General features: G+C 54.3%; 73 protein-coding genes, 3 tRNA genes, 1 rRNA gene, 1 other RNA gene and 1 pseudogene (1 of these 79 running past the window's edge). 12 read left to right on the forward strand and 67 right to left on the reverse strand.

The genetic code is table 11. The annotated features are described in order from the left end of the window. The 3 genes from ACTQ52_RS01095 to ACTQ52_RS01105 form a co-directional block, all read left to right on the forward strand. A protein-coding gene (locus tag ACTQ52_RS01095) for an ATP-binding protein (protein WP_074754404.1) crosses the window boundary here: on the forward strand, window positions 1–131 show its 3' end. The gene continues 712 nt to the left of window position 1, outside the view; 131 of the gene's 843 nt are visible here — the last part of the coding sequence; its start codon lies off the left edge, out of view; its stop codon occupies window positions 129–131. 14 nt (window positions 132–145) lie between these two features. Then, on the forward strand, window positions 146–334 hold the full coding sequence (locus tag ACTQ52_RS01100) for a transposon-encoded TnpW family protein (RefSeq protein ID WP_020995296.1): 189 nt from the start codon (window positions 146–148) through the stop codon (window positions 332–334). 111 nt (window positions 335–445) lie between these two features. Then, complete coding sequence (locus ACTQ52_RS01105) at window positions 446–2,065, forward strand: recombinase family protein (protein ID WP_441981527.1); 1,620 nt, start codon at window positions 446–448, stop codon at window positions 2,063–2,065. A 72-nt stretch (window positions 2,066–2,137) separates the two neighbouring features. Here ACTQ52_RS01105 and ACTQ52_RS01110 read toward each other — a convergent pair whose 3' ends face one another. From ACTQ52_RS01110 to rho, 4 genes are all read right to left on the reverse strand, one after another. Continuing rightward, window positions 2,138–2,659 (reverse strand): hypothetical protein, encoded by a 522-nt coding sequence (locus ACTQ52_RS01110; RefSeq protein WP_441981528.1) that lies wholly within the window; start codon window positions 2,657–2,659, stop codon window positions 2,138–2,140. A 38-nt stretch (window positions 2,660–2,697) separates the two neighbouring features. Then, window positions 2,698–3,729, reverse strand: a complete 1,032-nt coding sequence (locus tag ACTQ52_RS01115; RefSeq protein WP_441226728.1) for an ATP-binding protein — start codon at window positions 3,727–3,729, stop codon at window positions 2,698–2,700. Window positions 3,730–4,162: 433 nt separating this feature from the next. Further along, window positions 4,163–4,333: a hypothetical protein gene (locus tag ACTQ52_RS01120; RefSeq protein ID WP_441981529.1), complete on the reverse strand. Its 171-nt coding sequence runs from the start codon at window positions 4,331–4,333 to the stop codon at window positions 4,163–4,165. 652 nt (window positions 4,334–4,985) lie between these two features. Further along, entirely contained in the window at window positions 4,986–7,202 is a 2,217-nt protein-coding gene (rho, locus tag ACTQ52_RS01125) for a transcription termination factor Rho (protein ID WP_441981530.1), read from the reverse strand. Between the two features lie 394 nt (window positions 7,203–7,596). Here rho and ACTQ52_RS01130 point away from each other — a divergent pair, with 394 nt between their 5' ends. Next, on the forward strand, window positions 7,597–8,259 hold the full coding sequence (locus ACTQ52_RS01130; RefSeq protein WP_410043129.1) for a hypothetical protein: 663 nt from the start codon (window positions 7,597–7,599) through the stop codon (window positions 8,257–8,259). A gap of 141 nt (window positions 8,260–8,400) precedes the next feature. Here the strand turns inward: ACTQ52_RS01130 and malQ are convergent, their stop codons facing one another. The 17 genes from malQ to ACTQ52_RS01215 form a co-directional block, all read right to left on the reverse strand. Beyond that, window positions 8,401–10,149, reverse strand: coding sequence for a 4-alpha-glucanotransferase (gene malQ, locus ACTQ52_RS01135; protein ID WP_410043130.1), 1,749 nt, complete (start codon window positions 10,147–10,149; stop codon window positions 8,401–8,403). A gap of 79 nt (window positions 10,150–10,228) precedes the next feature. After that, complete coding sequence (gene glgB, locus ACTQ52_RS01140; RefSeq protein ID WP_441981531.1) at window positions 10,229–12,799, reverse strand: 1,4-alpha-glucan branching protein GlgB; 2,571 nt, start codon at window positions 12,797–12,799, stop codon at window positions 10,229–10,231. Between the two features lie 17 nt (window positions 12,800–12,816). Next, entirely contained in the window at window positions 12,817–14,919 is a 2,103-nt protein-coding gene (locus ACTQ52_RS01145; RefSeq protein ID WP_441981532.1) for an alpha-amylase, read from the reverse strand. A 138-nt stretch (window positions 14,920–15,057) separates the two neighbouring features. Then, window positions 15,058–15,816, reverse strand: coding sequence for an exodeoxyribonuclease III (locus tag ACTQ52_RS01150; RefSeq protein ID WP_410043133.1), 759 nt, complete (start codon window positions 15,814–15,816; stop codon window positions 15,058–15,060). A gap of 182 nt (window positions 15,817–15,998) precedes the next feature. Then, on the reverse strand, window positions 15,999–16,886 hold the full coding sequence (locus tag ACTQ52_RS01155; RefSeq protein ID WP_441226733.1) for a DUF3881 family protein: 888 nt from the start codon (window positions 16,884–16,886) through the stop codon (window positions 15,999–16,001). Between the two features lie 17 nt (window positions 16,887–16,903). Next, window positions 16,904–19,900, reverse strand: a complete 2,997-nt coding sequence (locus tag ACTQ52_RS01160; protein WP_441981533.1) for a response regulator — start codon at window positions 19,898–19,900, stop codon at window positions 16,904–16,906. 285 nt (window positions 19,901–20,185) lie between these two features. Then, on the reverse strand, window positions 20,186–21,520 hold the full coding sequence (gene gdhA, locus ACTQ52_RS01165; RefSeq protein ID WP_441981534.1) for an NADP-specific glutamate dehydrogenase: 1,335 nt from the start codon (window positions 21,518–21,520) through the stop codon (window positions 20,186–20,188). Window positions 21,521–21,864: 344 nt separating this feature from the next. Next, complete coding sequence (locus tag ACTQ52_RS01170) at window positions 21,865–23,187, reverse strand: hypothetical protein (protein WP_441981535.1); 1,323 nt, start codon at window positions 23,185–23,187, stop codon at window positions 21,865–21,867. 62 nt (window positions 23,188–23,249) lie between these two features. Then, complete coding sequence (locus tag ACTQ52_RS01175) at window positions 23,250–24,389, reverse strand: substrate-binding domain-containing protein (RefSeq protein WP_441981536.1); 1,140 nt, start codon at window positions 24,387–24,389, stop codon at window positions 23,250–23,252. A 1-nt stretch (window position 24,390) separates the two neighbouring features. Then, window positions 24,391–25,815 carry a glucuronate isomerase gene (uxaC, locus tag ACTQ52_RS01180; protein WP_441981537.1) on the reverse strand — a complete coding sequence of 475 codons (1,425 nt, stop codon included), beginning with the start codon at window positions 25,813–25,815 and terminating at the stop codon, window positions 24,391–24,393. Between the two features lie 13 nt (window positions 25,816–25,828). After that, window positions 25,829–26,629 (reverse strand): SDR family NAD(P)-dependent oxidoreductase, encoded by an 801-nt coding sequence (locus ACTQ52_RS01185; RefSeq protein WP_441981538.1) that lies wholly within the window; start codon window positions 26,627–26,629, stop codon window positions 25,829–25,831. 37 nt (window positions 26,630–26,666) lie between these two features. After that, window positions 26,667–27,884: a UxaA family hydrolase gene (locus ACTQ52_RS01190; RefSeq protein WP_441981539.1), complete on the reverse strand. Its 1,218-nt coding sequence runs from the start codon at window positions 27,882–27,884 to the stop codon at window positions 26,667–26,669. A gap of 10 nt (window positions 27,885–27,894) precedes the next feature. Continuing rightward, window positions 27,895–28,227 carry a UxaA family hydrolase gene (locus ACTQ52_RS01195; protein ID WP_441981540.1) on the reverse strand — a complete coding sequence of 111 codons (333 nt, stop codon included), beginning with the start codon at window positions 28,225–28,227 and terminating at the stop codon, window positions 27,895–27,897. Window positions 28,228–28,350: 123 nt separating this feature from the next. Further along, window positions 28,351–29,061, reverse strand: a complete 711-nt coding sequence (locus ACTQ52_RS01200; protein ID WP_441981541.1) for an RraA family protein — start codon at window positions 29,059–29,061, stop codon at window positions 28,351–28,353. 113 nt (window positions 29,062–29,174) lie between these two features. Then, window positions 29,175–30,479, reverse strand: coding sequence for a TRAP transporter large permease (locus ACTQ52_RS01205; RefSeq protein WP_441981542.1), 1,305 nt, complete (start codon window positions 30,477–30,479; stop codon window positions 29,175–29,177). Further along, window positions 30,472–31,083: a TRAP transporter small permease gene (locus tag ACTQ52_RS01210; protein ID WP_441981543.1), complete on the reverse strand. Its 612-nt coding sequence runs from the start codon at window positions 31,081–31,083 to the stop codon at window positions 30,472–30,474. Before ACTQ52_RS01210 ends, ACTQ52_RS01205 begins: the two co-directional genes overlap by 8 nt. A gap of 26 nt (window positions 31,084–31,109) precedes the next feature. Beyond that, on the reverse strand, window positions 31,110–32,285 hold the full coding sequence (locus ACTQ52_RS01215) for a TRAP transporter substrate-binding protein (RefSeq protein ID WP_441981544.1): 1,176 nt from the start codon (window positions 32,283–32,285) through the stop codon (window positions 31,110–31,112). Window positions 32,286–32,564: 279 nt separating this feature from the next. On the opposite strand from ACTQ52_RS01215, the gene ACTQ52_RS01220 reads away from it, so the two are divergent. The 4 genes from ACTQ52_RS01220 (at window position 32,565) to ACTQ52_RS01235 (ending at window position 35,910) form a co-directional block, all read left to right on the forward strand. After that, window positions 32,565–33,101, forward strand: coding sequence for a hypothetical protein (locus ACTQ52_RS01220; protein ID WP_441981545.1), 537 nt, complete (start codon window positions 32,565–32,567; stop codon window positions 33,099–33,101). A 17-nt stretch (window positions 33,102–33,118) separates the two neighbouring features. After that, window positions 33,119–34,246, forward strand: a complete 1,128-nt coding sequence (locus ACTQ52_RS01225; protein WP_441981546.1) for an enolase C-terminal domain-like protein — start codon at window positions 33,119–33,121, stop codon at window positions 34,244–34,246. A 90-nt stretch (window positions 34,247–34,336) separates the two neighbouring features. Next, entirely contained in the window at window positions 34,337–35,086 is a 750-nt protein-coding gene (locus tag ACTQ52_RS01230; protein ID WP_441981547.1) for an SDR family NAD(P)-dependent oxidoreductase, read from the forward strand. 230 nt (window positions 35,087–35,316) lie between these two features. Next, entirely contained in the window at window positions 35,317–35,910 is a 594-nt protein-coding gene (locus ACTQ52_RS01235; RefSeq protein ID WP_441226737.1) for a biotin transporter BioY, read from the forward strand. 232 nt (window positions 35,911–36,142) lie between these two features. On the opposite strand, the gene ACTQ52_RS01240 is transcribed toward ACTQ52_RS01235, so the two are convergent. The 6 genes and pseudogenes from ACTQ52_RS01240 to ACTQ52_RS01265 form a co-directional block, all read right to left on the reverse strand. After that, entirely contained in the window at window positions 36,143–37,573 is a 1,431-nt protein-coding gene (locus tag ACTQ52_RS01240; RefSeq protein WP_441981548.1) for a GGDEF domain-containing protein, read from the reverse strand. A 373-nt stretch (window positions 37,574–37,946) separates the two neighbouring features. Beyond that, window positions 37,947–40,550 (reverse strand): annotated as a pseudogene (gene adhE / locus ACTQ52_RS01245) (bifunctional acetaldehyde-CoA/alcohol dehydrogenase); the annotation flags it as partial. A gap of 290 nt (window positions 40,551–40,840) precedes the next feature. Then, the gene (locus ACTQ52_RS01250) at window positions 40,841–42,121 is read right to left on the reverse strand and encodes an SLC13 family permease (RefSeq protein ID WP_410043139.1); all 1,281 of its coding nucleotides are present in this window, start codon (window positions 42,119–42,121) and stop codon (window positions 40,841–40,843) included. Window positions 42,122–42,284: 163 nt separating this feature from the next. Beyond that, window positions 42,285–43,580: a UDP-N-acetylglucosamine 1-carboxyvinyltransferase gene (locus tag ACTQ52_RS01255; protein ID WP_441981549.1), complete on the reverse strand. Its 1,296-nt coding sequence runs from the start codon at window positions 43,578–43,580 to the stop codon at window positions 42,285–42,287. Window positions 43,581–43,797: 217 nt separating this feature from the next. Further along, window positions 43,798–45,204 carry a DHHW family protein gene (locus ACTQ52_RS01260; RefSeq protein ID WP_441981550.1) on the reverse strand — a complete coding sequence of 469 codons (1,407 nt, stop codon included), beginning with the start codon at window positions 45,202–45,204 and terminating at the stop codon, window positions 43,798–43,800. A gap of 143 nt (window positions 45,205–45,347) precedes the next feature. Beyond that, window positions 45,348–47,207 (reverse strand): MBOAT family O-acyltransferase, encoded by a 1,860-nt coding sequence (locus tag ACTQ52_RS01265; RefSeq protein ID WP_410043142.1) that lies wholly within the window; start codon window positions 47,205–47,207, stop codon window positions 45,348–45,350. A gap of 159 nt (window positions 47,208–47,366) precedes the next feature. Between ACTQ52_RS01265 and ffs the strand changes: the two genes are divergently transcribed. Beyond that, an RNA gene (gene ffs / locus ACTQ52_RS01270) (signal recognition particle sRNA small type) lies at window positions 47,367–47,465 on the forward strand. A 162-nt stretch (window positions 47,466–47,627) separates the two neighbouring features. Here ffs and ACTQ52_RS01275 read toward each other — a convergent pair. Beyond that, window positions 47,628–49,019 (reverse strand): sodium-dependent transporter, encoded by a 1,392-nt coding sequence (locus ACTQ52_RS01275; RefSeq protein ID WP_410043143.1) that lies wholly within the window; start codon window positions 49,017–49,019, stop codon window positions 47,628–47,630. Window positions 49,020–49,204: 185 nt separating this feature from the next. Between ACTQ52_RS01275 and ACTQ52_RS01280 the strand changes: the two genes are divergently transcribed. Next, the gene (locus tag ACTQ52_RS01280) at window positions 49,205–50,083 is read left to right on the forward strand and encodes a LysR family transcriptional regulator (RefSeq protein WP_441226741.1); all 879 of its coding nucleotides are present in this window, start codon (window positions 49,205–49,207) and stop codon (window positions 50,081–50,083) included. A 151-nt stretch (window positions 50,084–50,234) separates the two neighbouring features. Here the strand turns inward: ACTQ52_RS01280 and ACTQ52_RS01285 are convergent, their stop codons facing one another. From ACTQ52_RS01285 to ACTQ52_RS01310, 6 genes are all read right to left on the reverse strand, one after another. Next, complete coding sequence (locus ACTQ52_RS01285; RefSeq protein ID WP_441981551.1) at window positions 50,235–51,092, reverse strand: TatD family hydrolase; 858 nt, start codon at window positions 51,090–51,092, stop codon at window positions 50,235–50,237. 86 nt (window positions 51,093–51,178) lie between these two features. After that, a complete protein-coding gene (locus ACTQ52_RS01290; RefSeq protein WP_410043146.1) occupies window positions 51,179–51,952 on the reverse strand; it encodes a TraX family protein in 774 nt (257 codons plus the stop codon). Window positions 51,953–52,006: 54 nt separating this feature from the next. Beyond that, entirely contained in the window at window positions 52,007–54,097 is a 2,091-nt protein-coding gene (metG, locus tag ACTQ52_RS01295) for a methionine--tRNA ligase (RefSeq protein WP_410043147.1), read from the reverse strand. A gap of 202 nt (window positions 54,098–54,299) precedes the next feature. Next, on the reverse strand, window positions 54,300–56,369 hold the full coding sequence (locus ACTQ52_RS01300; protein ID WP_441981571.1) for an ATP-dependent helicase: 2,070 nt from the start codon (window positions 56,367–56,369) through the stop codon (window positions 54,300–54,302). Then, window positions 56,369–57,667, reverse strand: coding sequence for a glycoside hydrolase family 10 protein (locus ACTQ52_RS01305; RefSeq protein WP_441981552.1), 1,299 nt, complete (start codon window positions 57,665–57,667; stop codon window positions 56,369–56,371). Before ACTQ52_RS01305 ends, ACTQ52_RS01300 begins: the two co-directional genes overlap by 1 nt. A 73-nt stretch (window positions 57,668–57,740) precedes the next feature. After that, window positions 57,741–58,304, reverse strand: a complete 564-nt coding sequence (locus tag ACTQ52_RS01310; RefSeq protein WP_441981553.1) for a hypothetical protein — start codon at window positions 58,302–58,304, stop codon at window positions 57,741–57,743. A gap of 358 nt (window positions 58,305–58,662) precedes the next feature. On the opposite strand from ACTQ52_RS01310, the gene rsmI reads away from it, so the two are divergent. Continuing rightward, a complete protein-coding gene (gene rsmI, locus ACTQ52_RS01315; RefSeq protein ID WP_441981554.1) occupies window positions 58,663–59,514 on the forward strand; it encodes a 16S rRNA (cytidine(1402)-2'-O)-methyltransferase in 852 nt (283 codons plus the stop codon). Between the two features lie 234 nt (window positions 59,515–59,748). Here the strand turns inward: rsmI and ACTQ52_RS01320 are convergent, their stop codons facing one another. The 5 genes from ACTQ52_RS01320 to ACTQ52_RS01340 form a co-directional block, all read right to left on the reverse strand. Then, window positions 59,749–60,051 (reverse strand): AzlD domain-containing protein, encoded by a 303-nt coding sequence (locus ACTQ52_RS01320; RefSeq protein WP_441981555.1) that lies wholly within the window; start codon window positions 60,049–60,051, stop codon window positions 59,749–59,751. Next, window positions 60,051–60,878 (reverse strand): AzlC family ABC transporter permease, encoded by an 828-nt coding sequence (locus ACTQ52_RS01325; protein ID WP_441981556.1) that lies wholly within the window; start codon window positions 60,876–60,878, stop codon window positions 60,051–60,053. The genes ACTQ52_RS01320 and ACTQ52_RS01325 overlap by 1 nt, the downstream gene beginning before the upstream one ends. Window positions 60,879–61,079: 201 nt before the next feature. Continuing rightward, window positions 61,080–62,399 carry a hypothetical protein gene (locus ACTQ52_RS01330; protein WP_441981557.1) on the reverse strand — a complete coding sequence of 440 codons (1,320 nt, stop codon included), beginning with the start codon at window positions 62,397–62,399 and terminating at the stop codon, window positions 61,080–61,082. A gap of 147 nt (window positions 62,400–62,546) precedes the next feature. Then, entirely contained in the window at window positions 62,547–65,219 is a 2,673-nt protein-coding gene (locus ACTQ52_RS01335) for a hypothetical protein (protein WP_441981558.1), read from the reverse strand. Window positions 65,220–65,232: 13 nt separating this feature from the next. Continuing rightward, complete coding sequence (locus tag ACTQ52_RS01340) at window positions 65,233–67,731, reverse strand: efflux RND transporter permease subunit (protein ID WP_441226752.1); 2,499 nt, start codon at window positions 67,729–67,731, stop codon at window positions 65,233–65,235. Window positions 67,732–68,030: 299 nt separating this feature from the next. Between ACTQ52_RS01340 and ACTQ52_RS01345 the strand changes: the two genes are divergently transcribed. Beyond that, a complete protein-coding gene (locus ACTQ52_RS01345; protein ID WP_410043157.1) occupies window positions 68,031–68,624 on the forward strand; it encodes a TetR/AcrR family transcriptional regulator in 594 nt (197 codons plus the stop codon). 131 nt (window positions 68,625–68,755) lie between these two features. On the opposite strand, the gene ACTQ52_RS01350 is transcribed toward ACTQ52_RS01345, so the two are convergent. From ACTQ52_RS01350 to ACTQ52_RS01485, 28 genes are all read right to left on the reverse strand, one after another. Then, the gene (locus ACTQ52_RS01350; RefSeq protein WP_410043158.1) at window positions 68,756–68,998 is read right to left on the reverse strand and encodes a DUF1858 domain-containing protein; all 243 of its coding nucleotides are present in this window, start codon (window positions 68,996–68,998) and stop codon (window positions 68,756–68,758) included. 55 nt (window positions 68,999–69,053) lie between these two features. Then, complete coding sequence (locus tag ACTQ52_RS01355) at window positions 69,054–69,824, reverse strand: adaptor protein MecA (RefSeq protein WP_441981559.1); 771 nt, start codon at window positions 69,822–69,824, stop codon at window positions 69,054–69,056. Between the two features lie 188 nt (window positions 69,825–70,012). Continuing rightward, window positions 70,013–71,371 (reverse strand): replicative DNA helicase, encoded by a 1,359-nt coding sequence (gene dnaB / locus ACTQ52_RS01360; protein ID WP_410043160.1) that lies wholly within the window; start codon window positions 71,369–71,371, stop codon window positions 70,013–70,015. A gap of 89 nt (window positions 71,372–71,460) precedes the next feature. Next, the gene (gene rplI, locus ACTQ52_RS01365; protein ID WP_410043161.1) at window positions 71,461–71,907 is read right to left on the reverse strand and encodes a 50S ribosomal protein L9; all 447 of its coding nucleotides are present in this window, start codon (window positions 71,905–71,907) and stop codon (window positions 71,461–71,463) included. Then, window positions 71,907–73,940: a DHH family phosphoesterase gene (locus ACTQ52_RS01370; protein ID WP_441981572.1), complete on the reverse strand. Its 2,034-nt coding sequence runs from the start codon at window positions 73,938–73,940 to the stop codon at window positions 71,907–71,909. The genes rplI and ACTQ52_RS01370 overlap by 1 nt, the downstream gene beginning before the upstream one ends. Window positions 73,941–74,064: 124 nt before the next feature. Beyond that, window positions 74,065–74,328, reverse strand: coding sequence for a 30S ribosomal protein S18 (gene rpsR, locus ACTQ52_RS01375; protein ID WP_410043162.1), 264 nt, complete (start codon window positions 74,326–74,328; stop codon window positions 74,065–74,067). 43 nt (window positions 74,329–74,371) lie between these two features. Continuing rightward, on the reverse strand, window positions 74,372–74,857 hold the full coding sequence (locus ACTQ52_RS01380) for a single-stranded DNA-binding protein (protein ID WP_410043163.1): 486 nt from the start codon (window positions 74,855–74,857) through the stop codon (window positions 74,372–74,374). A gap of 23 nt (window positions 74,858–74,880) precedes the next feature. Further along, on the reverse strand, window positions 74,881–75,225 hold the full coding sequence (rpsF, locus tag ACTQ52_RS01385) for a 30S ribosomal protein S6 (protein WP_410043164.1): 345 nt from the start codon (window positions 75,223–75,225) through the stop codon (window positions 74,881–74,883). A 223-nt stretch (window positions 75,226–75,448) separates the two neighbouring features. Beyond that, a complete protein-coding gene (locus tag ACTQ52_RS01390; RefSeq protein WP_410043165.1) occupies window positions 75,449–75,634 on the reverse strand; it encodes a DUF951 domain-containing protein in 186 nt (61 codons plus the stop codon). A gap of 117 nt (window positions 75,635–75,751) precedes the next feature. Then, on the reverse strand, window positions 75,752–76,432 hold the full coding sequence (locus ACTQ52_RS01395; RefSeq protein WP_441981560.1) for a GNAT family N-acetyltransferase: 681 nt from the start codon (window positions 76,430–76,432) through the stop codon (window positions 75,752–75,754). A 106-nt stretch (window positions 76,433–76,538) separates the two neighbouring features. Then, window positions 76,539–77,537, reverse strand: a complete 999-nt coding sequence (locus ACTQ52_RS01400; RefSeq protein ID WP_410043167.1) for a DUF2156 domain-containing protein — start codon at window positions 77,535–77,537, stop codon at window positions 76,539–76,541. A gap of 73 nt (window positions 77,538–77,610) precedes the next feature. Next, a complete protein-coding gene (locus ACTQ52_RS01405; RefSeq protein ID WP_410043168.1) occupies window positions 77,611–78,861 on the reverse strand; it encodes a hypothetical protein in 1,251 nt (416 codons plus the stop codon). Further along, window positions 78,851–79,567: a hypothetical protein gene (locus ACTQ52_RS01410; protein ID WP_410043169.1), complete on the reverse strand. Its 717-nt coding sequence runs from the start codon at window positions 79,565–79,567 to the stop codon at window positions 78,851–78,853. Before ACTQ52_RS01410 ends, ACTQ52_RS01405 begins: the two co-directional genes overlap by 11 nt. Further along, the gene (locus ACTQ52_RS01415) at window positions 79,564–80,466 is read right to left on the reverse strand and encodes a hypothetical protein (RefSeq protein ID WP_410043170.1); all 903 of its coding nucleotides are present in this window, start codon (window positions 80,464–80,466) and stop codon (window positions 79,564–79,566) included. The genes ACTQ52_RS01410 and ACTQ52_RS01415 overlap by 4 nt, the downstream gene beginning before the upstream one ends. Continuing rightward, a complete protein-coding gene (locus tag ACTQ52_RS01420) occupies window positions 80,463–81,158 on the reverse strand; it encodes a TasA family protein (protein ID WP_410043171.1) in 696 nt (231 codons plus the stop codon). Before ACTQ52_RS01420 ends, ACTQ52_RS01415 begins: the two co-directional genes overlap by 4 nt. Window positions 81,159–81,211: 53 nt before the next feature. Beyond that, window positions 81,212–81,661 carry a signal peptidase I gene (locus ACTQ52_RS01425; RefSeq protein WP_410043172.1) on the reverse strand — a complete coding sequence of 150 codons (450 nt, stop codon included), beginning with the start codon at window positions 81,659–81,661 and terminating at the stop codon, window positions 81,212–81,214. Continuing rightward, window positions 81,636–82,745, reverse strand: coding sequence for a hypothetical protein (locus ACTQ52_RS01430; RefSeq protein WP_410043173.1), 1,110 nt, complete (start codon window positions 82,743–82,745; stop codon window positions 81,636–81,638). The genes ACTQ52_RS01425 and ACTQ52_RS01430 overlap by 26 nt, the downstream gene beginning before the upstream one ends. 278 nt (window positions 82,746–83,023) lie before the next feature. Then, a complete protein-coding gene (locus tag ACTQ52_RS01435) occupies window positions 83,024–83,749 on the reverse strand; it encodes a tRNA1(Val) (adenine(37)-N6)-methyltransferase (RefSeq protein ID WP_441226758.1) in 726 nt (241 codons plus the stop codon). A 5-nt stretch (window positions 83,750–83,754) separates the two neighbouring features. Next, the gene (locus ACTQ52_RS01440) at window positions 83,755–84,828 is read right to left on the reverse strand and encodes a PSP1 domain-containing protein (protein WP_441981561.1); all 1,074 of its coding nucleotides are present in this window, start codon (window positions 84,826–84,828) and stop codon (window positions 83,755–83,757) included. Between the two features lie 22 nt (window positions 84,829–84,850). Further along, complete coding sequence (locus ACTQ52_RS01445; protein ID WP_441226760.1) at window positions 84,851–85,768, reverse strand: DNA polymerase III subunit; 918 nt, start codon at window positions 85,766–85,768, stop codon at window positions 84,851–84,853. Window positions 85,769–85,857: 89 nt separating this feature from the next. After that, window positions 85,858–86,433: a guanylate kinase gene (locus ACTQ52_RS01450; RefSeq protein WP_441981562.1), complete on the reverse strand. Its 576-nt coding sequence runs from the start codon at window positions 86,431–86,433 to the stop codon at window positions 85,858–85,860. A 1-nt stretch (window position 86,434) separates the two neighbouring features. Continuing rightward, window positions 86,435–87,067: a hypothetical protein gene (locus ACTQ52_RS01455; RefSeq protein ID WP_441981563.1), complete on the reverse strand. Its 633-nt coding sequence runs from the start codon at window positions 87,065–87,067 to the stop codon at window positions 86,435–86,437. An 18-nt stretch (window positions 87,068–87,085) separates the two neighbouring features. After that, complete coding sequence (locus ACTQ52_RS01460; RefSeq protein WP_441981564.1) at window positions 87,086–88,078, reverse strand: biotin--[acetyl-CoA-carboxylase] ligase; 993 nt, start codon at window positions 88,076–88,078, stop codon at window positions 87,086–87,088. 142 nt (window positions 88,079–88,220) lie between these two features. Beyond that, window positions 88,221–88,424: a hypothetical protein gene (locus ACTQ52_RS01465; RefSeq protein WP_410043180.1), complete on the reverse strand. Its 204-nt coding sequence runs from the start codon at window positions 88,422–88,424 to the stop codon at window positions 88,221–88,223. Between the two features lie 558 nt (window positions 88,425–88,982). Next, window positions 88,983–89,054 (reverse strand) — tRNA-Glu (locus ACTQ52_RS01470). A 6-nt stretch (window positions 89,055–89,060) separates the two neighbouring features. After that, window positions 89,061–89,131, reverse strand: a tRNA-Cys gene (locus ACTQ52_RS01475). Between the two features lie 70 nt (window positions 89,132–89,201). Further along, a tRNA-Asn gene (locus ACTQ52_RS01480) sits at window positions 89,202–89,274 on the reverse strand. Window positions 89,275–89,416: 142 nt separating this feature from the next. Beyond that, a 23S ribosomal RNA gene (locus ACTQ52_RS01485) occupies window positions 89,417–89,513 on the reverse strand; the annotation flags it as partial.

Below are 89,513 nucleotides of genomic sequence, written 5' to 3' on the forward strand. Positions count from 1 at the left end.
ACACCGCCCATTCCCGGATTTATGACCGGCTGCTTTCCATGTGCGTCCCGGTACGCTTTACCGGCGACAACTTCCGGCAGGAAACCGCCAAGCGGAAAATGGAGAGCATGAAGAAACTGATTACCGACTGAAAGGAGTATTGCCTATGGCAGATAACAAGCAGCACGACACCCGCACCGCCCGCCGCCCCGACTGCGTGACGGAAATCCGCATGGGCAATTCCGTCCTTGTCGTGTCCGGCTATTTCAAGAAAGATACCACGACCACCGCCGCCGACAAAATGGCGCGGGTACTGGAAGCGGAAGCCGCTGCTACGCAAAAACCGGCAATTTGACCGACTGTAAAGAAGCAAATTTAACGCTTTTGCCGCTGTACAGCCCCCGCTGTTCCGTGGTACAATGAAACCACGGAATAGTGGGGCTGGCTGTCGGAAACGGAGGATTTTATGTTAAGACAAGCCACCCAAAACCTCATTACCGCCCTTTATCCGAGATTGTCCCATGAGGACGAATTGCAAGGCGAGAGCAATTCCATTTCCAACCAGAAACGGATTTTGGAAGCCTACGCCAAGCAGAACGGCTTTACCAATCTGCGCTGGTACACCGACGACGGCTACTCAGGTGCGAACTTCCAGCGGCCCGGATTTCAAGCCATGCTTGCAGACATTGAAGCCGGGAAAGTCGGCACCGTCATAGTCAAGGACATGAGCAGGCTGGGGCGTAATTACTTGCAGGTGGGATTTTACACGGAAATGCTGTTCCCTCAAAAGGGCGTGCGTTTTATCGCTGTCAATGACAACGTGGACAGCGCAAACGGCGGCATGGACAATGATTTTACCCCTCTGCGGAACTTATTTAACGAATGGCTGGTGAGAGATACGAGCAAGAAAATCAAGGCAGTAAAGAAAGCAAAAGGCATGAGCGGCAAGCCTGTAACCAGCAAGCCAGTCTATGGCTATCTCATGGACAAGGACGAGAACTATATCGTTGACGAGGAAGCCGCCCCGGTTGTCCGGCAGATTTACCAGCTTTGCCTTGCGGGAAATGGCCCGACCAAGATTGCCCGTATGCTGACGGAGCAGCAAATCCCCACGCCGGGGACGCTGGAATACCGCAGGACGGGCAGCACCCGACGCTACCACCCCGGCTATGAGTGCAAGTGGGCGACAAACACCGTCGTCCATCTGCTGGAAAACCGGGAGTACACTGGCTGTCTGGTAAACTTCAAGACGGAGAAGCCCTCTTACAAGGTCAAGCACAGCGTTGAGAACCCCATCGAGAAGCAGGCTATCTTCCCAAATCACCATGAGCCGATTATCGACACGGAAACATGGGAGCGTGTGCAGGAGTTACGCAAGCAGCGAAAACGCCCGAACCGCTATGATGAAGTGGGGCTGTTCTCTGGTATGCTGTTCTGCGCCGACTGCGGCCATGTGCTGTATCAGCAGCGGTATCAGAACAAGAACCGCAAGCAGGACTGTTATATCTGCGGCAGCTACAAGAAGCGTGCCCGTGACTGTACGGCACACTTTATCCGCACCGACCTTTTGACGGCGGGCGTGCTTTCCAATCTCCGGCAAGTGACGGAATACGCCGCCAGGCATGAGAGCCGCTTTGTAAAGCTGCTCATCCAGCAGAACGAAATCGGCGGCAAGAGAAAGACCGCCGCAGCCACGAAGCAGCTTGAACAGGCCCAGACACGCATTGCCGAAGTGAACCGCATTATCAAGCGGCTGTATGAGGACAATGTAAGCGGCAAAATCAGCGACGAGCGTTTCATGGAGCTGTCGGCGGACTATGAGCAGGAGCAGCGGGAACTGAAAGACCGGGCTGCCGCTTTGCAGGAGGAACTTTCCAAGTCGCAGGCCGCCACCGTCAACGCCGAGAAATTCATGGGGATTGTGAGAAAGCACCTTGCTTTTGAAGAATTGACCCCCACCCTCTTGCGGGAAATGATTGAGAAAATCGTCGTGCATGAGTGCAGCTATGACGAGAACGGCACCCGCAGGCAGGACATTGAGATTTATTACAGCTTTGTCGGCAAGATAGACTTGCCGGAAGCCTAACGCCTGACCTATCCGACACAGCCCTAAGTGCCGGATAGGAACGGCAAAATTTTTTACACTTCTATTACTTCTTTATCGCACATTAGCAAACTCTTCCGGATTCAAATATACCGCTGCCGCCGTATCGCCACCAAGAAAATCTATCTTTTCATACTGTTTTAACAGAAATACGCTATTATCATCTGGCCAGTCGCTGGTGCCGATGTATCCTGCAACTTCTCTCAGATAGTCAAATACCTGTTTTGCTCTGTCATGATCCAGAACAGATTTTCTGACTTCCAGTTCATCAACGATATAATCTTGCTCATACCCATTCAAAAAGCATATATGCCAATATTCCACCCTTCCGTCACGAAAAGAATTGATGGCTGTGATGTTCGAAAGAAATTTTCCCTTGTACCTCACTTGGTAGCTCTTCGGGTTTAAACTCTTCGACTCCTTCAAAACTGTAACTTTCCATTTGGAGTAATGGTAAGTTTTTCCATTTTTGAATGTAATGTCCCATTTTTTAGCACATCCATCGAAATGGCAGCAGACAACATCCGAAGAGATCGGCTTTCCATTTGCAATAATCATTTTTGTTCTTGCATCCATAAAACTCCCTAAGTCAGTCATGGTGGTGACTCCGATGCTTAATCCATATCTCGCAGAAATTCTTCAAATTGCGGCAGCGCAAACGCTAAATAGCCATACACATCTCCGTTCAGAATACCTTTTTTGATCAGTCGGTTACGGTAAATACTGAATGCACTGGAAGACATCTGAAGCGTTTCCCGAATGGTACTCACCTTATGATTTTCGGAATGAAGCACACCAAACAGGACCTCCCGGTCCTTTGCGGAAATCTCAGACCAGATCTTATTATAGACAAATTCTTCAAGATACTGACGATATTCCGGAAGGACGGTCCGCCATGATGCTTTTGCATTCCAGGTAAGATACCCAAGTACCTGAAATGCAAAGGCGTATCCCCTGGTTTCTTTCGCCATATTCCGAGCATCTTCGTCGGTAAGGTTAAAAATAGCCTGGTAACGTGTCGCAATCATGCTGATATTCAGTGGCTGCAGTTCGATTTTGGGTGCTCTGTATAAAAATGTCAGTGTGTCTTCATTCTGAAGCTCATAGATTTTTTCATATAACCCACTCATCAGTAAAAATACTGGAAGATCCTGACGCATATAAATCTGAAATACAGATACAAACTCTTTCATCGTTTTATTGCAGATCGCTTCATCAATCGTAACAAGAACCTTTTTACCATGGTCCTTTGTATGTTGAAGCATCCGCTTTATGGCGATGTTCATGTCCTTGATCGGGTCTGTACCATCGATTTCCACGCCAATACCAAGGAAGGGCAGATTTAATTTTGCACGTTTGAAGATTTCTGTCATACCAGTATAGTTATATAATTCTGCAGCGAAGGACTGCAGAAGATCCCTTTCTGGTGTGAGGTCAATCGTGATCCAGTCCTCTTTCGATGCAAAATACTTCCCGATTTCTGTCAAAAACACTGTTTTTCCAGAACCGCGGACACCCGTAACCATACAAACCTGATTGGATGGCGGATTACTTTCGAAGCTGTTCACTACGTAATCCTTTTGCTCGAGGCGATCAATTCTGTTTATAGGTTCTCTTCCGAATGTCAATGTAAAAGGATTATTCATTCCGTCCTCCTATTATATAACTTTATATAACTCTTTATAAGCTTTTTAATATTATATAACTCTTTATAACTTTTTTCCAATACTACAAACGAAAATACGTAACAGTTCAGCCTGGGTGATTTTGTAACCTGGATCATTTTCAAAAGATGTCCATACCGGGTGCCTCTTCTCGTTTGCCTGCCCACCCCAGTATACAGCCTTTATCTACTTACATATTGGCTCCGCCCGTGCAGGCAAACAAAAAATCGGCGCCTGTTTTCGTCCGAGCGAGTGATGCTGTATCAAAGCAGCGAAAAATGAGAAGGATGTCAACGGTAAGAGGAGACCGAGGATCATAATGCTGTATCAAAACATCCCAATATGAAAATGATGCCAACGGTAAAAGTGTATCCGAAGGTCTTGATGCTGCCACCCGGTATTTAGCAAATTCGCTTTATTCGGATCGTATGCCATTAGGCTTTGTCACATTTTTATCTCCTGACGAACCTGTGACATTAAGTCCAGTCACGCTCGCCCTGAGCCGTCTGCGTAAAAACCCGGTTTTTGACGCAAAACCGCCCTTTTCGGAAGCAGTGACTTTATCTCCACCCAGATTTTTCTTCATAAATCGCCTCTTTGTCCCTCTATGAAGCCAAATACTTAATGTCACAGCTTCGAATATTTCCCTGTCTGTGAAATAATCTAATGGCACAGATCCCCGAAATCCATGATTTGTAAAAGTCACTTAATGGCACGACTCTTGAAAACGCCCCGTTTGTAACAAATCCCAGAAAATATAATGGCATCGCTCTATGAAATCCTATCTTTGCGAAAAACATCTAATGCCGCTCAGACTGAAAACCGCTTGTTCGTAACAAAGATTATAAAACCTAATGGCGCAAGAGTGCTATCAACAGTTTTTGTGAAAACTTCGGAAATCGTCATGATTAGTGATACACGTAGCTGTCTAAAAATTGGGGCAACTAAAATCTCTTGTGTTCTTGACAAGGGGTACAATTCACATGCTACCTTCCTAAAACTCCGATCCCCAGATTTTCATCAGATTTCCCCACAGTCAGGATGCATGGGCGTCGATTTTTGTTTGTTTGCATGGGGCGGGTCCGATAAGTAAATAGATACAGAACGTCGAATGGGGTGGGCAAACAAACAAGAAGAGACGCCCGGTCTGGACGTCCCTTAAAAACACAACTGGATTAAGAAATAAACCCGGCTGAACTGTTATAAAAATACTTCTGAAATCGGCGCCTGCCTGCGTATCAGCGGTTAATTTTAATCGCGAGGCGGCTGTTCGGGTTGCTGCCTGGTTTTACGCCGGTCTTCTGTGTGCTGCTGTTTGAATTTCCATTTGTTTTCATTCCAGGATTTGAGTTCATCCCCGGCTTCGGCCCTGTACTCAGATCCGTATTTCCACGGAAGCCACTGCCTGTCCGCGAGTTCATGCTCGAAATCGGTTTTCCGTTTACGACGAACTGGCAGACCTCTTCGTTACTGGAGGTGCGCTCGAAGAGCTGGATCACCTCCTCCGCGGAGCTGGCCTTTTCATCCGACACGCGCTTATGAATGATGTCGACCGCTCTCTGCTCGAGCTCTGAGAGGAGCAGGTCGTCACGACGGGTTCCGGATTTCACGATGTCGATGGCCGGGAAGATCCGGCGCTCCTGAAGCTCACGGTTCAGGACGAGCTCCATGTTGCCGGTGCCCTTGAACTCCTCGTAGATAACATCATCCATGCGGGAGCCGGTTTCGACGAGTGCGGTGGACAGGATCGTCAGGGATCCGCCTTCACGCATATTACGGGCCGCACCAAAAAAGCGCTTCGGCATGTGGAGCGCTGCCGGATCGAGACCGCCCGAAAGCGTACGTCCGGACGCCGGTACCACGAGATTATAGGCACGCGCGAGACGGGTGATGGAATCGAGCAGGATGGTGACATCCTCGCCCTGCTCCACGAGACGCTTTGCACGCTCGATGGTCATCTCGGCCACCCGCTTGTGGTGCTCCGGGACCTCGTCGAAGGTCGAGTAGATGACGGTGACGAGGCCGCCCTCGACCTCTTCCTTCATATCGGTGACCTCCTCCGGCCGCTCATCGATGAGGAGGATCAGCAGATGCATCTTCGGCTCGTTCTTCACGATGGCCTTCGCCACCTGCTTCAGCAGCGTCGTCTTACCAGCCTTCGGCGGCGATACGATCATACCACGCTGTCCCTTTCCGATCGGCGCCAGCAGGTCGAGGATACGAAGCGAGGTCGAGGTTCTCTCCCCCGGCACCTCGAGGCGGATACGCTGATTCGGGAAGATCGGGGTCAGCGACTCGAAGCTCCGCCGACGGAACATCTCGGAAAGTGGCTTGCCATTGACCGTCTCGATGTAGGAAAGCGCCGCATAGCGCTCGTTCGGATTCTTCGCCCTCGACAGACCATGGATGACATCGCCGGTCTTCAGGCGGTAACGCTTGATGATCGCCGGATTCACATAGACATCACTGTCACCCGGCATGAAGTTATCCGAGCGCGTAAAGCCGAAGCCGTCCGGCATGACCTCGAGGATGCCGCCGCACGGATTACCGCTCGGTGCCTTCTGGGTCTCGTTGTCGAGCTCGTCCGTCTTCTCAACGACTTCCGTCCGCGCGGTCTCACCATCATGGGCTGTCGACATGGCATCCGACGCTGCAGCATCGCTGTCACGCTCCATCCGCTCGCCCTGCCCCGCGGCCGCTCCACTGCTGCGGCCGGCGTATGCTTTCGCGCGCCGTGCCCGGATACGTTCCGCCTGCTCGGCCAGACTTCCCGGCTCTGCTGCTCTGCCCTTCGTGTCGTCGGCCAATGTCTCCGCCGAAGCTCGGGTGGCTTCCTTCGCCGGTGCTTCGGATACTACCGCACGATCCTGTGCAGGCTCCGCCACAGCGACTGCGCCCGTTTCTTCTGCAACCACCACCGCCCCGGAGTTCTCCGGTACGGCAGCCGCTTCCGTCGTCTGCACCTCTGTGCTCTTCGACAGCGTCATCTCCACTGCTTCTGGCGTCGCAGCCTCACCGGTGTCCCCGCTCTGAGACTGTCGACCTCGTGTCGTGCGCTTCTGCTCATGCGCTTCTACTCCCGCTGTCTTCGGCTTTCGTCCGCGGGTCGTGCGCTTCGGTGTGCTTTCTTCACCGCTTTCCAGCATCTCCCTGCCTTCCTCCGTCTTTCTGGCGCGGGTCGTGCGCTTCGGTTTACGTTCTTCGGCCACCGGAGCTGTCTCTGCAACTTCCTCTGTCTTCGGCTTCCGCGCACGAGTCGTGCGCTTCGGCTTACTTTCTTCGGTCACCGGAACCACCTCTGCACTTTTCTCTTCCTTCACCTTGCGTGCTCGGGTAGTACGCTTCGGCTTACTCTCTTCTACCACTGCCGCCGCATCCACTGTCTCTGCAGTTTTCGGCTTCCGTCCTCTCGGCTTGCGCTCGACCGCTGTCTTCTTCTCTTCTTCTGCTGCCATACTGCCTCCATATGGTTTCTCTGAAACCATGCTATGTTTACGGAAACGCTCCGCTGTTTACTTTTTCTGCCAGCCGAAAGCTGTTTCAGCTGTGTCGGTCCTCTGTCGGATGCATACTGGAATACATGTCGAACGAAGGCCAAAACACCGCAGCTATGACTCAGCTTCCGTGCATACCTGTACTGTTTCGTTAAGGGAATGTATAAAACGCTATCTTAAAATCTGGAATTCATGGATACGGGAAAGACCGCTCCGGAAATCATCGATTTGAAATCATGTTCGTCAAACGAAGAAATTAGGAAAATCGTAAAATAAGTATAACAACCGTGCCCTTGTAACGCAAGTTTCATTTTGTTATACTAGCGGCACAATCCCTATTAAAAAGAAGGTTATTATGGCGAAAAATTATAGATCCACCCCGGGGCCGTCGCTTCGCTACGACGCCCGTGGACAGCTCGTAAAAAGTAAACCGAAGTCGCGCGTTCTGCACTTCATCCTCTGCTACCTGCTTCCGTACCTGATCATCAACGGCCTGATTCTCCTCTTCGTGATCCAGCAGCCGACGATCGAGACGACCGAACCGGATACGAAGGATTACCAGACGGCTTCGATCGAAATCAAGGTCGATTCCCTGGTGCCGCTGAAGTCGCTGACCGCGACCATGGACGGCGCAGAGCTTCCGCTCGAGAAGTCCGGTTCGATCTGGACCGCCGATGTTACGAAGAACGGAACCCTGACCCTGAACGCGAAGTCCATCAACGGCATGTCGAAGACGACCTATGTACAGATCAATCTCCTCGACGACGTCGGTCCGACCGTCGATGAAGAGTCCGTCAATCTCGGTGCCGGCTACCTCGAGTTCACCGTCTCCGACACCCAGTCCGGTGTGAACTGGGATTCGATCTACGGTGTTGACTCGCTCGGCAATAACGTAAAACCGACCGACATCAATAAGCAGACCGGTCGCGTCACCTTCTCCATGGCCGGCGACGCCATCACCGTCTATATCCGCGACCTCGCCGACAACGAAAGCTCCGCGAACTTCTCCGTGAATTAAACTTCATCAAAAAAGCTGGTCGGATCGACCAGCTTTTTCTGTATGTATTCTTTCAGAGCCCCCGGAAGATGGGATTTTAGAGTCTTCCGAGCTCAGAGTACTGTGCTTCTACCGGCAACCCTCCGGGGCCCTGTATAGATGTCACTTCTCTGGCTTCTCTGGCTTCGCCGGCGCTTCATAGAAGCGACCATAGGTGCGCTGGATCCCACAGATCACCTGCTTTTCATGCTCAGTGAACGCGTCCTCTGTCATACGCCACTGCCAGTTGTGACCGGCGGTACCCGGCTGGTTGATGCGCGCCTCTCCGCCAAGGCCGAGGTAGTCACCCACCGGCACGATCACGGTATCCGCGATGGACGCCATCGCACGCTTGATCAGCAGCTCCGGCATCGCATTCCAGTCGTTGCCAGAACGACTCATGTACTGGTACATATAGTCCCGCTGCCAGTCCGGGATGGTCTCGAACCAGTGGCGAAGGGTGTCATTATCATGCGTCCCTGTGTAGCAGACACAGTTCGGCGTGGTGAAGTTGTGTGGCAGATAAGCATTGCCCGCACCCGAATCCCAGGCGAACTGCAGCACCTTCATACCCGGGAAGCCGGTCGCGGCCATCAGCTTCCGAACCTCGTCGGTGATGACACCGAGGTCCTCCGCGATGATCGGCAGGTCCTTCGTACCGAAGTGCTGGTACATCGCGCGGAACAGTCCCATGCCCGGGCCCTTCACCCACGCGCCGTTTTCCGCCGTGTCATCACCGAACGGCACCGCATAGTAGGCCTCGAAGCCCCGGAAATGATCGACGCGGAGACAGTCGTACATCGAGAGGCAGTACTCCATGCGCGCACACCACCAGGCGTACTTCGTCTTCTTATGCGCGGCCCAGTCATAGAGCGGGTTGCCCCAGAGCTGACCGCTCGCAGAGAAGGCATCTGGTGGAACTCCCGCTACCTTCGAAGGATGGCCGTCCTTCGTGTACTGGAAGAGCTCGCGATGCGCCCAGACATCTGAAGAATCCGGTGCACAGTAGATCGGGATATCCCCGAGGATCTCGATGCCCCTCGCCGCCGCGTAGGCGCGAAGCGCCGCCCACTGCTTATTAAACTCATACTGCACGAAGGCGTAGAACGCGACCTCGTCCGCGTGCTCTGCGCGGAACGCAGCCACCGCCTTCGGATCGCAGTCGCGCAGCTCCTCCGGCCAGACATCCCAGCTCGCGCCGGAAAGCGAATCCTTGATGGCCATGAAGACGCAATACTCGACCGTCTCCGGACGAAGCTCTGCGAAAAGCGCCTCGACATCACCGCCCTGCTCCTTGAAATGCGTGAAGGCAAGCTTCAGTGCCTTGTTCTTACTGCTGTAGAGCTTTCCATAGTTGACGCGTTCAATGCTGTCGACCGGCACGCCTGCCTCCTGCCGTACATTCGCCGGCTGCTTCAGCCAGCGACGGAGGTCGCGGAACGCCACATCACGATCATGCGCGAACCAGATGGCCGGCGCGTTCTTCGCATCCGATACATCTGCGCCTTCTTCGGTTTTATCTGCCGCCGGCTGCTTCTGTGCCCTCGCTGCGTCCTCGGCGCGCGCAAGCGCCGCATAGTCGACCGCATCACCGAAGTCAAACGCCTCCGGATCTGCGAGCTCCTCTCTGCTCAGCAGTCCCTCCTCGACCAGCAGGTCGAGGTCCACGAAATACGGATTCCCCGCGAAGGCGGAAAATGCCTGGTACGGTGAATCACCGAAGCCCGTCGGGCCCATCGGCAGGATCTGCCAGATCTTATTTCCGGTCTCACATAATAAATCGATAAAACGATATGCTTCCTCGCCAAGTGTTCCGATGCCGTACTTTCCCGGCAGTGAGAACACCGGCATCAAAATGCCTGCTTTTTTCACTCTCAAACCCCTTCTTATATCAAAGGATGTCACAAGTCCCGCCCCTTCCTGCGGATCGTGCAGTTTTTTTGATCACGGATCAGCCCTTGCGACGCTTCGTCAGCTTCTGGTCGAGTGCAGCCTTCTGCACGCTCTTTCGCTGTACCGCGGCCTTCGTGCCCGTCGACTTCGCGGCCGGCTTCTTCGAATCCGCCTTCGCCGCCTCGACAGCCTGTGCTGCGGCGGCCTTCGCCTCCGTCATCTGCTTCGGCACCGTCGTCCTTTTCCGGGTCGTCTTCTTCGGACTTACGAGCGCTGCCTTCTCTTCCGATCCAGCCTTCTTCGTCACCGTCTTTTTCGCAGCGGTCTTCTTTGCAGCTGCCTTCTTCGCTTCCGTCGCCTTCGGTGCCGGCTCCGCGCATGGTGTCAGCTGGTAGATGGTGGTCGACATCGCCGGGATCTCGAGATCGACGGCGTAGTCCCGCTCATCCCAGTCAGCCTTCACAGCCTTATGTGCCGTGCGCTTCACTGCGCCGCTTCCGCCGTACTTCTTATCATCACTGGAGATGAGCGGCTTCGCGGAGCACATGAACGGAACACCGACACGGAACTTCGGATGCGCGACGTTATCAAAGTTCGATACCACGAGGATCGTCTCCTCCGGCTTGTCGGTCTTTCGAACGAACATCACCATGGACTCCTCCTGGTAGGAGCAGTTAATCCACTCGAAGCCGTCCGTGACGTAATCCTGCTGCCAGAGCGCCGGATGTGTCCGGTAGACAGCATTGAGATCCCGTACGAAGTCCTGGACGCCCTCGTGTACCGGGTACTCGAGGAGATTCCACTCGAGCTCCTGGTTCTCGGACCACTCGTCATACTGCGCGAAGTCCTGGCCCATGAAGAGAAGCTTCTTGCCCGGATGCGTCCAGAAGTAGCCATACGCGGCACGAAGATTCTGCGCCTTCTCCTCGAAGGTCTCGCCCGGCATCTTCCCGAGCATCGAGCCCTTGCCATGCACGACCTCGTCATGCGAGAGCACGAGCATGAAGTCCTCGGAGTAGTTATAGATCATCGAGAAGGTGAGCTGGTTATAGCTGCCCTTCCGGAAGAACGGATCCGTGCCCATGTAGCTGAGGAAGTCGTTCATGAAGCCCATGTTCCACTTGAGGTCGAAGCCGAGGCCGTCCTGCTCGACGTCACCGGTGATGTTCGGCCATGCTGTGGACTCCTCTGCGATGAGCAGGGTGCCCGGGAAGCGCTTGTGGAACTGGGAGTTCAGATGCTTCAGGAACTCCACCGCATCGAGGTTCTCGTTGCCGCCGTAGATGTTCCGTGGTGCGTCCTCGCCCTGACGTCCATAGTCGAGGTAGAGCATGGAGGCCACGGCATCCATGCGGATACCATCGGCATGATAGCGGTCTGCCCAGAACATCGCACTGCCGATCAGGAAGTTCGACACCTCGTTCTTCCGGTAGTTGAAGGTCAGGGTGCCCCAGTGCGGGTGGCTCGCGAGACGTGGATCCGGATTCTCATAGAGCCCCGATCCATCAAACTGTGCGAGCCCCCAGCTGTCGCGCGGGAAGTGCGCCGGTACCCAGTCGAGGATGACGCCGATGCCAGCCTCATGCATGTAATTCATGAAGTACATGAAGTCCTCCGGGGTGCCGTAACGGCTTGTCGGAGCGTAGTAGCCGGTCACCTGATAGCCCCAGCTCGCATCGAGCGGATGCTCCATCACCGGCATGAGCTCAACATGCGTATAGCCCTCCTGCTTCACATAATCCGCCACCTTCACCGCGAGCTCACGGTAGTTGTAGAACTCCGAGCCGAGCTGTGTGGTGCCGTCCTCATTGACCGCCTGCTGCTTCCGTGCGAAGGAGCCGAGGTGCAGCTCATAGACCGACATCGCTTCCTCCTTGACGCCGGCGACACCGCGCTCCGCCTTCTGCTGCTGCCACGCCGCATCCGTCCACGCAAACTGTCCGATGTCTTCCACGATGGAGGCATTGCCCGGACGAAGCTCGAAGCCGAAGGCATATGGGTCGATCTTCAGGAACGGCTCCTGGTGGTGACACTTGATCTCATACTTATAGAGGCTGCCCGGGGTGAGGTGCGGGATGAACAGCTCGAATACGCCGGAATCGCCCAGGCGCTGCATCATATGGCGGCGGCCATCCCAGAGGTTGAAGTCGCCGACGACAGAAACACGCTCTGCGTTCGGAGCCCATACGGAGAACGCGACACCATCGACGCCGTTGATCCGGATCGGATGCGCGCCCATCTTCTCATAGATGCCATACCAGATGCCGCCCTGATACTTCTTGATATCACGGTCGGTATAGGTCGACGGGAAGGCATACGGATCCTCGGTGTCCTCCGTCGTGTCGTTGTCATAGGTGATGTGGTAGGTATAGGCCGGAAGTGCCTCGTTCCAGGCCTCCTCCACCGGCAGGAGGGTCGCGAAGAAGCCGGCCTCATCGACGAGCTCCATCGGATAGCGCTGTCCGCCGAGCACGAGCTCGATCGATTTTGCGGTCGGTACGAAGCTCTGTACCAGCAGCCCCTCCGGGATGATGTGCGCACCGAGGATCTTCTTCGGATTCGCGGTTTCCGCGTAGGTGACGTCCTCCACCTCCGCCCAGTTCATGATCTCTTCTAATCTCTCATTCATGCTTTATCTCCTTCATCTCATACATCAGATGGATGTTTCTTCACTTCGGAAGGCGACCTCTTCTCGGTCGCCGTGTGCCCGGATGCCACGCCTGCCGCTGCCGTCTCCGTCTGCGTTTCCTGGGCTAATGCTGTCGCCCGCTGATTCAGATGGCGTTTATGTACTTTCTTTTTCGGCTGAAAGTCCGGATCCTTCACCGCCTTCAGTACGACGATGGAGCGCGGCTCTACGGTATACCGCTCCTCGAGAAGAATCCTCTCCTCCGGATAGATGCCGTTCGTTTCCTCCATGGCGGTATCGATCACCGCGGCCCACTTCATGCCGAGCGGCGGATGCGCCAGCAGGAAGCTGTGCTTTTCCCAGTGCATGTTGTAGAGCACGAGGAAGGTATCATCGCCGGCATAGGCACCGGCATACATGACACCGAGCTGTCGGCGGAAGTTCTCGCTGTCCGGCCGCCAGGCGTTCTCGCCATGGAAGCTGATGTCCGGGATACCGACGGAGCGGTAGTCCATCTGTCGAAGCGCTGTGCCCTGATGGAACACCGGGTGCTGCTTACGGAACTGAATCGCATAACGCGCGAAATCGTAGAGCTCCCGATTCCGATCGATGAGCCGCCAGTCGAGCCAGTTCGTCGGATTATCCTGACAGTACGGGTTATTGTTCCCGAGGCGGGACTGACCGAACTCGTCACCCGCGTGGATCAGCGGGGTGCCCTGGCTCAGCATCAGCAGCAGCCACGCGTTCCGCCACATCTTCTTCCGGAGAAGCTTGATGGACTTCTTTCGGGTCGGACCCTCCTCGCCGCAGTTCCAGCTGTAGTTCTGGTCGGTACCGTCGCGGTTATCCTCATGATTCTCTTCGTTGTGCTTGCGATCATAGGAGAGGACATCCATCAGACTCATGCCCGAGACATTGGCCATATACTGGATGCTCGCCCGGTTCGACGGGTTCTCGCGCACGCGCTGCATGAGCGTCGGCAGCATGCTCTCGTCGCCCTTCAGGATGCGGCGCATGTCGTTCTGGAAACCGTCGTTATAATCGGCGAGGTAACGCCCCGGTGCGGCTACCTGCGCAGCGCCATGGGTCGGCATCTCCGGAATCTGGCCCTGCCAGCTGTCGGCCCAGATCTTGAAGCGACTCAGCCACGGATCACGGGCGATGACACTATACGGCGCAGCACCGATCAGGTGGATGCCGTCGACGTGATAGTGGATGCGCCAGTAGCGCATGACGTTCACGATGTGATCCGGGATGGTTTCACTGGTAAAGTACAGGTCGACCACGAGCTCCATGCCGTGCGCGTGCAGGGTATGCACGAGCTTTCGGAACTCGTTCCGCGGATTTTTGTGGTCGGAGGTGAAGCTCGATTTCGGTGCGAGCTGCAGGGCATCCTTCGTGAAGCCCCAGTAGTTGATGCGGCCCGTCGGGCGGAGCTCGACCTCGTATGGGTTATCATGTCCGTAGTCCGGGAGCATGACCTCGTTAAATTCGTACGGTGGCATCAGCTCGAGCGTCGTGACGCCGAGCGCCTCGAGGTACGGAATCTTCTCGAGGATGCCCTGGAAGCTGCCCCGGAGCTCATGATCGAGGCCGGAACTGTGGTGCTCGGTGAAGCCGCGCACATGGAGGCGGTAGATGATGCTGTCCTCGTACGGCAGATCGAGCGCCCGATCCTGTCGCCAGGCCTCACTCGATTCCGGAATCGCCGTCGCCTCACCGATCGGCGTCTTCAGGATACGGGTACCATCCTTCAGATTTCCGAAGCTCTTCCGTCCCTCAAACACCGTGCCGTTCGGATCGGTGAAGATGCGGCCATCCGCCTCGTAGCAGTAGCTGAGCTCCGTGAGCGGGAGGGCCAATGCAGGCTGCCTCTTCTCGTGCACCCTCGCCTGCGCATCCGCTGCGCCCGCAGCTTCCCTGCAAGCGTTCCCCTCGCCACTTCGTGATTCGGATGTGACCGGCAGTTCCAGATGCCAGACATCTCCGATCCGATCCGCCGGATCGAAGGCGATCTGACGGACACGTCTGTTTTTATGATATAGATTCAGAAACAGCTGCTCTGTACGAACCGCTGCCTCGAAGATGTAATGGTCATTTTCCTTCTTTAAGCCTAGCATGATGTCCCTTCTTCGTTGTCGTTGTCTTTCTCTATCTTCGTGTCGCCAAGCATTTCCCCCTACATGGCATGTGCTGCTGCGATGTATCCGAACCTTCGTATACACTGATTATAGCATTCAGGCATCCGGATGTTCATCTCAGATCTCGATGTCCAGCTCGATCGGACAGTGGTCGGAGCCGAAGATCTCCTGGTGGATCGACGCGCCCTTGACCCGGTCGCGGAGCTGCTCGGAGACGATGAAATAGTCGATACGCCAGCCGACATTCCGCTCACGCGCCTTCATACGATAGGACCACCAGCTGTACTCATCGGTGGCATCCGGATACAGCAGACGGAAGGTATCGATGAAGCCGGAATCGAGCAGCCGCGACATCTTCGCACGCTCCTCATCCGAGAAGCCGGCGTTCTTATGATTCGTCGCCGGGTTCTTCAGGTCGATCTCCTCGTGGGCGACATTCAGATCGCCGCAGTAGATCACCGGCTTTTTCTTATTCAGTTCACCGATGTACTGCCGCCAGGCATCCTCCCACGTCATACGGTACGGAAGACGCTTCAGCTCATTCTGGGAGTTCGGCACATAGACGGTCAGGACATAGTAATCCGGAAATTCCGCGGTGATCACACGCCCCTCATGATCATGCTCCTCGATCCCCATGCCATAGGTCACGGACAGCGGCTCCTCCTTCGTAAAAAGCGCCGTACCGGAATAGCCCTTCTTCTTCGCATAGTTCCAGTACATGTGATAGCCCGGAAGGTCCAGCTCCAGCTGCCCCTCCTGCAGCTTCGTCTCCTGCAGACAGAAGATATCCGCATCCAGGCTTTCAAACACCTCCATGAAGTTCTTCCCCATGACCGCCCGAAGCCCGTTCACATTCCACGAAATCATTTTCTTCATATAGTAAATTCCTCTGTTTATCTCTCTAAAATTCTGAACAGCTCTATTCTAGCATGGTTTAGTGGTATTTTCTTTTATAATTCAGCAATAAAAAGAAATAAAACAAGAGGCCCCAGTGGACCGGCACCAGAAGCTCGGAGTATTGTGCTTCTGATGCCGGTCCACTGGGCCTCTGTCAAATTCTATTCGGTCTGCTCGACGATCTCGAGCGAGCCCTGCATCCAGATCTTTCCCTTGAAGCGCCGGCCGACCGCCGGCACACCCGTGAGATCCGATTCGTTGATGGCGACATGGAAGATACACTCGTTGCAGCTGACCTTCATGTCCACCACATTTTCGTGGGTGTAGACATTTTCCTTCACCCGGAGAGAGACGATCTCGCCGAGGATCTGGTACATATCGCACTCGACACCGGTCGGCATGAAGGTGGTCTCCACGAGACTGTAGAGATCCTCCGTCTGATAGCGCTGCTGCACCTCGTGCATGAGGTTGAGATCGGTCTCTGTCAGCGTATCGATCGCCTCCGGGTCGCCCTGGCGGGCCGCCTCGAAGAGTCGCTTCCGCTCATTCTGACGATGCTTCACGATCTCCGGATCCTCCGGACGCTTCTCGACCGGAAGCAGGATCTTGCCGCTCTCCGCGAGACCGGTCAGAAAGGCCTGACGCGCGCGCAGCGGCATCTGCATACGGCGAAGCTCGGTGAGCTGCACCGAATTCGTGATGTAAAAGATCAGCGGGATGCCTGAACGGAAATCCTCGAGCACGCCGGCATAGGTCTCCTTCTCGAGATGCCGCTCGACGGCCCCCTCCTCCGTCAGTGTCCCATCGTAGGAACGCATGTACGGAAAGTAGTATCCCCGGTGAAACACGCCATCCGGCGTGCGCTGACCGACCAGCGTGATGCCCATGGACGGTGCCACCGGAAGCTGATACTCCTCGGTCACGACACCCTCGCCGGCATTGATCGTCAACACCCGGTACTTTTCATTCTCAGCCCGCACGAGCAGTGGCTCGAGCTGCAGCTCTGTATTCAGTTTTGAAAATCCGACGGATCTCAAAAATTTATGCATGGATGTATCTACCCTCTTTATAAAAATGACGCGATCGTTTTCATCATTTTCTCAACATCGATCGGTTTCGTCAAGTACCCATTCATACCAGCCTCGGTCGCCAGCATCCGATCCTCCTCGAAGGCGTTCGCCGTCATCGCGAGAATCGGGATCATACGGCAGTATGCGCTGTCCATCGCGCGGATCTGGCGCGTCGCTTCATACCCGTTCATGACCGGCATCTGGACATCCATCAGGATGAGATCATACTGTCCCGGTGCAGCGTCCGCCATCTTCCCGACGGCGATGGCACCATCCTCCGCGACCTCGACGAGGAAGCCGGCCTCCTTCAGGATTTCGGTGGCGATCTCCTGGTTGAGCTCGTTATCCTCGACGAGAAGGATCTTCCTTCCACGGAAATCAGCCTCTTTCTGCTCAGCTGTGATCCGCTCCCCGCTGGAGTGACACGTCGACGAGGTCAGCGTCTGTCCGGAAGCGGACGTTTCCGACGTCGGTTCAGAAGCAGCGGTATCCGAAGCGGACGTCCTCTCCGCCGACACACAGCAGCGGAAGCAGAGGCCGACATCGAAGGTACTGCCCTGTCCTTCGGCGCTGCTGAGTTCGATGGTGCCACCCATCATGTCGACCATCCTCTTCGTGATGGCGAGGCCGAGTCCGGTGCCCTGGATGCCGCTGACCGTCGCGGTCTCCTCACGTGAGAAGTTCTCGAAAAGATGCTGCTGGAAGCGCTCGCTGATGCCGATACCGGTATCCCGCACGATGAAGTGATAGCAGGCACGGCCCTCCAGCCCGCTCTTTTCCTGACGCAGAAGGAAGCGGACGCTGCCGTTCATGCGGTTATATTTCACCGCGTTGCTGAGCAGATTGAGAAGGATCTGCGTGAGACGCAACGGATCGGCCAGTACATCCTCGTTCTCGACATCCTGCAGCTCCATCCGGAAATCGATCTGCTTCTCCTCGAGCGACGGTCGGATCATCGTACTGAGATCCTCCATGAGGGTCGGCAGATGGAGCGGCTTCTCCTGCAGTGTCACCTTGCCGCTCTCGATGCGGCTCATATCGAGAACATCATTGATGAGGGAGAGCAGATGCTCACTCGACATCCCGATCTTCCCGAGGTAATCCCGCAGCTTCTCTGGATGCTCGAGCTGTGCGGATGCAAGCCTGGTGAAGCCGATGATGGCATTCATCGGGGTACGAATATCGTGCGACATGCTATTCAGGAAGGTGGTTTTCGCCGCATTGGCACTCTCAGCCTCGGTGAGCGCCTGCTTCAGCTCCTGCTCGCTCTCCTGCAGCTTCGTATTCAGCCGCTCCGCACGGGCCGCGGCGAGGCGCGCATTCCGAAGGAAGCCGAGAATCACCGTAAGGATCAGAAGGAAGAGAGACAGACAGGATATCGTCACCGGCAGGAGATTATCCTTCACGAAATCGAGCAGTGTAACCTTTTTCACCACATCCTCATACATCGAGACCGCGCCGATCAGCTTCGCAGTCTGCATGGTCTTCAGTGTCTTGTTAAGGATCGAGTTCAGTACGCGGTTTCCACGATCCACAGCGAAGGAGACATCCTCCGCCTGGGTGAGGTAGACACTATGGAGCGCCTTATCATTGACATACTGCATAGCCTCAGCGGAGCGGATGAGCATACCATCGACATCTCCTCGCTTGACCGCCTGCTCCGCTTCCTTATAGCCGTCATATTTCGCGATCGTCCAGAACGGATAATTGTTCGAAATATACCACTTGGCCTGCGCATCGCTCTTTACGATCGCGATGGTATTCGTCATACTTTCATTAAAGGCATCCTGCGCGGTCACGACGGCGAGCGGGATGGACAGTACGGTGTTCGACAGTGACACGCCACTCCGCTCGGCGTAGTATGGATTCTGGCTGACATGAAAGACCATATCGATCTTCCCGTTCTGCACCGCCGAAAGCGCGGCCTGCAGCGTATCGAAGCCGACGATCTCGAAATGGATGGTCTCGTTGAGACAGTCCGTCGCGTACAGGATGTAGTCATTGAGCACGCCCGTCACCTGCCCGGTCTTCGGATCCTCCACGCTGAAGCCCGGATCGTTTCGCAGATAGCCGATGCGGATGCTGCCATGCTGCGAAAGCCAGTCCTTCTCTTCCGCGGTCAGCGGCGAGAGCTGCTGTGTCGCGATGTAGCGCTTGTAGAGCTCGTTCGCATAGAAAGGCTTATCCCTCTCCATCGCGCGCATCGCTGCGTCCAGCTTTTCCTTCAGATCCGGGCGGCTCTTCGAGATACCGAAGTAAATATCCGAGCTGCCCGTGTCGATGATGGCCGTCAGCCCCGCATCCGCCCAGATAGAGGTCTCCGTCGACACCACGCCGTCCAGCTGCCCCGCTTCAAACAGCGCCTTCGCTTCGTCAATGCTGTCGACCGGCACGTGGATGGTCGTGATGTCATGCTTCTTTTCCCACGCACAGAACTGCGTGTACTGAACGGTTTTCTCCATCACCGCGATGCGCTTTCCCTCGAGACTCGAAAGCTTCGTCGGAGAAATGTCGGAATGCTCCAGATCCACGTACAGATAGTAGCGCTCCTTCCCCATCGGCTGCTCAGAGAAAAGCATATGCTCTGCACGCTCGTCGGTATAGGAAATGGCACTCATGATCTCGATCTGCCCGCTCTCAAGCTTCTCAAACAGCGTCGTCCAGTCATCCTTCACATAGATGTAATCCCAGCCGGTGTAGGATGCCACCGCCTGCTCGTACTCGTAGCCGTAGCCACTGCGACCGCCATCCGGATTCGTGATGTGGTAGGAATCCTCGTACCAGGCTGCACGGACATTGACATACATATCAGAGGCACTCGCTGACGTTTCCAGCGCCGACGCCTCCTCTGCCGAAGAAGCTGCCGCCGACGGCCCATCCAGCGACGCAGATCCTGTGACCACATCCTCCGACTGCACCTGCGCTGCACTCCCCTCCGTCGCAGCGAACGCGCTCAGCGTAAACAGCAGCGCAAAAAAGAAAAAGTATGCCACAGTTCTCCCCATAAAGAAGAACTCCCTGTCGGCATACTTTCTGAAAAACGTATCCAGATACGAAAAGAGCCCACTCCCTCTATGTCCGGGCTGATATCGATACTGCTGCGCTCTGTTCATAATTCCCCCTGCTAACTGCGTGTGGTGTTTTCATACATCGTTCTACACACTATAGCACATTATCCCTCCATATTGGGGTTCTTTTGCAGAACATCGCAGAGCAAAACAAAACGACGTCACAGATTTCTCTATGACGTCGTTTTATATGCTGCAATTTTATATCTCTTATACGAGGCCCTGTGCAAGCATAGCCGTTGCAACCTTCTCGAAGCCGGCGATGTTCGCACCAACGACGAAGTTGTTCTCATAGCCATACTTCTTTGCAGTCTCTGAAACGCTCTTATAGATGTTCACCATGATGTCGTGAAGCTTGCTGTCGACCTCCTCGAAGCTCCAGCTCAGTCTCTCGGAGTTCTGAGACATCTCGAGTGCAGAAACCGCTACGCCGCCAGCATTGGCTGCCTTAGCTGGCATATAGAGAATCTTCGCAGCGAGGTAAGTATCGATCGCAGCCTCGTCGGAAGGCATGTTTGCACCCTCACATACACACCAACAACCGTTGTCGATGAGCTTCTTCGCGTCCTCACCGTTGACCTCGTTCTGGGTTGCACACGGAAGTGCGATGTCACACTTTACGCCCCATGGACGCTCACCCTCGTGGTACTCGGAACCTGGAACGCGTTTTGCGTACTCCTTGATTCTCGCTCTCTCGACCTGCTTGATCTGGCAGAGAACCTCGAAGTTGATGCCGTTCGGATCATAGATATAGCCGTTGGAGTCAGAGCAGGTAACAACCTTCGCACCGAGCTCCTCAGCCTTCTGGATCGCATACTGTGCGACATTACCGGAACCGGAAACGACGATGGTCTTGCCCTTCAGCTCCTTGCCGGCACCCTTGACTACCTCATCCGTGATGTAAACGAGACCATAGCCGGTTGCCTCTGGACGAGCGAGGGAACCACCGAAGGTGAGACCCTTGCCGGTCAGTACGCCCTCATAGAGGCCGGTAAGTCTCTTGTACTGGCCATAGAGGTAGCCTACCTCACGTCCGCCGACACCGATATCACCGGCCGGAACGTCGGTATCCTTACCGATGTACTTATAGAGCTCCGTCATGAAGCTCTGGCAGAAGCGCATCACCTCTGCATCCGACTTGCCGTGCGGGTCGAAGTCCGCACCACCCTTACCACCACCGATCGGAAGGCTGGTCAGGGAGTTCTTCAGAATCTGCTCCATACCGAGGAACTTAAGAATCGACTGATTTACAGACGGATGGAAACGGAGACCGCCCTTGTACGGTCCGATGGCTGAATTGAACTGTACTCTGTAGCCGAGATTTACGTGGTTTACACCCTTATCATCGGTCCATGGTACTCTGAACGTAATGATTCTCTCCGGCTCGACAAATCTCTCCAGAAGAGCATTCTTACGGTATACATCCTCGTTCTTCGAAACGATCGGGTCCAGAGACTCGAGAATTCTCTTTGCAGCCTCGAGAAACTCCGGCTCGTGTGGATGCTTTGCCTTTAATCCTTCGTAAACTTCATCAACATAAGACATAAAATTTCCTCCTTCAGGAACAGCTTATTTGGTTTAGTTTAAAAAATCCGGATACCAAGACATAGTGCGCCCGTTCTTTCCTGAAGGCGCCCCCATTGGCTCCGAATCCATGTTTTATCGGGGTAACTATAACATGGTATAATCTTTACGTAAACAAAAAATTTCTGATATAAACAAATATTATGGTGGCGCGGGCGCTACTGTTCAGGCTTGGGATCGTCTTGGGCCGAAGCTGGCTCTGGGGTGGGCGAGGCCGGAGCCTGCGCTTTCGAGACTTGTCTCAACGTATTGAGGAAGTACGATTGCCTGCTGAGCCCGGGGGGGGCTTCTTTTATATTGTGTTTTCACGCTCCATGAACTTCCTGCGGAGTACGTGCAGATACGGCATAGACATTGACCGTGTGCGCCATGCGGCTGTTGAAGAAGACGCGGTCGCCGGCGTGGGCATAAATCGGGTGCGGATGCGCGTCCTGGCCGAGCCAGTCAGAGTCATGCTTACAGAGTGGAACCCAGTGGAGGGTGCCCTCATCCCAGTCCGGCTCGACCTTCGTGATGTAGGCGCCGTCCTTTCGATGCGGATCCGGGCCGTTGTCGGTCGAATTCTCACGTTCGATGATTTTTTCACCCGGCATGCGATAGTAGCCGTCGCAGGTCAGATTGCCGCGGTGGTCCATCAGGAAGTGGCCGTAAGCATTGTACTCATCCGGCAGGGCGATCTCCCAGAAGGTGCGGGCAGGCAGGCCATTTGCGTCGGTGCGTGTAAAGTCAATGTCACAACGGCCAACCATCGCTGGGCCGTGATTATAGCCGCCGTGGTAGATGATGCTTCGACCGTCGTCCGTCCACATCTCGTGGCAGACCCAGTCGTTCCGGCTCCGCGCATAGCCACGCGAATTCCCCTTCGTATCGTCGCCTTCCGTCCGAACATGGTAGAAGATGTCCTGTCGGTGGTCGTAGATGTTTACACGGCGGATGCCACAGTCAAAGGCGGACCACTCGTGGTTATACATGATGATGTCCGAATCGAGCGGGTGGAACTGCACATGCGTGATCCAGCAGCGCGGGATCGTCTTTTCATAGAGCAGCGCACCGCTCTCTGTGTCATACACGCAGAGATACGAGTTGAGGCCCTCGTCCTGTGCACGCTGGTCAATGTTGTACTTCGGACGCTTGTCGAGGCCCTCACCCTCGGTCTCGGGATCGAAATCGAGGATGCGCCCATCCGTCATCGGCACGCACAGCTTCGTGCCGTCCAGGCTGACGTGCGTGAATGCGGTCATCCGGCCATCCGGCACGCGGTTCAGCACCCGGATGTTGCCGTCCCGGTCGGTCCGACAGATTTTATCATCCTGAATATAGTAGACACGCTCACGGATATAGTCGAGGCAGACGCTGGCCTTGCCGAGGCCCTCATCCTGCGTGCCATCGAAGTAGACGTAGCTCTTCAGGATGCCCTTCTGATTATCCGTCAGCTTCCGGTCGGTTCCGCGGAACATGTCATGCATCCAGACATTCGGATGGCCGTCCCGGTCCGAAATCAGATAGATACGCTCGTCATCCGCGCTGAGTGACGAGCAGGTGAAGTAGAGGAGCTGGGTGTTGAAGCTGTCTCTGCCCAGCCCATCGCTGATTAAAACTCTTCCATTTAAAGGCTTCGATGTGTTCATAACTATTCCTTTTATTCGCGTTGCAGTACGCGACCATAAAGAATCAGAATCATTTCTGTCGGTCAGATCAGCATGGCGGGGCCGAAGTGATGGCTGACCTTCTGAAGACTGCTGGCACTTCGCTTTTCGTAGAAAACGAGATTACTGTGGAAAACCACTTCACTTCCTACCTTTATAATGCCATGCGCTTTCTGATCCTTCAGAAGATAGTCCAGCAAAACTTCCGTCGCGGTATATGCCTGTGCATACGGATTCTTCTGAATCAGATTCTGATACACATTGCGCTTCATCGCATCGATATTCTCCGCGAATACGTCGCTCCCCACCGCATAGATCTTCCCGGCTCTTCCAGACGCCTCCAGTGCCATCTCCAGCATTCGACTCGTTCTTGACGACACACAGCATACCGCTGCTACATCCGGTTCAGAAACGGCCTCCAGAATCTTCTGATAATTCTGTTCATTGATCGTGTGGCTGTACACCTTATATACTTTATTTTCGCAGTGATGCTCTCGGAGATACTGATCAAAGCCGATTTCAATGCCTCGATGCGAATAGATCGATGGCTCACCCGCACACATGAGAATACTTCCATAGGAAGCGATCCTTCCGGTAATCAGCTCAGCAACCGTCGCACCAATCACCTTATAGTCTCCCAGCACACAACTCAGACGACCGGAATTTTCCATATCCCGGTCTACCATCGTCAGCACCAGGCCCTGTGCGACAAACTGCGCAAGTTCTGCTTCTGTAAATGGCGAGGTATTCCCATCCAGAACCATGCCATCGATCGTCCCCGCTTCCAACTCTGCACGTAGTGCATTCAGCGAAATTACACCGGCCTGTTCAGCATCACTGGATATCTCCAGCTCACTGAAGCTGTTATATGGACACTGCAGAAGCTCGACATTCATGTCGCGCCCCTGTTCGGCATATGCATTCTGAAATCCGTGCCATAAGGAAGGATAGTAGTATCGGTTATTGCCTTCTACACTCGGAAAACAGCCGACGATGCGCTTGCTTTTCCGATTCAGCGAAGCTGCCGCAAAATTCGGGCGGTAATCCAGTTCCCTGGCCACCTCCAGTATCTTATTTCGTGTTTCTTCACTGATGCCCGTTTTCCCATTCAGAGCGATATGCACTGCCCCCAGGGAATACCCAGATTTTGCTGCGACGTCTTTGATCGTAACTCTGTTTTTCACTTTACTTACCTACATTAAATCCGAAGTACTGATTTGCATTTTCGAAGCAGATGCCTTCGATTACTTCCTTCAGATTCTGCTCTGAGCCGAAGTACTCACCCCGCTCACAGAGCTCACCCAGATAATTGCAGAGCACTCTGCGATAGAGCTCATGACGCGGATAGGAAATAAAGGATCGGGAATCCGTCAGCATACCGACGGACAGTGCGACCGGATAGAGGTTCGCACAGCTTCTGAACTGGCGGTCGATACCGAACTGCTGGTCGTTGAACCACCACGGTGCCGCCAGCTGTACCTTCGCTACGGTTCCACTGTCGCAGAAGCCGGCCGCAAGGACAGCCCAGGTCTCAATCTTCGTTCCATCCAGTGGATAGAGCAGTGTCTTCGGAAGCTCGCCCAGGATGGTCAGACGATTCAGGATCTCACCGACCGAGGTCACCGCACACTGGTCATCGGTACAGTCAAAGCCGGTCGACTGTCCGACCCGCTGCACGCCAGTGGTGTTCGCATCGAGATAGGTACCGATGTGAAGCTGCATGACATAGCCTTCCTTATGATAGAGCCTGCCCATCTCCACCAGGAACGCACTCTGATACTGGTCCACCTCATGTACCGTCAGCGCCTCATTCCGTCTTGCCTTCTGGAAGATTGCTTCGATTTCCTCTTCAGTATAATCGCTCCAGGTAAAATTAGGAATACCATCATCTGAAACTGTGGTTTCCGTCACCGCACGAAAGTACTGAAGCCGCTGATCCAGCGCGTCCAGCATCGTCCGAAAGCTCGTGATCTCTGTCTCTGCCGCTGCAGCAAGCTTCTGTAAATAGTCATCAAAGGTGTCGAGTGTGAGGAACATCGCCTTATCCGGACGGAAGGCCGTAATGACACGCACCTTACAGTTTGGATCCTGCTGCAGGAGCTTATGATACTTTAAATCATCGATTGGATCCTCGGTCGTCGATACCAGACGCACATTACTGTGCTCCATGCACCACTGACGCGTCATATGCTTTTCACGAATCAGCGCCTTCGTCTTCTGGTAGATTTCCTCTGCATTCTCCTCACAGAGCGGCTCAGCGATGTCGAAGTAACGCTTCAGCTCCAGTGCGCACCAGATATAGATCGGATTGCCGATCATCTTCGGCAGCACCTTCGCAAACGCGAGATACTTCTCATGGAAGGAGGTCTCCTTCCCAGTGATGAGCTTCTCATCGATTCCAAAGGTACGCATCGCCCTCCACTTATAGTGATCACCCTCGAGCCACATCTCGCCGAGGTCCTCGAATTCCTTATTTTCGTACATATCCTTCGGAGAGATATGGCAGTGATAATCGATGATTGGCAACGGCTCTGCGTACTTGTGATAGAGCGTCCGACCGGTTTCATTCGTCAAAAAAAGCTCTTCTGAAAATGTATGCTGTAATTTCATCTTCTGTACCTCCTTAAAAGCCGATCAGCGCACCACCGTCGACCGGGATGCAGGAGCCGGAAATATAACGCGCCGCCTTACTGCACAGGAACGCTGTGACCATACCGATATCCATCGGATCTCCGACACTCTTCGCCGGAATACGGCCTAAGATCTTCGCGAGACGAGGTGGATCGTTATCGACCGCCTTATGGAACATCGGGGTATCGATCCAGCCCGGTGCGATGGCGTTTACGGTCACACCATACTCTGCAAGCTCTGCCGTCAGCACATGGATCATGCCGAGGAAGCCCGCCTTCGCCGTCGCATAGCCACATACCTGTGGCTGTCCGATATACGAGGTCATCGATGCCTGGAAAATGATGCGTCCGTGACGCTGCTCCTTAAAGTAAGGCGCGACTGCCTTCGACATCGCGAAGGAGCCCACGAGATGCACATCAAGTACCGACTTATAGTCCTCGACCGTCATATCCCAGATATACTTCTTGCAGTGGTTGCCGGCGTTGTTCACCAGGATCGTCACCTTTCCGAAATCCTTCACAACCTGCTCCACCAGTGCATCCGCATGCCCCGTATCCGTAATGTCATGCTGATAGTAGCGTACCTTCTCGCCGAATTCTGCAAGAGTTTCCGCTGCCGCTTCCGGTGATCTCGATGCTACCACCGCCACTTCTGCGCCTGCCGAAACGAGACAGCGCACGATGGCGAGGCCCAGTCCGGACGCACCACCCGTAACGATGGCCACCTCTCCATCGAGGTCATACCAGCTCTGCATTCTGAATCTCTTCATCTCTTCCTCGGTAAATGCCGCCATATTCTCTCCTCCTTAGGTTAATCCCTCTTTCTTCACTTTACTGTTCACATGCCTTCGGTGGTATGTTCTTATCCTGATACTTATATGGGATATAAAACTCCTTATGTCCCATCGCTTCGGATTTACTGAGCACGCCGGAGGCGATCTCCGCCACATGCACCGCAAGTGCCTCCGCCATCGCATCCCGACTCTTCTCACCGGTGAGAATCGGGCTCGCATCGAACTCCATATCCTCCGACATCCGCTCGAAGGTCGCATGGTTTCCAGTGATCTTGATGCACGGGGAAACCGCACTGCCGACGACGCTGCCGCGTCCGGTCACGAGAAACACGATGTGTGCACCACAGCTGATAAGATCCATCAGTCCCTCATTATCATTCGGATTTGTGATACCGAACTGCATCCAGTACGGATCCGGTGTCGAATCCAGCAGCCAGAGTCCCGGCTTCGTCGGTGGCACCGCCACCTTCGTCACACCCTGAATCGACCGGGAACCACTCTTCACCAGCGCGCCCATCGACTTTTCTTCGATCGTCGTGAGACCCCCCGCGAAATTCCCTGGGCTGATCGAGTACTGTCGCACAGATTTACAGTAGTCCAGCATCTTGTCATAGGTATAGGACAGTTGCTGTCGTACCTCTTCTGTTTCACCGCGGTTCACCAGCATATCGCGAAGCCCGATGGCCTCGACGATCTCCTCGAAGATCGCCGTGCCGCCGAGATCTACCAGCTTGTCATAAAAGCGCCCGACGACTGCATTGCCCGCGAGCCCCGAGGTATAATCCGAGCCTCCGCACTCTGCACCGATCACGAGATCCTTTAAGCGCATCTCCGCGCGTGGCGTGTCCTGCAGCTGCTTCAGCGCCCATTCCACCCAGTCGAGTCCCTTTTCGATCGTCGACTGCGTACCGCCTTCCTTCTGAATAAACATCCAGTGACTCAGCTTCCCTTCCTTCGTCGCGATGTCCGCTAGCCACTCTGGCTGGATATACTCACAGCCGAGCCCCACCGCCAGCACTGCTCCGATGTTCGGATGCCGAATCATGCTGATCAGCATATTGACCGCATACTGATTATCCGTGCAGCCCGGGAAGCCGATCAGCTCGACGTCCAGATGATCGGCGCGCTCTACGATTTTCTGCGCCACAAACTCGGCACACTTCACGGTATAGATGACCAGCACGCGGTTTCGGATGCCGAGCCGTCCATCCTTTCGCTGATATCCCATCCAGGACAGTTCTTCCAATCTTTTCATCTCGTCCGTCCTACTCATACTTCGTATCCTTCGGTGCACCGGTGACCGCATCCAGATGACTGGAGCGCTCATCATAATTCGAGTGCATCACATGAAGATGCACCCAGGTACCGCGGCCAATGTCGGCGTTCGCACTGCCAATGACCACCCCGTACTTCACGATGGGCTCGTCCTTCTGAATGTCGCGAAGCGCGATTTTATGCCCCACCGGAATCGCATCGACCGCATAAATCTCATGCATCTCTGCTTCTCCGATGATCTCCGCCGTCGCGCCCTTCGGAATCTCCGTCAGCGCCGTGGCTACATTATCCTTTTCATCAATCTGGAACACCCGGTAATCCATCGTTCCTCCAAATCTCCATTTAAAAAATGGAGCAGATGCCGATTTCCACGCACGAAATTCTGATCCGATAAAATCAGGCAATCAGATGTCTTCTGCCGAAATGCACGCATCCGCCCCATCTGTTTACAGGATGCCAAACTTCTCAAATGCTGCCGTCGCCGTCATGCCGCCCTCGATGGCCTTCCGCACGAGCTTCTCGCCGGCCGCCTTCTCAAGCGCCTTTTCGATGACCTCATCCTTCACTTCCTTCGGAATGATCAGCACGCCATCGATATCACCGAACACGAGGTCTCCATCATGGATGGTCACCTGTCCGATCTCGATCGGGCAGCGATACTGGAACACATAGGTCCGAATCGAGCTGTCCTGCGCCCAGGTCGCACGGCAGAAAACCGGGAAGTTCTGGCTCAGCACCTGAGGTGTATCTCTGGAATAGCCATCGAGAACGGCCCCCACGGCACCTCTCGTCTTCGCGGTCGCAGTCAGCAGCTCGCCCCACAGTGCCGAGTTATGCGCACCCGTCGCCACATATATCTCATTCGGCTGCAGCTGATCGAGCGCCTCAGTGAGCAGTCCGAACGGCTTCTTCGGCGGTTCAAACACATCATTTTCGAGAACCGTACATGCATAACCCGCCAGCTTTAAGCGATTATCCGGCTCGCTTCGGTCGATATAGGCATCCGCCGGAATCATGGATTCCAGTGGACGAATTTCCGCCGGTAAAAACTGATGCGAGTAGCCCATCTGGTCGAGAATATCACCGACCACCGGGGTATACAGCTTCTCCTTCATCAGTGCAAACATTTCTTCATCTGTATTCCATTGCTTTGACATCGTTTATTTTTCCTTTCACAAGCTCTGTTTTAAAATGAAAAATGCTGCCGAAATGCCGTCAAGGCATATCAGCAGCATTCCAAAACCACATATGTACTTATCGATTCACGTCATTATCCCATGACCGGCATAATCAGATTCGGAAGTGTCATACAGAACGCCGGGATATACGTCACGATGATCAGAACGACCAGCATGCAGACATAGAACGGTAACATACTCTTCGAGAGTCTCTCGAGTGGAATCTTCGAAATCGCAGCACCGATAAACAGGGTGGATCCTACTGGTGGTGTTACGAGACCAATGCCCAGGTTCGTGATCATGATGACACCGAAATGTACCGGATCGATACCAATCTGTGTAGCGATCGGAAGAAGAATCGGTGTTAAAACCAGGATAATAACACTCATGTCCATCATCGTTCCGAAGATCAGCATCAGAATATTCATCATGATGAGAATCAGATACTTATTCGTCGTAAATCCGAGAATGGCCCCCGAAATCATCGCTGGAACCTTGAGGTAGGTGAGCAGCCAGCCAAATGCGCTCGAGGTAGAGATCAGAATCAGTACGATCGCAAGCGTATTCAGTGCATTCTCCAGCACCTGCCAGAAATCCTTGAAGTTCATCTTCCTGTAAATGAAGAAGGATACGATCAGTGACCAGTCAACGGCGATTGCGGCAGACTCGGTCGCTGTAAAGATACCGGCTACAACGCCGACAACAACAATCATGACCGTAAACATTCCCCAGACTGCAGAACCTGCCGTCTTCAGAAGATGCTTTACATTAAATGGTGTTCCCTTCGGATAATTCCGCTTGACAGAAATATAGTAGCTGTAGATCATCAGTACGACACCGAGACATACACCAGGCGCAAAGCCTGCCAGGAACAGCCGTCCGACCGATACACTTCCGGCCACTGTGGAATAGATTACCATGTTGTGGCTAGGCGGGATCAGGATACCCTCGACAGAACTTGCCATCGTGACATCCGTCGAAAAGTCATCATCATAGCCCTGCTTCACCATCATCGGAATCAGAATCGTACCAAGGGATGCTGTATCCGCTGCAGATGAACCGGAAATACCTCCGAAGAACAGTGATGCAACGATGTTTACCATCGCAAGACCACCACGAATCCATCCTACCAGCGCATCAGACAGTTCAATCAGCTTATCCGATATACCGCCCTTTCCCATGATTTCACCGGAAACGATAAAGAACGGAACCGCCATGAGTGAAAAGGAAAAGACGCCCTTTACCATGAGCTGTACCACCTGCATCAGCGGAAGCTGGAGATACATCATCGTAATGACCGATGCCACACCGATGGCATAAGCAATCGGCATGCGCAAAAAGATAAAGCCAAAGAACATAATGATCAGCATGGCTGTCGCCACGGTTGTATTAGGCATGGTTCTTCGCCTCCTCTCTCGCCGCAGATTCCCTTATCTTACGGGCATTTTCAAGCGCACATGCATTTCGTTCTTCTTCTGCCTTTCTTTCCGCTTCCTGCTGTGCCCACAGGTCGAGGTAGGCCTGTGGGATCTTATTCTGCTTTTTCAGAATGAACAGGAAAAATCGTTCACTCTGCATCAGCAGCATACACACACCCGCCATCGGAACCGCACCATAGAGTACTGACTGCGGAACCTGAATACCCGAAAGTGTGCTCTTCGCCATAAGTGTGCAGAATTTGAATCCATAAATAATCATGAATGTCGAAAAGCCGAAAATCATAAACTGACTCAGCATCTTCAGAAACTCCACTACCGGCTTCGGTAATATGAAATCTACCAGCATGACACGCAGATGCGTATCGGTCCGAACCGCAAGAGATGCACTGATCAAAGCCATATAAACCATGCACAACAGTATCGACTGCTCCCCCCATCGTGGTGTCTTGTGTAAAATATATCGGCAAAAAACGACATAACTGGTAATGCAGATAGAAATCATAAATACGACTTTACAGAATGACATAAACAGCCAGTATACTGTGTCATAAAACTTTTTCATGCGTCATCCTCCTGCGAACGATATCTTTAGTTCTGCACATCCTGCATCTTCTGAAGAAGATCCTCGATGCCCTCTGTATACTGAGCCCATACAGACTTGCAGGCTTCCTGTGCGGTAGCGATATCCTCTGCGCTCATATCGATAACGGTAACGCCGAGGCCTTCAAGTTTCTGCTTAAGCTCAACCTCTTCCTGCTCGATCTGGCTTCTGTCCCAATCCGTTGCCTTCTGACCAGCCTCACGAAGGAGCTTCTGATCATCTGCAGAAAGTGCATCCCACTTCGCCTGTGCCATCAGAATGATTCCAGGAGAGAAGGTGTGCTTGGAAAGGAGGTAGTAAGGTGCAACCTCATAGAACTTGTTGGAGTAGTATCCAGGATAACCATTCTCAGCACCATCTACGACGCCGGACTGAAGCGATGTATAAAGCTCACTGTACGAAATAGGCGTAGGCTCTGCACCCAGTGCCTTCATGGTATCCATCATGAGCTGTGTCTCTGGAACTCTGATCTTCATTCCCTTTACATCCGAAAGGCCCTTGATCTCATTTCTTGTAAACAGGTTACGTGCTCCCTCATCGGTGTAGGCGACACCAACCATGCCAGCACCAACCTCTGCACCCTCATCTAGGAATGCCTGTCCGAGCTCTGCATCCTCAAGTACCTTATACATATCGTCACGGCTCTTGAAAATGAATGGAAGGCCAAACATATTCAGCTTCTTAAATCCGTAGTCAGAAAGTGAGTTTGTATTTCCGCGATACATATCAACGGTTCCGCCACCCATCTGCAGAGAATTGAGACAGGTCTTCTCATCACCCAGCGTCGATGCCGAATTCACTTCTACGACGATACGGCCATCGGACATATCATGTACATACTTCGAGAATACATAACCCGCTCTGGTATTAATGTTGTCATCTGGATTGAGCTCGCCATACTTGTAAACGATCTCGCACTTCGGGTCCTTCTCCCACTCAAGAATATCCTGAAGCGTCGGAATCTCAACACTATCGCCCTCTGTAGCGGCTTCTGTCTTTTCTGCTTCAGCTGCGGTTGTTTCTGTCGCTGCGGCAGTTGCTGCTGCAGTTGTCTCTGCAGCCTTTGCCGCTGTGGTCGTCTCCGGTGCCTTGGATGATCCACAGGCTGCCAGGCTGGCAACCATCGTTGATGCCATTACCATCGCAATGAGTTTCTTTTTCATACTGTCCTCCTGAAATTTGTGGTTAAACGTTTCTCTATCCACTGTGAAACGTTTCATGTGATGTTTATAGATTAATTCGAAAGCAGCATTCTGTCAACATTTTTATTGTTCGTATTGCTGTATTTTTGTCGATAACATAACGTTTCATTATCCATTTTGCCGTCATATAACGGTGGTCCCACCGAAGCGTTCCGTCATTTTTCTTTTGTATTTACATTTTTCGTCCATGATGATAGTATAAAAAGTACAGATTAATTAAAACGTTTCAAAGGAGCCGCCATGCATACTACAGAAGATAATTTACTGGTCATCCATTCACGCCTGTCTGCTGCTGATTTTCGAGGCTTTTCTTTTTATAACGGATTAATTCGTGGGCACCGCCTGCTGAAGGTCCTTATATTCGCACTGCTCCTCATCCTTTTCGGATGGTGTCACTTCATGGCCGGCATGCCAAAATTTGCAGCAATCTACGCCTTTATCGGGTTCATCATCCCATTCGTTTATGTCCTGCAATACTGGTATAGCGTGCATCGCCAGACGATGGCTATGGAGCTGAGCGAAACACCACAGGATGCCTATACGGTAGGTTTCACTCAGCTAGGTATCTGGATTCAGCGTGGACAGGAGCACGCATCCGTCGACTGGAATCGTATCAACAGCGCTTATGCACGTGGCAAAGAAACTTATCTTTACTACATGCAGAATCGCGCACTTATTCTCCCGGATGCTTCGACCGACAGCGAAAGCGTCGCGCTTCTCCTGTCACTTCTTGAAAAAAATCTGGGTCATCGTTTCGAAAATCATCACACGAAATAATATGAAGGAGAACCATTATGATTATCACAAAATTTGAATCCTGGTGGGTTGAGCGTGGCAAGTGCTTATTTGACGAGAAGCGCCAGGGTGGCGCAAAGATGGGCTGGGATGTCCTGGTCATCAAACTGACGACCGATACCGGCATCGAGGGCATCGCGACCTGCATGGCCGCACGCTCCGGCGCTGTTTCTGAATCCTACTTAAATGAAACCGTGGCACCGGTCGTGCTCGGCCGCGATCCGCATGACCGCGAAGCCATCTTCCAGGAGCTCTGGATCATTGACCGCCACGAAGCCTTCTTCCCTGTGTTCCTGCCAGGTCCAGTCGATGTCGCACTGTGGGACATCTGCGCGAAGGAAGCAAATCTTCCACTTTATAAGTACATCGGTGCATATCGTGACAGCCTGCCGGTCTATGCAAGCTCCAACTTCCTGCCGGGCATCCAGGATTACATCGATGAAGCTCTCTTCTATAAGAGCAAGGGTATCAAGGGCTATAAGATGCACCCGGCCGGACCGGTCGAGTTCGATATGCAGGTGCATCAGGCGGTACGTGATGCCGTCGGTCCGGATTATGCACTAATGACGGATCCGGTCGGTGATTACACAATCGATGAAGCGGTCCGTGTCGGCCGCCAGTTGGAACGCCTTAACTTTGAGTGGTTCGAGGAGCCGTTCCGTGATTTCGAACTGTATAAGTACACCGAGCTCTGTAAGACCCTGGATATTCCGATCGCCGCGACCGAAACCACGCGAGGCTGTCACTGGGGCGTGGCACAGGTCATCAACCAGCATGCGGCGGACATCGTCCGTGCCGATGTCTCCTGGAAGGACGGTATCACCGGCACCCTGAAGATCGCGCATCTCGCGGAAGCCTTCGGTCTCAATGTCGAAATCCATACCACGACCATGAACTACATGGATATGGCAAACCTGCACGTCAGCTGCGCAATCAAGAACTGCAAGTACTTCGAGTACTTCGTGCCGGAGGATAACTACCGTCTGCCGATGAAGGGTGACCTGCCGATCGATGAAAACGGCATCATCCATGTACCGCAGGATAAACCGGGTGTCGGCGTGGAACTTGACTGGGATCTGATCGAGCACGCCTGTCATAATTACATTTGTCAGGAATATAAGGGTTAAACAAAAGGCGTTTTATGTTGCCACCGGATATTCGGATGCATCCAAGCATGTGAACTCCGTGGCAGTCCGCCCATAATCAGGAGGTTTCATATGGGAGATTTACATGGCTTAGCCGGTATTGTCACCGGAGGTTCAAGCGGCATCGGTCTGGATATCGCGAATCAGCTGGCACTACAGGGTGCAACCGTATATATTATTTCAAGAACAGGGCACGTGAAGGACGACTGTCCGAATAGCGTTCCAGGCACAATCCACATCAAAGGCGATATCACGGATAAAGCTGGTATGCAGAAACTCGTAGCCGAGCTCGCAGAAAAGCACGACGGCTGCCTAGATTTTCTTGTAAATAATGCCGGTGCAACCTACAAATGCGTTGCACAGGATATTCCGGAAGAGGAATTCGAACGAGTATTAAACACCAACGTGAAGTGTGCATTCCTTATGTCGCAAATTCTCTATCCATATCTGAAAAAAAGCAAGAATAAAGGACGAATCATCAACATTTCCAGCATGAGTGCGCACCTGGGATTCACTTTGGTCGTTCCATACTGTACCAGCAAAGCTGCCGTACTCGGCCTCACACGCGGTCTCGCCATCGAATGGGCGAACGACAACATCACTGTGAACTCTATCGCGCCAGGCTGGTTCCACAGTAAGATGCTCGATGAAGTCATGGATGACAAGCGTCGTCAGCAGATCCTGAACCGTATTCCGGTGCATAATTTCGGAGACACAAAGGACCTCGGCGCCCTCGCAGCTTTCCTGATCGGACCACACGGCTCCTATATCAACGGGCAGGACTATGCCGTCGATGGCGGAACCTTGGCATATGGCTATTAACCACATTTTCACACACATTATATCCTTCTATGATGAAACGCTCCAGACATGTAACTTTCTGGGGCGTTTTCTCTTAGATTCATCATGTCGTTCATCGAATAAAACTCCACCATAGCAACTCGAGCGCAGTTAATCATTGACTTTCGCTGGCAACCTATTGACATCTGCGGGTTAACTTCTTATAATTTTCACGTTCTGTAAACTTGTGAAAAAAGTGAGGTTAACTTCTTATGACGAATACAACCACGAAAACTCTGACCCTGACGGCTTTATGTGCAGCACTTCTCTGTGTACTGTCTCCGATGTCCATCCCGCTTCCAGGTGGTGTTCCGATTTCCCTCGCGACCCTCGCGGCGGCCTTCGCCGGTGCGCTGCTCGGTGCGAAGTACGGTACCCTTTCCGTGCTGATCTATCTTCTGCTCGGTGCCTTCGGTCTTCCGGTCTTCGCCGGCTACAGCGGTGGCTTCGGTTCCTTCGTGAAGCCGTCCTCCGGTTACCTCATCGGTTATCTTTTCCTCGCATTCCTGACCGGCCTCATCTACCACAGGTTCGGTCGTGAGCAGAAGGGCGGCCAGAAGTACCTGCTTCTCTTCGTCGCACAGCTCGCCGGCGAGGTGATCCTCTATATCTTCGGAACCGCCTGGTTCATGTACCTCATGGGTGCGCAGGGCAATGCTGCCATGGCGACACTCGGTGGCGCGCTCGGTGCGTGTGTGATCCCGTTCCTGCCAGGTGACTGCGCGAAGATGATCGCGGTCTGCATCGTCATCCCGGTACTCGAGAGAGCACTGAATGCCGCCGGCCTCGCAGTGAAGGTCGCGTAACGCGTTATTTTACTTATTCATTTTTTCTCCATACAGAAGCACCCGAGTCATATGGCCCGGGTGCTTCTTTCATTAGGCCAGGAAGAGGAATCCCCGTTTTCAAGGCGCTGAATTCAACGCAAATCCCCATCGGAAAGAAATAAATGGGTGAAAGTTTATGGGGTCAGACCCCCTTACAAAATTCTTAAGGCCGTCGTGATGGGGCTCTCCCCGCCACGACGGCCTTTTCATCCTATGATTTCCGACGGTCCACGCCGCTTTCACGGTAGAAGTACGCCTTCCGTTCGTACATACGTATATCGGCTGCCTTCGAGATCTCATGGACGCTTTCCCACGGGTGCTCGGTGCTCAGCACATATCCCCAGGCGATGCTCATGCTGTCCACGAGCTCTCCCTGCCAGTGCGCGACATCCACGTCGAAGTCCTGAAGCCGCGCGTCCAGCGCCTCCAGCTCCCCGGTGACGATCACGACGAACTCATCGCCGCCGATGCGGTACACCCTGCCGATATCCGCGAAGCTGTGCTTCATCGTTTCGGCCGCCGCACAGATCAGCTCATCGCCAGCCGCGTGCCCGCGCGTATCATTGACCTGCTTAAGTCCGTTCACATCCATCGACAGATAGGCCCAGGCATCCTGCAGATCGAGCTTCGCGATATCCGTCTCGTATGCGTGCCGGTTCCCGCAGCGCGTAAGCTCATCCGTCATCGAGGTATAGAGCAGCCTCTCCTTCTCGTACTTCTCCTTCATCACCTCCGCGAGCATATAGATCATGCCACACGACGCGAGTATCAGGTACACCCCGACGATGAGCATCGCGACGAAGCTGCTTTCGAGGTACACCGACTTCTCCTCCGTGATCACCACGAGGTAATCTGCATCCCGCTGCAGCATGCATCGACAGGCCTTCCCCTTCACAGCGGCGTCCATTCGTATGGTCTGGCCAATGCTGGCGGCCTCTGCATCGATGCCGAGCTCCTCGAGACGCCGGCCGAGCTGCGCACTGTCCGTGGCCCCCTCGATCTGCTTCGTCTCCGGATCGGCGACGTAGATATCCATGCCCTTATAGACCGGCATGTCAGCCACCACAGAGGAAACCTGGTTCTGCTTCAGCTCCTGCAGCAGATGCTTCGGCGTGATGCCCACCTGAATCATCTTCGAGCCACTTTCATCCCAGACGATGGCATACATCATCTCCTTACCTTCGGCGGTATTCGGCGTCACATCCTGGCACATCGACAGCTGTTTATCTGTCAGCATCGGCTTAAAATAAGCCATCTGCGCACCGGTATCGAAATTATAGCCGAAGTACTTCGGGAGCGTGCCGCTGTAGATCATGCCCGTCTGATCCAGAAGGTAGATCTCGTCCACCGAAATCAGCTTTCCAATCCGCTGGAGCTCATCGATATCAAGCTCCGCCTCCGGCTTCGCATCCAGGATATAGGACACCGCACGCGCCCGGACGATATAGTCCGACTTCAGCGATTCGATCATATCCGCTTCACTCTGGTCATTCTTTTCGAGTACCGTAAACACACGATCCAGCATCACCTCAGAGATCCTGTATGTCATCTGATCATTTACATATTTTAAAATGCCGGCCTCCAGCATCAGCGCGACCACGATGACGGCGACCGCCAGCGCCGCCAGCCTTCTCTTCTTCATAAACGCCACCCTCTGCCTGTCCGAACAGAAATCACCTTCTGCCGGCTCGAACAGAAAAAACTCTGTCGAAGTGCCGATGAATCAACACATTTATCATATCATGGCTCACCGCCATGCACCAGTTTATTGCGCCTCTTAAGTTTATGGGGTCTGACCCCATTAATTTTTTCTAAACAGAATCTAAACTGAAATTTATGGGGTCAGACCCCCTTACGAAATTCTTAAGACACCGCAATAAAAAGCCGCCCGGAAACATCCGGACGGCTTTTATTTATGAACTTGTTGCCACAAGGTTCAAACGATTTGATTAAGCGGTGTACTCATCCATGCAAGGAAGAACCTCGACTGGTGTTGCGTCGTTCTTCTGGTAAGCCTTGCCGTAGAATGCAAGCTTGTACATCTCCTTGATGTCGGAGATCAGCGGGTATCTCGGGTTTGCGCCGGTGCACTGATCATCGAATGCGTTGGTGCTCATCTCGTCGAGGGTCTTCAGGAAATCCTCCTCGGTTACGTTGTAATCCTGGATGCGCTCCTTGATGCCGACAGTACGCTTCAGCTCTACGATCTTATCGCAGAACTTCTGAACAGCCTTGGCATCATCCTTCTCAACGACACCGCAGAAACGTGCGCACTCTGCATATCTGTGGAGTGTGTGCGGATACTCATACTGAGGGAAGGTACCCATCTTTTGTGGCTGCTCCGCCGCATTGTAACGGATAACCTCGGTGAGGAGGAGTGCGTTTGCGATACCGTGCGGGATGTGGTGGTAAGCACCGAGCTTGTGTGCCATGGAGTGGCAGACACCGAGGAAGGCATTGGCGAAGGCCATACCTGCCATGCAGGATGCGTGTGCCATCTCATCTCTGGCCTTGACATTGGTCGGCTCGTTAAAAGCAGTCGGCAGGTACTCGAAGACGCGCTTCATCGCCTGAAGAGCGAGACCATCCGTATACGGTGTAGCCATCATGGAAGCGTATGCCTCGAGTGCGTGTACGAGAACATCGAGTCCGGATGCAGCGGTGAGGCCGCGTGGCTGTGTCATCATGTTGTCGGTATCGATGATCGACATGTTCGGAAGCAGCTCGTAGTCCGTGATCGGGTACTTGGTGCCCGTGGTCTGGTCGGTGATAACCGCGAACGGAGTCACCTCAGAACCGGTACCAGAAGAGGTCGGGATGGCTACGAAGAGTGCCTTCTCACCCATCTTCGGGAACTGGTAAACCTTCTTACGGATATCGATGTAACGCATCGACATATCGGCGAAGGTTACATCCGGGTGCTCATAGAGAACCCACATGATCTTACCGGCATCCATCGCAGAACCGCCACCGAAGGCGATGATGCAATCCGGCTGATAACGACGCATCTGCTCAGCGCCTTCCTCAGCATTGGCCAGGGTAGGATCCGGCTGTACGTGTGAGAATACGCGGTAGTCGATGCCGAGCTCATGGAGCTTGTCGGTGATCGGCTTGATGTATCCTGCAGAATCGAGGAAGGAGTCGGTTACGAGGAACACCTTCTTCTTATCATAAACTTCCTTTAACTCAGCGAGGGCAACTGGCATGCAGCCCTTCTTGAAGTAAACCTTAGATGGGGTACGGAACCAGAGCATGTTTTCTCTCCTCTCTGTCACAGTCTTATAGTTCAGCAGGTGCTTGACACCGACGTTCTCAGAAACAGAGTTTCCACCGTAGGAGCCGCAGCCCAGTGTCAGAGACGGAGTGAGCTTGAAGTTGTAAAGATCACCGAGACCACCCAGGGCAGACGGCTGGTTCAGGAGGATACGGCAGGCATGCATCACATGTGCGTGCTTTGCGATCTTCTCGGTCTCACGCGGATCGATGAAGAGGGAAGCAGTATGTCCAGGACCGCCCTCCATCAGAAGCTTCTCACAGCTTACAAGTGCAGAGTCAAAATCCTTCGCCTTATACATACCAAGTACCGGCGCGAGCTTCTCATGTGCGAACGGCTCTGCCTTCGAGTTATCGGTCACCTCTGCGATGAGGACCTTCTTCGAGTGCGGAATCTCGATGCCGCACATCTCGGCGATCTTCCATGCCGGCTGGCCGACGATCTTTGCGTTCATGGAGCCGTTGATGATGATAACCTTACCAACCTTCTCCTTCTCCTCCTTACTCAGGAAGTACGCACCTCTGTACTCAAACTCCTTCTTTACCTTATCATACACATCTGCTACGACGGTGCAGGTCTGCTCAGAAGCACAGATCATACCATAGTCGAAGGTCTTCGAATGAAGGATGGAAGAAACGGCCATCTGGATATCTGCAGTCGAATCGATGATGCAAGGGTCATTACCTGCACCTACACCGAGTGCCGGTGTACCGGAGCTGTACGCTGCGTTTACCATGCCAGGACCACCGGTTGCAAGGATGCAGTCTGCGTCATGCATGATCTCATCCGTCATCTCAAGAGACGGCTCATCGATCCAGCCAATGATGTTCTCCGGAGCACCTGCCTTGACAGCAGCATCGAGAACGACCTTCGCAGCATAAGTAGTGCACTTCTTCGCTCTTGGGTGCGGGCTGATGATGATACCATTTCTGGTCTTTAAGCAGATCAGCGTCTTGAAAATAGCGGTCGACGTCGGGTTCGTCGTCGGGATAACTGCAGCTACGAGACCCAGCGGCTCTGCGATCGTCTTGGTTCCGAAAGCCGGATCCTCATCGATGACACCACAGGTCTTCGTATTCTTATACTTGTTGTAGATATACTCAGCGGCGTAGTTGTTCTTGATGACCTTATCCTCGACGAGACCCATACCGGTCTCCTCTACTGCCATCTGAGCAAGTGGAATACGCATCTGGTTTGCAGCCGTTGCAGCGGCGTTGAAAATCTTATCTACCTGCTCCTGTGTGAAGTTTGCGTACTTCTCCTGTGCTTCTCTGACAACCGCGATCTTCGCCTGCAGAGAATCCATGTCCTTAACGATCTCCGGATTCTTTAATTCCTTACTCATGTGTGATCTCCTTTTTGTGGCAACAACTATAGATCAAATTATCTCATGCCGATTGATAATTAATTATCGTTAATTAATTATCAATCGAGATACAAGTAGTATACATGCTTGTTAATTAATTGTCAATTACGAATTCAGATAATTTTTCACCACATACAAATAGCGAAGCCAAAACACAGTAAAGGCCCCGGAGGACCAGCAACTGAAACCATACGAAGAGTTTTCCGAACTCGCAGTACTGTGTTTCAATTGCTGGCCCTCCGGGGCCTTTTCTGGAAAAGTCTGAAAAATTACGCCCAGAACACCCAGATAAACGCATACCCGGTGAGCACCGCCGCCAGCGTAAACGGCAGTCCGATCTTCATGAAATCACCGAACGATACCTCATAGCCACCGGCCTTCAGCATTCCGACCGCCGTGATATTCGCACTCGCACCGATCGGGGTAATGTTTCCACCGAGCGTCGCGCCGGTCAGCAGTCCGAAGTACAGAAGATACGGCTCGATCCCGAGCAGCTGACAGATGCCCGTGATGATCGGCAGCATAGTCGCCACATACGGGATGTTATCGATAAACGCAGAGAACAGCACCGAGCCCCACACGATGATCGTATAGAGCATGAAGATGTTGCTGCCACCTGCACGTACGATCAGGTCTGCGGCCGCATCGATGATCCCGACATCCGTGATGCCACGGATCACGATAAACAGCCCCGCGAGGATCAGCAGCGTATCCGCATCCACCGAAGCGATCGCATGCTTGAGGTTGAGGTGACTCCGATGCCGCGCATAGTCACAGATCATACAGATCGCCGCGATCGTCATACAGATGATACCGTTGATCATATCCGGTGTATTCGGGATGAAGGACGCGACGATGAGCGCAACGACGATACCACACAGGGCGATCGTCGGGAAGTAATCCGTCACCACGGTCTTCTCGCTGGCCTCCACCGGCTGTCGATACTTATGGAAGAGAAAAATCATCACCGGTACCGTCATCAGTGCACCGAACTCGACGGACCAGAAAATACCCGGACGCCCATGCATGAAGAAGAACTCCATGAAGTTCATGTTCGCATAGTCACCGAGCATGATGGAGGTCGTATCGCCGACGAGCGTCGCCGCACCCTGCAGATTCGAGGACACGGCGATGGACAGAATCATCGATACCGGCGAGATATCGAGCTTCTTACATACCGCAAGTGCCACCGGTGCGATCATGAGGACGGTAGCGACATTATCGATAAACGCCGACACCGCACCGGCAAACAGCGACATCAGGATGATGACCCACATGACATTTGCACACTTATCGAGGATGATATCCGCCAGCAGATTCGGCATCTTCGATTCGATGAAGAACCAGACGACGAGCATCGTGCCGCCGATCATCATAAGGACGTTCCAGTTGATGACCGACAGGATGTACAGCGGATTCGGCCGGAGGATCCCGACCAGCATAAAGACGATGGCGACGCCCCAGATCGCGTAGATCTTCCAGTTCGGCTTCGCAATCATAATCACATACATTAAAATGAACAAAATAAAAGCGATGGCTCTTAGATCCATAATCATTTCTCCTTCATAAATTCACAAAAGACAGTATCGAATCATGGACTCAACACTGTCTTTTCGTATCCCAAGCTGTGCCGCCTGCACGGCGATGTTCTTTCAGACCCTGTTGAAAACAGTTTCTATTCTACACAAGCTATATGATTTGTCTCTTTCTACGTCAGCCGATCTTCAGCCGGAACTTCTGCGCCTCGCGCTCACTGTCCACCAGCTCGATCTGTGCGCCGAGGGCCTGCAGCTTCTGCTCGAAGTGCTCATAGCCACGCTGGATGTAGACGATGTCGCGGACCGTCGTGATGCCATCTGCGGCGAGGCCGGCGATGACGAGAGCGGCACCAGCGCGGAGGTCGAGTGCATTGACACTGGCACCCGTAAAGCGCTTCACACCATCGATGACGGAGACGTTCCCCTCCACCTTGATGTTCGAGCCCATACGCGCGAGCTCATCGACATACTTGAAGCGGTTCTCGAAGATGGATTCGGTGACGACCGAGGTGCCATCGGCGAGGGCCAGGGTCACGGACATCTGCGGCTGCATGTCGGTCGGGAAGCCCGGATACGGGAGCGTCTTCACATCGGTCGGATGCTGCACCGGCGCGCCCACGACGCGTACGGCCTCATCGTACTCATAGACCGTGTTGCCCATCTCGAGCAGCTTCGCGGTGATCGACTCCAGGTGCTTCGGGATGACGTTCTTGATCAGGATGTCACCACGGGTCGCCGCGGCGGCACACATGAAGGTGCCTGCCTCGATCTGGTCCGGGATGACGGCGTAGGTCGTGCCATGCAGGCGGCGGACGCCACGGATGCGGATCGTATCCGTACCGGCGCCCTTGATGTTGGCCCCCATCGAGTTCAGGAAGTTCGCGACATCGACGATGTGCGGCTCCTTCGCCACGTTCTCGATGATGGTTCTGCCCTCTGCGAGGACGGCAGCCAGCATGATGTTGATGGTCGCGCCGACGGATACGACGTCGAGGTAGATGTGGGAAGAGTGAAGTCCTTCGGAGGCAGCGGCCTGTACACAGCCGTTCCGGATCTCTACCTTCGCACCGAGGGCCCGGAAGCCCTTGATGTGCTGGTCGATTGGACGGGAACCGATCGCACAGCCGCCCGGAAGCGGAACATCCGCCATGTGATGCTTGCCCAGCAGTGCGCCGATAAAGTAGTAGGATGCCCGGATCTTCCGGATGTACTCGTCGTCGATCGATACGCTCGTCACGCCCACGGCGCTGATCTTCGCGGTATGACGATCGATACGCTCGACGACGGCGCCGATCTCCTTCAATGCCTCAAGCATAACGTTGATGTCACGCACGTCCGGCAGATTCTCTATAATCACATCTTCATCTGTTAAAAGTGCGCCGGCGATGATGCCCAGTGCGGCATTCTTCGCCCCGCCGATCACGACCTCGCCGTGAAGAGGGGTGCCACCTTTCATGATAAACTGTTCCATATATCTCCTGTAAGTTTCCTATGCGCAGAGCATAAGAACCGCATTATTCAGACTGTTAAATCTTATAAATTATAAGTGAGTGTACACGCTTTTGCAAGCGTTTGTACTTTTTGCTTCTGCTGCCGGTAACCGCTCGGGCATGAGAGCCCGGAGGACTGGAATTTTAGAGTCTTCCGAGCTCGGGGTACTGCGTTTCTGCTGCCAGCCCTCCAGGCGCTCACCCGAGCAGTCCCATCATCATCCCGGATGCCCGCTCGCTGAGCGCCATCACGTTATTTAAGAAGATGATATCCTGCACACCGTACTCCTCGATCAGCTGCGCGATGCTGCCCTCGAAGTGACGATAGTCGACGACATAGACATCCTCATAGTGATCCACGAGGTACGGAGCGAAGGCATTGCCATAGGATTCCTTGATGAGGACGCAGGCCGAGCCGTCGCTTCGATGCGGATTATGGATGACCGTCAGCGGATTATCGCCATGGATGAAAGCGCTGTACTTGTCGCCGGCGTTCGAATTCGTGACGTCGTTGATGACCTGGGCATGGCCCTGCTCGCCGATCTGGTTGATGTACTCCATCTCGTTCGTCGCGATCGGCAGCCAGGCCTCGACAGTATCCGGGTTCTGCTTTAGCGCCTCGGAGCGGTTCGTCGAGAAGTAGAAGGTGCCGTAGAAGCCATCGAAGCTCTCCTTCTGGTAGTCCCGGAGGCTGTGCGGCTCGATGCCCTTCGCATCGCAGAAGCGCATGTAGGCATAGTACGCCCCGAGTCCGGTCCAGTGGTGGTCGGTATGGAAGTAGATGTACTCGTTCTTATGCTGCAGAAGCGTCTCGAAGACGGACACCTTATGGACCTCCGGATCGATCATGCTGTAGATGTAGTTGAACGCGTCCTCCATGTTGCTGGAGCCGAGCGCCGCCTGCGTGCTGCGGTCGAGCTCGACGCCGAAGCTGTTCGGCACGAGGATATCGTAGACCTCACACTTCGGGAAGCGCGCCCGATAGGTGTTGATCATGGACGCATACTTCACTGCACCGCCCTGATTATAATAGTAGATTTCGTAGCCGCGGTGGTTCGTGACGTAGATGCTGCCGGCCTGCTCGCCGTTCACCTCCGCTTTTTCTGCCTTTTTCTCCTTCAGCGTACCGTCGGCATTCGTCTCGACGAGGGCGGCATACTGATCGAGCGCACCCGTCGCCGACTTGTCATGTGCAAGTGACGATGGCGTGGCCGAAGCATTGGCCTCATCCGCGGCGCCCTCCGGCTCCGCAGCGGCGAGGGTCATGACCGGCGCGAGCGACTCGGCGGTCTCCGGAATCGTATCCGCGACGGCCGTGGACCGGTTTCCGTAGAAGGACTCACCCTGCGGGCCATAGAGGCTCTCGAGCTTCGCGCCGAGGCTGAGCAGGGTCTCGCGGCACGGAAAGGTGTCGGAGAACCAGGTCGCGAGGTCTGTGAAGTACGCACCGGACAGGAGGGTCTCCGTGGTCGCGGTCGGAAAGCTCGCGAGGGCGCGCTTCTCGGAGGCAGAGTACGTCGGGCGGAGTGGCAGGGCGAGGCCAATGCCGAGAAGTACGGTGGCGATCAGCGCTGCGGCGACCGCAACGATCTGAACGCCGCGCATCTCTTTATGCGGTTTTTCATGTTCATTTTCAGAAACTGGTTTCATGCTTTTCGATAGGCCGGCGGCTCAGCCGGTCGCGGGATGCCATGGACGTGGAACGGGCGCAGCGCTTTACGCGCGACGCCCGCGGGTCGCCGGAGACATCAGAACTGATTATACAGGAACGGGGTGTAGCTGGCGCCGACCATCGAGACGATGGAGAGTGCGAGGAGCAGGAGCATCAGGAGGAGGCGGAGACCGTAGTACAGGCCCTCGCTCCGGCGACGGGCTTCGCTGCTCTTCGTGATGCGGCGCTTCATCCGGGTAGCGACGCGCTCGTGATTCTCGGCGTCTTCCTCCTCGAGGCCCTCGATGCTGGCGTCGAGGCGCTGCACCTGCTGATCGATCTCGGTTTCCTTCTGATAACGCGCCTTCTCACGCTCGAGCTGCTGCTTCTCGCGCGCCTCCTGCTGAAGGCTCGCATCATAGAACGCCCGCAGCTTCGCGGCGAGACGGGCACCGAGTGGTGTGCAGGCGATGATGGAAAAGATCAGGAAGAACAGATTACTGCGGAGGGTCAAAAGCTCCGCCGCATCGACCGTCGCACGTCCGCTCAGGAAGAACATCGTGCGGAGCACCTCGCGCAGCACCTGGAAATCACTGAAGCGGAACAGCACCCAGCCGAAGAACACGACGATCAGGGTGTAGAGGTGACCAAGCGCACGCGTGAGCGCCGGCAGCGGCGAGCGACGCGGTGCCTGCGCGTTGCGCTTCGTGTCCGCAGCTGAAGCCGGGCCTGCAGCGGCAACTGCGCCGTCCGTAGCGTCTGTGCCAGACACTGCCTTCGCTTTCTGGAATTTCTTCACGAAATTCTCGATCGCGATGAAGACGAAGTAGTAAAGTCCCCAGAGGATAAAATTCCAGCTGCTGCCATGCCAGAAGCCGGTCAACGCCCAAACGGCAAGCAGATTCAGCATCAGCCGTCCGGTCGATACACGATTCCCGCCCAGCGGGATGTATACATAATCCCGGAAGAAACGGCTCAGCGAAATGTGCCAGCGACGCCAGAAGTCACGCACAGAAACCGCGATATATGGATAGTTGAAGTTTTCCGGATAGTGGAAGCCGATCATCCGACCGAGGCCGAGCGCCATGTCGGAGTAGGCTGAGAAATCAAGATAGAGCTGCAGCATGTAGCAGAGCGCACCGAGGTAGGCACCGCCGACGGAGAACGTGGTGTTACCGGCGAGCGGCAGGAAGGTCTCCGCGAGTGTGCCGAGATGATCCGCGAGTACGGTCTTCTTCGCGAGGCCCACCATAAAGCGCCAGAGGCCCTCTACCAGATCCTCGGCATCCGCGCGCCGATGGTCCATCTCCTCGGCCATCTCGCCGAAGCGCGTGATCGGGCCCTGCGCCACCTGGTGGAAGGTCACGGTATAGAGCAGCACATGGAAGAAATCGCCCGGCTCCGTCTTTTTCGTATAGACGTCGGCGACGTAGCTGATCAGCTTAAATATATAGAAGGAAATGCCGAGTGGGAGGCCAATGTTTCGGACATACGCGAGGATGGCCGCAGCCATTCCCGTCGTGGCACCACCACCTGCGTCCAGGTCGTCTGCATTGGTCAGAAACAGACTCCGGCAGATCGGTCCGGCAAGCTTATAAAAGAGAAGCACCGCGATCAGCAGCACGAGCGCGAGGATCAGCCACGCACGGGCACGCCTCTGCCCCTCGACACGGATCCGCTCCGCGTCCGGACTCTGGAAATCATCATCGCCCTCCTGATAGTCCGGATTTTCCGAAGCCGCGAACTGTAGCGCCCGTCCGATGCGCTGCCCGCTGAACCAGGCGAGCATCGTCACCATGAGGAGCAGCGCAAGCTTCGTGAGCCCCGCGAAGGCATAGAAAATCAGAGAAAAGAGGAGCAGCACGAGGTTCTTCCGCTGATTTCCACGCGCAAGCACAGAAGCGATCATGAAAACCGGCAGAAACAGCGCTATGAAAATCAGACTCGAAAAGCTCATAAAAACCTCACATCACTATGAATCATAACAGTTCCGTTGCCGCCCCTGCGGGTCCCCTGCCTGTCTAAACTGTTACCATGAATCAAGGTATTATATCACAGGATGTCAAGTATAGCTTGCCATTTCCGCGATTTTCAGCTATACTTTCTATGCTTCGGGCGCTGGGCCCCACGCAATAGATCCCTCGAACCGTGTCAGGACGGGAACGTAGCAGCACTAAGAGGATCCTTCTATGTGACGTGGATACACCTGGCCCCGAAGTTTTTTATTTACACACATGTGCTCTGATTCGTTTACATAAACGCAGAAAAATCCGAGTCCTTCTTCCGGCCGTCATATCATGTATGGCATGCGCTTTATCGAGAAGGATTCGGATTTTTGTTATACATAATTCAGATCATCTCGTCCTCACAATGTATATCATGCGAGGATGCCGGTCGACTGCAGAAAGAGGATCAGCATGAGGAACGGTGCCACGAAGCGAATCATGATGCAGTAGAGCTTTTTCCGGTGGAACGTCTCGCCGTTCCGCTCCATTTCATCGACGACGTAGTTCGGCGTCACAACCCAGCCGAGCAGGAGGGTAGACAGCAGTGCGATGAAGGGCATCATCACGCTGTTGCTGACGTAGTCCATGATGTCGAGCAGCTGGCCGACAGAGCCGTTCGGCAGCTGCACTTCAAAGTAGAAGATGCTGTAGCCGAGGGCGATGATGGCTGACGCTGCGAGGTAGATGACCGACAGTACCAGCACCGTCTTCTTACGACCGGTGTGGAAGATCTCCATGCAGTTCGCGGTGATGGATTCGAGCACGGAGATGCAGGAGGTGAGCGTCGCGAAGATCGCAGTGACGAAGAAAAGTATGCCGACGAAGACGCCAGCCTTCCCCATCGCTGCAAAGACCTTCGGAAGGGACACAAACATCAGGCTCGGACCGGCGCTCATGCCTTCCGTACCGGAGAACACATACACTGCCGGGATGATCATCGCGCCGGCGATCAGTGCGACGCCGGTATCGAAGATCTCGATCTGATTCACGGAGGTGTTCAGATTGACCTCCGGCTTTACATAGGAGCCGTAGGTGATCATGATGCCCATCGATACACTGAGGGAGAAGAACAGCTGGCTCATCGCATCGAGCAGAATCTGCAGGAAGCGGCCGAGGGTCAGGCCTTCGAGATGCGGGGTGAGGTAGTAACGGAGACCATCCATGCCGGTACGCACCTGTCCGGAGGCATCTTCATGATGCAAGGTCAATGCATAGCCCGCGATCACAATCACCAGCACGAGCAGGATCGGCATCATGCAGCGGGATACACGCTCGATGCCGCCCTCGACACCGTTATATACGATAATAGCGGTGATGCCCATGAACAGAAGGGCGAACACCACCGGTGAAACCGGGGAGGTAATAAAGCCTGTAAAGTAGCCATCCTCTGCCGTAGCGGCCGCATGCCCCGAAAGATACGCAACAGCATACTTCGTGATCCATCCGCCGATAACCGCATAGTAGGTCATGATCAGCACCGGCACGAGAAAGGTCAGGATGCCGAGGAATTTCCACTTCGGATTCATCGTCGCATAGGCACCGATGGCGCTCTGCTTCGTGCGTCGTCCGATCGCGATGTCGGAGGTCAGCAGCGTGAAGCCGAAGGTCAGCACCAGCACGAGATAGACCAGCAGGAAGAGCCCACCGCCGTCCTTCGCTGCGAGGTACGGGAAACGCCAGAGATTACCGACGCCGACGGCACTGCCGGCCGCCGCAAGAACGAATCCGATCTGTCCTGAGAAACTGCTTGACTTCTTTTCCATAGTTATAAGACTCCCTGATTACTATAATCTTTTGCAATATAAGATAGCATGGGGTATTATATCAGTGAAACGAATGATTTTATGACGGGATATTAATTTTACTGATACCTGGTAGATGTGCCACATCGACGACATGTGAAGCCGTTTGTCGGCTGGCCCAAATAGCAGCAATGGAGATTCTGATCATGCGGGAACTGAAGGATCGATATGAGATATTTCTGAAGGTCTGCGAGACCGGCAGCTTTTCGAAGGCCGCCGAGGCACTGAACTATACGCAGTCCGGCATCAGCCAGATGATGGCGGGGCTCGAGGAGGAACTGGGCGTACAGCTCTTCGCCCGCATCAACCGCGGCGTGACATTGACCGACAACGGCACACGGCTGCTTCCCTATGTGCGGGAGCTCGCGAACCAGAAGGACCGGCTGCGCCAGGCGGCGTTCAACATCAACCATAAGGTTGAGGGAAAGCTGCGCGTCGGCAGCATTTCCAGCATCACCACCCGCTGGATGCCGGAGGTCGTACATTATTTTAAGAAACACTATCCGAAGGTGGAGATGGCGATCCTGGATGGAAACTACGACGAGATCCGCGACTGGATCATCCACGGACAGATCGACTGCGGCTTCCTCTCGTCGATCGTCGCAGATGATCTCGCCTTCTATCCGCTCCTCGATGACCCGCTCTGCGCGGTGTTCCCGGAAGGGCATCCGCTGGCAGCGCAGGAAAGCGTGACCCTGCCGCAGCTGTTTCAGTATCCACTGATTATCGAGACCCCGGGCTGTGATAACGACATCCAGCACCTCATCCATAAGTGTCCGGTGAAACCGGACATCGCCTACAGCTTCCGCGACGATCCGCTCATCATGGCCTTCGTGCGGAGCGGCCTCGGCGTCACCATCTCGCAGGAGCTCGTCATGCAGGCCTTCGGCTGTCCCGGCGTCGTCTCCCGCCCGCTCGAGCCGGCCTCCTGCCGCACCCTCGGCCTCGCCTTCTCAAAAACAGCGAGCTCCGTCGTCAGCCGGACGCTGCTTACGTATCTCCAGAACCGTAGGCCGTCACTATAGAAAAAAGCCGTGCAGCTACCGCACCGCCGAGCAGATCGCGACCGTGAATGCTTCCTGGAAACACAGTACGTCAAGAATATAAAAACGCAGGCGGTCGTTCTTCCGGAGCCATTGACCATGGTTACGCGGAGGACGACCGCCTGCGTTTTCTTTATTCACTGATGCGATACACGCGCTTCGCGTTTTCGGTGGTGATGCGGATGACCTCCGCCGGATCCATCTGGCGAAGCGCCGCGATTTCCTCTACGACATACGGGAGATTTCGTGGATCGTTCCGGGTGCCGCGCTTCGGTACCGGTGCCATGTACGGGCAGTCCGTCTCGAGGACGATGCGCTCGATCGGGATGCGCGCCACCACTTCCTTCAGCTTTCGGGCATTCTTAAAGGTGACGACACCGCCGACACCGACATATAAGCCGAGCTTCACGAAGCGCTCGGCCATCTCCACCGGATAACCGAAGCAGTGGATGATGCCGGAATTTTCATATCCGTGCTCCTCCACGATGAGATCGTAGGTATCCTGCGCTGCTTCCCGCGAGTGCACATTGATCGGAAGCCCGAGCGCACGCGCAAGCTGGAGCATCCGTCGGAAGCAGGCCTTCTGAATCTCCGGCTCCGGATCGGCCGTCGCGAGACTCTCCGGGTCCGGTTCCTGTCCGGAAGCGGCGGCCCGCCGCAAAATACCTTCACGTGTATAGTGGTAGTCCAGGCCGATCTCGCCGATCGCCACGATTTTCTGATTATTTTCCACCATCTGCCGAAGCGTTTCCACATCCTCGTCGCGCAGATGATCACTGTGGTCCGGATGGAAGCCCACCGCCGCATAGACCTGCGGATAGCGCTCCGCGAGCGCAAGCGCCGCGCGACTCGACGGTAGATCGAAGCCGATCTCTGTAAACGCACCGACGCCATGGTCGCCGAGATCCGCGATGATCGCCTCGCGCTCATCATCGAAGGCCGCATCGCAGAGGTGTGCGTGGGTGTCAAAAATTTCACTTGATTCTTTCATAAAAATTTAATGGGGTCAGACCACCTTACGAAATCCTTAAGTTCATGTAAGAAAAAATTAATGGGGTCAGACCCCATTAATTTTTTCTAAAGTAACGCACCGATATAGATCATCAGGTAGAACGCGGTGAGGTGGAGCGGGTAATAAAGGTAGAAGAGCCACTTCGGATGCAAGCGGCCACGCTCGCCGTTGTAGAACCCGATCGGCAGGAAGCAGAGGACCGGCAGGAAGTGGGCGCTGACGGAGCCGGCGGCGGTGGTCAGGACGCCACTCGCAATCTGCAGGGTCTTCTCCTTATGAAAATTATACATGAGTGCCATACCGAGGATCGCAAACACGCCGAACTGGAGATGTGCGATATAGGCGGCGGCACAGCCGGCCACGACACAGAGCCACTTCCGCTCTATGCGCTTCCGGTTCTGTTTCATGCCATACATCACGAGGAGTCCGAGTGCGAGTGTGAGCATCGGGTTCTGCAGCGCGAAGTGATAGGTCTCGTTGTACATACAGAGGTCGAATGGAACCTCGCTCAGCAGTGCGAACACGAGCATACGTCCGAAATATTTCCAGAAGTCGGACGTATGGATGAAACCTTCGACGCAGAGAAATGCGAAGATCGGGAAGCAGAAAAAGCCGCAGAAATGAAGGATGTCGTAGAGCCGGAGCCAGCGCATCCCTTCCGCCGTGGCGATCGCCATCTGATAGTATTCCTTGGAGTATCCGTAGAGCTTGCCGTTCTTAATGATGACGACCGCGAAGCTGTACGCGGTCATCATGAGGGTCGCGAAGAGCTTCAGGAGGCCACCGGACAGTCCGATTCCTTTTCGGGTGCTTTTTAAAACACTTTGATATGTAGACATAATTTTAAGCGACGACCGGAACACAGTTTCCTGCGCGCCGGTCGTGTTTATACATCAGCCGATGAGACAACCGCTCGGCATCTTCGCCATCGGGCTCATAAGGGCAATGTTTCCATCATCATCCTCTGCCGCTACGATCATACCCTGGGACTCTTCACCTGCGATCTTCCGCGGAGCGAGGTTGGCGACGATCATCACGCGCTTACCGACGAGGTCCTCCGGCTTGTAGGACTTCTTGATACCGCTGAGAATCGTACGTGTCTCGGCACCGACCTGCACACTGAGCTTCAGGAGCTTCTTCGACTTCGGAACCTCCTCTGCGTGAAGGATCTTTCCGATACGGAGCTCGACCTTATCGAAGTCCTCGAAGGTGATTTCCGGCTTTGCTTCCGGAGTCGCGATGTGCGTATCCGGTGCACAGTCACCGTTCTCTAGGATCTCCTCTGGCATGCCATCGCCTTCTGCGTCGGTATCTGCTGCCTGGTCGCCTGCATTGGCCTCGGAAGAAACGGCGGCATCCTTCGCCTGCTGCGCCTCGTACTGTGCACGCTGCGCTGCCTCGATCTTCTCGACCTCGACCATAACCTCCTCTTCCTTTTTACGCTCGAACAGGGTCGCCGGTGCATCGGTTACCTTCGTACCGGACTTGTAGAGACCCCAGCGATCCATATCCTCGAGGGCACGCTTCTCGGCATGGAGCTCAGAAAGGATGGACTCGGCGGTCTCCGGCATGAAGCTCTCAAGGAGCGACGCACCGATGTTGAGCGCCTCGGTGAGGTTGTACATAACGGTCTTTAAGCGATCGGCCTGTGCCGGGTCCTTCGCAAGCACCCACGGCTCCGTCTCGTCGATGTACTTGTTAGAGCGACGGAAGATATCGAACACAGCGGTCAGGGCGTCGGCGACGCGGAGCTGATCCATCTTCTCGCTCGTGGTCTTCACCGCCTGGAGGATGGTGTTCTTCAGATCCTCATCCATCGGGCCGGTCACGCCCTTGTCCTCGACGACGCCGTCGAAGTACTTGTTGCTCATCGAGATGGTACGCTTCACGAGGTTTCCGAGGATGTTTGCGAGCATGGAGTTGTAACGCTCGACCATGAGCTCCCAGGAGATGACACCATCGTTCTCGTACGGCATCTCGTGGATGACGAAGAAACGGACGGCATCGACACCGAAGAGCTTCGCGAGGTCGTCGGCGTAGATCACGTTGCCACGGGACTTCGACATCTTGATGCCTTCCTGTGACTTACCGGCGGCGGTCAGGAGCCACGGGTGGCCGAAGACCTTCTTCGGAAGCGGAAGGTCGAGGCTCATCAGGAAGATCGGCCAGTAGATGGTATGGAAGCGGATGATGTCCTTACCGATGAGGTGGAGATCCGCCGGCCAGAACTTGTCGAACATCGGGTCGCTGTTTCCGTCTGCATCATAGCCAAGACCGGTGATATAGTTCGTGAGCGCGTCGAGCCATACATATACGACGTGCTTCGGGTCCTCGACGACCGGGATTCCCCACTTGAAGGTGGTTCTGGAGACGCAGAGATCCTGGAGACCCGGCTTCAGGAAGTTGTTGACCATCTCGTTCTTACGGGATACCGGCTGGATGAACTCCGGATGCTCGTCGTAGTACTGCATGAGACGGTCCGCGTACTTGCTCATCCGGAAGAAGTAAGCCTCCTCACGCTCCTTCTGTACCGGGCGTCCGCAGTCCGGGCACTTGCCGTCCACGAGCTGAGAATCGGTCCAGAAGGACTCACATGGGGTACAGTACCAGCCCTCGTACTCGGACTTGTAGATGTCGCCCTTGTCGTACATCTTCTTGAACATCTTCTGTACCTGCTTCTCGTGGTAGTCGTCGGTGGTACGGATGAACTTGTCGTAGGAGGTGTTCATAAGATCCCAGATGGTCTTGATGTCACCTGCGGTCTTGTCGACGAAGGCCTTCGGTGTCATGCCGGCAGCAGCGGCCTTCTCCTCGATCTTCTGGCCATGCTCGTCGGTTCCGGTCTGGAACTGGACGTCGTAGCCCTGGAATCTCTTGTATCGTGCGATGGCGTCAGCCAGGACGATCTCATATGTGTTTCCGATATGCGGCTTGCCGGATGCATAGGCAATCGCCGTGGTGATGTAGTAAGGTTTCTTTTCCATAATACTCGCTTTCCGGGCGCCCGAATGGAAGGCGACCTGATGTATAGATCTGCGCACCGTATGTGGGTGCATTAACTTATTAACTATAATTTATTTAGGGCGTAAATGCAAGAATCGGGGCCGAAGGCGCGGGCGACAGCATCCGGCATTGAGGACTGGCGATCGATGACGCATTTAGGGTCCTCTGTCTGAACTGTTACCCTCAGCGCCGGTTACGTCCGGTGATGCTGATGTAGCCGCTCCAGCTGCTGGGTGCGGTGCCGCTGTACGTCGGGGCCGGCTTCACGCTGCTCTTCTTCGGCATCCGCTGGAAGAGCTCATCGCAGAAGCTGGAGTGCTGGGTCTTCATCGTGAAGACGTACAGCTGGTCCTTCGCGCGGGTGATGCCGACATAGAAGAGGCGTCGCTCTTCTTCGTAGGCTTCGAGCTCCGCCTTTTCGGCCTTTTTCAGGTCCTTCGGAATCTGCGCCGGGAGGACACCGTCGATGACGTCGAGGAGATACACGCTGTCGTACTCGAGGCCCTTGCTGGCATGGATGGTCGAGAGGATGAACGGGCAGTCCCGCTCCGACGACTTCTCCTTCAGGACCTGTCGGAGCTTCTCGAGGCGGTCGACGAGATGGCGCGGGCTGTCCTCCTGATCCGCGAGGATGCGGAGGATGTCAAGCTTCGTGTCCTTGATCTCGCTTCGCTCCATGTACTCACGATAGCCCATGTACTCGACGATGCGATAAACCGCGCGGCCGGCGCTCTCCTTCCGCAGGTTCCGCATATGGGTCTGAATGGCGCGGACCTTTCCCTTGGTATAGGCATTGAGCCCGCCGTGTTTGAGCGCCACATCCCAGACGGAGAGGCCCTCGAGCTGACTGATGTCTGCGATGCTCTGCGCATCCTGCTTGCGCAGATAGGTGCCGAGCTTGTAGTAGAGCTGCATGAAAAGCTCCGTGTTCAGCGGGTTCTCGGCGAGGCGAATGATGTTGCAGATGTCGAGTACGACCCGGTTCGTGAAGAAGCCAATGTCGGCGTTCCGCATCTTATATGGCACGCCGTTTCGTTCGAGGAGGTCGATCAGTGGGAGCGCGCATTCGTGATCCCGGTAGAGGACCGCGATCGGAGACAAGCTTCTACGCCTGTCCGCGTGCAGCGTGTCGGTCGCCGGGCCGCCATCCGCTCTCTCCTTCACTTCGTCGGCTGCGACCGCCCGTTGTTCCTGATCCGCTGCATACGCGGCCGTACAGCCCTCCGCCACCTTCAGGAGATAGCTGTACTGGGCCTTCCGGTTCGCGAGCGGGATTTCCCGGATCTCGCGCTGCTTCGGTCGGGCGGGCTGCATGTGCTTTTCGTGGCGCAGGGTGTTCTTCTGGATGAAGCGGTCAGCGGCGCGGACGATGCTGGCATCCGAACGGAAATTCTCTTCCATCAGGAGGACCCGGGCACCGGGATGATGCTGCTCAAACTCGAGAAGCGCATCGGGATAGGCCGCACGGAAGCCGTAGATGCTCTGATCCTCGTCGCCGACCATGAAGAGGTTTTCGGTCCGGGACGCGAGGAGGGCGATGATGGCGTGCTGGATCTTCGAGGTGTCCTGGGCCTCATCGACACAGATGTACGGGTACTGCTGCTGGAAATGCTCGCGCAGCCACGGGAAGCGCTGCAGCATGGTATAGGCATAGACCATCTGGTCGTCGTAATCCATGAGCTGATGCTCCCGGAGCTCTGCATTGTATGCCTTATAGATCCGGAGAAGCTGGATCTCCGCGTCCTTTTCGAGCGTCCGGATTTCCTCCTCCCCAAGCATACGGTTCTTGATGAAGGTGATGAGGGTGCGGACATTCTGCAGGTCGCTCTCGGTCGGATAGCTGTGCTCGATCCGCTGGTAGATGCCGGCGAGCATCGCAGCGATGCGCTTTTCATCGGTGAGCAGCGAAAACGCGGTTCGACCGCTCTTCCAGCTGCAGTACTGGATCACGCGGGCACAGATGCCGTTGATGGTGCGGAACTCGAGGCGCCCGGCCATCTGTGCTCCGAAGCGGCATGCGAAGCGCTCCGCCATGTCCTTCGTCGCCGCTACCGTATAGGTCACCGTCAGGATCCGCTCCGGTGCGATGCCCTTACAGAAAATCATATAGCCGAGCCGCGTCACGAGCACGGTCGTTTTACCAGAGCCCGGCACCGCGAGAAGAAGCACCGGGCCCTCGACGGACTGTACGGCGCTCTCCTGCTGCTGATTTAACTGTATCGGAAATCGACTGGTGAACTCGGTCCAGGTCATCACTGAAATACCATCCTTAAGTTCGCGAGCTCTGCCTGTGCCGCAGCATCATCGAAGTTCTGGTACGCATAGATGCCGAAGCCGCTCACCTGGCCGCTCTGTCGTGCGAGCTGCACCTCCCGGAGGAGGATATCACTGCGGCGGAGCCACTCCGGCTTCGCATTGCCGTCCCAGGCAGAGGTGCCGCACTTGTAGAGTGCGAGGCCGACGTAGAGCTTCACCTTCCCACCGGTCTTCTGACGAAGCTGCAGCCAGCTGCCGAGGCAGTTCGCATACGCAGCATCCGACGCCACACCGCTGCCGGTCTTCTGCTCGAAATCGAAGTAGATCTGCGGGAGCACGTAGTCGATGTAGCCCGTGTGACTCATCCATGTGTCAATGTCTACGAAGTAACTCTTCTCACTTCGCAGATTCCGGAGCGGCCCCACCGGGCTCACGCCGAACACCGCAGACGGACGGACCGCATGCACGGTCTGGTACACGGCGGCGATGAGGGCCGAGACATTGGCCTTCCGCCACTCCGTGATCGACGCGTTCCCGCTGTAGAGCTGGTACTCCGGGTAATCGAAGTTCGTCGCGGCATCCTTTCCGAGATCCGGGTAGAAGTAGTCGTCGAACTGCACGCCATCGATCGCATACTTCGTGAGTACCTCGCGGATCGAGGAGACGACGAGATCACGCACCGCCGGCTGTGCCGGATTCAGGTAATAGTTCCCGTCGAAGAGCAGCACGTTCCGGTTGCCGGACGCATACCACTGCTTCACGATGGAGCCCGCCGGCACATCCGACCACTTCATCTGGTAGCCCGTCACGCGGTACGGGTTGAACCACGCATGGAAGCGGAGGCCGTGCCGGTGCGCGCTGTCGATCATGTACTGGAGTGCGTCGAAGCGGCCGTTTCCAGGGAGAAACTTCGATGTCGGAAGTACGGAGGACGGATAATACGCATCCGAGTGACTATGCACATGGCAGAAAATCGCATTCATGCCGTTCTTCTGGATGTCGGACATCACCTGATCTGCCGCGGCCTTGAAGCCCGCCTCATCCGTCGGCATGTTCTGCCAGTCGAGGTAGGAAAACCACGCACCGCGGAGCTCGCCGCTGTCTGCGCCCGAGGCACTGCCCGCGGAGGTGCTGCTGCCTGCGCCGGAGACATTGTCCCCCGCCGGACTGCCCGTCCGCGTCATGCCTCGGCCCACGACGCTCGCCGCGTATGTCTCTGTACCACCGGTCCACGCTGTCGCCCCGAACATCGTCACGACACAGAGTACCATGGCTGCCAAACGTTTAAAATTCATGCTTCCTCCTCTCATCGGTCCCCGAATATGAAAAAACGCCGCAGGAGGCCCTGCGGTGTTTTCGTCTCGTGTCTTACTGAAGTGTTACAGTGCACTGGTTCAGCTCGAAGTTTGCAGCGTAGGTGTCGGCTACAGCCTTCTCTGCAGTTGCCTCATCGAGGCCCTCACCCGGCTTAAAACCGGACAGTGTCAGTACACCATCCTGTACCGCCATGGTATCCTGTCCCTCCGGAGCGCCCGGGCCGGCCAGAACGGTCTCACCCGTATCGACCTTCTCGAAGCTGACGAGGGTCGTGCCCTCTGCGACGGTGCCCAGCTCGATCAGCTTATCAAGCAGTGCCTGCTCGTTGAGCTCCTCTACGGAATCCATCACCTGAGACATCTTGCCATTGACCATCGCATATACCATCACGGTATCTACGACCGGTGCCGTCGCATCCGGCTGACGATTCGCCGGGAGACCATTCTCTGCATTGGTCTCTACCTCTGCAGCCGCCTTCGTAACAGCCGAACCATCCGGCGCGGTCTCCGCTGCCTTTACGGTCTCCTGTGTCTGATCATCTGCCTTCTTACCACATCCTGCAACTGCCATACAGATCATCGCTGCCAGGACAAGCATCGCCATGAGTTTCTTCATCTTTTTTCTCCTCATCATCGTCCGGTACGTGACTACGCGGATATATGCGCATATACGCAGCACCGGCGACCGATTTTATATACTCTGTAAGTAAAAAATAAAGCCCCGAAGAGCCTTTTAATCATTCGTAATATAGCAGAGCACTACTATATTTGCAAGTAATGTGCTGAAATCTTAAACATTCTGAAAAAAATTAATAGTTTATAGGAAGCGTTTCGTTTACAATGGAGCTTAACGATGCAGCTCCCGCCGGGGACGCCGGTCGCATATGCCGGTCGGCCAATGTCGTCGACCGCCCATGTTCTCGCGACGCGGATCGTGACGGTCCCGGAAGAAGCTGCAGTTATGGAGGTTTACAATGGCAGGAACACTGTATGTATGCGCGACACCGATCGGTAATCTCGATGATATGACCTTTCGCGTGGTGAAGTGCTTACAGTCCGTCGACGTGATCGCCGCGGAGGATACACGAAACTCGATCAAGCTGTTAAATCATTTCGAGATCAAAACGCCGATGACGGCGTACCATGAATTCAACAAATACGACAAGGCCCGGGCGCTGGTGCAGGATATGCTTGCCGGGAAGAGTGTCGCGATCATCACGGACGCCGGCACGCCTTGCGTTTCCGATCCGGGGGAGGAGCTCGTCCGGCAGGCCGTCGAGGCCGGCATCACCGTCACCTCGCTGCCGGGACCGGTCGCAGCCGTCACCGCCCTCACGATCTCTGGACTCCCGACCCGCCGCTTCGCCTTCGAGGCCTTCCTTCCGACGGAAAAGGCAAACAAGAAAGAGCGTCAGCGCATCCTCGAGGAGCTGCGCACCGAGACCCGCACGATGATTCTCTACGAGGCACCGCACAAGCTGCGTGTCACGCTCCGGGATCTCGCGGACGTCCTCGGCCGTGAGCGCCGCATCTCCCTCTGTCGTGAGCTCACGAAGAAGCATGAGGAAGCGATCCGTACCACCCTCGGCGACGCTATCGCACTGTATCAGGAGGAGGACCCGCTCGGCGAGTATGTGCTCGTCATCGAGGGGCGCTCTCCGGAGTCCATCACCGAGGAGGCGCAGGCGAACTGGAACGCCATGCCGCTCGCGGAGCATATGCAGCACTACCTCGATCAGGGTATGAGCGAGAAGGACGCCATGAAGGCCGTTGCGAAGGACCGCGGCGTCTCGAAGCGTGATATTTATACCGAATTGAAGACGTAGCGAAAGCCACCAGAGGACGACCACTGGAAGCACAGTACTGCGAGAACGGAAGAATCTAAAATCCTACCCCTAAGAAGTACTAGGCCCTCTGCAATCACTGAGTTTTCTTGATGAAAACTCAGCGTTGCAGAGGGTGCTAAGGAAAAATTACTCCAAGTACTTCTAAGGGGTAGGATTTTGATTCTTCACGTTCTCTACGTATGGCTTTCAGTGGTCGTTCTCTGGCGTCTTCCGTTACAGTATCATCTCAAGTACAAACACCGTCACGCTGCAGGCTATCGCGGTCGGGAAGAGTCCGCCGCCGAACCAGGCGATGATCATGCCGAGCAGGAGCGAGGCGAGGCCCGCCATCGGCTGCGCGGTCGCGTCCATGATCGCCGGGAAGGTCATGACCGCCAGGGTCACGTACGGCACATAGTAGAGGAACGAGCGGATCGTCCGGTTCTTGATTTCCTTCCGGATGAGTGTCAGCGGCAGCACACGGATCAGGAACGACACGAAGAACATGATAAAGATATACACATATTTCTGATGCATCACTTCGTGTCCTCCTTTCCTGCAGTGACCGCGTTATCCACATTTTCTTCGAGCTTCTCCACTTCTGCATCCAGCGCACTCTTCATATCTGCCGCGCTGATATCGACCCCCTCACCCTGAGCCTTCTCCTCTTCATCTGAAATCGGGAAGAGGACGGCACCGGCACCGGCAATCAGGACCGTCAGGATGATGATGCGCGTGCCATCGCTGAGCTGTGAGATCCAGGGTGCACGTGCAAAGATGAAGCTGAGCAGCATGGATACTGCCACCAGCAGACGTACGATCCGGTCCTTCCGCGCCGGCGGCATGATGATGGCGAGGAACATGCCGTACAGGAGTACGCCGAGCGCACTCACGACATTCGCCGGCAGGATATTGCCGACCACGACGCCGAGGCAGGTGCCGAGGGCCCAGAAGCTGAGCGCACACACCGCGAGTCCGTAATTATAAAATGGATTCAGCTTGCCTGGTACCGTCGCGGAGGCACCGAAGATCTCATCCGTGATCCAGAAACCAACCAGCAGTCGATGACCGAGCTTCGTATCCGCCGGCAGCTTCTGTGAGAGCGCCGCCGACATCAGAAGGTAGCGCGCATTCGTGATCGCCGTGATCACCGCCATGGTGAGGTAGGAGGCATTGCTCGCGATCACCGTGAAGCCCGCGAACTCACCTGCGGAGGCATTGCACAGCAGGCTCGCGAGCGTCGCCTGAAACGCGTTGAGTCCTGCGTTCCGCGCCGCGATGCCAAGCGCAAACGACACTGCAAAATATCCCGCCGCGATCGGAATACCATCGCGTAATCCCTTTGAAAACCACTGTTTGTTCATCTTCTCTTACAGGCTTCCCTGCCTGTTCTCCCTATGTAAAGTCGACAAACAGTATAACGGAGTTTCTCAGGAATGTTAAGTGGAATCTGCCATATCTGATATTTATATCACAAATTCACAAAAGATCCCCGGCGAGCTGCTGGCAGAAGTACGGTGCTTCTGCAGACAGCCCTCCGGGGACCTGGCTTCACGTATATAAAATTATCTGTTCAGGCAGATGCCGTCGGCTGCGAAGCTGTAGGTTGCGCCGCCGATCTGCTGTGTGCCGGTGTACATGGTGCCGCAGGTCGCGCCGACCTTCGACTCGAGGTAGTACCAGTGGCCGTTCCACTCGAGCCAGCCGGTGTGCATGTAGCCGTCTGGGTCGAAGTAGTACCAGCTGCCGTTGATCTGGCGCCAGCCCTGGTTAAACGCTGTGCCGTTCACGATGTACTGCCAGTGGTAGGCGACACGGTTCCAGGCGCCGTCCTGGCTGCCGGTCGAGGCCGTGGTGCCGAAGCGGGCTGCGCTGCCACGAAGCTTCGTCGCGAAGTCACCCTCGACCGTCGCCTGATAGCTGGAAAGGAATGCCCACTTATCGTCGATCTCATAGTCCGAGGTGTCCGCTGTATATCCGCCGGCACGTCCCCACTCAGAGGTCGCGATGTTGTAGTACGCCGCGTCGTTCTGCTTCGGCAGGGCACGCACGGTCACCACGAGCGAGTTGTTCGCCGCGGAATTCACATACGCGCTGACATCCTTGCTTGTGTCCGTGGTCTTGCAGCGGGTGGTCTGCTTCTTTCCGTCGTTCAGCGTATAGCTGATCTTCAGCTCGTACTGGTTTGCAAACTCCGTGAGTGCATCCCACTTCGCGACGCCGTTCACGATCCCGCCGTTTGCGACGGTGAGCGTCTGATAGCCCTCATCGCCCGTCGGCAGCGCGCGCACCGCGACACCGACCTGACCGTTATAAGCATTGGCCACCGCCGACGCGATGCTATAGTGACAGTTCTTCGTCGTATGATGCGTCGTGGTTTCGTTGCCGCTCTTATTTACATAGGTCGTCACGATCTCGTATTTTCCGGCGTATGGCACCTCGGCCCACTGTGCCTCTGTGCCGTTGATCGTCACGGTCGGTGCAAGCAGCTCGTAGAACGGGTACACCAGCAGGCGGCCCGTCGCCTCGGAGTTATCCACCGACACGGTATCCACATAGGTGCTGCGGATGCCGGTGCCGATGATCCGGAGGTCGTCATCGAGATCCTCGCTGTCGCTCTGGATCGTGAACTTCACGGTCGCCGGAATCGTCGGATTCGCGCTGCCCATCGCCGACCTCGCCTCTGGGGAGAAGGCCACGGTCAGCCCGTTTGCGTCGTCATCCGATACCTCGTACTCCGGGAAAAACGCCGTGCCCGCGCTGTAGCTCGGTATAGAATCCGTGTCCGCGTTGATCTCGATCGACTTGATCATCGCCAGTGCCGGCGACGCCATCAGTGCTGCGAGCGCACCGGTGATCATCAGTGTTTTCTGTATCTTTTTCATAGTGCTTCCTTTCCGCGCCATCCGCCCGCGTCCTGGGCCAATGCTTCCATCAGCCCTCGCTGCGGGGGATGCGGCGAAACCGTGTCGTTCGGGCTGCCGCACGCTGCGGATCCGCCACGCCACGGGGATCTTCTCTTCCTCTACGTTTTAGTCGTCCATGCCGAGCAGGGAACGAACCGTGTTCCAGAGCTTCACAAATACCGCCTTGATTCTGCCGAGGAGGGTCGTCGATGCATCCGGAACCTCCGCATCGAGGGTCTTCGTCGTGTCATCGTCGACGGAAATCTCATCCGAACGGCAGATGATCGCGATGGAGGTCGGCTCCTGGTTCTGATCACTCGTGAGGGAAACCTTCGTCGCCTCCGGGTCCATGTTCAGGAAGTTGTTGTCTGCTTCCTCCTCATCGAGCTTGTTATTAATCGTATCACGAAGATTGCGTCCGGTGGACTTAAAATCCTTCGTATCGTCGACGATCTTGTTCGTGTTGTCGATCGCCATGTGACCGACCTTGAAGGAGTTGTCTGCCGCTGCAGAGAAGTCAGGCTCTGCGGAGCGAAGCGTCGAGTTCAGATTCTGAAGCGCCGTCGCTGCATCACCGGAGGTCTTCTGAATCTGGGTCAGCACATTCTCGGAATCCTCGAGGGTCTTCTGCACATCATCGTAGTACGCATTCATGATGCCGATCAGCTCATCGATATCACTGATCACGCTGCGAAGTGTGTTCAGCGTCTTCGCCGCATCGAATGCCACCGCACCACCATTGTCCATGATCTCATTGAGATCCGATGTGACGCTGTTGATGTAGTCGACCAGGTTCTCGGCCGCATCACTGTCGACGAGACTGTCGGTCGCATTCAGGATATCTTCGATGGCACCGGTAAGACCATTCACATCATCTGCAAGCTGCGATGCACTGGAGCCAATTGCAGTCTTATTAAGAGCCGAAGCATCCTCTTGAAGTTTTGTGAAATCCTTAAGATGATTACCGTAAGCATACTTCTCTTGATCTGTTAAGCCACTGCTTACTATTGCCTTCTGAGTTTCTGTCTGGATCAGGGCTTTAACAGCCTTTTCCTTTGCTTCCTCACCTCTCGATGATGCAGAGAGCGTTGGCGCAAGTGCTGTTGCCACATCTCCACCAGACGCTGCTGTTGCAAGTGCTGTCCCCACAGACTTTGTTATGGTTTTCGTATCGGTGATACCCATATTCTGAAGCGCAGTTGCGAGGATATAGATGGTGTTCTTCTGCGCAGTCAAGGCTGCTTCCGGTAATTCACCACTGGCCACAAGCGCCTCATACACAGCCTCGCCTAAATTCGTATTTAGGTTCGATCCGGCCTCAGTTTGCGCAGATGAAAACTCATTCTTTATTGCTTCCGTACATACTTCTTTAACCTTCGCTACATATTCTTCATTGCTTTCCTGACCGCTCTGCGCAATCTTAGCTGCTTTCTGAATCTTCTTAATACGAGTTTCGATTTCATCTGTTACTGCGGCAGATGCTGATGTGTTTGCGTTTACACCCGTTGTATGATTCTTTACATGTGAAAGTCCGGCACCGACTGCAAGTTCCGACGCACTCGCCTTGAACTCCTCCCGATTCTTAGAATCCGTCAGATTCTTGATATCGGTATTCACCTGTCCGAGCGTCGATGTCACGCCATGGATTTCATCCGACATATCCTGAATCTGCAGGTTGTCGATGCTGGTGCCGCTCATGGAGCTGCCGAGCCGCTTCAGCTTCGTGCTCAGGCTCTTCAGCTTCGCGCTCGAGTCCATGAGATCCGAGTCGAGGGTGTTCAGGTTCTGGTTTACATCATAGACCATCCACTGTGCGGTCTTGAGATCGTCGTTCAGCGGGGTCAGGGTGCCGTTCAGATCGCGGAGATCCTGGATGGCGACGTCATTGCCGTCGAAGATGACCTGCGCGTTGCCGTGGATCTTATTCTTGCCGGACTGCAGCTGCTCGAGGATCTGGTTTGTGATCTTCAGCTGTGCGCTGACATCGGTCACATCATCGAGGACGTTATCGAAGTCGTCGAGCATGGCGTTCGTATCATCACGGAAATCATCCTTGATGTCCTTGAGATCCTTAATCTTGTTCAGCGCACCGACGGTGCCCGGGGTCATCGCGAAGATCGCGCCGACCGACTCGAACTGATCGGTACCGAGACGAACCTGGAAGTGTCCCTCCTGGCCCGGGAGCGCAGTGAACACGATACCGGTATACTGGCCGAGGGTCATGGTCTGGCTCTCCGGTGCATCGACCGAATAGCACTTCTGGATGTCGACCGGAATCGCCACGAAGAGCATCATGTTGTCCTGCATGTACTTCGACACGCTCTTGTTCGGCGTGCAGTCGATGTCCATCTCGACGAGGCCGGACGCACCGGCGATCTTATCCGCATCGGTCACCACGCCGTTCAGCTTATAGGTGATGTCGAAGGTCCACGGTGCCTTGATTTTATCCGGCTTCAGCTCGCCCTGGAAGAAGAACTTTCCGTTCTTGTTTTTCTCGAAGGTGATGGAACCGTTCTTGATCTCCGGCTTCTGCTCATCGGTCATGTTGGTGATCTTCAGATAGTCACCGAAGTCCGTGTAGCTGCTTGTGCCGTTGAAGTTGATGCCCTTCACGACATTGGCATCACTGACGTTGCCATAGTAGTCGAGGTTCAGGTACAGGGTCTCATCGACATCTGCGGTCGCCTGTCCGGCATACGCCGTCATCGGTGCGACCAGGATATTTGTGGTAAGGCAGCTTAAAAGCACTGTGTAAGCCGCCGTTTTTTTCATCATTTTCTGGACTGAATGCTTTCTCATTGTCCTCACTCCTTCACTTTTCGCTTGATGCTTCGTGGTCACTGTTTTCAGATGCGGTTTCCTTCACTTCGTCTTTCGTGATGCTGCCGGCGGAGGTATCTCCCTTCGCGGTGGAGACATTGGCTTCGGACGCTGTGCCCTGGTCAATGCTTCCGGCGGAGGTATCTATCTTCGCGGTGGAGACATTGGCTTCGGAAGTGGCTGTGCCATGTCCACCGAGGAGCTCCTTCACCCGCTGGTGACGGGCACGGCGGCGTTCGCGGAGACCGAGGATCGTTTCATTGATCGCGGCTCTACGGCGTGCACGCTTGGTGGCAGCCGGCACGGTGATGAAGCGGTCGGCCAGCTGCAGGAGGCACGGCATCAGGAGGGTGACGAAGGTCACGGAGAAAATCGCGCCTCGTCCTACGAGATGGCCTACCTGGCTGATCGCCGGGATGGACGACATGAAGCTGATGACATAACCGCAGACGATCAGGATGACACCCGATGTCAGGATGGACGGGAAGCTGAGCTGCGTCGCACGGATCGCAGCCTTCCGCTTATCCGGCTCGACGGCACGAGTCTGCAGGTAGTTCTCGGTCGACGAAATCGCATAGTCGATGGTGGATCCGAGCTGTACGCAGGAGACCACGGCGTAGGCGATGAAGATGAGCTCCCGGCCGGCGAAGTACGGGAACGCCATGTTCACGTAAATCGCCATCATGATCGGAATCATCGCGATGATCGGCATCACGACCGAGTGGAACGAGATCGCGACGACGATGAAAATACAGATCATCGCGAGACCGTTGACGAGGTTATAATCCGGGATCAGGACGGTTTCCATATCCTGGGTCGTCGGGGTGTTACCGGTGATGTACGCCTCGCCCGGGTAGTAGCTCTTGATGATGTCGGAGACCTCATCCGAGTACTTGAAGGCGGTCGTGGATTCCGGTTTCGTTCTTATATAGATGAGCAGTCGCGCATAGCCGTCCTTATGGAAAAGCTCGGTCACAGAGCTCGGAAGGAAGCTCTCCGGAAGTCCCTCCGGAAGGTAAGCCTCCATGCCGGTGACATTCTTTACATATGGAAGATCTTCCAGTTTATCGCAGAGCTCCTTCTCCTTCAGCCGATCGGTATCCGGGAAGATCGCGACGAGCAGATTGCTTCGACCGAACTCCTCGTCGATCGCCGCGGAGTTTTCATACATCGAGGTTCCAGGTCCGGCACCCGTCGCATCCGGGCCGTACATGAACTTGTTCATGCCCTGTGCGAAGTAGATCGGACCAGCCACCACGAGGGCAGCCACCAGGATGATCGGGCTTAATTTATTGACCGCGATACTGAAGCGGTGAAACTTCGGCAGGAACGGCTTGTGCTTCATGCGGTCGATACGGTCAGACCAGCTGAGCAGCAGGGACGGCATCAGGAAGATGACCATCAGAAGGGAACAGATGATACCCTTCGCCATCGCGATACCCATGTCCCAGCCGATGCTGAATCGCATGAAGACGAGGACGATGAAGCCGAAGAAGGTGGTCAGTGAGGAGGCCAGGATGGTCGTGATGGTACTCATGAGGCCCTGCTTCAGCGCAGCGACCTTTTCGAGGCCCTGCTCACGCTGTCGCTCATATGCATGGAGCAGGAAAACCGCGTAGTCCATCGAGGTGGCGAGCTGCAGGATATCCGAGATGTTGTTCGTGATATACGAGATCTCGCCGAGAAAGATGTTCGTTCCTTTATTCAGTACGATGGCACAGCCGATGATCGTCAGGAAGAGAACCGGTTCGAACCAGGAGGTCGTCGTAAAGAGGAGGATGATGAAGATCAGGACGACGACGATGCCCATGACCTGCTGCATCTCTTTCTTTACGTTTTCCTCGATGAACTTATTCGTCGGCGACATGCCGACGAGGTAGCCGCGGTCACCGATCAGATCATCGATTTCCTGGATGGCCTTGTGCGTTCGCTTCGAGGTATCGCCCTCTTCGAAGGTGATATCCATGACGGCGTTGTTATCCTTATAGTAGTCATCGATATCATCGTAGTTGATGAACTCGGAGGAGCCATAGACCTGCGTCGTCAGGTCACACCAGATGACCTGGTCGACGCCATCGATGGCCTCGATTTCATTCTTATACTGCTTCGCCTCATAGAGAGTGACATCCTTCAGCATCAGTCGTCCGGTACCCGGATAGCCGAAGACATCGCGCATCTTATTGATGGCGATCTTCGAATCCACATCATTCGGAAGGTACTTCGTCAGATCGTAATTGACCGAAACGAGTGGATAACATAAACCGAAGAAAACCACCAGCAGAATGATGAGATTTCGGATGCCCTTGTTATGATCGACGATGAAGTCGGCGAGATTTCCGTGCTTATACTCCTGCTTCCTCGCTTTTTTCGCTTCCTTCTTCTTTTTGTGGGCTTCGATGGCTTCATCCTCCGGAAGGTGGATTTCATTTCGTGCCTGCTTTACAGACGCTTCTCTGGCAGTATCCTGCGTTTTCTTCTTGAATAAGCTCATGTTGCTCTCTCCTGCACTGTCTTTTCGATGAAAAAACAAGTTTTAGTATGTCCCGCCACTGAATCCACGACATTTTGCGTTTTAATTGATACGAGTTCTTTATTAACCTGCGTTTCATTTATTGACACATGTCTATTTCTGTGGTACTGTCCATTATATAGACGAGCGTGCAAATTATCAATGGTCAATTTTGGCCACTTGGTTTATAAATAAACATTTTCATAATATGTGTCTAACACGTGTGAAAAACCACGAAATATATATATTCAGGCTGTTAATGGCCTTTGGAGGGTATGGATATGGGAAGTTCTATAAAAGAAAATGATACGATGGATCGTCGTATCCGAAAGACCAGAGCCGCACTAAAGGGTGCACTGGCGAATCTGATGCTGGTGAAGCAGGTGAAGGATATCTCGGTACGAGAGCTCACCGATCTCGCAGATGTCAATCGTGGCACCTTCTATCTGCACTATAAGGATGTCTTCGATCTCCTGGAGAAGACCGAGGATGATATCCTGGAGGAGTTTAAGGAAACGCTGAACGAATTTGACGAGAAGAGTGTTTCAGATGATGCGACCCGCTTCTTCGAGAGTGTCTATACGCTCTGTATGAAAAACGGCGATTTCATCCGCATCCTGATCGGCGAAAACGGAGATATCCGTTTCCTGAACAGTCTGAAGGAGCTGGTCCGTGAGAAGTGCCTGAATGAGTGGTCCTTCATCACGAAGAAGCAGCGCCCGGAGCAGTTCGACAGCTACTATGCCTTCATCGTCGGCGGACTGATCAGTCTGCTGCAGTACTGGTTCTCGAGCAACATGAAGGAGACCCCACACGAGCTCGCCATCATCACCGGCGATATGCTGAGCGGCGGACTCTCGATGAAGTCGAAATAAAATATGAATGCTGGATACGTAACCATTCAGGCAGTGGGGAACCTGGAGGAGGCGGTACTGCCTGAACGGTTGCAGAGCGTATAAAAAAACAGGGCGCACATGACGCCCTGTTTTTGTGTTTCGGTTTGGATTTATGCTTCCGGCTGCTCTGTCTGCTGTGCCTTCTGTGCCTCCTCGTACTCGAGCAGTACATCATTGAGGTCGGCCGTCAGCATATCACAGTCGATGCCGTGCACCATGCAGGCCTCTTCCAGTGACTCCATCATGGATGACGGGCAGTACACACAGCCCATACCATTCTGCATCAGAAATGGAGCGATCATCTCATTCATCTGAAGCAGATCGCCGATGCGCATATCCTTCGTAATCGTCATAATTGTGTTCTCCTCTTTCATGGCTGCGTTCTGCAGCCTGTCTATGTTTCTATCCTCAGATGCTTCTCAGCTTCTGCAGGGCATTTTCCTTCAGGAAGAGCTCATAGTGCTCACTGAAATATGCCTCATATAGCTCATTCTCCTTCAGCTTGCTTCCATACTCCGAGAGGAGATTAGACGCACGGTTGAGTGCATTGGCCCCACCCTTTCCGGCATGAAGAACGAGATAGAAGTGATGGTCCTGCGGGTCCTTATACAGGGTATTCGGACCATCATAGATGTCACCGATGGCAGTCGCTGCATCGATGACACGATCCAGGGACTGGAAGGCGTAGATGCGATAAACATCCGTATCGTCATCGTGGCGATCCGCATCTGCTTCCGCATGTCCGTCCGGTCCACTCGTCGCGGTGTTTCCACCATCCAGTGTATTCGCCTGCTGCGATGCCTTATCCTTCATTTCCTGAAGAAGTCCATGTGCACCCTCGAGAATTTCACTTGCGAGCTGAGAGATCCAGCCGCTCTGACTGCCGGCGGCAGCCGCTGTAAATTTCGAAAAGCGTGTGTCGAGCTCTTCCGGATCATCTACTTTTGAAATCACGAGCTGAATCGAACCGCCCTGAAGCGGTACGGCCTCGATCATCAGAGGTCCGCTGTCGGCGGTGAAGCCGACCTCGTTCTGCGCTTTCTGCATCATCTCCGTGAACAGTCGCTTCGCGGCTTCTGACCCATAGGTCATATCCCGGAGATTGATGTTACGAGAGCTCAGATCCAGGCTCGTCAGTGTGCATCTGATGGAGTTGTCATCAATTCGTTCAATTTTCATAATGGCGCCTCCTTCGCTACCGGAAGAACTCCGGTATTTATATTCAGATTATAGTAACTGAAAGCGGTATAAAATGCAAATCTCTACATGAGATTTTATAAAACTTTTACGTGCAACCGCAGATTTCCGTCTGATTCTGGTGAAATCTGCAGAAGCCGCACGTTCTTACATCCTCATCCTGCGTCTGATCAGTGATTGTCGCGATCGAGGGCAGCGTTTACAAATCGTGTATACTCTGCCTGCCATCCGAGGATGACGGTACCGATCGGACCGTTACGCTGCTTCGCGATGATGACCTCCGCCTCATGCGGATGCTCCGTATCTTTATTATAGTACTCATCACGATACAGGAACATCACGATATCGGCATCCTGCTCGATCGCACCGGACTCTCGCAGGTCGGACAGCATCGGACGATGATCCGGACGCTGCTCTACCGCTCGCGACAGCTGGGAAAGGGCGATAACCGGACACTTCATCTCTCGTGCAACCGCCTTCAGGGAACGGGAGATCTCCGAGATCTCCTGCTGACGGCTCTCGCCGCCACGTCCGCCACCGGACATGAGCTGGAGGTAGTCGATGATGACGAGGTCGAGTCCCTTTTCGAGCTTCTGCTTACGGCACTTGGAGCGGAGCTCTCCGACCGTAATACCCGGTGTATCATCGATGGTGATATTTGCATCTGCGACACGGTCGACGGCATTGATCAGCTCGCCCCAGTCCTCATCCGTGAGGGAACCCTTACGGAGCTTATCTGCATCGACGAGCGACTCCATCGAGAGCATACGGTTGACGAGCTGCTCCCGGCTCATTTCGAGTGAGAAGATCATACATGGCTTCTTCTGCCGTACGCCGACATTATCGAGGATATTCAGGACGAAGGCGGTCTTACCCATGGACGGACGAGCCGCTACGAGGATGAGATCCGAGCGCTGAAGCCCTGCGGTCTTATAGTCGAGCGCTTTGAAGCCCGTCGGGATACCGGTGATCTGTCCACCGTTCTGTGCGGCTTCCTGGATGTTCTCGAGCACCTTCATCGCGACGGTTGCGATATCCTCACTGTCGCCGGTGTTTCTGGTTTCCAGGAGCTTGAAGATCCGCTGCTCCGTCTCATTCAGGATCGTATCCGCGGACTCCGTGCCGCTGTAACACATATTTGCGATATCTTCGTTCGTCCGGATGAGCGTACGGAGAATCGACTTCTCCTTCACGATGGTGCAGTAGGATTTTACATTGGCACTCGTCGGCACCGACATGACGATATCACGGATCACCGCGATGTCGTATACCTCCGGCGGGATGTTGCTCGTCGCCTTCAGCTTCTCCGACAGCGTCACGAGATCGACCGGCTGATCCTTCTGATAGAGCTGGGTCATCGCGTCGAACATGAGACTGTACTGCTTCTGATAGAAGTCCTCCGGGCGAAGCATCTCCGCAGCAGTGGAGACCGCATCCTTATCCCGGAGCATGGCGCCGATGACACTCTGTTCGGCTTCCTGACTGTGGGGAACGACCCTGGTCAGAATGTTTTCATTATTCTCTGCCATACTACTCCTGTGTGATTCTGTGTAAACCTACCGTATCGGATGTTCCTGCAGGATCTCCCCACAGAACATCGATATGGGATATGTCACGCTTATTCGCTGATCACAGAAACTTGAAGAACCGCCGTGACATCCTTATGAAGCTTGACGTTTACACGATAACCGCCCAGATTCTTCATCGGTACATCGCAGGAAAGCTTCTTCTTATCAACCTCGATGCCGGCCTGCTTCTTCAGCGCTTCCTGTACTTCCTTCGTGGAAACAGAACCGAAGGTCCGTCCGTCCTTACTGGACTTGATCGGGATCGTAACCTTTACCGCCTCGATCTTCTCCCTCAGCTCCTGTGCCTCCTGAAGCTTCTCGGCTGCGATCTTCGCATCGTTCTGCTTCTGAAGCTTCAGTGTGTTGAGATTCTTATTATCTGCGAGGACACCTGTCTTCGACGGAAGAATAAAGTTCCGTCCGTAGCCCTCGGATACCTCTACGATTTCACCCTTTTTACCCAGTGACTTTACATCCTTTAATAAAATAACCTTCATTATGAAGCCTCTCCTTCCTTAATCATCTCGTCGATGGCCTGCTTGATCGTGGCGATCGCCTCTGGCAAGCTGCCCTCGCGAAGCTGCGCCCCGGCGATCGTGCGATGTCCGCCGCCGCCGAGCTTTTCCATCAGTACCTGTACATTCATCTCATCGATGGAGCGTGCAGATACATAGATGATATCATTATACAGTGTCAGTACGATGCTGGCCTTGATTCCGCGAATGTTCAGCAGCTCATTCGCAGCCTGCGCACACACGACCGTCGGACTCTCGAGTCCCTTCGGTTCGATCGTACTGAAGGCGTACGCGTCGCGGTAGATCTCCGCACTGGAGATGGCCGCTGCCTTCGCCTGATAATCCTTGAAGTTCTCACGGAAGATTTTCCGGATACGTGTGATATCTGCACCACAGCGGCGGAGATAGGCCGCCGCCTCGAAGGTTCGTACGCCGGTCTGCACCGTAAACTCCTGTGAATCGATGACGATACCGCCATACATCGCATCTGCCTCCGGCCCCTTGACCTTGATTCCGTCGGCGATGTACTGCATCATCTCGGCGATCATCTCGCAGGCACTCGACGCATACGGCTCACAGTAACTGAGCACCGCGCCCTGAATCGTCTCACTGCTCTGACGATGGTGATCGAAGACCACGATCGTCTTACATGCCCGGAGCAGCTCCGGTTCGTCGATGATGGATGGACGGTTACAGTCGACCACCACGAGCACGGTACTGTTATCCACCATCTGCAGCGCCTGCGCACCGGTGATGAACATATCCTCCGGATAGTCAGCGCTCTGCAGGAAGCGCTCCTTCAGCGGCAGAATCGGTGCCGTCACCGTATTTTCGACGATGTAGCATCGCTTTCCGAGTTCCGTCACCATCCGATATACACCGGCGGACGCACCGAGGCAGTCCACATCGCTGTTCGCATGGCCCATGACGAGCACGCGGTCCCGTGTTTCCAGGAGCTCCTGGAAGGCCTGTGCCTTCACACGCGCCTTCACGCGGGTTGCCTTCTCCTGCGTCTGCGTCTTCCCACCGAAGTAGGTCAGATTTTCGTTTGACTTCACGACCGCCTGATCGCCACCACGACCGAGTGCCATATCGATGGAGGTATGTGCATACTCATAGTTCTTCTGATAGGAGTCGGCACCATAACCGATACCGATACTCAGTGTGACGGCCATTTCATTGCCGATGTTTACATTTTTCACCTCTTCGAGAATCGAGAAGCGATCCTGAAGCATACGATCGAAATACTGCTCCTTCAGGATAAAAACATATTTATCCTTCTCCAGTTTATAGATCAGTCCATTCACCGACGAGATATAGTGGCTGATCTTTCGATCGATCAGCGCTGTCAGCAGTGAACGTCGAACCTCCTCGATCTGTTCGCGGACCTCATCGTAGTTATCGATGTAAACGAGACCGATGACGATATGCTCCTGATTGAGCTGCGTCCGAAGTACCGTTTCTTCCGTTTCATCCCGAAGGTAAACCGCGATGGTTTTCTGATCCGGCGCATACAGCGATGGCGCACTGCCATCCTCTGTCGTAACCGCTGTCCTCATCAGATCGACGAGATATTTTCGATCCTGATAATCCGAGTGGATCTCCAGGATAACGTCATCCTCCTCCAGCATCTCCTTATGGATATTCGGAAACATCTGCAGGATATTCCGGGCATCCGGACGATTCCCGGCGATTTCACGAAAGCTGCGGTTCGCCCACAGGACATTGCCACGCTCATCGACCATACAGTATGGCGTCGGCATCTCATCGAAGATGGTCGTATGCACCTCACAGGCGCCGATCGCGTAAGCCTGCAGTGCGCCCTGCAGCTTCGACTGACGTGTAAAGTACAGCAGCAGCGCAAAAGCAGTGGCGATGAGAATAAAGGGCAGCAGGATCAATGCGCCACGCGGTTCCGTCAGCCAGAGAACGATATCGCCGAGCAGCAGGATGGCGATGATAACAATTGGCCAGGCCAGATATATATCGATGACACTTTGTGTTTTTTTCTTCATCATAAGCTCTCCCTGAAACGAAGGCATAGCAATTCGAATACGATTATAGCATAAACCGGTATACGAAAAAAGCTGTACCGGAAAACTCCGGTACAGCCTCGTCTTCTTTTCAGTCAGGCTGAAATTAATCTACCTGGTATGGAAGAAGTGCTACGTGTCTTGCTCTCTTAACTGCAAGGGTGATCGCTCTCTGGTGCTTAGCGCAGGTTCCAGTGATTCTTCTAGGAAGAATCTTACCTCTCTCAGAGATGTACTTTCTTAATGTAGCAACGTCCTTATAATCGATAGGCTTAGCCTTCTCGCTGCAGAATACGCAAACCTTACGTCTGCTGCGGAAGCCGCCGGCTCTTCTAGGTCTAGCTGGCTTATCTGACTTCTGAAATGCCATGGTTAATCCTCCTTGTAAAATGTCACAAGGGCATGTCCTCACCTTAATTAAATGGGAGACCCTCGTCCTCTACCCCATCAGGTATATTCATAAAACCATCACCGATCGCAGCACTGCTCTGCTGGCCGCCATGTGACTGCTGTCCATAGCTGCGGTTTGCGGAATAGTTTCCACCATTTCCAGCCGATGCGTTCTTGCTCTCTGCAAACTCCTGATTCTCTACGACGACATCCGTGGTGTAGACCTTCTGGCCTTCCTTGTTCGTGTAGCTTCCGGTCTGGATTCTACCCTCAACCACGATTTTGGTGCCTTGACGCAGGTACTTCTCAGCGAACTCTGCAGAACGTCCGAATGCTACGCATCCGATAAAGTCTGCCGTCTGCTGATCCTGGCTGGCGCCATCCTGTGAGCGGCGCATACGACGATCCACTGCAAGCGTATATCTTGCGATCGCCATCTGGCTCTCACTCTGTGCGTATCTGATATCCGGATCTCTGGTTAATCTACCCATGAGGATAACTTTGTTCATTGTTTTTCTCGCTTTCCGCTTGCTTATTCAGCTTTCTCTTCTGCAGGAGCAGCTTCCTCAGCTACTGGTGCTTCAGTCTCAGCTTCTGGCTTAACAACAAGATATCTGATAACTGGTTCCATAATACGAAGCTGGCTCTCGAGCTCGTTCGGAGTCTCGGAATCACCTGTGAATGGGATAAAATAGTAGAAGCCTTCCTTCATATGCTGAATCTCATATGCAAGTCTCTTCTTGCCCCACTCCTGGATGTTCTCTCCGACAGCGCCACCGAAACGAGTAACATACTCCTTAATCTTCTCGATTGCAGCTGCTCTTTCATCATCTTCGAGCTTCGCACTCAGAACAACACATAACTCATATTTGTTCATCTGCTTTTACCTCCTTTTGGTCTCTGGCTTCCGCTCCTGGGCGGAAACAAGGAATTTAGTCATACGATATTGCATCTTAACAGAAAACAAAGTTGTTTGCAAGCTATTTTGATTGAAATTTGCAACTTATTTTTTTCGGATTTTCCGTGCTTTTTTCTGCTTCTGCACGTCCTCCGATAGATGATTCTATCCTTTTATACAGTATCATCTATCATCTGCCGCTTCATTCCGGCGTACGGATGTGCCGGATCATCCCGTCCACCTTCGCCCTCGGAAGCATCAGAAGATGCCCACATCCCGCACAGCGAAGACGGATATCGGCCCCCACACGGAGGACGATCCAGTCATCTGATCCGCAGGGATGCTTTTTTTTCGCACTGATGATATCTCCGACATGGATTTCTGTCATACACACCTCTTTCTATGCCACGTTCAACGATCCGATCAGACAGTGTACCATCCGATCATAGCTTATGCCCGTCGTGGATCATCCGATCTTACGATAAAATCGTTCCACTGCATACTTTTATACAGCTTCTGCGATATAGATCCGCTGCTGCCGAAGCCAGTGGATCGCCTGCGCCCGGTCGGTCTCCTCCGGGAGACCACTGAACGAAAGGAAATCCGGCAGCGAGAGGATCCTCGCCATGATGACCGGGTGCGCCGGAAGCCCGGAATCGGACAGTTCATCTGCCTCCGCCGCCATCGCCTGCTGCGCCTGCACACGACGTACATAATCATCGTTTTCTTCTATATATACGTCATACGCCTGCTGCACCGCCGCATAGTCTGTGGCCTTCGTGGTCTGAAAGTCACATACCGTATGGAAGTCGAAGGGCTGATAGATGGCTTCATCGACGGGGAGGAGGAAGCAGAACGGGATATGCGCTTCCTCCATCAGCTGGAAGCTGCGGCGAAGAAGTGCTGCCATACAGCCCTGATGGCGTGCCTCCGGTGCTGTCGCCACCGCATAGATATAGTATACACGGGCACGCGTGCCTTTTTTTGTACACATCACAAATGGATTCAGATGCGCCATCGCGACCAGCTGTCCATCCTTCCACATCGCAAGGATGATGTTGTCGCTGCAGCGATCCTGATAGTACCAGTCGAGAAAGCGTGCACTGTCCTCCGGAAATACCCGCTCATACAGTTCGCGTGTCCCTGCTTTTTCTTCGCGTGTTCGTAACACTCTGATTTCTGTCATACGATGTCTGCTCTTTTCTGATGCTCTGCATCGCTGTCTGGTTCTGCTGTATCGATGTGCATCCATGCACTGCACTGAGCAACACCGAAACCGCCGTCCCACGTACTCATCCTTCGGATGCGGTATGTTCGTACTGATCGATCTCCGCCTCATACCGGTCGGTGATTTCTGCCTGCCAGCCAGTGAAATCCGTCTGGAGGAGCATGTATTTCCGTGCATATCCGCACGGATTGTAGCTTTCCTTCGCGCGCCGCAGTCCTTCGAGTCCCAGATCGTCCTCCCGGTTGACGAGCGCAGCCTCCGGAAATTCATGGATGAGAAACTGCTGATTGATGATCTGATAGATACCCGGAATGTCTGCATTGCCCTTCTCGACACTGATGCAGGCCATATTCTCACGAGGGTTTAAGGCGCCCATGGAAAAGGCCTCCAGCTTTCCATCGATAAAGATGCCACCGATGTGGTAGTCCGGGAGAGAGAACTCCGACTGAAGCACCTGGTGAATTCCCTTCACCTCGTACTCCAGTGATGCTTCGGCTTCCTCATCCCCGGAGTGTTTCGCATACCACTGATCGAGAAATCCCCAGATCGTCAGCTTATCTTCGGCATGAAGTGTACGATATTCCCAGCGTCCTTCATATTCCCGGCAGAACTTGTTCACGAGATTCTTTTTCTTGTGAAACTTCTTTCCCGGCAGCGTCCGGAGCTCCTCTCCATCGTAGAGATAGTCCCGGAGATCGCGCTCCTCCTTTACGAGGAAGTGCGGATCCTCCTCGAGCTTCAGGAGCTGCACAGCCTCTTCATCTGCGAGATAGATCTTCAGCGGCTTCTTCAGCACCTCATTAAAGTACTGACGAAGGAGATCGAAGTAGTATGGCAGATCCGTCTCGCTGCAGTATGGCATCGCGGAGAAGTACTCATCGCCGTTTTTCATCTGTACGAGTACCGCCCTCTCATCGACGATGGCCGTCTTTACATCATAGTACTCGCTCCATAAAAATGTATCCAGCACACCGCTGTCACAGGTCTTATTCGGACGCATCGCGTAAAATGGGGCCATACGCGCTGCCTCCTTCGGATTCGCCCTGTTAAAATGTATATCCATAAAACCTCCTGTTTTTCATAGTAATCGCTTACAGTATATACATTCCCTCCCCGAAATAAAAACTTAACTTTTTCTAAAGTGTGCTCGGGGTGGCGATTTTCTCAGCATCCGGGCACGCTGCGATGGCCGTTTCATCGGGCAGCATTTCTTCCTCACCTCCTTCTTCTGGTGTTTTCTGTAACACATCCGTTTCCTGCGACGCATTCGTCTCCTGTGCCTCGATCGTCATCATCGCAGCTCCCGCCATCACCTCCTCGGCACAGATATCTTCATACAGCTGCGCGCTCATCGCTGCCGCTTTTCCGCCTAGAAAGGACATCATCGGGCTTTCTTTTCGTTTCGTCTTAGGAAGTCCGCTTTCTTCCGATCGACATGGTCCGTTCAGCTCCGCCCCTACACCGAGCTCTGTCAGCTTCCATCCGACGAAGGCATAGCGTTCTGCTGTCGCCCCGGCGGATGCCCGCCCGCTTCTGCGCCCGGATGAAGTGCTTTCCCGGAGCTCCGGCAGTGACAGATACGTGAGGTTCTCTGTCAGCGTCTGATACGAGGTGCTCCCCGCCGACGGCACTGCGGCTTCCTCTGTCGGGTCATGCAGTGCATAGCGGATCTGATAGTAGAGATCCTGGTAGCGCAGTCGAAGCAGGCGCTCCATCATCTGCTCCCTTCGTTCGGGATGGTCCCGGTGTACGGCATAGGCCCCGAGGTAGATATCATGAAGCAGAAACTCGTCCGGCAGCCCGCTGAAGATATACTGCTCTCCGAGCGCCTCTTCCTGCTTATAATACAGATAGATTTCCGGCGGATCCGGCACGATGAAGCGGATCGGCTGACAGTTCTTTTCGTCCTCGATTCGAAACTCCCGGTTATTGATGAAGACCGTCTCGAAGCTTCCACTCGTGCTGTAATCCGTATACTCCTCCGAATCGATGCGGATACTCGAGCCCGCCCGCTGGATCTTCGTATTCAGAAAACCATCGTGCTGACCAGATAGACCGATGGCCTCCTCCATGGTTTCAAAAAAATCATGATATTCCGCATGTGGATTCTCCGCGAAGTTAAGCTTGATTTCCGGGATACGGATCAGCAGCTTATCCCGGGGGATACCCGACGCAGCGCTCTCGCCCGCCGGTCGCAGACTCTTCACTTGAACATTTCCTGTGATTTCCACTTCGACGGTATTGTCATCCGCATCCATATGAACGATGTAGGCACGGCTCTGTCCACCGGACATCGTATCGAAGCAGATGTCTGCCCGCGCGCAGAAGCTGACGCTGAGTGACAGTGCGATCGACAGCATCGGCAGTCGCAGCGCTCTAGCTTCCATGGCTCACCTCCCGGATCCTGAGTCCGCGCGCCGTCGGCAGACGGTAGTACACCACGGCATAATTCTCACCCAGGATGCACTCCTGCTCCGCCACCGTCGCGATACAGCGATAGCAGGTCGTTCCGAATCGAAGCGCCTCCGGCTCGAAGCAGTTCTGCGCTGCACTCGCCGTGCCGATATCCACATAGCCCGCCCCGTCGATGCTTTTCTGCCAGCGGTAGCTGCTGTATCCCCGTGGCTCAGTCAATGCAGTCTCACCGGCACCCGCCCGGTACAGGTAGCGGATCCCGCTGACCGGATCCGTGAGCGTCAATCCGCCTGCACTTCGTCCGGCCGGAAATCCGAAATGCCGGATGTAGTCCTCCTGTGACATCCCTTTATCCTCCAGTATATGCTTCGTGATGCCCCGGTCATTCCAGAGCCCATCGAGCTGATAGCGATGATTCGCCGCATGATAGGAGAAGCTGATGGCCTGCACCTCTCCTGTCGCCGGGATGAAGCACTCCTCCACGCCCAGCGGAAGCACCTCCGCCGGCTGAAACGGTGCACCGACATCCCCGACATCCTGCCAGAACAGCACATCCTGCTCCGCCGCCAGTGCGCGTAACAGACTGCCCTCCAGCAGTGCCCATACGCTGAGGACAAGCAGTGCCCGGAAAAAGCGTGTGTTCGCTTTTCCACGGTGGCTGCATCTGCACCTGATCATATCGCCTCCTTGCTTACGGAAATATCCGCACTCACTTCCTTCCCATCGAAATAATCGTACGCCTTCGCCTGAATCCCCTGTGATGCCAGCGTGATTTCATATACAGGGGAACGCACCACCCCGGCCTCTGCCACGAGCTCATAGCGCACATACTGCGGGATGTTTCGCTGTAGTGTCAGCAGCTTCGCTGCATCGAAGCTGCTCCACTGCATCTGACTTCCAGGCGTTCCTGCGCCCTCCATACCAACGGCACGATACCAGCGGATCTCCTCGATCGGGTGTGAGCCCGCCTCGACCAGCTCCGACAGAAGCACACTTCGACTGCGTGTCGGGATCTGCAGCTCGCCACCCGTCAGGTCGAGAACGCCGGTGACCGGCCCATGCGTAAAGCCGGATGTCCCATCCGCACTGGTCGCTGCACGAAGCAGCAGCTTTCCCTTCAGCGCGAGGACGCCTTCCGGCAGTGCTTCTGCACCAGGGAAGGACAGAACATAGTCCAGCACCAGACGTTCACCTGCATCGAGGCGAAGAACCGCATTCGTGCCTGCTGCCGTCCCACTGTTTCCGCCTGTACCAGACGACGCTGTGCCCGTCGTTCGTTCGAGTCGTACGCGACGTTCCTTCTCCTCTGTTCCATTGACATAGAGCACGTGCTGATCGCTGAGATAGACCGGAACACTGCTCTCATTTCGTATCTGAAACTGTACCGTCAGTCGGCTGTCCTTCTCGATTTCCTTCGGTATCGTTCCGTACGATGGTTTCGAAACCGTAAGTCCCATCGATGCGGCGGCGGCCCGTATGCTCGCCTGCTGCTGATCCGTAAAATACGCTCCAGCCCCACAGAGCAACACGAGCATCAGAAAGATGAGTGTGAGGAGAAGGTTGAGCCGCCGTCTCATGATGCCTTCTTAGACTCATTGGCGACGATCAGCCCCTGGATATAGGCGAAGTTTGTGGCTGCACCATCCTGCTCCAGATTTTCCTTCTGGATCGCATAGATTTCTGCGCCGACATCACATTTTCCACCGGCGAAGCTGTTATCGGCACTCGGACTCAGCCGCAGCGTGAGATTCACCGGGATACCATTCGCCTGACTGTCCAGAACACCATGACCGACGATGAACTTTGCGACCTTACTGTCCTTCGACAGCGAGAGAAACTTGAGCGAATTCGCCTTCGAAAGCTCTGCCAGCGGGATGTCATTGACCGTACCGCCGCCGGCAACGCTCCCGGCTTCATCCTGCAGCATTTTGATTTCCTCCGGCGTCAGCGGCTTTCCGGTCATCTGAATGAACCACTCCACCGGATCCGACATCGGGATACTGGAGGTCAGTGTCACCTCAGAAAAAACGATGGCATCCTTCGAGCCGACTTCCTTTTTGATCGTATAGACGAGATCCCGGGTATCACCCGGCACCATATTCGCGACCAGATCGTCCGAAAACTTCGTCTTATCGACGGTGATACCGAGCTTCGCAGCGGTCGCCGACACCTTGATATCCTTCTTATCTGTGAAAAATGCATAGGCACCCGCCAGGACCGAAATCGCTGTCACCGCCATCACACCCGCCATCAGTATTCGTTTTTTCATGTTCATCTCCTTTTCTTTTTTCATTCGTGTTCTGTACGCCACCCGGTCGGTGCTCAGAAGAGAATATATTCCACCGTGCCGAGGATGTCCGCCTCCTGCACCCGTCCCGGATCTGCGTGTTCATTATGATCACCCTTTGTGATATAGCCACCCTCGTCTTTCCCTATCAGTCGATGGGTGACATACGTATCCATGCCGAAACCAGTCGCACGAAACAGGATGATATCATCCGGTTCCGGGGCACCCGTCCGCTCCCTGACGATAAGAATGTCACCAGAGGTATATGTGGGCTCCATGGATTCGGAGAGTACCACGACCGGCTTCCATCCGAAGAGGAAAAACGGCGTTCCATACCGCCGCTCCCGATAGGATGAAAGCATGGCATAGACTGCAATCACCATGAGAAACAGCGTGAGTATGCCGGATATCCATCCGAAGAACGTGTTCAGCTTTCGTTTGAGACCTCCTTTTGTTTTTTTACACGCTCTGTTCTGTCGATGCATATGCACTGTCCTCCTGGTTTTCTGACTGTGTGGCCCGATACAGGAGCCAGCACTTCATGATGATAAGGATCAGTAAGAGGACGAAGAGGAAGAGACAGATGACAAGCAGCACCTTCTCCCGCTGTGTCGGCCCGATATACAGTGTCACCGGATCCTGTATCGTCCCGCTTCCACCCTCTGTACTGATCTGTACGCTTGCGTGCTTCGGGCTTACATCCCGGATACGAAGCGCCAGCCTGGCGTTTCCGCCATCGTTCGTTGTGCCGTTTTTCTTCTCATTTTCCGTTTTTCCCACGCTTTTCGCTGCAGAAAAATCCCGCTCCGCTCCGGCGCCTGCTGCCTTCCTTCTCGTCTCCGGCAGCTCCTTCTTCGTACATTTCCTTTCTTCCAGGGAAGGCTTCGATATCCCCGACACATCGGGCGTCGAATCGATCCCGGACAGTTCCGCCGGATGTTTCTCAGCAGCTCCATACGGTCTGGAGGCGGTTTCCACCAGATCCTCCGGATGCGCATAGATGCGGTCGATCCACTCCATGAGCTGATCCATCAGTGTTCCCGGCGGATCCTCTGCGTGAAGACCATGCGTTTTTCCGTCATAGCCCTCGCCGCGAATCGAGGTTCCACCGTGTCCACCACCACCTGTCTGGCTTCCTCCGGAAGGACGGCCATCACTTGCGTTTTCCACGTCCTGTGTTCCGGCGCCGGATGACGGCGGTGGTTTCATCGTTTCTTCTGGTTCTGCTGTTCCCGGCGGCTTCTGTGTCTCCGTCGGTGTTTCCGTTTCCGGTGGTTTTTCCGTCTCTTCCGGCGGTCGCTCCTTAAGTGGAGCATCCGTTCCGGAGAAACAGATCGACAGCGTCAGCGTATTCCCGGCCACCGCGTTCGTCGCCTCCTTTCGTAAGTGGAGTCGAAGCGCCAGCTGTTGTTCACACCCCGCAGGGTGTGTGAGGATCTGCTCGAAGCTGTCCGTCCTGGAAAGCGAAGCGACCGTTCCATGAAGGAAGGCTTTTTCCCCATCCAGGAGGCTCAGCTCGAGCTCCTCTGCCAGTGCCTCCGACCCGGTAAATGTCACGGATTCTACCATGTACGCAAGGCACCTGTCTGTATGGTTTTGTACGAGAAGGATGTGTTCTGAGAGATCTCCCGGCAGAAGTTCATCCACACTGGAGAGATCAAGTTGAAACTGGAATTTTTCAGAATCGGCAACAGCCGTCGCCGCTGCCGGAAAAGAAAAAAGCACGAGAAACAAGGAAGTAAGCGTTAAAAGCTTCTTGATATTTCTCATGCTCAAAGACTAGCACAGTATGTGATTTTTGAAAATGTCTGAAAACGGACTATAATCTGAAAACAGACTATAAAATATCACGGTTTCAAGCCGTAAATCTGCATTATTTCATCCGAATAAATTTTTTTCTGACGGTACACGATCAGCGGTTTTTCCACCGTCAGCTGGCTTTTTCCACCCTTCACCGCCTCGATCAGCACCATGTTCGGTTCACTCTCGAGATACGGATACACGAGACGCATCCGCTTCGGCTCGAGATGCTCTGCACGAAGCGCGCAGAAGATATCCGCGAGCCGATTCGGCCGATGGACCATAAACAGCCGGCCATTCGATTTCAGCGTAAAGGCCGCTGCCGCACACACATCCTCGAGGGTACACAGGACCTCATGTCGTGAGATGAGCTTCCGGTCGGTCTGGTTTCGAAGGCCGGACTTCATGTATGGTGGATTTACCGTCACGATGTTCATACTCGAGTCATAGCCCATCGATCGGATATCCCGGAGATCCCCTAAGCGCATCGTCATCCGCTGCTCCTGGTGATTCAGCGCCACCGAGCGCTCCGCCATCGACTGTACACTCGGCTGCACTTCCAGACCGATCAGCTCCTTACACTCCGTTTTCGCCGCAATAAGAAGCGGGACGATCCCCGTCCCGCTGCATAGATCCAGCAATCTGGTTTCTGACGTCACGGCCGGCACGGCGAAGTTCGCCAGCAACACGGCATCCATACCGAAGCAGAAGCCCTCACTGTCCTGTATGATTCTGTAGCCATTACACTGTAAATCGTCGATTCGCTCTGCCATACACCTTACGCATCCTGTCCCTGCACGATGTCCACACCCAGCTTTTCCACCTGCTCTACGATCTCGACCACATCCGGCTGAGCCGCCTTCTTCTGCGGATCACCGCCCTTCGGACCATGTGCACGCTCATGTCCACCGCTCGCCGCATGCTCACCGCGACCGCTACGACCTTCCTTTTTTCCACCCGAAGCACTTCCCTGCGCGTTCTGTGCACGGTTGCCCTTCTGCTCCGGCTTCTTCTTATCGCCACTCGGACGCTTCCGCGGCTTGAACTTAAGCTCGGAAACCTTATACTCCCGGAGCTCCTTCTCATCTTCCTTTTCGAGACTGACGACGACCTTTACCTTCTGGCTGAGCACAGAGATGCTGCTGACCTCGCCTCGAAGACCATCCGGTGTAGTAACTGTATCACCGACGGACGGAAGACGTGCATTCAGGAACTCGTAGACATCCTCCTCGTTCTTAAGGCAGCACATCAGACGTCCACAGACACCGGAGATATTCGTCGGGTTCAGGCTGAGCCCCTGCTCCTTCGCCATGCGGATCGACACCGGCGCAAAATCGGACAGAAAGGTATGACAGCAGAGCGGGCGACCGCAGATACCATAGCCTCCCAGCATCTTCGTCTCATCACGTACGCCCACCTGTCGAAGCTCGATCCGCGTACGGAAGATCGCCGCGAGATCCTTCACGAGAGAGCGGAAATCCACACGACCATCCGCCGTAAAGTAAAACAGTACCTTACTGCTGTCGAAGGTATACTCTACATCGATCAGCTTCATCTCGAGATTATGCTTACGAATCTTCTCCTGACAGACCTTATAGGCCTCCTTCTCCTTCGCTTCGTTGTCGAGGTGGCGCTGATCATCCTCAGCGTTCGCCTTACGGATCACTTCCTTCAGCGGCTGTACGATTTTCGCATCCTCCGTCTCACGGTTTCCCATCACGACGAAACCATACTCGATACCACGTGCCGTTTCCACGATGGCATGCTCTCCGCGGGTGAAGTGGATATCCTTCGGATCGAAGTAGTATATCTTCCCGGCGGTTCTGAATCTAACTCCAATTACTTCTGTCATATATTCCTCATTTTATCGCATTTTATATACTGGTATCCCTGAGCCGGAGCAGAAAATTCTCCAGCATCAGATCCCGGTTCACATTAAACGTCTGATTCCGAAGCATACGCTCCAGATCATCCGTGGCCTGACCGAGTTTTTCGTAGCTCATCGCGGAGGCCATACGTATGATGACATTGACGGAGTCCTGTGCATACAGAAGCTCCATCTGCGACGTGCTTTTATAGCATAGCACATCCCGTAAAATAATTTCAAGAAAGCCAAGCAGGCTTCCCTGCGGCACCTTCCAGTCCTTACTCACATGTGTACAGAAATCGAGAATTTCGCGACCTGTGCGGAAGCGAATCTCGGACAGAAGCTTCACCGTTTCCTGCGCCCACTCCTCCGTGATCATCTCCGCATAACGCTCCCGGACATCCCGTTCGCCCGCCTTGATTTCGATGACACGCGACAGTATCGTCGGCAGAAACGCATCTGCGTTCGCCGCAAGCAGCATGATCACAACATACTCCGGCGGCTCCTCGAGGGTCTTCAGAATCGCATTCTGTGCCTGCGGATTCATCATCTCCGCATGCTCGATAAGATAGACCTTATAGGCCGCCTCATACGGACGCACGGCGACCGTATCCGTCACGTGGTCACGGATATTGTCGACCGAGATGATCGTCGGATGCTCCTCCGGCTTATTCGGCACGATTTCAAGCATATCCGGATGCTCATGGTTCTGCACCCGCTTCCGGACGCTATCCGCCCACTCCTCACAGCTCGCATACCCACGCTGCTGATAAATCGGCATCGCACCTGTATCCACCGATGACGGATCCCGGCTGAGCAGCTGCACTGTAAATTCCATCGCAGCCGACTTCAGAAGCTCCATATCCTCGCCCTCGATCAGATAGGCATTGTATATTTGATTTTCCGGTATTTTAATTGCTTTCATTGATACAGCTCTTTTTTATCCGTGGTCACTCCGCGCATGCCCCTGCACGTCTTCTGCCTCCGATTCCACCCACAGGCGCTCTTCCGGTTTCAGCCTCTCACATCCCGTTCGATCTCTTCGATGCAGTCCTCGAGATCCAGATTCAGGTACCGTCGGTCAATGCCGGCGGCCGCAAGCTTCTCCTCGGAAAAATCCACACGGTCCGCCTCGAAACGGCGCTGCATCTCCGCAAGCTTCGGTGTCGCCTCCTTCATCTCTCGAGCCCGCGCACGCGCCCGTCGGATCTCATCCGGCACCTCGATATAGATCGGGAAAACATGTCTGGCACCGAAATAATCCCGGGTACTGACATAGCTCTGGAGCACACCGATCATCAGGTAATCCTGCCCCGTCCGGAGCACGATCTGTCCATCATCGACCGTCGCATAGCGCCATGGACCATAGACCGTCTGGTAGGTCCGTTCCTCGATGATCCGACCCGTCTGCTCAAACTGATCCATCCTCTGATCCGTCACAAAATGATACTCGACACCCTCGCGCTCACCCTCACGAATCGGACGCGTCGTATACGGCGTGACCTCCTTCCAGTCCGGATGAAGCGCCTTCAGCCGCTTATAGATCGTATCCTTTCCGCTTGCTGACTTTCCAAACAAATAATAGATCATCTCATCCTCCGACCGGACCGCCCTCGCTGATGATCGCACCATCCTTCTGCACCGTCTCCGGACTTTCCTTGACGGTATCCGGGCCGACGACCGGACCGTTACTGACCTCTCCCTGACGGTCACCTCCAGGCACAGGGCCTTCGATGTCCGTATCCTTTCGAGACGGCAGCTCCTCTACCTTATCCGTGGACTTCGATTCCTTCGTCTCTCTGCTTTCGTCTTCCGCCGTGCTTTCCTTCTTCGACTCTGCTTCAGAGGACTTTACACTCTCCTCGATGGAGGCTTCGACGGACTCGATCTTCTTTTCGATCTCCTCATCCTCGGCACCGGTCGCTGCCGTTTCCGCCGGCTGCTGCGCACTTTCTGTCACCTGGATCTGAGCGCTCGTTTCGACCTCAGCACTCTTCTTCGTGTCGATGCTGACCACAGTCGCTGTTTCACTCTCCTGTGTTGCTACCGCGGTCACCCGAAGATCTGGAAGCGTAAAGCCACTCACATTTTTAAATACGAAAAACGCCACCAGGATCGCGATGATCAGCATCGACACCGCAAAAAGAATCTTAAACAGATCCCCGACCAGCGTCGCCTCCTTTCGCTTCTTTCGTTTCGTACTCCGCTTTCTATAATCACTCATTTCACATGACTCCCAAACTTATTTGTACACGATCTGATCGCCATCCCGCAGACGCACCGAGACCTCACCGAAAACCAGTGTACCCTCGCTTCCATCCTGCTCGACGATCTCCAGCGTTCCGTCCGGGCGGATGCCGGTGGCTCTGGCCGGCCGCTGTGTCTTTCCATCGATGACCATGATGTCATGTCCCGGCACCATGTTATGATCGATGTATTCCTGTGCCAGTGTCTTCTCTGGTGCGAGCGCATAGAACTCCCGAATCAGCTCCGCTGCGATGCGGTTACGATCCACGATTTTTCCCTCGGAACGCTTTCCGAGAATCGATCCGGCCTTCTCGCGGATATCCTCCGGGAAGCCCTCCTCCGGTTCATAAAGATTGATGCCGATGCCGACGATGACGAATTCCATGCGGCCCGACTCCATACTGGTCTGCCCCTCCGAGAGAATACCACAGACCTTGTGGCCCTCATAATACAGGTCATTGACCCACTTGATGGAAAGCTCGACTCCGCAGACCTTGCGGACTGCACGATAAACTGCGACGGCAGACTGCGCGGTCAGCATCAGATTATCCATGACGGTACCGTCCGGACGAAGCAGCATGCTGATATAAAGACCGGTTCCTTTCGGTGAGAAGAAACTGCGCCCGAGTCTTCCCTTGCCGCCGGTCTGATAATCGGAAATCACCGTTGTCCCTTCCGGCACGTGCTCTGAAACCGCCAGCTTCTTCAGCACATCATTCGTACTCGTAATCTCCTGAAATACCGAAACCGGATACGCATGCTCCAGATAACGGGAGATGGCCTGTTCTGACAGCACATCACTTTCCAGTGAAAGCATGTATCCCTTATTTTTTACAGCCTCGATTTCATAGCCATCCTCCTTCAGCTGATTTACCGCCTTCCAGACCGCCGTACGAGAGCAGTGAAGCTCCTGTGCGATTTCCTCACCGGAGATATAGTGTCCCTTGTTTTCTTCAAATAATCGGATCAATGTTTCCTTAACCGTCATGTCAGCCTCCACCAGATCTCAAGTTTACTATTCTGACCCGTAAATAATAACAAAAATCCATATTGAATACAAGAAAGGAGGCCGTACCAATACCGACCCCCTTTCTTACGATTTTCTACAGATTTTTACGCTACCTGCTCCCTCATGCCAGTGATACCCACTGGAAATTAATCGAGGATGAGCACGCATCGACATATTCTCGTTTAAAAAATCCCCCATCTTTCCGATGAAGCATCTGGTCCCAGTTTTCAGCCGGGCACTCTTCTCCATTAAACAGGATCTGAAAGCCCTTCTCACGAAGTCTCTGAAGGCCTTCAAGAAATCTCACGTTCATCTGGTAATCCATACTGCTCCTCTCCTGCCGGAGATACACATCAGACCAATCCCAGATCGTCTGTATGCACCACCGAACATCATGAACACATTGTTTTTTCGTTCTGAATCGCCAAAACATTTAAAATAGTCAGGATGATTCGAAAAGAGGGGGATCTGCGACCGCAGAGGCACCACTAAACCTTCGCAGATCGCAATCCGTAGACGTCTCGCTCTCCAAACAACATCTGCCGGATGTTCCGAGGATTGTACTTTCTCGTAAACAATTGCATTATACCGTATAAATTTCATTCTGCATATAGTCTACATGTAGACTATAGTCCTCAAAACGACTATGGTCTGTTTTCAGACTATACCTTATGTAGTATGTATTTCCATCCTGAATCGTTTTCATATTATATATGTAGAGAATTATCTTCGACCGATAATTTTAAAATTTTTTCTGACACCTGGATTTCTGCTCATTATATATGCGAGATATGTTCGAAACATATACTTCTGATTCACATATTCCGAATCTTTTTTTATTTCCGGGCACAAAAAAAGTCCCAGGATACTTCCCAGGACCTGATGACGCCAACGAGATTCGAACTCGTGATACCACCGTGAAAGGGTGGTGTCTTAACCGCTTGACCATGGCGCCAAAGAGAGGCGAGAGTCGGATTCGAACCGGCGCTCAGGGTGTTGCAGACCCATGCCTTACCACTTGGCTATCTCGCCATAAAATACATTCTTAAAAAACAAATAGGGTTAAGACAAGCATCGATGTCTTAATCCCACTGTCCAGAAGCTCCTCCAGTTGGACTCGAACCAACGACACCGCGGTTAACAGCCGCGTGCTCTACCGACTGAGCTATGAAGGAATAATAACAAGAATATCTGCAAAATCTTTCATTCTAAAGAAAGATTTTAAAACATCAAACCTACCAGCACATCTACTGTCGTAGATGCCGCATACTCGTGATTGTGGAAGTAAATCTTCACGCTTCACTCGTCTTGCGCACATTGGATAAGCCCTCGACCTATTAGTAACTATCACCTGAATGCTTTGCAGCACTTACAGCTTAGCCCTATCAACCTTGTAGTCTTCAAGGGGTCTTAC

Source organism: Oribacterium sp. Sow4_G1_1, from assembly GCF_052116105.1.
GTDB lineage: Bacteria > Bacillota > Clostridia > Lachnospirales > Lachnospiraceae > Oribacterium.

Bases quoted from the DNA above. Each gene is read 5' to 3' on its own strand.
- ACTQ52_RS01445 (WP_441226760.1), bottom strand. From the start codon at position 85,768: ATGAAAGCAATTAAAATACCGGAAAATCAAATATACAATGCCTATCTG.
- ACTQ52_RS01300 (WP_441981571.1), bottom strand. From the start codon at position 56,369: ATGACCTGGACCGAGTTCACCAGTCGATTTCCGATACAGTTAAATCAG.
- ACTQ52_RS01390 (WP_410043165.1), bottom strand. From the start codon at position 75,634: ATGACAGAAATCCATGTCGGAGATATCATCAGTGCGAAAAAAAAGCAT.
- ACTQ52_RS01205 (WP_441981542.1), bottom strand. From the start codon at position 30,479: ATGCCTAATACAACCGTGGCGACAGCCATGCTGATCATTATGTTCTTT.
- metG (WP_410043147.1), bottom strand. From the start codon at position 54,097: ATGGAAAAGAAACCTTACTACATCACCACGGCGATTGCCTATGCATCC.
- ACTQ52_RS01325 (WP_441981556.1), bottom strand. From the start codon at position 60,878: ATGAACAAACAGTGGTTTTCAAAGGGATTACGCGATGGTATTCCGATC.
- dnaB (WP_410043160.1), bottom strand. From the start codon at position 71,371: ATGGCAGAGAATAATGAAAACATTCTGACCAGGGTCGTTCCCCACAGT.
- ACTQ52_RS01225 (WP_441981546.1), top strand. From the start codon at position 33,119: ATGATTATCACAAAATTTGAATCCTGGTGGGTTGAGCGTGGCAAGTGC.
- ACTQ52_RS01350 (WP_410043158.1), bottom strand. From the start codon at position 68,998: ATGACGATTACGAAGGATATGCGCATCGGCGATCTGCTTCAGATGAAT.
- ACTQ52_RS01145 (WP_441981532.1), bottom strand. From the start codon at position 14,919: ATGCTAGGCTTAAAGAAGGAAAATGACCATTACATCTTCGAGGCAGCG.
- ACTQ52_RS01235 (WP_441226737.1), top strand. From the start codon at position 35,317: ATGACGAATACAACCACGAAAACTCTGACCCTGACGGCTTTATGTGCA.
- rpsF (WP_410043164.1), bottom strand. From the start codon at position 75,225: ATGAACAAATATGAGTTATGTGTTGTTCTGAGTGCGAAGCTCGAAGAT.
- ACTQ52_RS01435 (WP_441226758.1), bottom strand. From the start codon at position 83,749: ATGGCAGAGCGAATCGACGATTTACAGTGTAATGGCTACAGAATCATA.
- ACTQ52_RS01110 (WP_441981528.1), bottom strand. From the start codon at position 2,659: ATGGATGCAAGAACAAAAATGATTATTGCAAATGGAAAGCCGATCTCT.
- ACTQ52_RS01380 (WP_410043163.1), bottom strand. From the start codon at position 74,857: ATGAACAAAGTTATCCTCATGGGTAGATTAACCAGAGATCCGGATATC.
- ACTQ52_RS01330 (WP_441981557.1), bottom strand. From the start codon at position 62,399: ATGAAAAAGATACAGAAAACACTGATGATCACCGGTGCGCTCGCAGCA.
- ACTQ52_RS01405 (WP_410043168.1), bottom strand. From the start codon at position 78,861: ATGGAAGCTAGAGCGCTGCGACTGCCGATGCTGTCGATCGCACTGTCA.
- ACTQ52_RS01120 (WP_441981529.1), bottom strand. From the start codon at position 4,333: ATGAAGAAAAATCTGGGTGGAGATAAAGTCACTGCTTCCGAAAAGGGC.
- rpsR (WP_410043162.1), bottom strand. From the start codon at position 74,328: ATGGCATTTCAGAAGTCAGATAAGCCAGCTAGACCTAGAAGAGCCGGC.
- rplI (WP_410043161.1), bottom strand. From the start codon at position 71,907: ATGAAGGTTATTTTATTAAAGGATGTAAAGTCACTGGGTAAAAAGGGT.
- ACTQ52_RS01395 (WP_441981560.1), bottom strand. From the start codon at position 76,432: ATGACAGAAATCAGAGTGTTACGAACACGCGAAGAAAAAGCAGGGACA.
- ACTQ52_RS01430 (WP_410043173.1), bottom strand. From the start codon at position 82,745: ATGGTAGAATCCGTGACATTTACCGGGTCGGAGGCACTGGCAGAGGAG.
- ACTQ52_RS01425 (WP_410043172.1), bottom strand. From the start codon at position 81,661: ATGCATCGACAGAACAGAGCGTGTAAAAAAACAAAAGGAGGTCTCAAA.
- ACTQ52_RS01455 (WP_441981563.1), bottom strand. From the start codon at position 87,067: ATGAGTGATTATAGAAAGCGGAGTACGAAACGAAAGAAGCGAAAGGAG.
- ACTQ52_RS01190 (WP_441981539.1), bottom strand. From the start codon at position 27,884: ATGAAAAGATTGGAAGAACTGTCCTGGATGGGATATCAGCGAAAGGAT.
- ACTQ52_RS01115 (WP_441226728.1), bottom strand. From the start codon at position 3,729: ATGAATAATCCTTTTACATTGACATTCGGAAGAGAACCTATAAACAGA.
- rho (WP_441981530.1), bottom strand. From the start codon at position 7,202: ATGGCAGCAGAAGAAGAGAAGAAGACAGCGGTCGAGCGCAAGCCGAGA.
- ACTQ52_RS01400 (WP_410043167.1), bottom strand. From the start codon at position 77,537: ATGGATATACATTTTAACAGGGCGAATCCGAAGGAGGCAGCGCGTATG.
- ACTQ52_RS01290 (WP_410043146.1), bottom strand. From the start codon at position 51,952: ATGTCTACATATCAAAGTGTTTTAAAAAGCACCCGAAAAGGAATCGGA.
- ACTQ52_RS01280 (WP_441226741.1), top strand. From the start codon at position 49,205: ATGCGGGAACTGAAGGATCGATATGAGATATTTCTGAAGGTCTGCGAG.
- gdhA (WP_441981534.1), bottom strand. From the start codon at position 21,520: ATGTCTTATGTTGATGAAGTTTACGAAGGATTAAAGGCAAAGCATCCA.
- ACTQ52_RS01450 (WP_441981562.1), bottom strand. From the start codon at position 86,433: ATGATCTATTATTTGTTTGGAAAGTCAGCAAGCGGAAAGGATACGATC.
- ACTQ52_RS01415 (WP_410043170.1), bottom strand. From the start codon at position 80,466: ATGAGACGGCGGCTCAACCTTCTCCTCACACTCATCTTTCTGATGCTC.
- ACTQ52_RS01105 (WP_441981527.1), top strand. From the start codon at position 446: ATGTTAAGACAAGCCACCCAAAACCTCATTACCGCCCTTTATCCGAGA.
- ACTQ52_RS01250 (WP_410043139.1), bottom strand. From the start codon at position 42,121: ATGGATCTAAGAGCCATCGCTTTTATTTTGTTCATTTTAATGTATGTG.
- glgB (WP_441981531.1), bottom strand. From the start codon at position 12,799: ATGAATGAGAGATTAGAAGAGATCATGAACTGGGCGGAGGTGGAGGAC.
- ACTQ52_RS01285 (WP_441981551.1), bottom strand. From the start codon at position 51,092: ATGAAAGAATCAAGTGAAATTTTTGACACCCACGCACACCTCTGCGAT.
- ACTQ52_RS01260 (WP_441981550.1), bottom strand. From the start codon at position 45,204: ATGCGCGGCGTTCAGATCGTTGCGGTCGCCGCAGCGCTGATCGCCACC.
- rsmI (WP_441981554.1), top strand. From the start codon at position 58,663: ATGGCAGGAACACTGTATGTATGCGCGACACCGATCGGTAATCTCGAT.
- ACTQ52_RS01310 (WP_441981553.1), bottom strand. From the start codon at position 58,304: ATGAAGAAACTCATGGCGATGCTTGTCCTGGCAGCGATGATCTGTATG.
- ACTQ52_RS01220 (WP_441981545.1), top strand. From the start codon at position 32,565: ATGCATACTACAGAAGATAATTTACTGGTCATCCATTCACGCCTGTCT.
- ACTQ52_RS01410 (WP_410043169.1), bottom strand. From the start codon at position 79,567: ATGATCAGGTGCAGATGCAGCCACCGTGGAAAAGCGAACACACGCTTT.
- ACTQ52_RS01200 (WP_441981541.1), bottom strand. From the start codon at position 29,061: ATGTCAAAGCAATGGAATACAGATGAAGAAATGTTTGCACTGATGAAG.
- ACTQ52_RS01440 (WP_441981561.1), bottom strand. From the start codon at position 84,828: ATGACAGAAGTAATTGGAGTTAGATTCAGAACCGCCGGGAAGATATAC.
- uxaC (WP_441981537.1), bottom strand. From the start codon at position 25,815: ATGAAATTACAGCATACATTTTCAGAAGAGCTTTTTTTGACGAATGAA.
- ACTQ52_RS01305 (WP_441981552.1), bottom strand. From the start codon at position 57,667: ATGAATTTTAAACGTTTGGCAGCCATGGTACTCTGTGTCGTGACGATG.
- ACTQ52_RS01100 (WP_020995296.1), top strand. From the start codon at position 146: ATGGCAGATAACAAGCAGCACGACACCCGCACCGCCCGCCGCCCCGAC.
- ACTQ52_RS01210 (WP_441981543.1), bottom strand. From the start codon at position 31,083: ATGAAAAAGTTTTATGACACAGTATACTGGCTGTTTATGTCATTCTGT.
- ACTQ52_RS01195 (WP_441981540.1), bottom strand. From the start codon at position 28,227: ATGGATTACCGGGTGTTCCAGATTGATGAAAAGGATAATGTAGCCACG.
- ACTQ52_RS01355 (WP_441981559.1), bottom strand. From the start codon at position 69,824: ATGAAAATTGAACGAATTGATGACAACTCCATCAGATGCACACTGACG.
- ACTQ52_RS01275 (WP_410043143.1), bottom strand. From the start codon at position 49,019: ATGGAAAAGAAGTCAAGCAGTTTCTCAGGACAGATCGGATTCGTTCTT.
- ACTQ52_RS01340 (WP_441226752.1), bottom strand. From the start codon at position 67,731: ATGAGCTTATTCAAGAAGAAAACGCAGGATACTGCCAGAGAAGCGTCT.
- ACTQ52_RS01150 (WP_410043133.1), bottom strand. From the start codon at position 15,816: ATGAAGAAAATGATTTCGTGGAATGTGAACGGGCTTCGGGCGGTCATG.
- ACTQ52_RS01255 (WP_441981549.1), bottom strand. From the start codon at position 43,580: ATGGAACAGTTTATCATGAAAGGTGGCACCCCTCTTCACGGCGAGGTC.
- ACTQ52_RS01465 (WP_410043180.1), bottom strand. From the start codon at position 88,424: ATGGATTACCAGATGAACGTGAGATTTCTTGAAGGCCTTCAGAGACTT.
- ACTQ52_RS01460 (WP_441981564.1), bottom strand. From the start codon at position 88,078: ATGACGGTTAAGGAAACATTGATCCGATTATTTGAAGAAAACAAGGGA.
- ACTQ52_RS01320 (WP_441981555.1), bottom strand. From the start codon at position 60,051: ATGCATCAGAAATATGTGTATATCTTTATCATGTTCTTCGTGTCGTTC.
- ACTQ52_RS01335 (WP_441981558.1), bottom strand. From the start codon at position 65,219: ATGAGAAAGCATTCAGTCCAGAAAATGATGAAAAAAACGGCGGCTTAC.
- ACTQ52_RS01370 (WP_441981572.1), bottom strand. From the start codon at position 73,940: ATGAAGAAAAAAACACAAAGTGTCATCGATATATATCTGGCCTGGCCA.
- ACTQ52_RS01265 (WP_410043142.1), bottom strand. From the start codon at position 47,207: ATGAGCTTTTCGAGTCTGATTTTCATAGCGCTGTTTCTGCCGGTTTTC.
- ACTQ52_RS01240 (WP_441981548.1), bottom strand. From the start codon at position 37,573: ATGAAGAAGAGAAGGCTGGCGGCGCTGGCGGTCGCCGTCATCGTGGTC.
- ACTQ52_RS01345 (WP_410043157.1), top strand. From the start codon at position 68,031: ATGGGAAGTTCTATAAAAGAAAATGATACGATGGATCGTCGTATCCGA.
- ACTQ52_RS01185 (WP_441981538.1), bottom strand. From the start codon at position 26,629: ATGGCGGCATTTACCGAGGAAGAGATGAAGAGATTCAGAATGCAGAGC.
- ACTQ52_RS01130 (WP_410043129.1), top strand. From the start codon at position 7,597: ATGGCGAAAAATTATAGATCCACCCCGGGGCCGTCGCTTCGCTACGAC.
- ACTQ52_RS01215 (WP_441981544.1), bottom strand. From the start codon at position 32,285: ATGAAAAAGAAACTCATTGCGATGGTAATGGCATCAACGATGGTTGCC.
- ACTQ52_RS01170 (WP_441981535.1), bottom strand. From the start codon at position 23,187: ATGAACACATCGAAGCCTTTAAATGGAAGAGTTTTAATCAGCGATGGG.
- ACTQ52_RS01420 (WP_410043171.1), bottom strand. From the start codon at position 81,158: ATGAAAAAACGAATACTGATGGCGGGTGTGATGGCGGTGACAGCGATT.
- ACTQ52_RS01230 (WP_441981547.1), top strand. From the start codon at position 34,337: ATGGGAGATTTACATGGCTTAGCCGGTATTGTCACCGGAGGTTCAAGC.
- ACTQ52_RS01155 (WP_441226733.1), bottom strand. From the start codon at position 16,886: ATGCATAAATTTTTGAGATCCGTCGGATTTTCAAAACTGAATACAGAG.